Source organism: Spirochaetales bacterium, assembly GCA_016930085.1.
GTDB lineage: Bacteria > Spirochaetota > Spirochaetia > SZUA-6 > JAFGRV01 > JAFGHO01.
Window position 1 is genome coordinate 1 of sequence record JAFGHO010000057.1, and the last position, 115,343, is coordinate 115,343.

At 47.8% G+C, this 115,343-nt stretch carries 97 protein-coding genes (1 of these 97 running past the window's edge); 43 read left to right on the top strand and 54 right to left on the bottom strand.

Annotation, left to right across the window (positions count from 1 at the left end; genetic code table 11):
- Positions 1-100: 100 nt before the first annotated feature.
- From recG to dnaE, 4 genes are read right to left on the bottom strand one after another with little or no spacing between them, the layout of a single operon-like run.
- Positions 101-2,167 carry an ATP-dependent DNA helicase RecG gene (gene recG, locus JW881_09235; GenBank protein ID MBN1697684.1) on the bottom strand — a complete coding sequence of 689 codons (2,067 nt, stop codon included), beginning with the start codon at positions 2,165-2,167 and terminating at the stop codon, positions 101-103.
- Positions 2,167-2,766, bottom strand: a complete 600-nt coding sequence (locus JW881_09240) for a YggT family protein (GenBank protein ID MBN1697685.1) — start codon at positions 2,764-2,766, stop codon at positions 2,167-2,169. Before JW881_09240 ends, recG begins: the two co-directional genes overlap by 1 nt.
- A gap of 33 nt (positions 2,767-2,799) precedes the next feature.
- A complete protein-coding gene (locus tag JW881_09245; protein MBN1697686.1) occupies positions 2,800-3,477 on the bottom strand; it encodes a histidinol phosphate phosphatase domain-containing protein in 678 nt (225 codons plus the stop codon).
- Between the two features lie 6 nt (positions 3,478-3,483).
- Positions 3,484-6,921 carry a DNA polymerase III subunit alpha gene (gene dnaE / locus JW881_09250; GenBank protein ID MBN1697687.1) on the bottom strand — a complete coding sequence of 1,146 codons (3,438 nt, stop codon included), beginning with the start codon at positions 6,919-6,921 and terminating at the stop codon, positions 3,484-3,486.
- A 227-nt stretch (positions 6,922-7,148) separates the two neighbouring features.
- On the opposite strand from dnaE, the gene JW881_09255 reads away from it, so the two are divergent.
- Positions 7,149-8,435 carry an FAD-dependent oxidoreductase gene (locus JW881_09255; protein ID MBN1697688.1) on the top strand — a complete coding sequence of 429 codons (1,287 nt, stop codon included), beginning with the start codon at positions 7,149-7,151 and terminating at the stop codon, positions 8,433-8,435.
- Between the two features lie 39 nt (positions 8,436-8,474).
- On the opposite strand, the gene JW881_09260 is transcribed toward JW881_09255, so the two are convergent.
- From JW881_09260 to JW881_09275, 4 genes are all read right to left on the bottom strand, one after another.
- Entirely contained in the window at positions 8,475-9,077 is a 603-nt protein-coding gene (locus tag JW881_09260; GenBank protein MBN1697689.1) for a site-2 protease family protein, read from the bottom strand.
- A 68-nt stretch (positions 9,078-9,145) separates the two neighbouring features.
- Positions 9,146-9,952: a hypothetical protein gene (locus JW881_09265; protein MBN1697690.1), complete on the bottom strand. Its 807-nt coding sequence runs from the start codon at positions 9,950-9,952 to the stop codon at positions 9,146-9,148.
- Between the two features lie 29 nt (positions 9,953-9,981).
- Positions 9,982-11,301 (bottom strand): hypothetical protein, encoded by a 1,320-nt coding sequence (locus tag JW881_09270; GenBank protein ID MBN1697691.1) that lies wholly within the window; start codon positions 11,299-11,301, stop codon positions 9,982-9,984.
- 13 nt (positions 11,302-11,314) lie between these two features.
- Positions 11,315-11,473 (bottom strand): hypothetical protein, encoded by a 159-nt coding sequence (locus tag JW881_09275; GenBank protein ID MBN1697692.1) that lies wholly within the window; start codon positions 11,471-11,473, stop codon positions 11,315-11,317.
- 368 nt (positions 11,474-11,841) lie between these two features.
- Here JW881_09275 and lspA point away from each other — a divergent pair, with 368 nt between their 5' ends.
- Positions 11,842-12,381, top strand: coding sequence for a signal peptidase II (lspA, locus tag JW881_09280; protein ID MBN1697693.1), 540 nt, complete (start codon positions 11,842-11,844; stop codon positions 12,379-12,381).
- A gap of 22 nt (positions 12,382-12,403) precedes the next feature.
- Here lspA and JW881_09285 read toward each other — a convergent pair whose 3' ends face one another.
- The 4 genes from JW881_09285 to JW881_09300 all read right to left on the bottom strand — a co-directional run bounded on the left by JW881_09285 (position 12,404) and on the right by JW881_09300 (position 16,427).
- Positions 12,404-13,264 carry a DUF1883 domain-containing protein gene (locus JW881_09285; GenBank protein ID MBN1697694.1) on the bottom strand — a complete coding sequence of 287 codons (861 nt, stop codon included), beginning with the start codon at positions 13,262-13,264 and terminating at the stop codon, positions 12,404-12,406.
- A gap of 73 nt (positions 13,265-13,337) precedes the next feature.
- Positions 13,338-14,243, bottom strand: a complete 906-nt coding sequence (locus JW881_09290) for a sugar ABC transporter permease (GenBank protein MBN1697695.1) — start codon at positions 14,241-14,243, stop codon at positions 13,338-13,340.
- A gap of 4 nt (positions 14,244-14,247) precedes the next feature.
- On the bottom strand, positions 14,248-15,081 hold the full coding sequence (locus JW881_09295; protein ID MBN1697696.1) for a carbohydrate ABC transporter permease: 834 nt from the start codon (positions 15,079-15,081) through the stop codon (positions 14,248-14,250).
- 188 nt (positions 15,082-15,269) lie between these two features.
- The gene (locus JW881_09300; protein ID MBN1697697.1) at positions 15,270-16,427 is read right to left on the bottom strand and encodes a hypothetical protein; all 1,158 of its coding nucleotides are present in this window, start codon (positions 16,425-16,427) and stop codon (positions 15,270-15,272) included.
- Positions 16,428-16,736: 309 nt separating this feature from the next.
- Between JW881_09300 and JW881_09305 the strand changes: the two genes are divergently transcribed.
- On the top strand, positions 16,737-17,927 hold the full coding sequence (locus JW881_09305) for a hypothetical protein (protein ID MBN1697698.1): 1,191 nt from the start codon (positions 16,737-16,739) through the stop codon (positions 17,925-17,927).
- A 513-nt stretch (positions 17,928-18,440) separates the two neighbouring features.
- The gene (locus JW881_09310) at positions 18,441-21,026 is read left to right on the top strand and encodes a PAS domain S-box protein (GenBank protein ID MBN1697699.1); all 2,586 of its coding nucleotides are present in this window, start codon (positions 18,441-18,443) and stop codon (positions 21,024-21,026) included.
- On the opposite strand, the gene JW881_09315 is transcribed toward JW881_09310, so the two are convergent.
- The 3 genes from JW881_09315 to JW881_09325 all read right to left on the bottom strand — a co-directional run bounded on the left by JW881_09315 (position 21,023) and on the right by JW881_09325 (position 28,559).
- Positions 21,023-22,609: a response regulator gene (locus JW881_09315; protein ID MBN1697700.1), complete on the bottom strand. Its 1,587-nt coding sequence runs from the start codon at positions 22,607-22,609 to the stop codon at positions 21,023-21,025. The genes JW881_09310 and JW881_09315 overlap by 4 nt on opposite strands.
- Positions 22,593-25,946 carry a response regulator gene (locus tag JW881_09320; protein MBN1697701.1) on the bottom strand — a complete coding sequence of 1,118 codons (3,354 nt, stop codon included), beginning with the start codon at positions 25,944-25,946 and terminating at the stop codon, positions 22,593-22,595. The genes JW881_09315 and JW881_09320 overlap by 17 nt, the downstream gene beginning before the upstream one ends.
- Before the next feature lie 84 nt (positions 25,947-26,030).
- Positions 26,031-28,559, bottom strand: a complete 2,529-nt coding sequence (locus JW881_09325) for a PAS domain S-box protein (GenBank protein MBN1697702.1) — start codon at positions 28,557-28,559, stop codon at positions 26,031-26,033.
- Between the two features lie 241 nt (positions 28,560-28,800).
- Between JW881_09325 and pncB the strand changes: the two genes are divergently transcribed.
- From pncB to JW881_09360, 7 genes are all read left to right on the top strand, one after another.
- Positions 28,801-30,396, top strand: coding sequence for a nicotinate phosphoribosyltransferase (gene pncB / locus JW881_09330; GenBank protein MBN1697703.1), 1,596 nt, complete (start codon positions 28,801-28,803; stop codon positions 30,394-30,396).
- Between the two features lie 16 nt (positions 30,397-30,412).
- Positions 30,413-32,374, top strand: a complete 1,962-nt coding sequence (nadE, locus tag JW881_09335; GenBank protein MBN1697704.1) for an NAD(+) synthase — start codon at positions 30,413-30,415, stop codon at positions 32,372-32,374.
- 222 nt (positions 32,375-32,596) lie between these two features.
- Entirely contained in the window at positions 32,597-34,276 is a 1,680-nt protein-coding gene (locus JW881_09340; GenBank protein MBN1697705.1) for a hypothetical protein, read from the top strand.
- Positions 34,277-34,442: 166 nt separating this feature from the next.
- Entirely contained in the window at positions 34,443-36,209 is a 1,767-nt protein-coding gene (gene coaD / locus JW881_09345; GenBank protein MBN1697706.1) for a pantetheine-phosphate adenylyltransferase, read from the top strand.
- 3 nt (positions 36,210-36,212) lie between these two features.
- A complete protein-coding gene (locus JW881_09350) occupies positions 36,213-37,727 on the top strand; it encodes an NAD(P)/FAD-dependent oxidoreductase (protein ID MBN1697707.1) in 1,515 nt (504 codons plus the stop codon).
- Positions 37,708-38,979, top strand: coding sequence for an FAD-dependent oxidoreductase (locus JW881_09355; GenBank protein MBN1697708.1), 1,272 nt, complete (start codon positions 37,708-37,710; stop codon positions 38,977-38,979). The genes JW881_09350 and JW881_09355 overlap by 20 nt, the downstream gene beginning before the upstream one ends.
- Positions 38,980-38,994: 15 nt before the next feature.
- The gene (locus JW881_09360) at positions 38,995-39,354 is read left to right on the top strand and encodes a DUF1667 domain-containing protein (GenBank protein ID MBN1697709.1); all 360 of its coding nucleotides are present in this window, start codon (positions 38,995-38,997) and stop codon (positions 39,352-39,354) included.
- Positions 39,355-39,445: 91 nt separating this feature from the next.
- Here JW881_09360 and JW881_09365 read toward each other — a convergent pair whose 3' ends face one another.
- From JW881_09365 to JW881_09420, 12 genes are all read right to left on the bottom strand, one after another.
- Positions 39,446-40,297 (bottom strand): carbohydrate ABC transporter permease, encoded by an 852-nt coding sequence (locus JW881_09365; GenBank protein ID MBN1697710.1) that lies wholly within the window; start codon positions 40,295-40,297, stop codon positions 39,446-39,448.
- A gap of 38 nt (positions 40,298-40,335) precedes the next feature.
- A complete protein-coding gene (locus JW881_09370; GenBank protein MBN1697711.1) occupies positions 40,336-41,313 on the bottom strand; it encodes a sugar ABC transporter permease in 978 nt (325 codons plus the stop codon).
- 128 nt (positions 41,314-41,441) lie between these two features.
- On the bottom strand, positions 41,442-42,710 hold the full coding sequence (locus JW881_09375) for a carbohydrate ABC transporter substrate-binding protein (protein MBN1697712.1): 1,269 nt from the start codon (positions 42,708-42,710) through the stop codon (positions 41,442-41,444).
- 127 nt (positions 42,711-42,837) lie between these two features.
- Positions 42,838-43,134 (bottom strand): BON domain-containing protein, encoded by a 297-nt coding sequence (locus JW881_09380; GenBank protein MBN1697713.1) that lies wholly within the window; start codon positions 43,132-43,134, stop codon positions 42,838-42,840.
- An 82-nt stretch (positions 43,135-43,216) separates the two neighbouring features.
- Complete coding sequence (locus JW881_09385; GenBank protein ID MBN1697714.1) at positions 43,217-43,465, bottom strand: hypothetical protein; 249 nt, start codon at positions 43,463-43,465, stop codon at positions 43,217-43,219.
- 177 nt (positions 43,466-43,642) lie between these two features.
- Positions 43,643-46,852 (bottom strand): beta-phosphoglucomutase family hydrolase, encoded by a 3,210-nt coding sequence (locus JW881_09390; GenBank protein ID MBN1697715.1) that lies wholly within the window; start codon positions 46,850-46,852, stop codon positions 43,643-43,645.
- A 70-nt stretch (positions 46,853-46,922) separates the two neighbouring features.
- Entirely contained in the window at positions 46,923-48,155 is a 1,233-nt protein-coding gene (locus JW881_09395; GenBank protein ID MBN1697716.1) for a hypothetical protein, read from the bottom strand.
- 200 nt (positions 48,156-48,355) lie between these two features.
- The gene (locus JW881_09400; GenBank protein MBN1697717.1) at positions 48,356-49,606 is read right to left on the bottom strand and encodes a hypothetical protein; all 1,251 of its coding nucleotides are present in this window, start codon (positions 49,604-49,606) and stop codon (positions 48,356-48,358) included.
- Positions 49,603-50,298: an ABC transporter ATP-binding protein gene (locus JW881_09405; protein MBN1697718.1), complete on the bottom strand. Its 696-nt coding sequence runs from the start codon at positions 50,296-50,298 to the stop codon at positions 49,603-49,605. Before JW881_09405 ends, JW881_09400 begins: the two co-directional genes overlap by 4 nt.
- Positions 50,299-50,319: 21 nt before the next feature.
- Positions 50,320-51,540 (bottom strand): ABC transporter permease, encoded by a 1,221-nt coding sequence (locus JW881_09410; GenBank protein MBN1697719.1) that lies wholly within the window; start codon positions 51,538-51,540, stop codon positions 50,320-50,322.
- A gap of 36 nt (positions 51,541-51,576) precedes the next feature.
- A complete protein-coding gene (locus tag JW881_09415; protein ID MBN1697720.1) occupies positions 51,577-52,791 on the bottom strand; it encodes an ABC transporter permease in 1,215 nt (404 codons plus the stop codon).
- 37 nt (positions 52,792-52,828) lie between these two features.
- The gene (locus JW881_09420; protein ID MBN1697721.1) at positions 52,829-53,611 is read right to left on the bottom strand and encodes an outer membrane lipoprotein-sorting protein; all 783 of its coding nucleotides are present in this window, start codon (positions 53,609-53,611) and stop codon (positions 52,829-52,831) included.
- Positions 53,612-53,839: 228 nt separating this feature from the next.
- On the opposite strand from JW881_09420, the gene JW881_09425 reads away from it, so the two are divergent.
- Positions 53,840-54,298 (top strand): hypothetical protein, encoded by a 459-nt coding sequence (locus JW881_09425; protein MBN1697722.1) that lies wholly within the window; start codon positions 53,840-53,842, stop codon positions 54,296-54,298.
- Between the two features lie 82 nt (positions 54,299-54,380).
- Here JW881_09425 and manA read toward each other — a convergent pair whose 3' ends face one another.
- From manA to JW881_09440, 3 genes are all read right to left on the bottom strand, one after another.
- Positions 54,381-55,592: a mannose-6-phosphate isomerase, class I gene (gene manA / locus JW881_09430; protein MBN1697723.1), complete on the bottom strand. Its 1,212-nt coding sequence runs from the start codon at positions 55,590-55,592 to the stop codon at positions 54,381-54,383.
- A 68-nt stretch (positions 55,593-55,660) separates the two neighbouring features.
- On the bottom strand, positions 55,661-57,091 hold the full coding sequence (locus JW881_09435; protein ID MBN1697724.1) for a tetratricopeptide repeat protein: 1,431 nt from the start codon (positions 57,089-57,091) through the stop codon (positions 55,661-55,663).
- Positions 57,092-57,239: 148 nt separating this feature from the next.
- A complete protein-coding gene (locus JW881_09440) occupies positions 57,240-58,100 on the bottom strand; it encodes a hypothetical protein (GenBank protein ID MBN1697725.1) in 861 nt (286 codons plus the stop codon).
- A gap of 533 nt (positions 58,101-58,633) precedes the next feature.
- Here JW881_09440 and JW881_09445 point away from each other — a divergent pair.
- The 3 genes from JW881_09445 to JW881_09455 all read left to right on the top strand — a co-directional run bounded on the left by JW881_09445 (position 58,634) and on the right by JW881_09455 (position 61,666).
- Positions 58,634-58,978, top strand: a complete 345-nt coding sequence (locus JW881_09445; protein MBN1697726.1) for a hypothetical protein — start codon at positions 58,634-58,636, stop codon at positions 58,976-58,978.
- A 66-nt stretch (positions 58,979-59,044) separates the two neighbouring features.
- Positions 59,045-61,057, top strand: a complete 2,013-nt coding sequence (locus JW881_09450) for a glycoside hydrolase family 9 protein (protein ID MBN1697727.1) — start codon at positions 59,045-59,047, stop codon at positions 61,055-61,057.
- 276 nt (positions 61,058-61,333) lie between these two features.
- Positions 61,334-61,666, top strand: a complete 333-nt coding sequence (locus JW881_09455) for a hypothetical protein (protein ID MBN1697728.1) — start codon at positions 61,334-61,336, stop codon at positions 61,664-61,666.
- A 91-nt stretch (positions 61,667-61,757) separates the two neighbouring features.
- Here the strand turns inward: JW881_09455 and JW881_09460 are convergent, their stop codons facing one another.
- On the bottom strand, positions 61,758-64,118 hold the full coding sequence (locus JW881_09460) for a substrate-binding domain-containing protein (protein ID MBN1697729.1): 2,361 nt from the start codon (positions 64,116-64,118) through the stop codon (positions 61,758-61,760).
- A gap of 254 nt (positions 64,119-64,372) precedes the next feature.
- Between JW881_09460 and JW881_09465 the strand changes: the two genes are divergently transcribed.
- The gene (locus JW881_09465; GenBank protein MBN1697730.1) at positions 64,373-65,989 is read left to right on the top strand and encodes a discoidin domain-containing protein; all 1,617 of its coding nucleotides are present in this window, start codon (positions 64,373-64,375) and stop codon (positions 65,987-65,989) included.
- Between the two features lie 45 nt (positions 65,990-66,034).
- On the opposite strand, the gene JW881_09470 is transcribed toward JW881_09465, so the two are convergent.
- Together JW881_09470 and JW881_09475 are read right to left on the bottom strand one after the other, a co-directional pair.
- Positions 66,035-67,828, bottom strand: coding sequence for a methyl-accepting chemotaxis protein (locus JW881_09470; protein ID MBN1697731.1), 1,794 nt, complete (start codon positions 67,826-67,828; stop codon positions 66,035-66,037).
- A gap of 187 nt (positions 67,829-68,015) precedes the next feature.
- Complete coding sequence (locus JW881_09475) at positions 68,016-69,062, bottom strand: hypothetical protein (GenBank protein MBN1697732.1); 1,047 nt, start codon at positions 69,060-69,062, stop codon at positions 68,016-68,018.
- Between the two features lie 348 nt (positions 69,063-69,410).
- Between JW881_09475 and JW881_09480 the strand changes: the two genes are divergently transcribed.
- The 5 genes from JW881_09480 to JW881_09500 all read left to right on the top strand — a co-directional run bounded on the left by JW881_09480 (position 69,411) and on the right by JW881_09500 (position 78,511).
- Positions 69,411-70,730 carry a glycosyltransferase family 4 protein gene (locus JW881_09480; GenBank protein ID MBN1697733.1) on the top strand — a complete coding sequence of 440 codons (1,320 nt, stop codon included), beginning with the start codon at positions 69,411-69,413 and terminating at the stop codon, positions 70,728-70,730.
- A 346-nt stretch (positions 70,731-71,076) separates the two neighbouring features.
- Positions 71,077-71,838 carry a hypothetical protein gene (locus JW881_09485; protein MBN1697734.1) on the top strand — a complete coding sequence of 254 codons (762 nt, stop codon included), beginning with the start codon at positions 71,077-71,079 and terminating at the stop codon, positions 71,836-71,838.
- Between the two features lie 214 nt (positions 71,839-72,052).
- Positions 72,053-73,024: a hypothetical protein gene (locus JW881_09490; protein ID MBN1697735.1), complete on the top strand. Its 972-nt coding sequence runs from the start codon at positions 72,053-72,055 to the stop codon at positions 73,022-73,024.
- Positions 73,025-73,269: 245 nt separating this feature from the next.
- Positions 73,270-75,849: a hypothetical protein gene (locus tag JW881_09495; GenBank protein MBN1697736.1), complete on the top strand. Its 2,580-nt coding sequence runs from the start codon at positions 73,270-73,272 to the stop codon at positions 75,847-75,849.
- A 61-nt stretch (positions 75,850-75,910) separates the two neighbouring features.
- Positions 75,911-78,511, top strand: coding sequence for a hypothetical protein (locus JW881_09500; GenBank protein ID MBN1697737.1), 2,601 nt, complete (start codon positions 75,911-75,913; stop codon positions 78,509-78,511).
- On the opposite strand, the gene JW881_09505 is transcribed toward JW881_09500, so the two are convergent.
- Together JW881_09505 and JW881_09510 are read right to left on the bottom strand one after the other, a co-directional pair.
- Positions 78,500-80,743, bottom strand: coding sequence for a hypothetical protein (locus JW881_09505; GenBank protein MBN1697738.1), 2,244 nt, complete (start codon positions 80,741-80,743; stop codon positions 78,500-78,502). The two genes, JW881_09500 and JW881_09505, sit on opposite strands and share 12 nt — an antisense overlap.
- Positions 80,744-80,963: 220 nt before the next feature.
- Complete coding sequence (locus JW881_09510; GenBank protein ID MBN1697739.1) at positions 80,964-81,974, bottom strand: hypothetical protein; 1,011 nt, start codon at positions 81,972-81,974, stop codon at positions 80,964-80,966.
- 367 nt (positions 81,975-82,341) lie between these two features.
- Here JW881_09510 and JW881_09515 point away from each other — a divergent pair, with 367 nt between their 5' ends.
- Both JW881_09515 and JW881_09520 read left to right on the top strand, forming a co-directional pair.
- Positions 82,342-83,244, top strand: a complete 903-nt coding sequence (locus JW881_09515) for an HD domain-containing protein (protein MBN1697740.1) — start codon at positions 82,342-82,344, stop codon at positions 83,242-83,244.
- A 243-nt stretch (positions 83,245-83,487) separates the two neighbouring features.
- Positions 83,488-86,619 carry a PAS domain S-box protein gene (locus JW881_09520; protein ID MBN1697741.1) on the top strand — a complete coding sequence of 1,044 codons (3,132 nt, stop codon included), beginning with the start codon at positions 83,488-83,490 and terminating at the stop codon, positions 86,617-86,619.
- A gap of 204 nt (positions 86,620-86,823) precedes the next feature.
- On the opposite strand, the gene hypB is transcribed toward JW881_09520, so the two are convergent.
- Together hypB and JW881_09530 are read right to left on the bottom strand one after the other, a co-directional pair.
- Positions 86,824-87,501 carry a hydrogenase nickel incorporation protein HypB gene (hypB, locus tag JW881_09525; GenBank protein ID MBN1697742.1) on the bottom strand — a complete coding sequence of 226 codons (678 nt, stop codon included), beginning with the start codon at positions 87,499-87,501 and terminating at the stop codon, positions 86,824-86,826.
- Positions 87,494-87,853: a hydrogenase maturation nickel metallochaperone HypA gene (locus JW881_09530; GenBank protein ID MBN1697743.1), complete on the bottom strand. Its 360-nt coding sequence runs from the start codon at positions 87,851-87,853 to the stop codon at positions 87,494-87,496. The genes hypB and JW881_09530 overlap by 8 nt, the downstream gene beginning before the upstream one ends.
- 258 nt (positions 87,854-88,111) lie before the next feature.
- Here JW881_09530 and JW881_09535 point away from each other — a divergent pair, with 258 nt between their 5' ends.
- From JW881_09535 to JW881_09630, 20 genes are all read left to right on the top strand, one after another.
- Positions 88,112-89,059, top strand: coding sequence for an NADH-quinone oxidoreductase subunit H (locus JW881_09535; GenBank protein ID MBN1697744.1), 948 nt, complete (start codon positions 88,112-88,114; stop codon positions 89,057-89,059).
- A 167-nt stretch (positions 89,060-89,226) separates the two neighbouring features.
- The gene (locus tag JW881_09540) at positions 89,227-91,092 is read left to right on the top strand and encodes an NADH dehydrogenase (GenBank protein MBN1697745.1); all 1,866 of its coding nucleotides are present in this window, start codon (positions 89,227-89,229) and stop codon (positions 91,090-91,092) included.
- A gap of 15 nt (positions 91,093-91,107) precedes the next feature.
- Positions 91,108-91,668, top strand: a complete 561-nt coding sequence (locus tag JW881_09545; GenBank protein MBN1697746.1) for a DUF4040 domain-containing protein — start codon at positions 91,108-91,110, stop codon at positions 91,666-91,668.
- Positions 91,665-92,144, top strand: coding sequence for a hypothetical protein (locus tag JW881_09550; GenBank protein ID MBN1697747.1), 480 nt, complete (start codon positions 91,665-91,667; stop codon positions 92,142-92,144). Before JW881_09545 ends, JW881_09550 begins: the two co-directional genes overlap by 4 nt.
- Positions 92,145-92,149: 5 nt before the next feature.
- Positions 92,150-92,491, top strand: a complete 342-nt coding sequence (locus JW881_09555) for an NADH-quinone oxidoreductase subunit K (GenBank protein ID MBN1697748.1) — start codon at positions 92,150-92,152, stop codon at positions 92,489-92,491.
- Positions 92,488-94,029 carry a hypothetical protein gene (locus JW881_09560; protein ID MBN1697749.1) on the top strand — a complete coding sequence of 514 codons (1,542 nt, stop codon included), beginning with the start codon at positions 92,488-92,490 and terminating at the stop codon, positions 94,027-94,029. The genes JW881_09555 and JW881_09560 overlap by 4 nt, the downstream gene beginning before the upstream one ends.
- A gap of 22 nt (positions 94,030-94,051) precedes the next feature.
- Complete coding sequence (locus JW881_09565; protein ID MBN1697750.1) at positions 94,052-94,561, top strand: Na+/H+ antiporter subunit E; 510 nt, start codon at positions 94,052-94,054, stop codon at positions 94,559-94,561.
- A gap of 15 nt (positions 94,562-94,576) precedes the next feature.
- A complete protein-coding gene (locus JW881_09570) occupies positions 94,577-94,843 on the top strand; it encodes a cation:proton antiporter (GenBank protein MBN1697751.1) in 267 nt (88 codons plus the stop codon).
- Positions 94,836-95,171, top strand: coding sequence for a Na+/H+ antiporter subunit G (locus JW881_09575; GenBank protein ID MBN1697752.1), 336 nt, complete (start codon positions 94,836-94,838; stop codon positions 95,169-95,171). Before JW881_09570 ends, JW881_09575 begins: the two co-directional genes overlap by 8 nt.
- A gap of 123 nt (positions 95,172-95,294) precedes the next feature.
- Positions 95,295-95,762 carry a hydrogenase 3 maturation endopeptidase HyCI gene (locus JW881_09580; GenBank protein ID MBN1697753.1) on the top strand — a complete coding sequence of 156 codons (468 nt, stop codon included), beginning with the start codon at positions 95,295-95,297 and terminating at the stop codon, positions 95,760-95,762.
- A 346-nt stretch (positions 95,763-96,108) separates the two neighbouring features.
- Positions 96,109-96,459 (top strand): 4Fe-4S binding protein, encoded by a 351-nt coding sequence (locus JW881_09585; protein MBN1697754.1) that lies wholly within the window; start codon positions 96,109-96,111, stop codon positions 96,457-96,459.
- 73 nt (positions 96,460-96,532) lie between these two features.
- Positions 96,533-97,030, top strand: a complete 498-nt coding sequence (gene tsaA, locus JW881_09590) for a tRNA (N6-threonylcarbamoyladenosine(37)-N6)-methyltransferase TrmO (protein ID MBN1697755.1) — start codon at positions 96,533-96,535, stop codon at positions 97,028-97,030.
- A gap of 102 nt (positions 97,031-97,132) precedes the next feature.
- Complete coding sequence (locus JW881_09595) at positions 97,133-97,489, top strand: 4Fe-4S binding protein (GenBank protein ID MBN1697756.1); 357 nt, start codon at positions 97,133-97,135, stop codon at positions 97,487-97,489.
- A 146-nt stretch (positions 97,490-97,635) separates the two neighbouring features.
- A complete protein-coding gene (locus JW881_09600) occupies positions 97,636-97,944 on the top strand; it encodes an MTH1187 family thiamine-binding protein (GenBank protein MBN1697757.1) in 309 nt (102 codons plus the stop codon).
- A gap of 91 nt (positions 97,945-98,035) precedes the next feature.
- On the top strand, positions 98,036-98,743 hold the full coding sequence (locus tag JW881_09605; protein ID MBN1697758.1) for a YggS family pyridoxal phosphate-dependent enzyme: 708 nt from the start codon (positions 98,036-98,038) through the stop codon (positions 98,741-98,743).
- Between the two features lie 97 nt (positions 98,744-98,840).
- The gene (gene trxB / locus JW881_09610) at positions 98,841-99,794 is read left to right on the top strand and encodes a thioredoxin-disulfide reductase (GenBank protein ID MBN1697759.1); all 954 of its coding nucleotides are present in this window, start codon (positions 98,841-98,843) and stop codon (positions 99,792-99,794) included.
- A 105-nt stretch (positions 99,795-99,899) separates the two neighbouring features.
- A complete protein-coding gene (locus JW881_09615) occupies positions 99,900-100,259 on the top strand; it encodes a thioredoxin (protein MBN1697760.1) in 360 nt (119 codons plus the stop codon).
- A 13-nt stretch (positions 100,260-100,272) separates the two neighbouring features.
- Positions 100,273-100,506 (top strand): glutaredoxin family protein, encoded by a 234-nt coding sequence (locus JW881_09620; protein MBN1697761.1) that lies wholly within the window; start codon positions 100,273-100,275, stop codon positions 100,504-100,506.
- A 163-nt stretch (positions 100,507-100,669) separates the two neighbouring features.
- Positions 100,670-101,005: a NifB/NifX family molybdenum-iron cluster-binding protein gene (locus JW881_09625; protein MBN1697762.1), complete on the top strand. Its 336-nt coding sequence runs from the start codon at positions 100,670-100,672 to the stop codon at positions 101,003-101,005.
- Between the two features lie 300 nt (positions 101,006-101,305).
- Positions 101,306-103,213 carry a DUF4445 domain-containing protein gene (locus JW881_09630; protein ID MBN1697763.1) on the top strand — a complete coding sequence of 636 codons (1,908 nt, stop codon included), beginning with the start codon at positions 101,306-101,308 and terminating at the stop codon, positions 103,211-103,213.
- A 64-nt stretch (positions 103,214-103,277) separates the two neighbouring features.
- Here the strand turns inward: JW881_09630 and JW881_09635 are convergent, their stop codons facing one another.
- From JW881_09635 to JW881_09715, 17 genes are all read right to left on the bottom strand, one after another.
- On the bottom strand, positions 103,278-103,904 hold the full coding sequence (locus JW881_09635; protein ID MBN1697764.1) for a 4Fe-4S binding protein: 627 nt from the start codon (positions 103,902-103,904) through the stop codon (positions 103,278-103,280).
- A gap of 13 nt (positions 103,905-103,917) precedes the next feature.
- Entirely contained in the window at positions 103,918-105,135 is a 1,218-nt protein-coding gene (locus JW881_09640) for a nickel-dependent hydrogenase large subunit (GenBank protein ID MBN1697765.1), read from the bottom strand.
- Positions 105,132-105,608: an NADH-quinone oxidoreductase subunit C gene (locus JW881_09645; GenBank protein MBN1697766.1), complete on the bottom strand. Its 477-nt coding sequence runs from the start codon at positions 105,606-105,608 to the stop codon at positions 105,132-105,134. The genes JW881_09640 and JW881_09645 overlap by 4 nt, the downstream gene beginning before the upstream one ends.
- Complete coding sequence (gene nuoB / locus JW881_09650; GenBank protein ID MBN1697767.1) at positions 105,605-106,030, bottom strand: NADH-quinone oxidoreductase subunit NuoB; 426 nt, start codon at positions 106,028-106,030, stop codon at positions 105,605-105,607. The genes JW881_09645 and nuoB overlap by 4 nt, the downstream gene beginning before the upstream one ends.
- 51 nt (positions 106,031-106,081) lie before the next feature.
- Positions 106,082-106,639, bottom strand: coding sequence for a 4Fe-4S dicluster domain-containing protein (locus tag JW881_09655; GenBank protein ID MBN1697768.1), 558 nt, complete (start codon positions 106,637-106,639; stop codon positions 106,082-106,084).
- A 15-nt stretch (positions 106,640-106,654) separates the two neighbouring features.
- Positions 106,655-107,485, bottom strand: coding sequence for an FAD/NAD(P)-binding protein (locus JW881_09660; GenBank protein MBN1697769.1), 831 nt, complete (start codon positions 107,483-107,485; stop codon positions 106,655-106,657).
- Positions 107,472-108,503, bottom strand: a complete 1,032-nt coding sequence (locus JW881_09665) for a 4Fe-4S dicluster domain-containing protein (GenBank protein ID MBN1697770.1) — start codon at positions 108,501-108,503, stop codon at positions 107,472-107,474. Before JW881_09665 ends, JW881_09660 begins: the two co-directional genes overlap by 14 nt.
- Before the next feature lie 160 nt (positions 108,504-108,663).
- The gene (gene tatC, locus JW881_09670; GenBank protein MBN1697771.1) at positions 108,664-109,470 is read right to left on the bottom strand and encodes a twin-arginine translocase subunit TatC; all 807 of its coding nucleotides are present in this window, start codon (positions 109,468-109,470) and stop codon (positions 108,664-108,666) included.
- 127 nt (positions 109,471-109,597) lie between these two features.
- Entirely contained in the window at positions 109,598-110,293 is a 696-nt protein-coding gene (locus JW881_09675) for a hypothetical protein (protein MBN1697772.1), read from the bottom strand.
- A gap of 23 nt (positions 110,294-110,316) precedes the next feature.
- On the bottom strand, positions 110,317-110,799 hold the full coding sequence (locus tag JW881_09680) for a hypothetical protein (protein ID MBN1697773.1): 483 nt from the start codon (positions 110,797-110,799) through the stop codon (positions 110,317-110,319).
- 66 nt (positions 110,800-110,865) lie between these two features.
- Positions 110,866-111,411: a hypothetical protein gene (locus tag JW881_09685; GenBank protein MBN1697774.1), complete on the bottom strand. Its 546-nt coding sequence runs from the start codon at positions 111,409-111,411 to the stop codon at positions 110,866-110,868.
- Positions 111,398-112,606 carry a hypothetical protein gene (locus tag JW881_09690; GenBank protein MBN1697775.1) on the bottom strand — a complete coding sequence of 403 codons (1,209 nt, stop codon included), beginning with the start codon at positions 112,604-112,606 and terminating at the stop codon, positions 111,398-111,400. Before JW881_09690 ends, JW881_09685 begins: the two co-directional genes overlap by 14 nt.
- Positions 112,603-113,664 carry a hypothetical protein gene (locus JW881_09695; protein MBN1697776.1) on the bottom strand — a complete coding sequence of 354 codons (1,062 nt, stop codon included), beginning with the start codon at positions 113,662-113,664 and terminating at the stop codon, positions 112,603-112,605. The genes JW881_09690 and JW881_09695 overlap by 4 nt, the downstream gene beginning before the upstream one ends.
- The gene (locus JW881_09700) at positions 113,664-114,239 is read right to left on the bottom strand and encodes a prepilin-type N-terminal cleavage/methylation domain-containing protein (protein ID MBN1697777.1); all 576 of its coding nucleotides are present in this window, start codon (positions 114,237-114,239) and stop codon (positions 113,664-113,666) included. The genes JW881_09695 and JW881_09700 overlap by 1 nt, the downstream gene beginning before the upstream one ends.
- Positions 114,205-114,426, bottom strand: a complete 222-nt coding sequence (locus JW881_09705) for a hypothetical protein (GenBank protein MBN1697778.1) — start codon at positions 114,424-114,426, stop codon at positions 114,205-114,207. The genes JW881_09700 and JW881_09705 overlap by 35 nt, the downstream gene beginning before the upstream one ends.
- Positions 114,404-114,889: a type II secretion system protein GspG gene (locus JW881_09710; protein ID MBN1697779.1), complete on the bottom strand. Its 486-nt coding sequence runs from the start codon at positions 114,887-114,889 to the stop codon at positions 114,404-114,406. The genes JW881_09705 and JW881_09710 overlap by 23 nt, the downstream gene beginning before the upstream one ends.
- 23 nt (positions 114,890-114,912) lie before the next feature.
- Positions 114,913-115,343 carry the 3' end of a type II secretion system F family protein gene (locus JW881_09715; GenBank protein MBN1697780.1) on the bottom strand. 778 nt of this gene lie beyond the right edge of the window, so only the last 431 of its 1,209 coding nucleotides appear in the window; the start codon falls outside the window, past its right edge; its stop codon occupies positions 114,913-114,915.

The following is a 115,343-nucleotide window of genomic DNA, read 5'->3' on the forward strand; positions in this document are numbered from 1 at the left end:
CCCGGCTTAAATATGTAAGTCACTTTATAATAAACAGATAACAAACATTTCAATATGAACTCTTGTAATTGTGAGATATCCGGGTTAGACCGGCCACGATTCATCCCCCGTCGAGAAACTCATCGGAAAATGGCGGCGCCCTGTTCAGGACTTCCCTGATGGTCATGTTCTCCGGAGTTATGAATCCCGGATCGTCTTCAAGCAGGGAAAAGGCATCCTTTCGCGCCGCTTCAAGGATATCTTTATCCCTTATGAGGTCCGAGACCGTGAGTCTGAGAAATCCCGATTGTTTTACGCCGAGCAGTTCACCCGGGCCCCGGATGGCCAGGTCTTCTTCGGCGATTCGAAATCCGTCCGTTGTTTCCATCATCACCTTGAGCCGCCTGATACCGTCTTCGGTGAGGTTGACGCCGTAGATGAGGAACGCATATGACTGATGTACGCTGCGGCATACCCGGCCCCGTAACTGGTGTAGCGCCGAAAGGCCGAACCGTTCGGCGTGTTCGATTACCATACAAGTCGCCTCCGGTACATCCACCCCCACTTCGACGACACTCGTCGCGACGAGAATATCGAGATGATGATGAGAAAAATCTTCCATGACTTTCCGTTTATGGTCTTCCTGAAGCCGTGAGTGTATAAGTCCGCACCGGAAGTCGGGGAAAATTTCACGTGAAAGCCTGTCGAAACCGGTCTCTGCGTCTTTGAGCGCGAGTGAGTCCGATTCCTCGATGATCGGATAAACGACATAGGCCTGTCTCCCCTGTGATATCTCTTCGCGAACCCTGCGATATACCCTGCTTTCGTTCCCTTCGCGGGTCAGATGCGTGATAACGGGAATACGGCCTTCCGGCTGCATCCGTATCGTCGATATCTCGAGGTCGCCGAAGGCGGTCAAGGCGAGGGTTCTCGGAATGGGTGTGGCGGTCATGAGGAGGAGATCGGGATTACGGCCCTTTTTAAGGATTGAAAGCCGCTGGAGAACCCCGAAGCGATGCTGTTCGTCGATAATGACGAAACCGAGATTTCTGAACGCGATATCGTCGGAAAAAAGGGCGTGAGTGCCGACGAGCAGATCGATGTTGCCGGATTGGAGTTCATCGAGAAGGAGTTTCCGTTCTTCGTCACGGACCGAACCGGAAAGAAATCCGATACGTATCCCGATGGGTTGAAGAAGATCGGCGATCCTGTCGGCGTGCTGCCGTGCAAGGAGTTCGGTAGGCGCCATGAATGCGACCTGCTCACCGGATTCAATGACCGAAAGGCTCAGGATGACGGCGACGAGGGTTTTTCCACACCCGACATCGCCGTGAAGCAGCCGGGAGGCGGCAAACGGAGAAAACAGGTCCTGTTTGATTTCCGAGATCACCGCCCGCTGATCCTTTGTGAGGGAGAAGGGAAGCCGGTCGAGGAGACGATTTTCAAGAGCGAAGGGGACCGGGCTTCGGGATTTACGCTGGATACGTCTCTTGATCGCCCGCCGCTTGATGAGCAGCTGCAGGTAAAAGAGTTCCTCGTACACAAGGGATTGTCTCGCCCTGAGGAGTGACGCCGTGGAATCGGGAAAATGAAGGGTGCGGAGTGCCTCGGATTTATGAGGGAAACGATATGCCGTGATGAGTCTTTCGGGAAGTTCGTTTTCAATCGTGTCACGGATAACGTCGAGGGCGCCTCTCATTATTCGCCGCAGAACACCCTGGGTTATGCCGGCCGTAAGCGGATAAATCGGGATAATCGCCTTGAAATCCTCATTACCGGGAAGATACGGTTCATACTCGAAGTTCGATGATTGAACCTCACCGAAACGGTATTTGAATGTACCGGAAACCAAAAACCGCTTTCCGGGAACGAAAACGGATTCCAGAAAAGCCCTGCCGAAACAAAGAAGCACGGCCGTTCCCGTTGCATCTTCGATATGAATCTTGAGGGTTTTTCTATAGCCTTTTCCGATATAGTCATGGGCGACCACCTCGACGATACAATTGACCTTTTCCTTTTTAAGGGCATCCTTGAGGTGGTCGATACGGCTTCTGTCCACATAGTCCCGCGGGCAATGCAGAATGAGATCGGAAATGGTCGAGATACTGAGCTTCCCGAGAACTTCGGATAACCGGGGCCCCACCCCTTTGAGAAAACGCACTTCGTTTGAAAACTCGCGGAGAAACATTAGATCGGCAGACTGACAAGAAGCCGGCCAAGATAGTAGACAAACAGTGAACCCAGAAGAAGAATCGTGGCAAGAAACAGGATGGAGACAAAGAGGAGTTTCGGGTATTCGCATTTTCGCGGGAGAAATTTCATGACAAACGCCACCATCGGCTGGAGTGCCAGGTCGATCGTTCCCATGATATCGGCATCCGGGGTCCGGTGAAAGAAGATGTTGTAGAACCTGATAATACAGAGAATGCCGAAAAAGATGCTGATCCAGAAGATACTGTTCCATAATGACGAAAACAGGACGGAAAGCCCGATACCGAGTGAAAATTTACCCATGGTTCTCAAATAAAAAATCACCCGGTCGATTACCTGTTGAACGAAAAACAGGATTGAAATAGCAAGGACCGGACTGAAATCGAAAACCCCTTTTCGGAGTCCCTTGATACCCCTGAACATGGCAAGGTAGCGGCCCGTGATAAGACAGAGATAATGCCATGGTTTACCGTCGACTTCGGGTTTGAACCATGTGAATATAATACGAATCGTCACAAGAAGTATATAAACAAAAAGAAACGAACTGATGACATTCAATAAAAGTATGTAACTCATCTTAAATCCTCCGCCAACAGGTCCTCTCAATCATCATACGGAATGATAACCAGGGGCCAGTTTTTGCAGTATCCCTTTCATGGTTTTATTGACAGTATCATACTCGGCTTCGGTCATTCCAGCCCCAAATGCCACCTTTTTTCTCCATTCCTCGGAAAAAAGGTCGCCGGGCGAATGGGCGTCCGTATTCAGGACAAACGGGGCCGAGTATTTTCGTGCAAACTCCAGGACCCTCCCGTTACCGAGACCGTGGGATCGCCGGGCCGTAATTTCAAGATACACCCCTTTTTCCGCCGCCAGGGCCGCTTCTTCCGCGGTGATGAGTCCGGGATGGGCAAGGATATCGATTCCCGCTTCGATTCCCGCTTTGTTTGTACCAGGAGGTACCGGTTCGCAGATTGTCTCGCCGTGAAGCACGACAAGTTTCGCCCCCGCCCGCCGTGCAAAAACAACAAGCTCTTTTATCTGCCCGGGCGGAACATGGGTGATTTCAACACCCGGAATGACGTTAATGGAAAGGTATGGATTTGTCTTCAGGCAGAAATTTTTAAGGGCTCCGATGACATGCTCGCAATTCGATGCGTCGACGTGATCGGTAATGGCGATACCGGTATATCCGGCGTGTACCGCCCGTTGTACGAGTTCCGCGGGGCTGAGTACCCCGTCGCTGAAGAATGAATGGGTATGTAAATCGATAATGCCGATCGTCATTGATTGTTACTCCTTCCAGACCTTGATGACTTGCGGGTATTCAAGCAGTTTATCGAAAAAATCTTTATCCGCTTTTACCTTGAGTTGCGGTCCCGCTTTTATGAACTCACTGCCGCCATTGGTCCGGCTGTCGGGGTGAATATAGAGGGTACAGGACCCCGAACTTTGCTCGCAAAGCCGGCAGAGCCGGTGCAGCAGTTCGGTATTGTAGACATTTCCGCTTAAAAGGATATGAACCGACGTGGCTTCCGGTTCCGCGGGGGATTCCTGCTCGGGAAGTTCGCTGACATCATAAAAAGCCGCGACGATGAGTTTAGGTTCCCCCCTGCTGAGATCGATTTTGCCTTCGACGGCGATGACCCTGTCGTTTTCGAGCATCATCCGGTATTTTTCGAAAACATCGGAAAAAATTACCAGTTCGATCGATCCATTGAAGTCTTCGATCAGTCCGAATGCCATTTTTTTTCCTGTTTTGGTGATTATTTCTTTCACATTTTTAAGAATGCCGATTACCGAATAGGTTTTATCCTTTGATGCGCCGTCCGCGGCATCGAGGTTCAGGGTCGTATACCTTGAAATAATACGCCTGTATTTATCGAGCGGATGCCCGGAAAAAAAGAGTCCGAGAAACTGTTTTTCCCAGTCCAGGAGTTGTTTCTGGGGATATTCCGGCTGTCGTTCTATCGCCACTTCTTCAAAGCCGTCTTCCTTGAGTCCGTCAAAGAGAGAAGCCTGGCCGTACATTTTCATTTCCTGTTTTTTATGTGCGCAATCGAGGAGTTTATCGAGATTACCGAACAGCGTGGCCCTGTTTTCCCCGAGATTGTCGAAAAGGCCGCAATAGATAAGGGTTTCCGTGACCTTCCGATTGACTACCTTCAGATCGACACGCTCGAGAAAATCGATAATATCGCTGTAATCTCCTCCGGCAGACCGTTCGTGCAGTATCACATCGACGGCCGCCGTTCCCACATTCTTGACGCCCATGAGTCCGTAGATGATATGCCCGTCCAGAACGGTAAATGTTTTTTCGGAGAGATTGATGTCCGGTCTGAGGATATCGATTCCCATTTCGCGTGTTTCATGGATATATTCGGCGAGTTTATCCGGGTTGTTGATTTCATTGGTGAGGTTCGCCGCCATGAACTCGGCGGGGTAATTGGCCTTGAGGTACGCAGTCTGATAGGCGAGTACCGAATAGGCGGCGGCATGGGATTTGTTGAATCCGTAGCCGGCAAAAGGAATGAGAAGTTTGAAAATGTCATCCGCAACATGCTGAGTGTAGCCCTTCTCACGAGCCCCGGCCACAAATTTTTCCCGCATTTCCTCCATGACCTTTTCTTTTTTCTTTCCCATTGCCCTGCGCAGTATATCCGCCTGACCCAACGAAAATCCCGCCACGATCCGCGCGATCTCCATAACCTGTTCCTGGTACACGATAACCCCGTATGTTTCCTTCAGAACCGGCTCCAGCTCGGGGAGGGGGTATGTAATTTTTCGGGGATTGAGTCTTGATTCGATATACTGGTCGATATGATCCATGGGACCGGGGCGGTAGAGGGCATTGAGAGCGATGAGGTCCTCGATTTTTTCCGGTCTTGCCTTTTTGAGAATGTTCTGCATACCCTGGCTTTCGAACTGAAAAATACAGGTACTTTTCCCTTCGCCGAGGAGGGCAAAGGTATTTGTATCCTCAAGCGGGATTTCGGAACGGACCATATGAACCCCCCGTTTTTCAAGAAGCGAAAGGGTATGTTCGATGAGGGTAAGGGTTTTGAGTCCCAGAAAATCCATTTTGACAAGGCCGCATTCCTCGAGATACTCCATTGTGTATTGGGTGGAGATCGAACCGGTCCGGGGATCACGGTAGAGGGGGACATAGTCGGTGAGGTCGCTTTTTCCGATAACGATACCGGCCGCGTGGGTAGACGCGTGACGCCGCCGCCCCTCGAGTTTTTTGCTGATTTCAAGCAATTCCGAGTACTTTTCTCCGTTTTTTTCCAGATCCTTGAGTTGCTGTTCCATGGATATGGCCTTTTCAAGGGTAATTTTCGGGCCGCCAGGAACGAGTTTCGCGATTCTGTCCGCCTCGTCATACGGGAAATCCAGGACCCGGGCAACATCCCGGATGACCGCCTTCGGTTTGAGGGTCCCGAAGGTGATGATCTGGCCGACCCTCGCTTCCCCGTACTTCGTTGTCACATAATCGATGACCTCTCCGCGGCGTTCGTAGCAGAAGTCGATATCGAAATCAGGCATGGAAACCCTGTCGGGATTGAGAAAGCGTTCAAAGAGAAGCCCGTATTGCAGCGGATCGATATCGGTGATGTTGAGGGAATAAGCGACGATCGAACCGGCGCCTGAACCCCTTCCCGGTCCGACGGGGATACCGTTTTCTTTCGCAAAACGGATAAAATCCCAAACAATAAGAAAATAGCCGATAAAGTTCATGGAATCGATAACGGTGATTTCATAATCGAATCGTTCTTTTATCTGTGGCGTGATCTCTCCGTATCGTCCGGCCAGCCCGCGGTAGGCGATTTCGGTGAAATAACTCCGGAGCGTGTATCCGCCGGGTATGTGATAATCGGGAAGCCTGGGGCCGGGAAGGGAAATCGTGAGGTTGCACATCTCGGCAATTTTCAGCGTATTGGTCAAAGCGGCGGGATAGCTTCCGAAAAGAGCCTCCATTTCCTCAGGCGATTTGTAATAAAACTGATCGCTTTTGAACCTCATCCGGTCGCTTTCCGATAATTTTTTGTTCGTACCGATGCAGATAAGTACATCCTGCGCCTTCGCATCGTCCCGTCTCATGTAATGGATATCGTTTGTTGCCACCACGGGAATATTCGTCCTGCGGGAAATATCTATCAATGCCATGTTGACGGTTTTTTGTTCCGGAATTCCGTGATCCTGTATTTCAAGATAAAAGCGGTCCCGGCCGAACATATCGGCGTAAAAAAGCGCCTTTTTTTCCGCGTCCTCATCGCGGCCCGCCAGAACGAGCGAGGGGATTTCTCCGGCAAGACATGCGGAAAGCGCGATAATGTCTCTAGAATGTTCTTTGAGGATATCATCATCGATTCTCGGCCTGTAATAAAAGCCCTCCACATAACCGGCGGAAGAAAGCTTGATCAGGTTTCTGTACCCCACCTCCGAGGAGGCAAGAAGAACGAGATGATTGTATTTCGGCTTGCCGTCTCCTGCCGTTTTTGAATGCCGTGAGTCCGGCGCGATATAGAACTCGCTCCCGATAATCGGATTGATTTTGTTTTTTTTGCATTCCTTGTAAAACTGCACGGCGCCGAACATGTTCCCGTGATCGGTCAACGCGCAATGTTTGATATTAAGCGCCCTTGTCCGTTCGACAAGCTCCCCGATGGACGCCGCGCCGTCTAAAAGCGAGAAATCCGAATGGGTATGGAGATGGACGAAATCAGGCATGGAGATTCCTTTACCAGTTGTTTACTGAATATACAGCCGGACGTGAGTTTTGTAAAGGGGGTAGGCAGCATGCCGGCCGCAATACTTTTGCCGATAATAGGTAATGCCGTTATGCCATGATAGAAAGCCACAAGACATATCATCCGATGCCGCCTTTGCGCGAGGTGGTGTCGTTCGGACGGTCACCCCCTTCCTTTTTTCTTTCGTATCGGCTACACTTGCCATATATGAAACACTACGATTGTATTATTGTCGGGACCGGACCGGCGGGAATGGGGGCCGCCTTTCATCTTCTCGAAAAAAAACCGGGTATGACGATACTTCTGGTCGATAAGGAACGGCTTTGTTCCGGGGGTTTCCGAAACGATTGTAAAATGAACTTCACCTTTCCGGTCGGGTTCCCCGTGGAACACTGGCGGAAGGAAGAGGCGGAACGTTATATGGAGGAGTCCATCAGCTATCTTCGACCGGATATATTGGCAAAAAAAAATATCGATGTCTATAAATCACGGGCGGAAAAAATTGGAGTGACGCTGCTCGATATCAAACAGGCGCACATGGGCACGGACGGGGGGATAAAGCTCATCGGGCGGCTTATGAAAACACTTGAATCAAAAGGGGCGGAGATTTCGCTCGGTGAAGAAATACTTTCGATCGATCCGAAGAAAAACGTTCTCAACAGTGCCCAAAGGGAACTCGCATCCGAATCCATCATTATCGCGCCGGGAAGGAAGGGGTTCCGGTTCCTCCAGCGGGTGATGGATATCCTGTCGATTCCCTATGTCGACAATATCGTGGACATCGGCATACGGGTGGAAACACGCATCGAACATTATCCGATTGTTATTGACTACTACGACCCCAAGTTCATTTTCCCGGACAAGGTGAGAACCTTCTGCACAAACAGCAGGCGGGCATTTGTCGTTGCGGAGAGATATAAATCCCGCTCCGGCGAGCGCTATGTGAGTATCAACGGGCATGCCTATTCGGAAGAAAGGAAACCCAACGGACTCGTCAATGTCGCGCTGCTCAATACGGTACGGCTTTCCGAACCGCTCGCAAGCGGCCAGGCGTTTGCCGAAATGCTCGGCCTGCAGGTCATGCTGATGGGCGGGGGTAAACCGATTATGCAGCGGGTCGGGGATTTCCGGCTCGGCAGGCGTTCGAAGATCGAAAGCTTCAATGAGGATCTGTATGATTTCAGGCCGTCCCTCCCCGATTGCACGCCGGGTGATATCAGCCTTTCCGTTCCCGCAAAAATACTGCGGGCGATCTGGAAGTCGATGAAACTTCTTGACACGATTGTACCGGGGATTCTGCATCCGGGAACGATCATGTATTATCCGGAGATAAAACTTTACGCAAACAGGCCGCGGTATATGGACGATTCATTCCAGGTGAAAGAGGGTATTTACCTGGTCGGTGACGGTGCGGGCACAAGCAGGGGGATAACGGCGGCGTGGGCGAGCGGCGCGCGTGCCGCGGAGTCTATTATACGTAAAAACACCGGGTGATCCGGATGTGGGAGGTGATGTTCGGGATATCCGGTACCGCTACAGGGGCAGGAGGTTGAAAAACACGAGGGGCATACTGACGGCCGTAAGGAAATACGTCATCCCTTTCTCGATAATACCGGTGTACAATAAACCAAGCAGCATTATCATCCATACGAAGGACATCCGGCGCGATATAACCGGCCGCAACCACGGGATGAGACACGGCCAGATTTTGCTCCCGTCAAGGGGAGGGATGGGGATGAGGTTGATCAGGGCCAACATCGCGTTGATATAATAGAAAAACAATAATGCTTCCATGACCGCGGCGTTGCCGCGAAAAATGAACATAAAAAGGACGGCACAGCAGCAGAGAAGAAGATTGGCCGCGGGCCCCGCAAGCGAGGTAAGCAAATAATGAACCCTGGGTTTTTTAAAATTAAAGATATTGACTTCGACGGGCCTCCCCCATCCGAAATGCAGAATGAAAAGCGCGAGTGTTCCCAAAGGCGATAGGTGGCGAAGCGGATTGAGACTGATGCGTCCCATCCGCTGAGGATTCGCGTCACCGAGCAATTGCGCGCTGAACGCGTGTGATGCTTCGTGAAAGGTCAGTCCGATCACAAGTCCCGGCAGTAATCGTAATGCTAATGAAATATCCATAATTCCTTCCTGCTTACGTTATACATTTTTCAACGATTTCAGGCAATACCCCTCCTGAAACGCGGTTTCTATGGTAGGCTAACGGTAAAACCGTTACCGGCAGCGATGAACCGTCGAACGGAAGGGGGGACAAGCGTATAGTCGAAGCCTGCCTGTAGCGCGTGTTTCAATGCGGATCTCGATTGTTCTTCACGGCCGCAATAAAAATATCCCAATCCCAAATAATAACTCAATCGAGGCTCATTTACCTGTTTTTTCAATAGATTAAATTCTTTTTCCGCATCTTCGGTCTTTTCATTTTTCATGTGACACATCCAGTGAAGCCAGTGTGCGAGTGGGTAATCCATGATGTCGAGTATATATGAAGCGATCTCTTCCGGCGTCTTCCAGTCATTTTGGTGAATGGCATATTCGGCTTTTTCGCAAAGAGCGGTCAGGGTATATGACGTGGGAAGGTCGTTGCGGGAAAGCATCTCTTCGATAATAGCGCCTCGTTCAGGTCGTTCCTCAAGCGATGCAATGACGAGTTTGAGGAGAAGGAGCATCTGGGGGTTGACCGTCTCTGTATTTTCCGCTTTTTTTATCCATGCCTCAGCCCCGTCTAAGCTTCTTTTTATCCGAATATTGAGAAATCCCATACACGAGGCGATCGCGGAATCTTTCTGCCGCTCGAGCAGCGCTTCGGCCATCGATGAGGCCTCCTCGATTCCTTTCTCGAGCGCATACATCTGAAGATACCGGCACGCGTCGTCGATGTTCCCGCCGATATTCCATTTCCACCGGTAAAGCTCCAAATTTTTGAAGATCTTGAGGTAGCGGTTGAGGAAAATCAGGCACGATACGGGAAGTACCAGCAGTTCTCTGATAAAATTCATCGTTCTCCTTCATTCAGGGATTGTCGAATTTAATGTGAAAGGACTATCTGCTCCATGACGGTGTCCTGGAGCTGTTCATGAAATCTTATTCCAGCTCTGCCGCGATGCTGCCAGCGTACTTCCCCGTAGATGCCATTCACCAGGGGCCGGTGATACCGTTTGAGGGTGATTTTTATTTTATCTCCGCAGGTGGGGTTGTTGTTGTCGTCATGGGTGATACAGATTCCCTTCGAACAGATGTTGACGACATTGAAACCCTTGTCGTCATTTGAAAAGAATCTGCCGTCGATTTCGTAATCGGCCTTTATCATTTCTTCGAAACGGATATTTTTCTGTTCGTAGCGGTCCGCGCTGCGATGATTGAGATAAATATAATTGATAATCTTTCTGAGGATGTCGGAGGTCGAATTCCTGTCAGGATTCGGATCGAAACAGGTAATACCCAGTGCGTTGGCGACATGGAACAGATGTGAATCCGAGGACACGATCAATACGTCGTGATTATTGGTCGGCATATTCGCAAAGCGGGCCTTGAGTTCTTTTTCGAAGGGCTCGATCTCATTGAGGATTCTCCCGATAAGGATACGGTCAAAAAGATCGCGGACCTGTTTGTCGAGCTGGCGATAAAGCGAGTCGTTGAATCCTTTGTACAACTCGTCAAGTTCGAGAAGGAACTTCTCCTCGACCATTTCGGGAATATTTTCTCTGAGTTGGTCGAGAAAGAGTCTGGTCAATTTTTCACTCGATATTTTTTTCAGGACATCGTCAAAAAAATGGGCCAATGAGAGACCGCATTGTGATTTGAGTTCATTATCGAAACCCTTTTTCTGCGCGTCGAGTTTCATATATTCTTCTTTCACCGTGTAGTCGAAGAACGTATTGAACTCCTCCCGTTTGATGTCAAGATAACGGGGATCATCGAAAATCCGACCCCGCTCGATCTGTTCCTTCAGGCTGAGGGCGGTGGCGATGACATTCATATCAGATATGTCGATCGGTTCTTTCTTGATCTTTCCCTGCAGGGGTATTTTAAAGGATTTTTCGTATATGGTGCTTGATTTATCAAAATTTTGTTCGTCATAAATATGAATATGGGCGTTGCCGATCGTAATCGTATCCTTTTTCGTAAACTCCTTGACGAGCTGGTTTCTTTCGGAAAAAGAAATTTTCTTGAGGAGGAATTGATTGAACAGTTGCTGGATGATCTGGCACCGGCATGTATCCGGCAGATACAGGGTGACCATCTGTTTGTTGAAGAAGATATATCTATCGAGGAGAAGATGGATTGCAGAACTGGGAGGCTGAATCCAGTAAAATACAGCAGTCGTATCCAATATACATGCTATCATTAAAAAACCTGGACTAATACTTGCGCTTCAGGAACGTATCAACAAGTGAAACCTTGATTTTGCTGGTAATACTGCGGATTTCTTCGATAGTCATATGCTGATGCACTGTCTGATCATCGTTTAAATCACCTGATGTATCCTGCAAGAGCTCCACTCCTTTTGTATCGTTCATTCCTTTTCCGACTCCTTTAGTTTTGTTTTTCATAGAAACGGAATACTTTACAAAAATTTTTCTCATAGGCATTACTCTTTACATTAATTTACCTTGTAAAGCCCGGCCACATTAATCCGTGCCCCGGCTGTTAAACCCATTCGTACGGGGCGGTTCGCTCCCCGCCCCGAAGAACCGTAGTGTATCAGATGAAAACCGATATGTAAAGCGGCAAATACTTTTTTTTTTACACATCAGGAAAAAACCCAAACAAAGTTTCACTATTCAGTAACCTTGACAACGGGTATCGATATTTTGTATATAGAGACAGTATTGAAAGGCTTCGGAGAATACGGTTCGGTAAATCCAGTCATAAAGCGGGAAAATATATGAGAATAGGCAAAAACAATCTGATAAAACTGCTCGTCATCGTTATAACGATATCGCTGAACATCGGGTGTGATCAGGTGACAAAAGGCCTGGCAAGGGAATATCTGATTGAAAAGGGGACGATCAACATTATCGGTAATGTCTTTATTCTTCTCTATGCGGAAAATACCGGCGCCTTTCTGGGTATGGGATCCGACCTCCCCGAACCCTATAAATTCATCTTTCTCAGTCTCATTCCGACGCTTTGTCTGATTGGTTTTTTTATTTACATCGGCATAAAAAAGGAATTATCGATATTTCAGATCGTCTGTCTGTCGAGCGTTGTCGGCGGCGGAATCGGTAATATTTATGACAGGCTGACGAATAACGGGGTGGTGATCGATTTCATGAATTTCGGTATCGACGGCCTGCGTACAGGTATCCTGAATTTTGCCGATCTCTCGTTGACATTCGGTGCGGTTTTGTTTTTTATTTCCCTCTATACATCGAAGACGGGAAAACCCGATATCGAAACACCGATAAACGGACCGCCCGGATAATCGGGCCGGTCCCTTTCCGAAGTCATGTTTTTGGTTTGAATTTTGTTCGCAAAAATCTTCGTAAACGGGGCCAGAGGGGATGATCGGCGCTTTTGATGTTGAGATCAAAGAGGAAATCGTTTCGCGATGTTTTCAACCAGTCGTATAAACGGGATGAAAACTCGGCGTCCCCTATCCGCGAATGACTCATCGCCACAATCGAACGCAATTCGAGTCTGGAAAGGACTTTCCTCACGCCGCCGATCGACAGGATAAATGCGTTCTCCGAATGCTGTTCGATATCGAGTACGGCGGCAGGCCCTTTTCCCGTTTTTCCCCTTTTCGATTCGGGTGTTTTCTTACTCTTGCCGGTCAGTTTCTCGTTCCAGATCTTTACCTGCCGGTTCATCTCCTCTTCTTCCTGATCTCCGATGAGGATTTCCGCCTGTTCGATCAGAAACGTAAGCCCCGCGTCATCCATATCTTTTACCAGATCGAGTATTTCTTTTTGAAAACGTTTCTTGAAATCCTTGCCGCCTTTTTTACCTTTATTCTTTGGTGCGTCTTCAGGCGGCTTTTTTTTACCCGCTTCCTGATACCGTTCCGCGTTTTCGACCCCGTCGAACGCTTCGAACAGCTGCCGCCCGTTTGATATGGAAAGGGCCACATTCAGACTTTCCGGTCGATCGTCATTGTCGATAACAAGGTGCCATTTCCCCGCTTTCGGGGCATGAATCGTATTTTTACCGATTTTCGCCTTGCCGCCGACGGCGGTGAAATCCGCCGACGCGCAATAGTTCGAATATTCATTACCGCTCATGAGATAGATATTTCCGGGGCAGTCAATGGAGACCACGACCGCTCCGTCTTTTTCAAGGAAAAGATATGTGTGGAGATGGTTCATGATAATAGTAATAGATCAAAGGCATAAAATTATCAAGACGAAATTCGGCATGGTTGCCGAACTATTTGTTTTTTTATTTTTTCGTTCCTTCAAGCCTTTCGATGATCTTCCGGTTTAACATGGTCATGGAAAACACGATAACGAATAGCAGCCAGGAAACAGCACTCCCCTTGCCGTATTTTCCGACGCGCTGAAGAAGCCACATAATGTAATAAGCGGAAGTGAACCCGGCATTGTCCGTTCCGCCCATCCCTTGGTAGCCATTGAGAATGACAAATGGTTCGTCGAAAAGCTGCATACCCCCGATAATACTCAGGGTGAGGGCAAAGAAAATGATGGGCAGCAGGAGGGGGAGGGTGATCGAGAGATGTTTGCGAAAAGACGATGCCCCGTCAATATCGGCCGCTTCATAGAGTTCTTCCGGTATGGACTGAAGTCCGGCGAGATAGATGACCGTATTCCAGCCGATGTACCGCCAGTTGATGATAATGGCGAGCGATATCGGAATGAGCTTTTTATTTTCGAGCCAGGCAATCCGATTCAAACCGAGTCCTTGAATAATGAAGTTTACGATTCCGTAATTGGTGCTGAATACATACGAAAAGATGAGGGCGATCGACACGGAACTTGTGATATACGGTAAAAAATAAGCGGTGCGAAACGCGTCCCGCCCATTTACCAACCGGTTGTTGAGGATAACGGCGAGGGGGATGGCGAAAAAATGCTGGGTAAATGATCCAAAAACAAGCAGGAAAAATGTGATGCCGATTGTTTTCCAGAAATAGGTATCCTGAAAAAGGAGGAAAGAAAAATTTGAAATTCCCACGAATTTTACGGGTCCCATACCTCCCCAGTTTTGCAGCGAGAGGAAAAGCGAGAAGATGATCGGAAATATGCCGAAAACGGCAAAAAGAACAAAAAACGGACTCAACATGAGGTATGATGCGGTATAATATTCCCGTAAACGGTTTTTTCTCATATTTTTATCCCTTCAGACTCCCCGCAATTATGTGGGAGATGATCTTTTTTGAGAAAAATATGAAAACCAGAATGAGGGGAATCAGGGCCAAAGCATTTCCCATCATGAGAGCGCCGAAATCGCCTTCCGCCATAAGATGGAGCGACGAGAGAGCGACCGGGATCGTTTGCATGTTTCGTTCGGGAAGCATGACAAGCGCGTAAAGGAGATCGTTCCAGGATCCGATAAACGTGACTGTTCCGAGTACCCCAAGGCCCGGTTTCGCGAGGGGAAACCCGATAAAAATTAATATCTTGTATTCATTGAGTCCGTCGATCCGTGCCGCATCGAGGAGTTCGTCGGGGATCGAGGTCGAGAGGTATTGTGTCATGAGGAATATCCCGAAAGCGTCCGCCATACCCGGAATGACCATGGGGAGATAGGTATTCACCCATTTGAACCAGACCATCATTTTAAAGAGGGGAATAATATTGAGAAAGCGGGGAATCATGATCGTGATAAGGATAAAAGAGAAAATCAAGGATTTCCCGGGGAAACGGTATTTTGCGAGCACGAATCCCGATGCCGTACAGAAAACAAGACGGGTCGAAGTTGCCAGGATCGCGATGGCCGTGCTGTGGATCGCGTTCATTCCGAACGGAATCTGCCGGATGAGGCGATGGAGATTGTAAAGACTATGCTGACCGAAAATAATGGGCGGGGGAATATTGAAAATGGTATCGTAACTTCGCGTGGCAAGTACAAATACATAATAAAAAGGAAAGGTAAATATGAGAAAAAAGAATAAAAGGACCGTATAAAGCAGAAACCTTCGCAGCAGTTTCTTTGTTTTATACATGACAAGATTCATTTATTCCGCCGCTTTCTCTCTTTTATTACGATGGTACCGGCGTCCGAGATATCACGCTTTATTTCTCAGACCCGATACTCGCCATCGTCTCCTATCGATCATATCATACCGCATAAACGGCAATTAAAACCTTAGCTTTTTTGCCGGAGATTCTGCGTTATTTTGTCGTGCGTGTTTTACTCCCTGATTGCCGGGTGAATAGGAATCCATCCGGCGGGATCTGCCATATCTTTCGCAATCATACCGATCGCAACCTTTGCGGTCAGTTCCGCATAGAGGTATTCCTTCCCGAATGCCTCTATCCTTGCCCCCGTTCCGCCCAGGATACCGTTATCGACACCCGCTCCCGAATGAGAATAAACAGCCGATACAAAGAGGACGGCATCGGCACCGAGGTGATGAAGGAGAATGACATACAGGAGGGAGCGTGAGTCGCAATCACCGATACCCAGCACCGCAGACGTCAGGGGGGAGATAATATCTCCGATCGAGTTCGATTCTTCATACGAAAAGTTCTGAATCCATGTGAGAAACAAGGAAATCATCTCCTTTTTATTCTTCCCCTTTTTCTCGCATTCGACAACGAGAAGATCAAACAGATCGTCGAGCCGGTGGTAGGAGTCCCGGTAAATCATTCTGTAAAAACGCTCCCATGCCTTTATCCTGTTGGTTTCATAGGCTGCAAGCACCAGCGCCTCTCGTTCGATGACAAGCTGCGAAGCCTCGACTTCATTTGCGTCGATCCCGAGGGAGAGCGATGTATCGAGAAATTTCACTTCAGCTTTTTCTTTCCGAGGCCCCGGGAAGGGATAATAATACTGGCTTACCGGTCCCGGATAGAAAATCCCCTCTTCATCCAGCGAAAACGAATCAAGCGCGGAAAGGATAAACGCGTGAAAGGTTTCAAAAAGATCTTTCGGCGCGAAACAGAACACCCCGTAATCATAATCCTTTCCGTTTATAAAGATAAAATAGCCTCTGGCGATAAAGGAACCTGTCTGGAAGGTAAGTTCGGAAAAGTAGGAGTTTTTCATGGAAAAAATAAAGTTTTCTCCTTCACCTTCAGCATTCATCTGTTTTTTCACCGTTTCGAACATATCCTGGGCCTTGAAAAAGGTTTCTCCGGGATAGCTTGCAACCTGGAGAACGACCGAATGCGACGGATCGGTAAAGGATATATAGGCGAGGTTCGAAGCATCCAGAAGCACCCAGTTTTCAGGAATATCGAGACGGTACGGATACCCTTCAACCTGAACGTCTTCGCAATAGGAGCTGAGTGAAACAAAAGCCATGAAGACCAAAACTGCCCTGAACAGGACCGGTTTCATACTCATATATTCCCCTTTCACGGGAGTAGAACCCCGTTTTATAATATACACCTCCGGGGTAAAAGAATCCGGCAGTAAAACAGTTATTATTCTATTATCGTCCTGCTTTTTATAAATACATATGTTTTTCCTAAGAAATATACGGCGTATTTACCGTTTGATTTTCATGGCCGTATTCTTTATATTCTCATCTATACGGGTTAAATGCATCCCGAAACGCAGGTGTTTTTTCCCCATACATCAGAAAGAATAAAGAGGTCATACGGTAACAGGAGATTGATTTTCGGGCTTTAGTAATTTTTCGAGGAGGGTTTGATGAGAAGATTTGTTGTGATAATGCTGATTCTGACCGGATTAAGTCCGTATGCGCGGGCAAATATCGCTGCCCCTTTCGGGATTACCGGGGTGGCGGGCGATATCCTCTCACTGAAAGGTGACGGGGAAAAGCTTCGCATCGAAAAAGAGATACTCGTTCTGGACCTGAGAGAGAACGCTTCGGATCCCGAACCATGTTCTGCAACATACCGGATAGTCAATCCGGAAAATACTCCTGTGAAAAGCGACCTCATTTTTCTTTCACCGGAGGCACATCGGATTTCCATCAGTATCGACGGACAAGCCGTATCGTCGGTCACAAAAATAATCGATATCAACGAAATCCCCTGGGCGCGCGAGGACGAGTTCCCCCGTGAAATACGAACCTATACGGCAGAGCAATTCTCTCTCGAGTGCCCGCCGGGTGAACGAAAATCGATCGAGGTCCGATTCAGACTTTCACCCGGGTGGCATAACATGTCCGGGAGAACGGGACCGACGGCCCCGCAGGCCGCACATCTTTTGAATCTCTTCAGAGACGACAGGGGCACACAATGGTATGTGTATGATCTTTTTGCATCACACACATTCAAAGGCGGTTTTTCGGAACTGGAACTTATTGTCAAGACACCCGGAAATGCAACGCTTCTATCGAATCTGGACCTCATGGAACGCCCGGTACCCGCGGATATTCCTTCGGAAAAACCTTACAGGCTGTATGCAGAAACATTTGACGAGATACCGGTAGAGCTGCTCGATATCAAGCTTATGTACCCTGTCGAATACAACTTCCTGGGCGTGACGGCCGGTTATTATGGATGCCACTTCCCCTTTGACGGGAGGCCCGTTCAGTGGCTTACGTTCAGCGGATCGATCGACCTCTATTTTTTAAATCACCAGCTTTCGTGCGGAATCGAAGGCGATCCGGTAAATAAAGCGTTCAATCTTTGTTTTCTCTATACGATGTATCCTCCGGGGAAAAGCGATAGTTTTTTTGGATATTTAATCGACATCCGGGGCGGCGGCGGCGTTCTCATCGATTATGTCAACGATGAATCAATCGGCTTCAGGATTTTTGCCGGGCTAAAATTTCTTGTTGTCACCTATGAGCTTTATTACGATTTTTATCCTTTTATCGATGACGGAAGCTTCAGGCACGGTGTGGGGGTAAGGACGTCAATGGCTTTCTGATAGGGTAAAATAGGTTGATTATCTGATACAAAAAACCAAGATTATGCTGATGTGCTTTTTGGCATAGATGGATTATATTAGTAATATAAACGTTGAGTAAAAAAATATAAAACATAACGTGATAAAAGAGAATATTTTTTATTATAGAAATGGGATACGATTAAAGTAACTGTTTTTTTTCTTTCACCTGTCATAGTTCAAGTATCCCGGCGCCTCATAAGCGCGTTCGATAAAAAATAAACGTGATGTCGCACCGGGGAGCAGCTTTCGACGGCTGCTCTTTTTTTTTGGCTTCGAAAGGGCACTCCTGCACACCGTTTGTTCGACACAAACGGCGATTGTCGAGGCAGACAATCAAGGTATACCACGGATGGAATGCGGAAAACCGAATGAGAAATACAAAACATGATAGGTAAAAATCATTTGCTATATTCTTGAAATTAATTTATGCTATTAGTAGTATATGTCATATATGACCTCCTGAAAAAAAAACATTTTTTACCGGAGACACCAATGGTGAGGAGACACAGCATCAAGTTCAAACTCACGGCCGCCTTTTTATCGATCATGATCGTTGTACTTCTCTTCCAATTTTTTTATCTAGGACCACGTTTCGTGAAAGGGGAAATCGATAATGCGAAGAATAATCTGGTTTTTATAAACAGCAATATCACATCGGGTTTTCAGTTTCGTTTTGTACAGGCTGTGGATGAACTCGAAAGAATGGCGGACATTCCCGGTCTCGACACCATGAACAGGGAGACACTCGACGGGATGATCTCGATATTCAATGAGTCAAACGTCTTTTTCAATTACTTTTTCGTTATGGATCGAACAGGAAGATGGATTTCTTTTCCGACGATCCCGGAAAATGTCGGGACGCGCATACCGGAAAACAATATGTATTGGGTCGAGCAAACCTTCTCTGGCGGATCGACGGTATTTCTCGATGTTCTCCGGTCGGTCACCTGCACCCTCGTCAGCGGATTTTCCACACCGATCGGTCCGGATAAACAAAACGCCCGCACGCTTCTCCGGGGTGTTTTTGTTGTATCCGAAGAAAATTCACTTGTGAATCTGATCAGGGGTATTCGGGTCGGTTCGGGCGGTTACGCGTACCTCGTCGCATCGAACGGCTGGCTTTTGGTCCATCCCGGCAGGGAACTCCTGTATGAAGACTACGATGCGTACAGCATGATGGAATACGAACCGGTGAGAATGGCGCTCGCGGGCGAGAACGGTATTACCGAATACGAGTATGAAGGGGAGACCTGGCTTGCCGCCTACGGGACCATCCCCCTTACCGGGTGGGCCGTTATCGTTCAGCAGCCCAAAGAAGGAATACTCAGGAAGGCGCAAAGCGAGTCGGGTATCATCAACCTCCTCGTCTTCGGTATTTTCGTTTTTATTTTCATCGCCGTTCTGGTTATTATCAACCGTTCCCTCAAACCGCTTTCCAATCTGGTGAATCAGATTAAAACGAGGTCGAGGCCGTTTGCTTCGACATATGCAAAAGACGAAATAGGAGAGCTGGCGCGGGAGTTCGATCATCTCTACGCCGACCTCTACCGGTCGAATGAAAAAATAACAAAATCGGAGTTTCGGTTCAGGCTTCTTTTCAATAACGCCAAAGACGCGATCTTTTTTCATGATATGTCGGGAAATATTTTAGAGGTCAATCAGGTCGCCTGCAACCGGCTCGGCTACACCCGCGAAGAACTTATCGGAGAAAATGTCGCCAAAATAGACGCCCCTTCCTCGCGTGTTCTGATAGAAAAGAGGTTGAATATAATGAAGGAAAAGGGCTTCATTCTCTTTGAAGCCGAACATATGACGAAAGACGGGAAAATCATACCGGTAGAAATAAACAGTTCCGTCATTGACCTCGAAGAGGGGAAAGCCACCCTGAGTATCGTCCGCGACCTGACGGAAAGAAAGGAAGCCGAAAAGGAACGGAAAAAACTCGAACAACAAATCATCCAGGCCCAGAAACTGGAAGCCCTGGGTACGCTCGCGGGCGGGTTCGCCCATGATTTCAACAACCTTCTCATGGGTATCCAGGTCAATGCCACACTTCTCCATGCGAACCTGTCGGGCGACAGGGAAAATCTCGTCAGGGTGAACGATATCGGGGAACTCGTTCATCGGGGGATTTCACTGACCAGGCAGCTACTGGGTCTCGGACGGGGCGGGAAATACGAAGTGGAGGTTGTCGATGTCAATGACCTTTTGAATAAAAGCGCGACCCTCTTCGGCCGAAGCAGAAAAGAGATCCGCATCCATTTCAGTTTTGACAGTGAATTGATGGCCGTTGAAGCGGACAGGGGGCAGCTCGAACAGGTTTTCCTCAATCTGTATGTCAATGCCTGGCAGGCAATGCCGGACGGCGGCGATCTTTACATCGGTACGGAGAATGTGAAACTCGAAATATCCGATGAAAACGGGTTTTCATTGCCTTCCGGCATGTATGTCAAAATTTCGATCACCGATACCGGAGAGGGTATCGACGAATCGATACGGCAGAAGGTCTTCGATCCTTTTTTTACCACAAAGGAAGGAACCGGAAGCGGTCTCGGGCTTGCCTCTTCCTACGGTATTGTCAGGAATCACAATGGAAATATCACCATTTACAGTGAAAAGGGGAAAGGGTCCACCTTTAATATTTATCTTCCGGCGACGGGAAAGCATCCGGAACCTGTCATGAGTGAAGAAGACAGGAAAATACCGGGCGGAAAGGAGACGATCCTTCTGGTCGATGACGAAGAGACGATCATCAGGTCGGGGAAGGCATTTTTCAAGACCCTCGGTTATACGGTACTCGCCGCTTCTTCGGGGCACGATGCCCTTGCGATCTACCGACAAAAAAAAGAGTCGATCGATATTGTAATTCTGGACCTGATTATGCCCGGTATGGGAGGAAGAGAGACCTTCGCTGAATTAAAAAAAATCGATCCGGCGGTAAAGGTCCTGCTTTCAAGCGGGTACAGCATCAATGGTCAGGCACAGGAACTCTTGAACAAAGGATGCCTGGGATTTCTTCAAAAGCCGTTTTCGCTATTGCAGGCGGCTAAAAAAATCAGGTCGATTCTCGACGGCTAACCCTCCGGGGTTTCAGTCCCGACATGATTATCTATCATACGCAAAAGTATATCCTGCTGAAGCGGTTTCGCCAGATAATCGTCACATCCGCTGTCGATGCATTTTTTCCGTTCACCCTTGAGTGCGGAGGCTGTCAGTGCGATGATCGGCGTCCGCTTCCACCCGGATTCTTTTTCCTTTTGCCGTATTTTACCGGCGACCTCGTAGCCGTCTTTGGAGGGAAGTTGAATATCCATCAGAATGATATCGATTGAATCGTGAAGCAGGCAGTAGCGTGAAAATCCCGCTTCACCGTCGGATTCGGTGACCACCTCATGATTGTTTATTTCCAGAATGCGCTGCACCAGCATGCTGCTTATCCTGTCGTCTTCTATCAAAAGAATGGTAAGTCCTTCTCTTGATTTCGTTGCCGGAAAATCGTCCCCGGCTATTATTTCTTTTTCCCGTGCGGGGTCATAGGGGAGGGTAAAATAAAATATCGTACCGTGGTCGTGGCCGGTTTTCGATTCAAACCAGATCCTGCCGCCCATATGTTCGACGAGTTTTTTGCAGATTGTCAGTCCGAGTCCCGACCCACCGAACTTTTTATGGATCGTGCTGTCCGCCTGTCTGAAGGCATCGAAGATAACGCCAGATTTGTCCTCCGGTATACCATATCCGGTATCTTTTACATAAAAACGGAGAAATCCATCGTTGTCAAAATCCACTCCGAACTCGATATTTCCCTCCTGTGTAAACTTCACGGCGTTACCGATCAGATTATAGAGGATCTGCTTGAGCCTTGTCGGATCGATGATAACAAGATCGTGCAGACTGAGATTATAATTCGAGTGAAGATCGATCTTTTTACCGCTTTGTTCGATGAGAAGCCGTGCGTGCGAACCGGTATTGTCCAAGATCGTTTTGAGTGAAAAAGGCGTACGGACGATCGGAATATGTCCGCTTTCGATGATCGAGAGATCAAGAAGATCATCGATAAGCGAGCAGAGCAATTTACCGCTTTCACGAATGATCTCCAGATACTGCCGCTGTTCTTTTGAGATGGGGCTTTCGAGCATGAGATTTGTGAATCCGATAATTCCATTGAGTGGCGTTCGTATTTCATGCGATATATTGGCGAGAAATGCGGATTTCAACCTGTCCGATTCTTCCGCTCTTTTCTTTGCCTGCGAAAGGTCCTGAAGTATTTTACGCTCACGCATGACCCGTCGAACCCTGATAATGATCTCGTTCATGCTTATCGGTTTGGTAAAAAAATCACTTGCGCCGAGTTCAAGAATTTCGTCGTATGTGTATAACTCCGTATAACCGGTCATGACAATGACATCCGCATCGTATTGCCGCTTGATAAATGAAAGAAGATCGATTCCGTCCATGTCCGGCATTTTTATGTCGGTAATGACAATGTCGATGACGGTTTTCGAAAGGATATCGAGTGCCTCGGCCGCAGTGGAAGTTGTTATACAGCGATAGCCGGTGATACTGAGTGTATTTTCGAATACGATTCTGATCTGACGCTCGTCATCGACAACAAGAATCGTACTGTTCGCAGTCTCTTTTTCATGATTATTCACCGCTTTCATCTCCCTCCTGCTTCATCCTGCCTTCCAGAACCGCACGGACGGTCGTACTCATTTCTTCCATTGTTATCGGTTTGGACAGATATGCCTGGATTGTGATATTTTCGGTTTTTTGTCTGCTTGTGATTTTACCGAATCCCGAAGTGAGAATGACCGGTATATCGGGCTTGATACGGCGCAATTCCCGTATCAGCATGGTACCGGTCACATTCGGCATTGTCTGGTCCGTAATAACGAGATCGATCGTGGTTTTATCTTTTTTGAACAGTGAAATCGCCTCCGAGCTGTCCGTTGTTGAAATGACCTGATAACCGAGTCTTTCCAGCATCTGTTTCCCCATGATGACAATCTGTTCCTCGTCGTCGATAAAGAGAATGCGTTCCTTTCCTTTTTGAAAATTCGATTTTCTTTTTTCTTCAGGTTTGATATCGATGTCGATTCTGGGAAAATACAGGGTAAAAGTAGACCCTTTCCCCGTTTTACTTTCGACGAAAATATCTCCTCCCGCGCTTTTTGTGATGCCGTGCACGACGGAAAGACCCAGACCCGTTCCTTTTCCCACCTCCCTTGTCGTAAAATATGGTTCGAAAATACGCTCCATCACGGCGGTATCCATGCCGTGGCCGGTATCGCCTACCGAAAGACAGATGTAACTTCCTTTCGAGAGAGGGGGGTTTTCCCGTGCAAATGCGCTTGTCACCTCGACCGGATTCAGTGTTATGGTAAGGGTGCCTCCATTTTCTTCCATCGACTGCTGCGCGTTGGTAGAGAGGTTTAAAAGAAGCCTGAATATCTGGGATTGATCGATGAGGATGGAACCGCAATTTGGATTAATAGTGGTGATGAGCCGGATATTCGGGGGAAGGAGGGAACGAAGGAGTGCGGTATAATTTTTGACATGCGAGACAATATTGACGGGTTTTGGATTTCCCTCCGTTTTTCTGCTGAAGGTCAGAATCTGCTGTACGAGTTCTTTTGCCCTGATCGCCGAATCGTGAATATGAGAGAGATTGTCATAGAGTTCGGTATCTTCATCCAGATCGTCCAGGACCATATCGATATACCCCATGATGGGGGAAAGGATATTGTTGAAATCGTGAGCGATACCGCCTGCCAGCGTCCCGATTGTTTCCATCTTTTGAAAATGACGAAGCCGTGCCTCGAAACGCTTCCGTTCTTCCTCATGTTTTTTCCATTCGGTGATATCACGGAAAATACCCCTGCTTCCCTGGTAATCGTGTTTCTCGTTATAGATGGCAACGAGCTTCAGTTCGCCGAAGATTGGCTTCCCACCGGCGGTGCACCAGACGGTTTCGGCGCTTATTTCACCTTTTGAGAAAAGATCGTGACAGGAGGCCTTAAAACCATCCAGGGCATCTTCCCCCACAACGGAATAGATATGCCTGCCGGTCAGTTGTTCGCGGTCGTACCCCAGGGTCCGCGCCATCGACGAGTTGACATAGGTTATTGTCTGGTGTTCATCCGTAATGAACATGAGATCGCTCGCGGTTTCTATGAATGTTCTGAACTTTTCCTCCGATTTCTGCAGGGCCTTGTCCGCCTCTTTCTCCGCAATCGCATGGGAAACAATCTTGACGCATTCATAGATACTGTCGACAACCTCATCCGTCCAGGAGGGCTTTTTCCGGTTGTCCGAGCATATTTCGAATGAAAACATACCATCGATCCTGTTATTGACGATATTATAGAGAATAAGCATGTTTTCGATATTGAGTGATGTTTTGAAAAACGAAACATAGGGCTTTATCAGTTTTTTGGCTTTTTTGGGAAAAATGGAAAGGATATTATCGTCGTTTAGTATCAGGTGTGCTTCCGGGGATTTCCTGATCAATGGGATGATCGTCTTGATCAAGACGGATGGCGTGATAGTGCCGAGGGAGGGTTTGACTCCGAGGGCGTTCCATTCGATCACGCATTCGAGATCGCTTTCCTCCGGATTTTTCCCGATGAGACGGTTATAACACGCCCTGCTCAGTCCGATGGTGGGGCCGAGTCTGTTCAAAAACTCCTGAATAAGCGTATCCCCGTCCATCTGCTTGTCCGTCGCGAGTCTCCAGATATCGGTACGGAATTTATTGGTGATAATCTGTCGGATCAGTTTTTGTTGATGCAGCTGGTTTTCCAAAGAGATGGAAACGAGATTGACGATGCTTTTGATAAGGGGCAGTTCATCCGTGGAGTATGAATTGCCGTATTTTTTTGCGAATAAGAAAATACCGATTTTCTTGTTATACGAATCGAGAAGGGGACCGGCGAGAATGTCTCCCGCCTTTTTCCTGGCAATGATTTTCGAGACCGGAGCGAAAAGTTTTTTGAGTGTCTTGTCGCTTTCGATGAAATGATCGAATAATTCATCGATTGTCACATGGGTAATCGAGGCGAGTGAATCCAGATAACGCCGTGCCTTCCCGTTTTTTTTGAGATCTATGGTGATCTGCCGTACAATACCGAAAAAAACATCGGGCATTTCTACCGCGATGCCTTTCGTATATGCCTTATGGGTAAGCTGATCGATCGTGATGATGATGACGGCCCCCAGATCCAGTTCCTCCCGAATCACCCGTGAAGCCTCGTCAAAATCACCGGACGAGCCGAGGATGACCGACACACTGTAGGCCGTCTGAAGATACGACTTTTCCTTGATCAGGTCGATTTCCGTTTTCAGCCGCTGCTTCTGCTCGTAACAAAGCTGGAGTGCGTCTGATATAATCGTCGCGAGATTGTTCGCAGACGGCAGGAAATATTCGGCGAGTTCGGGTCCCGACATACCGAATACCCCGATACTTTTTTCTTCACGGATGAGCGGGGCGAGGATGATTTTCTGGTTGTCGCATTTGATGATTCGTGAAATTGTTTTAGCAATTTTTTGGGGGACAAACTCTTTTATAATATCGATGGCGGTGACCAAAACCGTTTTTTTACCTTCCACGACCCCCCTGAGGATCGGCGATTTTATCGGATCGATGATGAAGTCATCGATCCCGGCACCCGATACTGCTTCCACATCGGCAAGTGTCTTTCGATCGAGGGTAATCGTTTCGATCGTGAGTGTCTTTCTGTCGTTGGAATGGAGAAAAATAACGGCGGAATATTTTTTGATCGTTTTAAACTCATCGATAACGGTTTTCAGAATGGTCTTTTCGTCAAGGAGTCCGATTATCTTTGTCGCGACATTCCCCGAAAAGGTTATAATCCGGATGAGTTCCAGATAATTTTTTTCGTCATCGGCAAGCAGTTGTTCTCTCAATTGTTGCCGTTCTTCACTCGAGAGGTTATCGATATGTATCCTGTTTGTCCTGTTATCCTTTTTTTTATCCATAGCTTCCGCCGATTAAAAGGTAATCGTAAAAAATAAACAATGCAACACCGGGTATGTAATCACAAAAGGCGATACGCCCCCCGGTCATTTCTCTTTCATTTCAAGCGCGCGGCGTATCGCCTGGCTTATTTCACGAAAAGCGATAGGTTTCATCACATACTCCCGGATACCTATTTTCTTACTCTCTTCATCCGTGATCTGTTCGCTGAATCCGGTGATGAGAATGACCGGAAGGCCCGGCTTAATCCGCATACATTCGACCGCCAGCCTGGCGCCCGTCATTCCGGGCATTGTCTGGTCGGTGACGAGAAGATCGATCGAGGCGGCATTTGCCTTGAAATAGTCGAGCGCCTTTTCACTGTCGGTAAGCATGGTGACCTCGTATCCCAGCCGTTCGAGCATTTCTTTGCCCATAAGGGCGATCTGTTTTTCATCGTCGACAAAGAGGATCCGTTCGGTGCCGCGGGGAATATTCGGCTTTTTTTCCGTACCGACAAGGACCTCGCTGTCGATGCGGGGAAGATAAACGGTAAATGTCGTGCCGACCCCGACTTCACTCTCCACCAGGATCGCGCCCCCGTAGCTTGTGACGATCCCATGGACAACGGAAAGCCCCAGACCGCTCCCTTCTCCCACCTTTTTAGTGGTGAAGAAAGGATCGAAAATACGGTCCAATACCGCCCGTTCCATCCCGTGACCCGTGTCCTTTACCTTTATGCTAAGGTAGTCGCCGTGTTTCAATTCCGCAATCGAACGCGCTTTTTCGATACTGATTTTTTCGGGATTGAGATTAATTTCGAGCGTTCCACCCGCTTCGCGCATTGCGTGAAAGGCATTCGTGCAGAGATTCATGATTATCTGATAAAAATGTGTCGGATCGATCATGACGGCCCCGCACCGTGGGCTGATATAGTGTTTTATACTGATTGTTTTCGGTATTGTCGCCCGGAGAAGTTTGAGAAGTTCCTTGATGAGCGGCTGTACCATGACGGGGACCGCCTCGTGTTCGACCTGTCGCGAAAAAGTAAGGATCTGCTGGACCAGATCTTTGGCGCGGTTGGCCGCCTCCAGTACATATGTGAGGTTTGTCGAAACCGGATCGTCCTCCGGAATGTCTTCCAGGATCATTTCCGTAAATCCGATAATCGGTGCAAGGATATTGTTGAAATCATGGGCGATACCGCCGGCAAGGGTACCGATCATCTCGAGTCTGTGCGTCTGGCGCAACTGATTTTCGAGTTTTATCTTTTCTTCTTCGGCACGGCTGTGATCGGCGATTTCAAGTCTCAGGGTTTCATTTGTCTTCTGTAGTTCTTGCGTCCGTTCGGTGACGCGCCGGTCGAGTTCGTCATGCGCGTTTTGGAGTTCGATTTGTGCTTTCTTGTAGGAAGAGATATCCATTTTGATAATCACGTAATTGGTCACCTTGCCGTTCGGGTCCCGGATGGGTGTCATTGTTACCGATTCCCAGTAGGTGTCCCCGTTTTTTCTTGAACTCACCACCTCCCCCTGGAAACGTTCGCCGGTCGTGATGATCGACCGGTAATCGGGCTGTTTCCCGTCCTTTTTACCGTTACCCGAAAATTGACTTATATGTTTTCCGATGATTTCTCCGGGTGTGTAGTTGGTGAGGTGAATGAAAAAGGGGTTCACATATTCGATATTTCCGTTCGAATCGGTGATAATGATTGAAAGGGGGCTGTGATCGACCGCTTCATAGAGTTTCCTGAGAAGCGATTCGGATTTCCGGCGCGTGGTGATGTCGTGAATGATACCGATCGTTCCGAGAAATCTGTTATCCTCCGGTTTATAGTGGCCCTGTGCGTTAATTTCTCCAAACGATATAACCGAACCGATAATCACCATGGAATCCGCCGTTTGTTTGGACCATGTTTTTGGTATCAGCCGTACCTCAAGTCCGGTTGTCTTCCGCTCCCCCCTCCTCCGTTCATCGAAAAATTTCGGCGGTCCTTGAAGCGGGTCATTGAGCGTATAGTTATTCATTTCCGCCTCTTTTCTTGAAACTTTATGATAATCCTCCGGGTGAAGTATTTTTCTGAAATGTTTTCCGATAAGTTCGTTCTGGGTATAACCGAGCATTTTTACAGCACTGTTAATGTAGGTGAAAAAACCGTTCGGATCGATTTTATAAATGATATCGGGGATATTTTCCATTATATCTCTGTAAAGCAATTCATCGACTCTGCTTTTTACCACATACCCCTTCAGTATCTTTGTCCGGATGATCTTGATCACCTTGATGAGCAGTGTTTTACAGTATATATTCCGATCGTCCTTGATGACATAATCTTCGGCGCCGGATTCCAGGGCTTTGACAAGGTCGCTTGACCGTTCGATTGATCCCGTAATGACAAGGGGTGTTTTCCCGATGAAGGGCGAGAGATCTAAAATTGTCGTATTGTCGAGATTATAATTTCCGATAACGATATCAAAGGAATCGCTGTCGAGCCTTTTTTTTGCTTCCTGAAAAGAAAATACGGGAAAACACGTTATCTGGTGACCGGATTCCTTTACAAGCCGTATAAAATATGAGCTGTGTGTATGATCGGGATCGATAAAGAGAATCCTTATCAATCTTTCTTTTTTTTCCACACTTAAAATTATTGTTGAATTTGAAAAAAATTCAAGCAACATTACATTCCACCGGACGGAAGCGGCGATACATATCCTCATTCACTTGCGATGCGGGCCGAAGTGTTTTATACTCCACATTGACCGGTTTTCACTCTCGACATACGATAATTTTTTTATCCGAGAGGGACCCGGCAACGGAACAATCACCTGCCGAATCGGCTTGCAATGCCGGGCGACCACGCTGGAGAAAGGAGCGACGATGATAAAACCGACAAACTCGTTCGTGGGACCTCTTTTGACCGATCTATACCAGATTACCATGGCGTATGCGTACTGGAAAAACGGTATTCATGACAAAGAGGCGGTCTTCGATCTTTTTTTCAGAAAAAATCCCTTCCAGGGAGCGTTTACTGTTTTTGCCGGGTTAAGCGAAGTACTTCGATTTATCGCATCGTATTCGATAACTGATGAGGACGTTGCGTATATCGGTGAAAAACTACTTCCGGGCTGCGAAAAAGAGTTTCTCAGGTGGTTGAAAACAATCAACTGTTCGGATATCAAGGTTTATTCCGTCGAAGAAGGAACCGTCGTCTTCCCGAAAGAGCCTCTCCTTCGCATTGAAGGGCCGCTTGCTATCTGTCAGCTTCTTGAAACCACGCTTCTCACCCTTGTCAATTATGCTTCGCTTGTCGCAACAAACGCAGCCAGATTCCGGATCGCATCCGGTTTTGACAAACGGCTTTTAGAGTTCGGTTTGAGACGCGCCCAGGGGCCGGATGGCGGTATTTCGGCATCCAGGTACAGTTATTTGGGCGGTTTTGACGGAACAAGCAATGTGCTTGCGGGCAGACTGTTTGAACTCCCCGTCAAGGGAACGCACGCACATTCATTCGTCCAGGCATTTCACGGCATCGAGGATGTCGGCAAAAAGGGGGATGCCAAAAACAAGAAAAACCCCGCTGGTAATCTTTTGAAATCAGTCCTTGCCATCCGCGAACAGCTGGGATTCACGAACACAAATGAAGGCGAACTCGCCGCTTATATCGCATATGCGCAGGCATTCCCCGATAATTTTCTCGCGCTCGTCGATACCTACGATACGCTGAAGTCCGGCGTCCCCAATTTTCTGTGTGTCGCCGTGGCATTGAGCCGTCTGGGTTACGAGCCGGTCGGCATCAGACTCGATTCCGGAGATCTTGCCTTTCTTTCGCGGGAAAGCAGGAAAATGTTTCGGGAAACCGCGGAACGGACAGGTGTGGATTTTTCCGGGCTTCTTATCGCAGCGAGCAATGATATTAATGAGGAAATCCTGCTTTCACTCGAAAGGCAGGGTAACGAGATCGATATCTTTGGTGTCGGCACGCATCTTGTCACCTGTCAGGCCCAGCCTGCCCTGGGATGCGTCTATAAACTCGTCGAAATAGAAGGAAGCCCGAGGATTAAAATCTCGCAACAGATAATCAAGGTGACGATTCCGGGCAGAAAAGACGTCTATCGACTTATCGGGAAGGATTCGATACCGCTTGCCGATATTATGATCATGGTCGGTGAGGAGATACCTGAAAAAGGAGAAAAGATACTCTGTATCGATCCTTTTGAGGAAAAGAAACGTGTCATCATTGTCCCGCACGAGGTCAGAAAGCTGACCGCGCGTGTGTGGGACGGAGAAGCGAAAATCAATCTGCCGCCGTTGTCCAAAAGCAGGGAGTATGTGCTTGCGCAGCTGAAAAAAATGAGGGAAGATTACGCGCGACCCGTCAATCCCACACAGTACAAGGTTTCGGTGACGCAGACGCTTTTCAGGTTCATTCACGAACTATGGGCTTCCGAAGCACCGATTCCCGTGATAGAATGACACAAGGGGGCTCGATATGCGGCTTATAAAAATCGGTATTGCCACGATCAACACACGAGTCGGTGCGGTCGTTGACAATACGGAAAAAATAATTGGCGCGATGAAAGAAATGAAATCATCCTCGTGCGGCATCGGCTGTTTTCATGAACAGGTGATCGCCGGATATCCGTGCGAGGATTTTGTTCAGTGGAAGATGTTCGTCGATACGCAATGGAACAGCTTGAAGCGCATCGCCGTTGAAAGCAGGGTAAAAACGGGCGTTCCGACGGTTTTTATCGTCGGACTGACGGTGCGGCATCAAAGCAATCTCTATAATGCAGCCGCGGTTATATGCAACGGTAAGATATGCGGCATTGTCCCAAAGGAGAAACTTCCCACCTATGGCGTCTTTTATGAATGGCGGACATTTTCCCGGGGGTGGGCCGGTATGAGCGGCATGATAGAAGGTGAAGATATCCCGTTCGGCGATCTTGTGTTTCGCTTTCCCTTTGGTATGGTCGGCGTCGAGATCTGCGAGGACATCTGGTCGCCCGACGGGCCGATGAGGAGGCGGGCCTACAACGGCGCGGAGGTGATCGTAAACATATCGGCATCGCCGTTCAGGTTGGGAATAGTCGACACGAGACGCGAGATGATATCGACCAGGGCGGCGGACAACCAGGTCACCCTGGTCTATGTCAATCAGTACGGTGGAAACGATTCGCTCGTGTTCGACGGGGGCGGGTACGTCAACCAGAACGGTCTCATGATCGCCGAATTGCCGCGGTGGCGTGAAGGGATCGTCTGCGAGGATGTCGACCTGGAACGGACGGCAAGGCTGCGCTTCGAGAATACGACATGGCGGACGGACTGTGAAGCCTTTTTAAAATACGGTGAACGGGTTTCGGTCGTCGAGGTACCGGAGGGACCGCAGCCCAATCACCCCGCCTGCATGTTCCGTATTCCCGAAAATAAAAGTTTTTTCATACCTGTCGAACGACCCGTCAAAAACGCCTTTGAATGTTATTGTGAAGACCTCATTGCCGCGTTGATATGCGGACTCGATTATTACGAGAAAACCGGCGTATTCAGGAAGATCGGGATATCACTTTCCGGCGGAAAGGATTCCACGTTGAGTCTCATGATATGTTATCTCTTTGCCAGAAAACGCTTTTCCGGACTCGATGAGGAGGAAATGAAGAAAAAGATACGGGAGTTTATCTGGTGTTTTTCAATGCCCGCGCAATACAATTCCGAAGAGACGAAGAATATATCCCGCCGTATTTGCAAAGAATTGGGGGTGACATTCAGGGAAATACCGATTCAGGCGGAGGTTGAACGGGAGATCGAAAAAGTCGGATCCATGCTCGGGCCGGATGAGGCGGTTACCGATATCACGAAAATGAACATACAGGCGCGCATACGGGGCGAACGGATGCTCAACTGGTCGAACTCTTCGGGGGGTATGTGGATTCAGACGGGGAATATGTCGGAGAAAGCCGTCGGGTATACGACAATAGGGGGGGATATGATGGGCGCCTATTCCCTGATCGCGAACATACCCAAAACGGTGATTATCGCCCTGCTTGGTTACCTGTACGGGCGCTACCGTTTTCAGGGATTGAAGGACGTCCTCGAAACAAAGGCGTCGGCCGAACTCGCCGACGCTCAGGAAGACGAAAAGGATCTCATGCCGTTCCCCGTTCTGGACAGTTGTATGTACCTGCTTGTCGAAGAGAAAAAGAGTCCGGCCGTTATCTACCGTATCACAAGAACAATGTGGACGGACGACGAATTGAAAAAAATGGCACCGTGGTACAAACCGGGAATGCTTTCAACCTGGATAAAGAAGTTCGTGAGATTGTTTACCGGTTCCATCTTCAAATGGGTGCAGACCCCGCAGGCGGTTCATGTGGGTAAACTGGAGCTCGACAGGGAACGCGCGCTGCAGCTGCCCGTCGTACAGTCCCGCGAGTGGCTCGAAACCGAAGATTTTTGATATCGATGGCCGTTTTTATGGAAGTGAACGGTATTCCCTCATAAGTCGAATTACACGTGTTATTCGCGGCAGACACACAATAAAGATCAAAAATATCAGGTTTTTGAAGTACCTTGATAAAATATTTAAATTCAATATAATAGAAAGAAATGTATCAATATGCCTTATGGGCCTGTTGGTGTCGATGTATAACGTGACAAAAACTAAAAAAGGGGCAATCCGGTGGAAGATGGTGAAAGAGGGGGCATCTCGTCTCATATCAAAGCGGTATTGGACAACATAGAATATGCGCATCATCTGACGAAAAAAAACAAAAGTACAAAGGTCGTGATCGTCGTATCCGGAAACGAAGCCGACCGACTATCCTGGCAAAAACGACTCGATAAAACAAGTCCTTTCATTTTCAATATCGACGGCAGCACTAAGGTCATCTCCCTCGAGGAAAAAACGGGCGACAAGACACGCGAGGGTAATTTTCTGGGCACACTCCTCGCGTACAACAAGTTCAAGGACATGGCGGGGGAAAAAGGTATCTCATACAATGATTCGGTCATTTTACTCGGCATGGTGTTCGGGAGGGGAGAACGTATGTCTCCGTTCACCCAGATAGAAGGGGACAGAAAACCCGCCATTGTCGTCAGTTCGACGGACGGGGAGGGCCCCGGGAACATGAGTGCCATCGAGGAAGGCCTGTTGTACTTTACGCCTGTCGTCGATTACATTCAAAGCAGGGGGTTCAGGGGGATTCTGGACAAATGGGGGGACGAGACGGAAATACCGTCAATCGATCTATCCGCGCCGCCGGCATCGCCGGATGATTTCGCATCATATGACGTGATCAAGTTTATCTCGATCGTGAAGATAACCGACGAGCTTGCCAAACAGAAAGACTGGACCGTTGTCGATGACGAGTGTAATATAGTACGGTTGATTTCGAGAAACGATAAAGCGGTTATCGTCAAACAATTACTTGACTGCGGCGTCGAGGCGGGCCCCGATAACTTTTACTATGCCGGGGTAAGTCTGGGACCGGTCGCGGTTTCCTATGACGTTCTCGATATCGCTGCAGAGATATTCGCGGATGAAATTACCAGAGAAGGCGTAACGATTGATTTCGACCCCTATTTCCTTATGGCGTTTTCGATGAACAGCAATTTCTCCTCCTGGTACGAAACGGTGAAGCGGGACCGGGAACTGAGGGCTCTTTTGGAGAAAGTGCCGGATTTTCTTGAAAAAGTACAGAAGATTAAGGTACTGTTCGCCCAACGTCACGGAAGACCCGTAAATTTCAAGGCATTGGACATGGGGGACAGGATATATTGGGCCGATATCGGTCTGCACCACGCGATGCGGGAAAAATATCTTTCCCTTCTTGATACGGGCGGGCGGGGAATCATTGCGCGGAAACTCGAAAATATCAGCGACGGGACAGACGCACACGGCAACAGAATCGTCAATTCGTTTATCGCTGACGGGATTGATATTTCGGATTCGGTTGTCGTCAACAGCACGTTACGCGGGAGGGGGATAATAAAAAAAAGTGTGATAAAAGATTCGATACTCGCCAATCCTTCCATGATTGAAGCATTCGCCGTTTTGAGCGTACGTCCCTCGGGCAAAACCGTTCTCAAGCCCGGAAGCGGGGTGTACCGGTCGATCGGGCTTAATGACCTCGTTCTCGAAGAAGGGATACGTCAGGGAACGATGGTAACGAAGGAAGGGCCGATCGATCTTGCAGTTTCCGAGAAAACAGATCTTCGTGACAGAGAGCGTACCTACAAGGTCCCCATCATGGGTAACAGGGTTTCTTTCGCCGAAGCGTATGAGATGATGTTCGGAATCAGTGAGGAAGAACTCGATGCCATGAGACGTAATCTCATCGAACGCATACGGGAAGCATAGACCTGCGAGGCGTCTGTTACCGAAGCTGTGCGATCCGTTAAAACCCCATGTCCGGTTATGAACGACGGGGGTACGGACCCGATTGTCCGAATACGAAAATAATGATAGAATAGCGGAAAGACCGGTATACCAGTGCGGCGTTTTCTGTTTTTCATAAAGGAGTCGTATGAAAAAGGCGATTTATGCATTTTCCGGCGACCCGATTACCTTCGGGCATATCGATATCGTCAAGCGGGCGACACGCGTTTTCGATGAGGTGACGGTCGGTATCGGTGTCAATCCGGGAAAGCGGTATACCTTCACCCTTGAAGAGCGGACGCAGATGGCGAGGAAATCCCTTGCCGGGATCGAGCATGTCAAGGTGGTCGCGTTCAAGGGGCTTCTGGTCGATTATGCCTTTGAACACGGGATACCGGTGATTATCAAGGGGGTGAGAAACGCGGCCGATTTCGATTACGAGGTAATGCTTCATCATCTGAGTGAAAGTCAGAAACTCGACATCGATACCTATATGCTGCCCGCGAAACAGGATCTCACCCATGTGAGTTCAAGCGCCGCCAAAGCCCTTCAGCAGGAACACGGCCTCGTTCATGAATATGTCCCCCTCCATGTAAAAATGTGCCTGGAAGCGAAAATGTCAGGGCAATATATTATCGGGATTACCGGAGAAATCGGGACCGGTAAATCCTATGTCAGTGAAAAAATCAGGGAATTGGGTTTGATTCACCATATCCCCGTCTTTCATATCGAACTCGATCATATCGGGCATCGAATCCTGGGAGACCTCACGGAGCCCCTTTACCAAAAGGTGAGGGAGGAGATCGAAAAAAAATTCGGGAGTGAAGTAAGACTCAAAGACGGCGGTATCAACAGAAAGGTACTCGGAGAAATCGTTTTCTCCAATCGTGAGAAACTGGAGGAACTCAATACCCTCCTCTATCTGCCGCTTATGGTCCGTTTACGTCACGAACTTCACGGGAAAAAAGGCCTTATCCTCTTCAATGCGGCCCTTATAGCGGAAGGGGGCATGTCGAATCTTTGTAACAATAATGTCGTTCTTGTCACCGCGGACAGGGAAAGTCAGGAGCGCCGGCTCAGGGAACGCGACCTCACGAAAACCCAGATACGGAAACGGCTTCAAAGTCAGTTCAATACGGATCAGAAGACACAAACCATCATGGCCCGGATTGAAAGCTCACGGCAGGGCGTCATGTGGCGCTACGACAATTCGGATTCGACCGATCCGAATGAAACAAGGAATCTCTTTTACAGGATCATCAATCATGTGGATATGTATGGTGAACTCAGGTTCCAATCACTCTGGGAACGCTTGACGCAACAGACGAATTACAGGCAGGTATACGACCGGCTTCTTCAGTCGTATTCCGAGAAGACGCGCGCATATCACACGCTTTCGCATATAGTCCGGGGGCTGGAAGAGATCGTCGGTGTCATGGATATGCTTCAGGATAGCGATGCCCTTTCGTGCGCGTGGTGGTTCCATGACGTTATTTACCGGCCGCATGCCGCGACCAACGAACGTGAGAGTGCCGGATATGCCGGGAATGTATTGAGGGACGCGGGCTGCGGTGAGGGATTTATCGCAAAGGTAACGGCCCTGATTCGAAATACCGATCATACGGGACCGGCAATACAAGACGATGCGCTAAAGCAGCCGGATGCCGATATGATACGTGATATCGACCTTTCCGTGCTTGGTACATCCTGGGAAGATTTTCGCGCGTATGAAGAAAAAATAAAGAGTGAATACTCGATGATGTCACCCGTGGAATACCGGGATAAAAGAACGGAGATGCTAAAGGAGATGCTCAAACGTCCTTCCATTTATCTCTCCGATTATTTCAGAACCCGTTATGAAACACGGGCGCGTGAGAATATCGAACGGCTGCTTTCGAGGGGACTGGAGACATAGGGCATGAGCATCCCCCTCTATGATATCGTCATTATCGGTGCGGGTGTCTCGGGCAGCGCGATCGCGCGGAAGCTTTCCGAATATCGACTCGATGTCGCCGTTCTGGAAAAACATGTCGATGTTTCATTCGGCGTCTCGAAAGCCAACTCGGGAATTATTCATGCGGGATTTCACCATAAGCCCGGCGCACTCAAAACCACACTCGAGACACGGGGAAACAGGATGTTCGACGAGTTGCATCGGGAACTCAATTTCCCGTTCAAAAGAATCGGCATCATCGTCTGTGCCTTTTCCTATGAAGAAATGAAAGTCATCAATGTCCTCCATGAGCAGGGGATAAAAAACGGTGTCGAGGGAATCGTTATCTGCAACAGGGACAAGATACATGAACTCGAACCGGGACTCAACCGTGACGTGATCGGGGGACTCTACGCGCCCTCGGGCGGCATTATCGAACCGTATCAGTTCGTCTTTTCGCTTATGGAATCCGCCCGAAAAAACGGTGTCGATCTCCATACCGATTTCAATGTCGAACGCGCCGAATATTCCGCGGGAGTCTATACCCTTTATTCCACCTACAATGAAAAGGTCAGGTCGCGTTATGTGATCAATGCTGCTGGACTCCACGCGGATGATGTGTCGAGAATTCTTCATGCTGATGATTTCAAAATAATCCCGAGAAAGGGAGAGGAGTATATACTCGAAAGAAACGCGAAAGGGTTCCCCCGTCAGGTGATTTTTCCCGTTCCCCGCTCGAATTCGAAGGGAATTCTCATCATACCCACGGTTTATGGAACGATGATGATCGGCCCCACGGCGGAAGATATCAACGACAAGGAAGATTACTCAACGACATATAAAAATCTGGAAGAAGTATTTTCGGAAGCCCGGAGGATGGTGGACGCCATATCGAAGAAGGAAATTATCACATCCTTCGCCGGGCTGCGTCCGACGTTGAAAGGAAACGATTTTTATATCGATCTATCGAAAAAGGCGCCAAACGTCATACAGGTTGCCGGCATTCAGTCGCCGGGGCTTACCGCCTCGCCGGCCATCGCTTTGTATGTGACCGGGTTGCTCGAGGACCGCGGTTTGCGACTCGTCAAAAAAAGGCGTTTCGATCCGGTTATCGGGAAACCCCACCGGATACGTGATTCCGGTGCCGAAGAGATCACCAAACTTATTGAAAAAGATCCATCGTACGGGCATGTCGTCTGCAGGTGTGAATGTGTCAGTGAAGCGGAGGTTGTCGAGGCGATTCGAAAAGGCCATACGACACTCGACGGTATCAAATTTTATACGCGTGCCGGAATGGGAAGGTGCCAGGGAGGCTTTTGTACCTACAAGATAATGAAAATTCTCATGCGGGAGACGGGAACGGGGGCTGACGAATTGACCAAACGCGGCGGTATGAGTTTTCTTATTCAGGGTCATATATCCACGGATGGGTGGTACCCGGAAAAGAATGCATCGCAACAGCCGGAAAAGGCGGAAAACCATGAACCAGCGGACCGGTAAAGCCTATGATGCCGTCATTATCGGCGGCGGGGCGGCCGGTATGGCCGCCGCCGTGCGTTGTGCGGAAAAGGGGCTCGAATGTGCGATTGTCGACCGTGAAGAAACTCTCGGGGGAATACTGTACCAGTGTATTCATAACGGTTTCGGCATTCACGAGTTCCGGGAAGAACTTACCGGGCCAGAATATGCCGAGCGGTATGTGGGTGAAATCGGGCGTCGTGCGGCCGTCGATGTCTTTCTCAACTCGACGGTGGTCGGTATCGATGCCGGGACCCCGAAAAAGCGGGTGATCGTTTATTCTCCCTTCTACGGTGTGCTCGTTCTTACGGCCCCGGCCGTTATTCTCTGCATGGGATGCCGCGAACGAAACCGCGGCAATATAGGTACTGCGGGGACGCGTCCGTCTGGTATTTTTACCGCAGGGCTTGCCCAGCGATTGATCAATATCGAAGGATATGTTCCGGGAAGAAACGCCGTGATCATGGGTTCCGGCGATATCGGTCTCATTATGGCAAGGCGAATGACATGGATCGGTGCGAAGGTATCTGGGGTAACGGAAATTCTTCCCTATCCCTCGGGATTGAGCAGGAACATCAGCCAATGCCTCAATGATTTCAATATCCCCCTTTATCTGAGTCACCTGGTTACCGGAATTTTCGGACGCGACAGGGTGGCCGGGGTCGAGGTCGCGCCACTGGTCGACGGCAAGGCCGATCACAAACGGGCTTTTTCCATCGAATGCGACACAATCCTTCTTTCGGTGGGACTGATTCCGGAGAACGAATTGTCAAAGGAAATCGGCGTTGCCATCAATCAGGATACCCACGGGCCCTATGTCGATGCGAATTATATGACATCCGTCGAAGGAGTATTTGCCTGCGGGAACGTCCTGCATGTCCACGACCTGGTGGATTTTGTTTCGGAAGAATCGAGGCGGTGCGCCGATTGTGTCGCCCGTTATTTGACATCCGAGGGACCGCCACCTTCTCAGGGAACGGTAAAGGCGGGACCGAATGTCATCTATGTCGTTCCGAACAAGTTTCATTACCAAAAGGACACTATATTGTTTTTCCGCCCCTTTATCGTGAAAAACAATGTCATGCTTTCCGTTTCACTGAACGGGAAGGTCGTCAGGACGAAAAAACTTCTGCACGTACAGCCTTCGGAAATGGTTCGGACGATTTTGAAGCCGGCCGATGTCGAAAAGGCAGATCCGGGGGACCACAATGTGGTTGAAATTTCCCTCCGGTGAAAAGGATAACGAACAATGAAAAAGGAGATGATCTGTATTTCATGTCCCCTCGGGTGCCGCCTGGTCGTCTCACAGGATGAAGACGGTTCGGTGGGTGTGACGGGTAATCAATGCCCCCGGGGTGAGGTATACGGGCGGGAAGAGTTTTCCGCCCCGAAACGGATCGTCACCGCGACGGTGAAAACAAAATCACTCAAGAACCCGTACGTTCCGGTTAAAACCGACAAGCCCCTTCTCAGGGAACATATCCGTCCCCTGCTTCGACGCCTGTACGGCATGACGGTCGGCGTCCCGGTTTCCTGCGGAGATATTCTGATTCATGATGTTGAAGGAACCGGGACAAACGTCGTCTTCACGAGGTCGCTCGGGGAATGATTCCGCCCCGGCGGTAATGAACGGCCTTTTTTTACAATGATACGGCACGCGTATTTCTTGAGAGGGAACCTCACCGGTGCCTCATATGGAATTATTCCTTTACCGAGCCCGCCGTGATGCCGCGGATAAAATATTTCTGCATCGAAAAGAAAATGATCATGGGGAGCATCATCGAAATGAAAGCCGCTGCGGTCAGATATTGCCATCCGCTTCCGTATGAACTCGTGAGGTGACTTATGGTCACGGTCATCGGTGCGACATCGGGGGTCCCGCCGAGATAGATCAGCGCGACGAGCAGATCGTTCCACACCCACATGAACTGGAAAATGGCAAGCGAGGCGATGGCGGGGACGGAGGTCGGAAGGATGATCGCGATAAAAATCCGGAGATGGGAGGCGCCGTCCATTTTTGCCGACTCGAGCATCTGGAAGGGCAGTTCATCGATAAAATTTCTCAATAGATATATTGAAAAGGGGAGTCCGTAGGCCGTATGGGCCAGCCATATACCCAAAAATGTACCGGTGAGATGCAGCCGGTTAAAGACACGTAAAACGGGGATCAGGGTCATCTGAATCGGAACGACGAGAAAGCCCACAATGCAGAGAAAGAGGAGGTTTCTGCCGGGAAACCGCATCCATGAAAAGGCATAGGCGGCAAACGCGGCGATAATGGTGGGGAATATCGTCGCCGGAATCGCGATCATGAGGCTGTTCAGGAAGCTGCGGCCCATGTTGTTCGTATCGATGACGTGGATATAATTGTCCAGCGTAAACTGAAAGGGTGTCCGAAAGGCGGTCCACCAGCCGGACTGGTTGATGAGATGGCGCGGCCGCAGTGAACTCACAAGGAGACCAAGCGAGGGCATGATCCAGATGATGCAGATGAGGATAATGACAAGATGCACGGGAAACGCGAAAACTCCTTTTACGAGTTTTCTCCCCATTTCAATCTTTTTCACATCGGAAGCGGATTTCTTTTTCATTACGATACTCCACGTGAAAAGCGTCTGATATTCATGACGACAACGGGGATAACGGCGATCAACAGGATGACGGCGATGGCGCCCGCCCTGCCGAAGTTTCTGAAGGTGAACATTTCCTTGTACATCCTGTTCGCGATCACTTCGGTCTCGAGATTGCCATTGGTCATGACATAGATGATATCGAAAATTTTTAAAACATTGATGACGAAATAGGTGACCACAACGGTGATCGTTCTCGCCATTAGCGGAAGGATGATTCGGAAAAATATGGCGATCTCACCCGCGCCGTCGATTCGCGCCGCGTCGATAAGATCTGCCGATATCCCCTTCAGGCTTGCAGAGAATATCACCAGAGCGAAACCGGTCCATATCCATATGCCGACGAGAATTAGCGCCCAGTTGTTGAATGCGGGATTGAAAAGCCATGCCTGGGGTTCGAAATCGGGAAACATGAACGAAAGGACCGCGTTCAGGGTCCCGATCTGCGGCTCACCTTTCGGTTTGTATGTATACATGAACTTCCAGATAATCCCGGCGGCCACAAACGAAATACAGGCGGGGAGGAAAACGATCGCTTTTGCGGCGACTTCATACCGTATTCTGTCCGTCAGGACCGCGAGTATCAGACCCAATACGACGGTGACAAGGGTAAAAAAGACGATCCACAGCAGATTGTTCCTGAGTGCGACAAGCATGTGCTTGTTGGTAAAAATGAAAGCGTAGTTGTCGAATCCGACGATCTCACTCGAATCGGCATTCATGAAACTGATGATGATCGTATTGATTATCGGGTACACAAGGAAAAACAACAGGACGCCCAGAGAAGGTGCCAGCCAGAGCCACGGCAGGAGGGTCGCACCCCTCCTCCCGCTTTTTCTTGAGGCTGATATACGCTCTGTCGCGAACATATACAAAAAGAAGACAAAAGGTATGGCAAGCCCATAAGCGATTGCGATAATGATTTTCTGCATGGTCATCCGCCGTCATTTTTCATCGAGATCGAACTATTCTCCCCGTCATTAATCACAATGAAGCGGGAGTGCATGAAACATTCCCGCTTCATTATCGTTGAACGGCTCAGGGCCGTCATCACGGTCGGTAGAGGTTATTCATAAACATCCTTGCGGACATTTTCCAGTCCGGCCAGAATTTCATCGAGCCGTTCCGGATTCCTGACATAGTCGATTGTCGCGGACCAGAAAGCCGAATTGATTTCACTCGGCATCATGTCCGACGCGTCGAATACGACCGTATCGGCGTCGTTTAAGATTCTCGCGAACTCCTTGTCGATATCCGTTTCGTAGGCGTCGATCGACAGGTTTTTGTTCGGCATGGTCGCACCCGTTTGGGCGAAATACGCCTGGGCTTCCGCAGTCGCGAGATAATTCATAAAGGCCTTTACCCCCGGCGTGTCATTGAAGGCAACGAGAACGTCGCCCCCGATTTCGACCGCCGAATACGAGGGGTTGATGGGGGGGAGCACAAAGAAATTGAAATTCGCGGGGTATGAGAGGTCGGGGAAATTATCCCGTATCATACCGGCCATAAAGCTCGCCTGCTGGATCATATAGGCTTTCGGCGGACTGGAAAAAACCGGATTGGCCGCGTCCTGGAAACTTGTGGAAATGACGCCGTCCCTTCCGCCATAGACCATTTTGTTATCGGCGGCGATGGCGCCGAAACGTTTCCACGCGAGTGTTACCTGCTCCGATGTCCATGCGAGTTTTCCTTCATACCAGTCACGGTAGGACTCCGGCCCGAATGAACGGACAAATATATTTTCTATCCAGTCCGTGGCCGGCCAACCGCTTGCGTCTCCCGATTCGATACCCACGGCCCAGGGTGTTTTTCCCTGATCGACGATATCGTTCGAGATCGCAAGCAACTGATCCCAGCTTTCCGGAACCGATACACCGGCATCGGCAAAAGCCTCCGGGCTGTAGTAGACCAGTCCCTTGACCGCGGTTTTAAAGAACAATCCGTAAAATTTGCCGTCAACGGAACCGAGATCGAGCCATGTCTGCGAATACCCTTCCCGGATCTTTTTCATATCGACGATGGTATTCAGCGCGAGGAGTTTTCCTTCTTTTGCGAGATCCACGACCAGTGAGAGTTGCGGAAGAATCGCGATATCGGGCGGATTTCCCGCCTCGACTCTCGATGTGAGAATCGCATTTATGTCGCGCGTGGATTCAAACTCGACCTTGACATTGTTCGAACGCTCGAAATTGTCAATGATCTTGTTGAATACCTCGAGTTCACTGCCGCCCCATACGCCGAGCACGGTGACATTCGATTCTTTCGGCTGGCATGCCGCCAGAAAAAACAAAGCGGCACACACGATACACATAATGAAAACTCTTCGTTTTTTCATATAACCTCCTTAATATTGGTAAAAATATAACAACAGACTAAAACTATCAGAAATTAGACGATTAACATTAAGTGGCATATTCTATTTATTACTGATCATTTTCCCACTCCCGAAAGTGTTTTCATGCCTATGGTGTCTGGAAACCGGGATCGATCGTTATGTTGTTTTCCACCGTGGCGTTATCTTCCACCTTCTTTTCGACTATTTCACCCGCCCGGTCTTTGTCTGTTTCGTTGTTGACCTTTCCGAACAATTCGATCGATATTGTGCCGGTCGCCTTTTTACCAGTCACATTGACGGAAATATTCGTCGCATCGGTGATGTCGGCGTCCTGCTGGATCGCTTCGATGAGTTCGCGGCGCAGGTTTTCCGTTTCCTTTTTATCATTGTTGACAATCGCCATTCGATATTTGATCAAATCCATGATAATTCCTCCTTCTTGTATTTATATTTCTCCTTAACACGCTACCATAAATGCTCCCTTGTTATAAATGATTGGTATCGCGTTACCGTTGATCTCTTTCCGGAAAGTACCGGCCGGATCCGCCGATTTCATTCGCGAAAATCACCGCAAGGTCGTATTCGGTGAAAAACGGAAGCTGTTTGAAATCTTCGGTTTGCGGGATACTGTTCGTGACATCGAGTTTCCGCAACGAATATTTCTTCCGCATTTCCATGATTCTTCGATAAGCCTTTTTCGAAAAGAGGTTGTGGGAAATACCCATATACAATTCCCCGATACCTTTTTCTTCCATGAGTCTTTTCGCGACCTGATAAACCGGTTGTAGATGCGGGACACTTCGGATGCGAATCCGGAAGAGGACTCACATGAGGCGATGATCAGGGGCCCCCGTTTCAAACAGGCGTTGTTTTCATCCGTTTCCGCTCCATATTCCGCAGCCGCCGTCTCTCCGTCCGAATGTGAAAAAATATCAGCCATCTTCTTGCTTCCTTTCTTTTTCATGATTTCGCGGCATATAGGCGAATACCGTTTTTCTGCCGAATTTCAGGCGATACGTTTTCCCGTTGATCTCAATCGCGGGGCTTTCTCCCGTTCCCGTCACGGTCACCGTTACTTTTTCCCTGTCGATGTGAAGACGATACCGGTTGTCTTTATATTTGAAGGCAAAAGAAAGGCATTTCCAGTGAGAAGGAAGTTCGGGCATGATATGGATGTAATCGGTAAAGAGATTGATCCCCGCAAAACTGTTGAATATAATCCTTATACTGCCGCCCATCACCCCGGTGTGAATGCCTTCCTGGGTCGTGCCCCCCTGAATGTCCGAGATATCGCTTTTCATGACCGTCAGGAACCTTTCCCATTTCTCGGATGTGTGCGTGGAAAGATATTTCACGATCGACGCGTGGACGATGTGGCTGAGGGTCGACCCATTGGTGGTAATGCCGGAATAGTACTCGTAATTCCTCTTGAACAATTCCTCCGGGCTGAGTCCGGTATCATAGCCCATGATATCAAGAATATGATTGACCTGCCCCGGTGCGATAAGATAATAGACCATCAGGACATCCGCCTGTTTTGCCATCTTGTATCTGTTTGGTGTGTCTCCCTCGGATTTGAGAATTCTGTCCATCCTGTGAATGTCCCCGTATTTTTCACGGTACGCCTTGAAATCGAGATCCTTGAGTTTGGAGAAACCGTCGAATTGAGATATAATCCCGTTTTCCTGCAAGACGACCTTGAGTTTGCTGCGTATCGCTTTCCATTTCTCTTTTTCTTCCGGCTCGAAGCCGATCTTTTTCGAAAGACGTTCGGTAATCGCGGCCGGCATTTCGTCCATCATCTTAATCCCCTTGTGCAGAAGCCAGCCGACCATTATATTGGTGTATGCATTGTCCCTGAATCCGCCTTTTTCGCTTCCGGGATATTTTTCGTGGAATTCGTCCGGCCCCATCACCCCTTCGATGTGATATTTCCCGTCGGCATCCTCAAAATGTGCAAGACTCGCCCAGAACCTGATGATTTCAATGATCATTTCAGCCCCGTAATTGTATAAGAAATCCGTATCCATGGTGGTATAAAAATACCGGAAAATATTATAGAGAATCGCGATAGAGACATGCCGCTGCAGGCTGCTGAGATCCGGATCCCATTCTCCGGAAAGGGGATTGAAATGAAGGGTCTGTGATTCCTCTTTTCCGCTGTCCGCCGACTGCCATGGATACATCGCCCCGGCGTATCCGGCCCTGCGGGCGGATTCCCGTGCCGCATCGAGTCTGTGGTACCGGTACATAAGCAGGGAGCGGGAGATGCCGGGAAAATGAAGATTGTAAAAAGGAAGGATGAACACTGTATCCCAGAAGATATGGCCCCGATAAGCCTCGCCGTGCAGTCCCCTGGCCGGGAGCCCCGCATCGATATATTTGTTGTGCTCCGAGGCTGTCGACATCAGATGATACAGGTGCAGCCTGACCGCTTTTTGAACGAACCGGTCCCCGTGAATCTCGATATCGCTCACCTGCCAGAGTTTGTGCCATTCCAGTGTATGGGACTGCAGCATGGTATCGAATGACCCGATATGATCAAGGCTTTTCACCCAGTCATGTTCGGGATTGTCCGAGTCCCTGTCATTGGAGGTGAAAATACTCACCAGCTTGTGGATTTCCACCGCTTCGCCTTTGAGACAGTCTATCGTGAGGGTTTGCGAAATATATCCTGCATCGATAGTCGTTTCCCTTACCGGATTCCCCTTTTTGTGCTTCGAGGCGATCAATGTTTTCGCCCCGGTAAATATCGATATTTTCGATGTATTGGTCCGGGTCACGAGAAACATGGTGTCGTCCGCTTCATGTTCGGAGACCGATGAAAGGTGATTCGAGCTGAGATTCCGGTAACGCTCCACCCCGTAGTTGATGACCGTCCCGTCAAGGGCTGAAATGACGGTGACCGGCTCCGAATAATTACGGGGAATGACGACGACTTTCAGGGCGGCATAATGCGGATTGGCCATACTCGCGAACCTGTATGTTTTGAATGTCGTTATCCGGTTTTTTTCGTCCTTGAAGGTGATTTCCCTTTTCAGAACGGCATTTTTCATATCGAGTTCCTGCCTGTATTCCAGAATCTCCGATTCGTAGAGGGAGGCGATGCCCGAATCGCCGATTTTGATCTGTAAAAGCAGCCAGTTTGGGCAATTGACCAGATCGTTATTGTAAATCGTGTTACCGTGAATTTCAGTCGGAAGCCGGTTGTAGACACCGGCGATATAGGTGCCGGGGTAATGATACTCGGAGGATTTCTCACTCACGAGGCATCCTCGTGTTCCGAAATACCCGTTCCCTACGGTCGTCAGGGCCTCCCGCAGTTTTTCTTCACCCGGTTTATGGCTTCGGTACAAAAGAGACCACCCGTCCTTTGCGAGCCCCTCATCGAACCAGTGTTTTATGGCTTTATAGTCGACTTCACCAAGGTGCCTCACCACCATATCGGCCCCGTGGGCGTAAAGCGCGTCCGAGTTGTTTCCGTTACGGGAGATTCCGATGACGAGGGAGAAGTTTCCGTTGCTTCCGGCCTCAACACCCGAAAGCGCGTCTTCCACCATCACGCACTCGTCGGGCGTAAGCCCGAGCCGCCGGGCGGCCTCGATGAAAATATCGGGGGCCGGTTTGCCGTTCAGCTTCATTTCTTTTGAAACAAGCCCACCGACAACTGCCTGAAAGAGATCGATGATACCCGTTTTTTCGAGGATATACCGGCAGTTTTTACTGGACGAGGCCACCCCGAGTCGTATCCCCTTTTTTTTGAGACTCCGTATAAACGCAATGGCCCCTTCGTAGACTTCCACTCCTTCCGTGGAAACCAGTTCGCGAAACGTTTCGTTTTTTTTGTTTCCGATTCCGCAAATGCTCTTCTTTTCTCCGCTGTCTCCCGGTTCACCGTAGGTAAGTGAAATATCGCGGGATGAGAGGAAACTTTGAACGCCGTCATAACGCGGCTTGCCGTCGACAAAGGGAATATAATCTTCCTCATATTCAAACGGACGATATTTTTTTCCTTCCTCGCTTCCTTTTTTTTCGAGGAAGGCGTCGAATGTTTTTTTCCAGGCTTTGTAATGGACGAGTGCGGTTCGAGTGATGACGCCGTCGAGATCGAATACAATCCCTCTGAACTGCCGTAATTTCATGTGCAAAAAAACTCCTTTCTGATTATATAATAATATACCCGTACAGGGGAGGGTATTCCGATGCCCACCGCTAACGGAGGAACCTCCTTTCGCATTGGAGGCCCGCCGCAAACAATATGGCCACAAGAATATCGGGATTATCGGTAAAAAAGCTTTCGGGACAGACCGAGGCGACCTGGTTCCGGAGACCGGTATCCCCGGTGACGAATATCGAAATTATATTCCCGCGGCCCCTCTCCATCGCTTTGCGGAGCATGGGAAGGTCTGAAAAGGTGTCTCCGCAGACAAGGGTGGTTTTACCGAGAATACCGCCCTCGATGTTGCCGTCGATAAAAAGGACACCGTCGCCTTTATCAAAGTCTTTCAGCGCCCGGTCCTTTTCCTTTACCGTCAGCAGGATCTCGAGATCCTTGCCGGTTTCTTCCGTCCTGAAGAAAATGCATTCGGGATCCGTTATGCGAATAATCTCTCTTACGCGCCGGATGAAATCCCGTGATTTTTCTTTGGGAACCGATTCGAAGGTGTCCTGATAGGCGATTGTCGTTTGCCCGAATTTTTGCTGGAATCCGGACCCGATCTGAAGGAAAAGCCGGTTTTCGCCTTCTTTCAATAACGCGCTTATCCTTTCATTGAGTGTTTTCAGTATCTTTTTTTCCTGCGGTGTGAGGGGCCAGATGTGTTTCCTTCGTTTTTCGTCCATGAACTCCCTTCCCTTGGAACCGGCGTGGATAAAAAGGTGGAACGGATCGATGACCACATCGAGCATGTCCCGCAATGGGGCCGATGAGAGAATCACGGCGCGGCCGGTCAGGGCCTGAGCGAACGAGGTCAGATACACCGCGTTATAGATCGACTGGACCGACGTCCGGTACCGGGCGCAGTAATTGTTGATCGTTCCGTCACGGTCGGTGACGAGATTTCGAATCCGAAAACCGGAAAGGAATTTGACGCCGTTGCGTACCTGTGATGCGAATTCTGTATGGATACGGGCCAGATAATCGGTCAATGAATCCTTGCGGCCGGGGGAGAGAAACTCGATATCTTTTTCGAGTTCCTTTATTTCGTAACTCACATCCACTTTCATCTTCCGGCTGAACGGGGTATCGAGAAGGGCGTTTCCGTCCGACTTCGGTATGTCATTGAGCGCGTCAAGGATGGATTGCAGGATCCGGATGTCATTCGCCGCCCATCTTCTGTTTTTAAAATATGCTTTCACCATTTTCTTCCGGATCGTCATGGTCTTCCGGACCGCCCTGTAGAGGTCGTCAAGTGAATTAATGCTTCCGTGTCTTTCTTTAATCATCTTGTCATTGTCCTCTCCGTTTGATTACCACAAGCAAACGAATTCCAAAGGAAGTTCGACGTCCAAAAGAAGTTGCTCCTTTGGAGATGGTTTTAACTTCAGCCGTCTTCCGTCCGGAGTCGGTGACGGAAGCCCCCGCATATTCAGCCTGAAAGCGAAACCGTGACGACCGATGGGTAACCGGATACCGTATCCGGCTTCTAAAAATAAATCCTCAAAGAAGTATGGACGACCATGGGATATGCACCGAATTCGGATCCGTACGATGTTACAATACCGCCGAGACTCTCCGGTTCCTTTCCCAGTCCTGCCGAGATCCCTCCGGTCAAGTAGATGTTTTCAGCGAAATTGTATTCAATCTCCGAACTCAGAAGAAAGGATTGATCGCAGATGTTGAAAAGAATCAGGGTCGAAATAGGCAATAGCGGGGTTATCTGATACGTGAATCCGGCCCCGAGATAATGAGTTCCCATGAGCGGGGTCTTTCCATCATCATATGCCGGATTATCGCCGGGATTTACAGGAATATCTGCGTAGTCAGCAGGATCTGTTTTTCCGGCCGAATTGAAATGATATTCGATAAAACCGTAGAACGAGTTGTTGAATTGATAATCGATTCCGGCCGATGTTTTGACATAGGTATGATCAGTACGCGGATTCTCCCCTCCGGCGGCAAAGGTGTCCGGGATGACGGTGACACCCTCTATCCACGTCCCCGCCTTTCCGATCGGGCGTGTGATATCGACACCGATAAGAAGGTCTTCCCGGTCGTCCATGACTAGGACAAAGGCGTCAGTTTCGAGGAAGTAGCCCTTGATTCGCAGGAAGAAAGCGCTTTCTTCGATGAGGAGATCTTTCCCTCCCGCGAACCCAAGATCGATCTCGTTCATCATGCCGAAGGGGATACGTACCCTGACCGCGTCGATTCCCTTTTTCGTTCCCGTGTCCGTCCTGGTGAGCCCCTGTTGACCGAAGATGTCCGAGGGGTTGATGACATGCGCGCTTCCCCATGAAACAAGCTGTCTCCCGATATACACGTCCGCGAACGGCAGATATATCGTCGCGGCAAGCCCGGCAAGGTCGATGTAAAGACCGATATTTTCCGCATCCGCGTCGCCCGGAGGCAGGATACGTTCCGGTGGGTCTGCGATAAGAAAATTATCATCGGCTCGTCCGCCGGTTAAAACGATATCCTGCGGGAGGCCTTCCGGAAGCAGTCTGACGGAAAGGGAACCTGAGGCGGAAAACTCGAGCCATTCCGAAGGAGAGAGTTTCATTTCCGCATCGAGCGGAGAGAGGGCATAGCCGTAAAAGCGATTTTCGAACATCGGATTATACAATCCGTATAACGAGGATGAGTATGTCCCGTGAAACGAACAATCCGCGCCGTACAGGGGAAAAGCCGAAAGCAATACGGCGGACGCCAGGAATATTCCGGTCGATTTCCTCATTGCTTTTTTTCCTTTAAAATTACCCCGTCTTCCAGTATGATTACCCGCCGGGCCCGTTCGACGACATGCTGGTCGTGTGTCGAAAAGACAAAAGTCATTCCGGTCTCTTCATTCAGGCTTCGCATCATATCCAGCAGACTGCCGCCCGTTTTTGAATCGAGATTGGCGGTCGGTTCGTCCGCGAGGATAAGTCCTGGTGAGGAAACCATGGCGCGCGCGACCGCCACCCGCTGCTGCTGGCCGCCCGAAAGTTTATTCGGGAATCTGTCGTGAAAGTCTTCCATACCCATATTTTTTAATATCGACGTAATCCTCTTATGGCGTTCGTTTTTCGGAACCCCCTGAAGCATCATCACGTATTCGATGTTTTCCTCGACCGTGAGGACGGGGATGAGGTTGTAGGCCTGGAAAATGAAACCGATATTGTCCCTTCTGAAATCGGAAAGTTCATTTCCGCTCATATTCGAAATGAGTTTTCCGTTGAGCCATATTTCTCCTTCCGTCGGCGAATCGAGACCGGTCGCGACATTCAAAAAAGTCGTTTTCCCGGACCCGGAAGGCCCGACGATCGCGGTAAACTCCCCTTTTTCGATGGTAAGGGTTACCCCACGCAGGGCGTGAACGACGACACCGTCCGTCCGGTAGTCCTTTTTTACGTTCTTCGCTTCGATAATAATCCTGTCATTGCCCATAGTATAACCTCTCCTCCCATATCAAAGTGTTCGCTGCAATGCCCTGACAATACGCATTTTACTCATGAACCGGGCAGGATATATGCTTACCACAACGGTAAACAGCAGAATGATAAGCGGATAGATGATAAATTGCCGCGGCTGGAAAACGGTATAAATCCGTTCCCGGAATGTCGCCCCCGCCAACTCAAGCCCCGTATAATCGATGCCGGCAACGGCAAAATAGCCATTGAGCGCACATCCGAGAATAAGACCGATACCAATCGAATATAGTGCCAGAAAAGCGGCTTCGGTTGTAATGAGCAGTCCCGTCACCACCGGCCTTGTCCCGATTGCCCGTAATACACCGAATTCGAACAGCCTTTCGTAGAGTGACATAAAAAGCGTATTGACGATGCCGAAAACGATTACCGCGAATACAATAACCACCATAACGGCAACCGAAACATCTGTCAACGCCAGGACATTACTCATCTGGGGAACGAGTGCCGGCCACGCCGCCGCGCTGTTGCCGTCGATCGAATAGGTTTGCTCGAACCGCCTCCCGTGGCGGACCGCATAATCGGAGGAGGTAAAGGTAACGGCGATTTCATGGATATCGTTCCCCAATCCCATCATCTCCTGTGAGTCTTTGAGGGTGATAAAGGCAACCGACTCGTCCATGTCACGGCTGTTTATTTTGAATATCCCCCGGACGCGAAAGAGGTTCTGGGAAAGCTCACCCCCGTTCACTTTTGAAAGGGTAAGAACGATCCTGCTTCCCGTCGTCGCTTCAAGGCGTTCTGCGAGCTTTTTGCCGATTAACACCCCGCCCTTCGACTCTTCCAAATAGTCCCCTAAGACGATGCTTTCATCGATTTTAGAAAGCGCGGGTTCGGATGAGGGATCGATCCCGTATATCATGACGGAACCGATGTTCGACGGCGATGAAATCGTCCCGAACCCTATCGCCCGCCGCGTAATATTGTCGATTGTCGCGTCGGTTGAGAGTCCGGAAACAAGATCTGCCTCTCCGGCAATCGTCTTGTCGCTGTTCTGTGTGTCGGTAAAACCTTCCCGGTGTATCTGCGCTTCTCCCAGGAAGGTTGCGGTCACCGAATCGATGAGGTTTTCTTTCATCCCGATAACCAGGGCGTCGGTAAACATCAGTGAGGCGAGTCCCACACCGATAATGAGACCTGTCAGGAAAGCCCTCTTTCTGTTCCTGAAAATATTACGCAGCGCCATTTTGATAAAAAACATCCTTTTTCTCCTTGTTATCTCATCGATGAATACGTTTCAGATGGTACGCATCGTGATCGCCGGTTCGGTACGCGCGGCCTTTATTGCCGGAAAGACCGATACGATGAAAGCCGTTCCAATAACCGTGATTGCCGGAAGGAAAAACGACTGGATGGTAAGCTCCGATTTCATTGACTCGATATACATCCCCCCCCATTCGAGCGGCCGGCTGAGCGGTATCCCGTGCTGTGAGAGAAGGGCATTGACCACGAATCCGATTACAGCACCCATCAGTATGCTCGCCAATGATAAAAGAAGTGTTTCGCTTATCACCATCCTGACTATTTGCATAGGCCGGGTCCCCAATGCCCGGAGGACGCCGTATTCCTTCTGCCGTTCCAGCACCGCCATGAGTATGGTATTCAGCACGGTAATGGCGACAACCAGTATAATAACCATGAGCATGATATACATGCCGCCTTTATCAGCCTGCATCGCACGGTAGAACTCTTGTGCAAATACCTGCCAGGGGACCACTTCCAGGTCGGGGTCGTTGAGTCTCGCTTTTATTGTTTTCACGGTGTCGTCGACCCTGCCGAGGCTGGAAACGGTAATGACGATTTCGTGCACGCCGCCGCCGAGCACGAAGAGGTCCTGCGCCGCCCCGAGCGTCAGATAGATGGAACTTCTGTCGGCGGCCGGATCTCCCGTATCGATGATTCCGGCTACCTCATACCGGTCGTTGGCGATGGAGCCGTCTGCGGCCTGGGAAACGATCACAACGGAATCAAGCGGTTTTGTTTCGAGTATGCCGGCAAGGGTGGTACCGAGCAGGACGTCCTTCGGGTTTTCACCGAAGTACCTGCCGTCCTTCACTTTCCGGACCATGTTCGTGGTTTCGTTTTCCGTTTTCGGCTCCACACCGATTATTCTCACCCCCGTACTTTTGTCCCCAGATGAAAGGAGGCCGTATGAATAGATTCGCGCGGTATGGGAATCGACATCTTCGATCTCATCGAGTACCTCGTCGATGCGGCCGGTCTCTTCGATTGACGTATAGATATCCGGTTTGTCGAGGTAGCCGTTTCTGTGAATCTGGATGTGCCCGAGTTCGTTTCCGGTAAAATTATCGATGATGGAATTGTATGTCCCGTCGGCCCAGCCGATTGAAATACAGGCGAGGACATATCCGACAAACATACTCAAACCGGTAAAAACGGTACGTTTTTTTTGTCTGAACAGGTTTCGGAACGCGACTTTCATCGATATCATGTTTTCTTCCTTATATAACCATTCATTGAAATATCGGTCAAAATTTTCTTAAATTCCGCAATGTGAAAAACGAATCCGGAACCGCTTGTTCGAAATCGAGTTCAAGATACTCGAGCACCGTGCTGTTTTCTTTTTCACCGGTGGGGATCAGTTCGATGACGGAGGGGATTTCCCGCCCGTTGAACGTTTTAATGTCCCGGTAATACATGGTCCTCATCAGTTCGTCATTCTCCGAATAGAATCGCTGCCATTTCGGGATCAGCGAGCCGGGTATAACCGCCATGACGACATACTCCCAGACGATCGGCCTCCCTTCCCTGGGCGTACATTTGATATAGAGCGTATTTTCGTCCCCGTCGTCGACCTCAGTGTATTCAAAACGATAATCCTTGACAAAGGTGAACTCACTGACAAGGTCGTTGTTGTTGAAATCTGATCCCATCCATGAACTCATCATCATCGAAGGCGGTATTTTTATCACCTTGTTGGTTTTCGGAAGATAATTCCACATTTCGTTTTCGATCCGCAATGTGCCGACACCGCGTTCCTTTTCCGGCTCGAGAATACGGATCAGGGTTTTTTCAGTGCCTTTTGTCCACACCCTCATCCGCAACGACCTCTTCCAGTGGGGGTTGGTGATGTTCATCAGCAAAACGCCGTAACTGGAGTCCGCCCTGTACAGATCGTCGATACGTTTGACGACATCGTCAATCGGGGGCCGCTTTTGCGCGGCGAGGGGGACGGCGCTTACAACTGCGAGTAGTAAACACAATCCGAATAAACATCCCGTACGACGCAATAAATGTCCATGATGGTTCACGATATGTATTCCTTTCACGCTAAAAGAATAAAAAAAAAATCGGGCAAACGTAATGACCTGATCATACAAATTATTGATCTTTTTCCCTCTCGCACTCAAACGACATGCCTTTATAAAGACTTTTTCGACGATTTTTGACAATATAGTGAAAAAAAAACGTGTATTGCCGACAATGGAATGGTAGAGGTATAACGGTATTCATGAAACAGAAAGAAGAGGAAAAGGATCATGCAAAAACGTTACGGTTCGATACTTGATCAGAACAATATATTGTTTTTTTACAAGCATACCTGCGGGGAGGTTCAGCACATGAGGCGGCAGCAATGGGCGATTACCTGTTACTGCCTCGCACTCAATATACTCCTTCTCGGTGTTTTTATGATGCTTGAAAACAGGAATCCCATGTTCTACGAGCCGGCGGTGCTTGTGATCCTGTCGGTTTGTATTACCATCATCGGTATCATATATCTTTTTTTGACACAGAACGAAATCATAAAATTCAATTTGCGATTAAGAAGGATTCATAAAAACCTGCCTGACGACAAATATCTGATTCTCGAGAAACCGTCGATGAAATTTACCACATTCAGTTATCACGTTTTTACCGTCATCGTTCCGTTTATCGTTATCATCATCGTATCGACGGTGATCGTCTCGTATATCATTTTGAAAAACATCTTTATCTGAGGATCGTTGAAAGACCGTTGGAAACCGACCTCCGGTAAAGCGGCATTGTCGGTTCCTTTCGAAACACGGACTGCGTGAGCCGTTAACAGGGAAGCGGAACGGCCGCTTTATAGAGAAGCGCGTTCCCCGAAATCTCATACCGCCGAAGCCGGGCCGGAATCAGGATCGATCTCCCGCGTCTCATCGGTATCTCCCGCTCGTCATCGCTTCCGCGAACAGAGGCGTTCCCTTCCGTGCAGATGATGATTTCAATGCTTCGATCGGCCGGGCTTCTGTAGGGTCTTCCGGGGGTGACCGCACACGATGAAAGCAGAAACTCTTCGGCTGGGGTGGCGTAGCGTTTTTCATGATTGCGATTCTGGCGGGGACGGAGGATGGAAACGGGATGCTCCCTGAAATCGATGATGTTACACAACTCCGGTATATCGATATGTTTGGGGGTAAGCCCCCCGCGGAGGACATTATCGGAGTTGGCCATCAGTTCGATGCCGACGCCGTTCAGATACGAATGTAGCCGGCACGCCGGCAGAAACATCGCTTCGCCCGGTTTAAGGTTGACGAGATTGAGAAGCAATACGGCAAAGATACCGGTATCGGAAGGATATTCCCTGAAAATATCGCATATCCATCTGCACGACGGTGAATTGTCCGCGTTCGCGCGGGCGAATGCATGGACCGCCTCGATTGCCTCCCTCTTTTCATCGTCTCCCATGGTCATGATCGAACGGAAAAAGGCTTTCAGGCCGGACTCCTCCCGTCCGCATTCGATGAGGTCGAGCCGACTCATGAGGGCGGCGCTTCCTGTTTTTCGAATGGTGTCCGTGATGTCATGTATCGGTCTGAACCCGTTCAAAGCCCAGAAGGGGGTGAGTGCGCAGATAATTTCCGGTTTATGATTTTTATCACGATACACGCGATACGGGGCGTCAAGGGGGATTCCCTTTTCGTTTTCTCGCCTGAACCCTTCTTCAGCCTGCACTCGATCCGGATGTGCCTGAATCGAAAGGGGCTTTTCCGAAGCAAGCACCTTGAAGAGAAACGGAAGCTTTTTATCGAATCTCTGTACAACATATTCGCCGAGTATTCCTTCCGGGTCCGATTCGATAACATCGATAAGCGAAACCTCGCCGTTATCCTGCGTCACCTTCGAAGGCCCGCGCGGGTGCGCTCCCATCCACAGTTCGGCTTCGGGGCGGGGTGAAGGGATATTCCTGCCTAAAAGCATTGAAATATAACTGCGGCTTCCCCATGCGTATTCCTGTATCGTGTTGTGAAGCACAAATATATCGGCCATATTTTTTCTTTATCGTGATACTAATGCTTTTTCGTCATTGTTTCCAAAAGACCGGCAGCCCGTGTTGTTTACGCACCGCCGCTTTCAAAATCGATATCGGTCTCCCCGCCATCCATGAAATCTTCGATTCCTTTTGTTTCGCTTTCGATCCTGTTGATGATCAATTCGACCTTTTCGCCGTATTTTTCCTTATTCTGTTTTTTCGCGTCATTGAGATAAACGATCGCGTTTTCGTAATTGTTGTCCGCGTACGCGTTGACACCGAGTGCGTAATAGGTGAGCGCCTTATCGGATCCGAGTTCGAGGGCCTCCAGATAGTATTCTTCCGCCTTGTAATAATCCTTTTGCGTGTAGGCGATGAGTCCAAGGTAGTAATAGGGAAAATAATGTGACGGTTTGAGATCGATCGCTTTCACGAAACGCTCGCTTGCGGCTTCGAGGTTGTTTTCCGTATACAGATCGAGTCCTTCGGTCACGAGGTCGTTGAAGGTTTTTAGCGAATCGAAATAGCTACGAAAGTGCTCGTTGAAGGTATCAAGGGCGATCCATTTGAAGATCCTGTTTTTTATATTGACCGAGTTTTCTTTCAATGTGAGGGAAGGGTCGAGCAGATTGAGGGAATCCCAGAAAAGACGGTTGTAGTTTTTATTATCAGTGTTGAGAAGGAAATAGACAAGTCCCCATGCCTGCGGATAAAAGACATCGATCTTTGAGACGACCTCTTCCTTGTCGATCAAAAGAAGATCCGAAAGGGGAAGCAGTTTCCTGCCGCTATCTCCGCCTTCTCCCTTCATAAGAGATTTGAGTGTCTCCAGCCAGAGAAGGCTTTTATTGAGGGTAAAGGTGCCTGAAGCTGAAGGGGCGGCCGATTTCTCGGAAGCTGAGGATTCGGCCGATTCTTCATCATCGGAAGCTGGTACGGTTTCTTCTCCGGATTCGTCTTCAGCCTCCGTTACGCTTTCTTCCCCGGCGTCCTCATCCGTTTCGACGGTCTTTGAAACCGCGGCTTTTTCAGACATGGAATAGGTCGAGGTTTCAATGTAGGCGGCGACGCCTTCACTGATCCAGTACGGGACGGAAGGGACAAATGACTTGAGGCACTGGATAAGCCCCTGATGAAGCAGAGAAACGGTGAAATCCTTCACATCGTCTTTTTTAAAACCGACGAGTTCGCATTTTCGGATATCGCTGTAATGGATATAGACAAAATCATCCCGGCTTTCTCCGAGTAGTTTTTCCAGATAACGGTCAAAACCGGCTTTGTCCTTGTAGATGGTAATTCTGAAAGAAGCCTGCAAGGCGGAGAGGTCAAAATGAAAGATACTGTTGTACAATTTTAATGCCGCTTCCATCATGTAAGCGACCTCTTGCGCATACGCTTCACCGACATCGGAATAGACCCGGTAATGATCGCTTTTGGCCTGAAAGAGTTTCTGTGTCTGGCCGAATACCGAGAGTGTCACGCATATGAGAAGAAATGCCGTAAGGAGTCGTTTCATGGTTCCTCCTGCTACTTAATATCTTAATAAAGGAATGCGCGATCTGTCAAATTTATTTCGCACGAAAAGAGCTTGTACGGCAATCGCACGGCAGATTGCAGAACAGCCTCGCTTACCTATCCCTATTTTTATCTTCGGCACAATTTCGTTAAGTAATAGTACCAATTATTATATTTACTTCCTTTAATGTGATCCCCGTGTATTTTTCGATGTTTTTGATAATGTAGGTCTGAAGGTCATGGACGACGTGCGGAAGCTCCATGCCGTACGGTACTTTTATGATGATTTTCAGAATATAACCGTTTACCTGCCGTACGAGGATGATTTTGTTCACCTTGAGTCTGGTATCGAACTCGTCGATACAGTGTAATATCATCTGTGAAAGCGCGGCTTCGGAAATGGAAAGTTTCCCCCGCTTGCTGTATTCCGGCGTGACAATCGATTTTTCAAAAATTTTCTTTTTTTGCCCGAGCCGGAATTTCCTTTTAAAAAAAATTTTTATCGAATCGAAAAAAATATGTGAATAATTCATCTGGACTTCGATACCCGGAACGGGAATGATATGTTTGCCTTCATGCTCCCGTGATTTTCTTGCAACTTCTATCTCTTCTTCCGATGCGATATCCTCGATATTGACGATTCTTGAAATATGAGGAAGACGGAGTTTTCGCGCAATCTTTTCCACCATTCTTTTTGACGTCCCGATGATGAGTATTTTCTTGAAGTTCGACGTTTCAAGCGCGTCTTTTATTTCCTTGAGTTGTTCGGGGTCATCGAATAATGCCGTTCGTATCGCCCCCAGTGGGCTTTTCGCTTTTTTAGCCGATTTTCCGCAGACGATCTTGTTTTCTTTTATTAAGAGTCCGTCATCGATGATGAGTTCGATTTTGTATTTGTCCGCAATGAGTTGTGCCCTGAAGCTTTTACCGGTGCCGGCCTTTCCGACAAGGGCGAACACCTGTCTTTTTTTAAGCCGCCACACGATATAATTGGCAAGCCGGTTTATCACACCTTTTTCGTTTTTGTCGTTCATAGAAAGACAAATATACAATATTCCCGCGGATTCATCAAATAGCGGCAGGAATTTTGTGAATATATTTAAAAAAAATGGGATGATTCGCTTCTGCGGGGTACAATCGAAGCGGAGAAATATCGGGGTTCCGGGACAATCGTTAATAACGGTACCGTCTGCCGTTCGCGGGGTGCGGAATTGCGTCCGGAGCGGGGTAAAAAAGGATGGCGCGGAATATCAGTGATTACAATGATGGACTATAAGTAAAAATATCATAAAAAAATAGGTGAAAATGCTGATGTAAATAAACTCATTATGTGTTATTATTTCATTGGAAAAGGATGATCGATTTTTTACAGAATCACGACCCATACCCGGCCTTCTGAGGGAACGTCCCTGAAGAAGGTACATGTATGTAAAAGGAGAAAAGAGAATTCCCTGAAAGAGAGGGATGAAAGAAGAAAAACAGATGTATCCCTGACGGTTTATTAAAAAAGTGAAAAAAAAGAAAACAACGAAGGGAGAAATAAATGTTTTATGACAAAAAAAGGATGGGTGTTATCCTGTTCCTGACGCTTTCGCTTGTCACCATCCCGGCATTCACCTGCAGTTCCGATTTCTCGGAAGCATTACAACAGTCAGTTTATGTTTACGATGCCGATAAATACGGTCCCGGTGTTACCGGAGGACTGGTTGAATGGCTCAGCGGCCGCCATACGGAAGGCGAGTTCCGGGACGGTTTTCACGACGCGGGCGATCGTGTGACGTTCGGCCTTCTCCTGTCACGGCATTCCCCTGATAAAGGGTTTTCGTATAATGATAATGGCCTCCCTGAAATATGGGCGGCATTATGCCATAATTGTGAATGGCAATAATACTTATAAGCAGTTGTCTGCCCGAAAGGGCATAGGAAGATATAGTAAATTGAAAGGAGTAATGGTATGATTAACAAGAAAATGATATTATTATTGGTTGTCGTTTTATGTACGGCGTCACTTGGTTTCTCACAGATGTCGGAGGCGATTAATTTTTTCTCCTATAACATTTGCGGAACCGGACAGACCGTTTCATGGAGGGGGAGTTGTCATACCTCAGATAATCCCTCGGGCGGGTATCACGATGCCGGAGATCACGTCAAGTTCAATTTGCCGATGGCGTTTTCGGCGGCGATGATGTCATGGGCGGCATACGAATACGGCGCTTCCGGCGTCTCGACGCCGGTAAGCAGAATATTGTCGTACCTGCGGAGTTGCGGTACGAGCGGGTCGATAAAATACCAGGTCGGTGATCCCGGGGCGGATCACGGCTACTGGGGCCCCCCTGAAGACCAGACCGGCACGCGACCGACGTCGACGGGAAGCAAGGTCTCCTGTGTCGCGGGAGGGACCGCGGCCGCTTTTGCTATCGCTTCGGTCGCCGGGGTAAGCGGCGGAGATATGAATACGGCAAAAACCCTTTATTCGATGGCCGAAAATTCGAAAAGCGACGACGATTATACGGCGGCGAACGGGTTTTACCAGTCGCACAGCGGTTTTTATGACGAACTTGTCTGGGCAGCTATCTGGATTTATCTCGGGACAAAGGATACCACGTATCTCGCAAAAGCGGAACAATACTTCGAGGAATTGAACGACGACTATCAATGGACCTACTGCTGGGACGACTGCAGGTACGGGGCGGTCCTCAAACTAGCACAGATCACCCAGAAAGAGGTATATATCGAGTGGATAGAACGGCACCTCGACTGGTGGAATGACGGCGGAATCAATATGACCGGAGCGGGACTTCCCTGGCTCGATTCATGGGGGTGTCTGCGATACGCGTCCGCCGCGGGATTCCTCCTGAAACTGTGGGCCGACTCCCCTGTCAGTACCGACAGCAAACGATCCGGTTACCGGGCAATGGCAAGCAAAATACTCAGTTATATAAAGGGAAGCAATCCCGCCGGGAGAAGCTATATCATCGGGGTGGGCAGTAATTATCCGAGGTGCCCACACCACCGTGCGGCTTGCCCTTCCAAAACGTGTCCGTGTGAATACACCCTGACCGGTGGGCTTGTCGGTGGCCCCGATCAAAGTGACCAGTATCAGGACAGCATCGACCAGTACCAGTATTCGGAGGTCGCCCTCGACTACAATGCCTGTCTTGTCGCCCTGATCGCGTGCCAGAGCGGCGGAAGTCCTCCGCAATACGAACCGACATCGCCGCCGACACCGACGCCGACGCCGGGACCAACCGCCCAGCCCGGGACGGGAAACGGGTTGAAAGGCGAATATTATTCGGGAACCGGTTTCGGCACTCTCGTCATGACACGGACGGACGCGACGATCAATTTCAACTGGGGGGGCGATTCGCCCGGTGCCGATATACCGTCGGACGGATTTTCCGTGCGCTGGACGGGAGAGATCGAACCCGTGTATACCGATACCTACACATTTTATGAAAACTCCGATGACGGCGGCCGGGTGTACATCAACAACCAGGCTGTTATCGACAGGTGGGAGGATCACGCTGCCGAGGAATATTCGGGGACGATAAGCCTGAATGCCGGGCAGAGGTACAGTGTGAGGGTCGAGTACTATGAAAACTCGGGAGATGCGACGATGCAGTTCTCCTGGTCGAGCACGTGGCAGGAAAAGGAAATCGTTCCGCAGAGCAGGCTCTATTCGGAAAGCACGGAACCGACACCGGGGCCGACAGACCCCCCGACCAATCCGCCCGTGACAAATCCGCCAAACCAATGTGAAACGATGGGTGATGTCAATGGCGACGGCACGGCGAATATTGTCGACGCCCTCGAGGTCGCGCAATACTATGTCGGTGTCATATTGGATTTTTCCGATGCCACAGCGCGCGCCTGCGCGGATGTGAATTGCAGCGGAACCATAGACATCGTCGATGCCCTTCTCATTGCCCAGTATTACGTCGGTCTTATTACGGACCTGGACTGCTGATACGTATTTGTTCGACGCGGCCATCCCCTGTCTCGAGGGGGATGGCCTTTTTTTCGCTTGCTTGTAATACTCACCGATATATGCTGCATACGATATCAGGAGCGTGAGGTGATCGGATCCCGGCTGAAATCGAATAATGTACGGAAGGCACGACATGGGCGCCGCGCATAATTTTTCATTCAGAATTCGGCAACCACTTACCGATGATCAAAAAAGTCACTTATGATTTAATTAAGTCATGTATGACAATTCTGGTATTTTGAAAGGAGACCTGTCATGCCAGCGAAATCATTAAAGCAATTGATGGCGACATTGAAACGGAAACAGCAAAAAATAAAAAATCTGACGGTGCAACTGAAGACGGAAAACACGGCGGCGGCCAAACTAAAAAAAGAAATCGATGCGTTGAAGGCGAAAGCCGCAACGGTAAAAAAGAATCCGGCAACCGGGAAAAGCGCGTCCGCTTCCTCCTCCAAAAGCAAGGGAGGTAAAAAGAGCGGGAGTAAGGGAACAACGGCGAAGACCTCTCAGGCCGGGAAGACGACGAAAAAAAGACCGGCAAGAAAGTCGACGAGAAAGACAAAAGATAGCAATTTTACCATTTCGTAATACGCGCTTTACGCGGTAACACATTGGTGGAAACGCCGATGATGGCGCGGGTAATGAAAAATTACCATTAATTCAAATGACAGGCGGACGATTATTGCGGGAGGAGGTAATGTTTTTCTATGAAAAGGGTCAGACAGGCGGCAACGACATCTTTATCATAGAGTACTCCCGCATACCGCTTTATTTCTTCTAAAGCCGTCTCCAGCCCCAGCGCGGAGCGGTAAGGCCGGTGTGATGCCATCGCAACGACAACATCTGCAACACTTATGATGCGTGCCTCGAGTATGATATCTTTACCCGTCAAGCCGTGAGGATACCCGGAACCGTCCAGGCGTTCGTGGTGCTGGAGGACGATTTCAGCAACGGGCCACGGGAAATCGATGGGTTGCAGAATTTCATAGGCGACCTGGGGATGAACTTTGATGAGATTGAACTCGATGTCCCTGAGTTTTCCGGGTTTGTTTAGAATTTCGGCGGGGACATAAATTTTCCCCAGATCGTGCACGGATGCGGCAACCCGTATCCCTTCTATTATTTCTTTTGACAATCCCATTTCCGTGGCAATCGCCCGTGCGAGATCCGCGACCTGCTCATGGTGATGAGCGGTATAGGGGTCCCGTGCTTCGACCGACCGCCGGATTGTCTCGACAAAAGCACGGATTATTTTTCTTAATTCTTCAAGACTCTTATTCAGGTGTTCCGATTCCGACAGCAGATGATTCTTTTGCCGCTTTACCTGTTCATAAAGGATCATCCCCTGCAGGGCGCTCGAAATGATTCTGCGCAATATACCGTATATATTCGTCGAGAGGGGGCCGGGTTCGAAAATAATGTATCCCATTTGATCGAAATGCCAGAGTGCTTCGATAATCATTACATGATTGTCCTTTTGAGCAAAAATTTGCGGAGGGAGAAGCAGGTGGGAGGGGAACAATGATTGACCGTTATCGAGATCGAGTGACTTGTCGCCGGTATAAGCAAAAACGAGCCGTGAATTCTTTTCATTGTCGCCCTCCGTTTCCAGAAACCGGACAAGGTAACAGCTTTTTATTCCGAGACCGGGAAGCCTTTCCAGTATCATCTCCATAAGCTGTTCTTCACTCAGCGATAGTATTATTTCATCCCGGAATCTGTTGATAGTCGAATTTTCCTCGTGGGATTCGTAGTATTTCTTCTTTTCGAAAAATACGGCATGATTTACTATGAGAATCCGCATCTGATGAAAGACGTTTTCGATGAGGTGAAGGGAATCGCCTTTCATGAAATAGGGGAGGAGAGCTTCGCGTACCACGGAGAGGAGGAGATGACATAACATGACCGTTCCACCTTTTTTGAAAATTTCCACCAGCGAGGAATTCCATACTTTCAGGGTTTTTTTGTCAGAATTGGCGGTTATCCAGCGTTCAAAGGCATCGAGAAGGTTATCGATGACGGCGTCCGGTATAACGGGTGATTCGGTTGTTGCTGCTTTTTCGACTGCCTGCATAATGTATTTTTTTATCTTTCCCCGTTCTTTTTTGATTCCCGCAGCATGCGGGATCGTATGTCCGGCATGGGGAATGGTCGAAAAGTCAATGACAGACCGGTTGAAACAACTGCACGATTCACGAATGACGAGGGTTGTCGGGATCATTATTTTATCGGGAACTTCTTTTCCATCGATCATATCAATCAACATCTCGACGGCTTTCGCCCCCTGTTCATAGAGTGACTGGTTTACCGTCGTCAGGGGAGTGCAGGACCATTTACTGCCTTGAAGATCGTCGAATCCCGTCAGCGCGATCTCCCACGGAACGTTCTTGCCGAGTTTCGAGAGTTTGTCGAGGGCGCCGATTGCCATATTGTCGTTTGCCGCAACGATCGCTTCGACATCGACTTTTCTGACTTCGAAAAGTTCGCAAATCGCCCGGTATCCGGATTCCTCTCTGAAATCCCCTTGGATAATCGACTTTTTTTCCGGAATAATGTCGTGTATGGCGAGTGTGTCGAAAAAAACGGCGCGGCGTTCTTCCGCATCCCTGTTTTTTTCAGGACCGTCGATATAGGCAAATTTTCTGAAACCATGGATTTCGACAAGGTGTTCGACCAGGGCTTTCATACCGTATTTATTGTCGATTAAAAGCGACGGTATCCCTTCAAGGTCGACCGTGAGACTGACAAGAGGAAGGGGATGAAATTGACTGCAGAAGGATGTGATTCGATCGACATTTGTTTCCCGGAAAAGCGAGTTCGAAAGAACAATGAGTCCGTCGACATTAGACGGTGTCGCCCAGTCATAGATGAAATTTCTTTGTATTTCAAACGTTAATTGGGATTCAATCACCCCCCCCTCGAAACAGATCAGGCGGCTGTTATGCTCTTTGATGGCGGCGGCCATACCCTCAAGGATCGTGTTCTGGTACTCATCTTCAAGCCAATCGACAAGAAAGCCAATTGTTCTGCTAGAGTTCATTACTTCCTCACTGCTTATACTATAAGGGATGCGGATTTAATCGTCAAATATGAAATACACAAATCGCGGATTTTTATTCCCGTCCCGATCGTATGCCGGGGTTCGTGAATCTCCGTAACCGTTTTTTAACAATGAAGGCACTCGTATCTTTGATCACAACGGTTTTTCTTGACATCACGCTAAAATAAGAATAAAATGAATTAAAAAAATACAAAACACGGCTTCTTTAAAGCCGGCGGAGAGGGGAAATACCAATGAAAAAAACAATAAACGCCGTCGCTGCAGGTCTTTTTTTTCTTTTTACACTCAATCTTTTCGGCGAACCCGTCCTGATACCGGTTGGAGAACAGTTCAGGGATACAAGCGGTAATCTCCTGCATGCGCACGGGGGAGGCGTTTGCAAATACAATGGTTATTACTACTGGTTCGGTGAAAATCGTGAAGGAGATCTCCTCGTTTCCTGCTACCGGTCGTCGAATTTCAAGGATTGGGAGTTTCGAAACCATGTCCTTCGCCGCTCTTCTCATTCCGAACTCTCCGACGCGAATATCGAACGTCCGAAAGTCATTTACAATCCGCAGACGGGAAAGTTTATCATGTGGATGCACAAGGAACTCAGGTCGGATTACAGCCAGGCACGGGCGGCCATTGCCGTTTGCGACACGATAGACGGCAATTATTCATGGCAGCGGAGTTTTCGGCCCCTCAATCATATGTCGAGGGATTGCACCCTTTTTGTCGATGACGACGGGAGGGCCTACTTTATATCGGCGGCAAACGAGAATTACGATCTCCATATCTATCGTCTTACTTCCGATTTTCTCGATATCGACGCACTTATCTATAATTTCGACGGCGATCATCGTGAAGCGCCGGCCATTTTCAAAAACAATGGAAGATACTATCTCGTCACCTCGGGCGCGACGGGCTGGGATCCCAACCAGGGTAAATACTCGACCGCAACGAGTCTTTCGGGGTCTTGGTCGGGCTGGCAGAATTTCGGTAACGGAACAACCTTTGATTCACAATCGACCTATATTCAGCCGGTTCAGGGCTCGCAAAAGACCTCATACCTTTACATGGGGGACAGATGGGCCGGTGCGTGGGACGGTCCGGTCAATGACTCCCGGTATGTCTGGCTTCCCGTTACGATAAACGCTTCCAATCAGATTTCCATTACCTATTCGGATACGATCTCAATCGATACGGAGACCGGTATCGTCACCAATGGCCAGGTTATCGTCGATCCCGACAATATCGCATACGGAAAACCGGCTTCGGCATCGAGTGAAGAGCCGGGGAACGGGGCGGCGAACGGTAATGACGGATCGACCGGTACCCGCTGGTGCGCGAATGACGGGAATACGGGACACTGGTGGAAGGTCGATTTGGAGCAGGAGTATACCGTTACGGAAGTGGGAGTCCATTTTGAGTTTCCCGATTCATACCAGTACACGATCGAAGGCTCGACAAACAACAGCAGCTTCACTATGTTGTACGACGGCAGAAACGCCGGGGGAACGGCTCAACAACGGACTCATTCCGTCAACGGAAGGGCCCGGTATGTGCGTATTACTTATACCGGCCTGGCTTCCGGACGCTGGGCGTCCCACTACGAGTTTTCCGTAAAAGGATCGACGTCACAATCGACACCGGATCCGACACCGGCCGGGGCGATCGGGGACGTCAACGGCGATAACGCCGTCAATATCGTCGATGCCCTCCTTGTCGCGCAATATTATGTGGGACTCAATCCTTCGGGATTCGATCAAAACCGCGCTGATGCAAATTGCAGCGGAACGATCGATATCGTCGATGCCCTCGTGATCGCACAATATTATGTCGGACTGATAACCGGATTTTGTCTGTGAGATTTACTTCGTAAGCGGTACCGGCCGCGACATAATATCGGTATTTTATGTCTTGAACTGGTCGATCTCGTTGTTGAGAAGTTCGACCGTGTCCTTGAGTTTGGTACTGAGATTGGTCATCGAGGTCATGGACGTTGAAATCGTATGCAATGCTTCGTTGATATCGCCGGTCATCGAGATCATCTTCTGCGACATGGTACTGATGTTGTCAATAACGGAGGTAATCTGCTCGGCACCGCTTTTCATGCCGGAGGAACCCTCCCTGACGATCGTCGAGATATCGTTTAGGGTTACCATGGTTTGTTTGATCTGGTTCCCTCCGGATGCAAGCCGCTCCGCACTCGTATTGACCTTTCCAAAGGCCTTTTCAATGCCCGAAATCCCCTTGCGTATTTCCTGGAACGTGATACTGCTTTCCCTGTAGACCAATGAGGCTTCCTTGATCGAATCGACGACGCTCCTGAGTGTGGAGGATATGACATTTGCGTTCTTTCCCGTCGATTCGGCGAGTTTTCGGATCTGGCCGGCGACAACGGCAAAACCTTTCCCGGCCGCTCCCGCATGTGCCGCTTCGATCGATGCGTTCATGGAAAGCAGCCCCGTTTTATCCACGATATTGTTGATGAGATTGATCACCCCAAGCAAGCCGTCGACCTGCTCCGCGATATCGTCGATAATGGCCGTTGTTTTTTGAAGCCGTTCGTTTCCGTTTCGGATAACGTCCACCAGGCGCTGCATGTCGGACTGTTCCTGCTGGGTTATCGTGACCACCTCCGTTATCAATGCTTCCATCGACGCCACCGATTCGTTCGATTGACTGACGGACTGCATCTGAAGGCTGATCTGGCGGTCCAGTTCCTCGATGTTTTTAGTAATTCCCGAAATAACGTCGATTGAATGGGAAATCTGGCTGTCGAGGTCCTTGACGACGTTGTTGATGTTTTCACTGTTTCCCGATATGCCGGTAAGCACTTCACCCACATCGGTCGCGCACTTGAAAAGGTTTTCCTTGATATTCATATTCACGTCGGAGGTGGATTTGATTTTCATGACGATCGATTTGATTTTTTCGATAAACCGGTTGAAGTCGATGGCCAGCATTCCCATTTCGTCCCTTGAGGTTATTTCGATTTTTCTCCTCAGGTCGCCTTCTCCGTCGGCAAGGGCGGTAACGGAGTTCTTTAAATGTGAAAGCGATATGCGAAACCGGATGAGGATAAAAAGCGACACGATGAAACTCACGACTACACCGGCGACAAGAAGTATATTGTTATAGATGAGTTTGATTTCGTTCAGTTTTGCTTTTTCTCTATCCAGTACCCTGAATATCGATTCGAGATCCTTTTTTACCGACTCGGCTTTATTGATCCACAGGGATATTTCTCCGAAAATGACGCTTTTTACCTGTTGTTCGTTTTCCGTTAGCGTCAGGGCGTAATACTTCATGTTTTCGAGACCGAAGGTTTCAATACGGTCCAGAATCGCCGCGAACCGGATGACGAAGACATCGATATTTTCCTTGATGAGTGACGTAAAAAGCTTGATCTCCTTGTCGTTTTTGTAAGAATCCGTTTCAAGGAGGTCTTTGAAATCTCCTTCGATATCACCGATAAACTCCTTGAGTTTTTCATGTTCGTTCGTTTCAAAATTTATGAAAAAAAGGCTTTGAAGATAAAACAGCTGGTTGAAATGACTGTAGAAGGTTTGAAACGTGTAATAATCATCTTCAAAATCGGAATATATCAGCTGAATATAGGTGAGTATGATATATATCCCGGTGAGGGTGAGAAAGATGATGAAAAAACCAATACCGATTTTTACAATTAAGGAAAGTCTCATGGTATTATACTCCGTATCCTGTTGTTTGACAGATCCCCATGGCTTTTAACATCTTCGCTGCGACGGATTCTTGCGTGTCTGTGATAAGTTGTGTTTTCTGCACAACTTAAATGATAGATAATTACGCCCGATTGTCAAGCAATATGAGTGAGATGAAAGAGATGTGATGAAATCGGCATGGATGATATTAACTGAATATAAGGCTGTCTTTCAATCCGGAAAGTAAATGGAGGACATGTTCGGATTCCTCGTGAGAGAGTGTTCTTCCCATGCCGCAGGAAGGTGTAATTATCATTCTCTCAAGAAGCAGGTCCCTTTTGATACCCTTTTTGACAAAAAGATCGAGCAGTTCGAGAAAATACGCCTTGATACTTTCGATTGTGATCATTTCAAGACGGGCCGGGTTGAGTGTCGGAATAAGTCCCCAGGCCAGACTTCCGCCCTGTTTGAGAAAGAGATTGATGTCTTTTGCATAGCGGGCAACCTTTTTCCCGTATGTCCATGCATCGAATGAAATAATATCGAGATAGGTGCGGGAAAGCGCCCCCCAGTCGATATTCCCGCAGCAGTGGGAACCGACCGTTATCCCGTTCTTTTTCAACTCGCCGATTATTTCGTTCAGCGATGATATCACATCGTCATCGGTAATACCCGGATATATCCGCGAATCGAGTGCGCAGAGAATCGGTTCATCGCAGAATATGATGATCTTCTCCGCACACCGCCTGAGAAGCCTTTCCTGCCAGAGTGCTTTCATCGTCAGACCTTTTATAATGATATCCTGATACCGTTGATCAAACCACAGCGCACGCCCGGCCTCGTCCGTAATGCCAAGCCCCAAGGTCAATGGCCCGGTAATATGGCCTTTGACGACCGGAAGCTTTTTTTCCTTTTCGGCGAGGAGATCAATGAAGAGATGCAGGACCGAGGCATAATCCCGTGATATCGAAAAATAATCGAGATTTCTTTTTATATAAGCGTCGTAGAAAGCGTTCATCGATGCTGCGTAATCTTTTTTTTCCTCATAGACCATTTTCATTTTATTTTCATCAAACCTGATGCCGGGAAATCCTTCGCTGAATTGAGTGATCATGTGTTCTTTATACGAACGTTGCGGCAACGATACCCACGCGGGTATAGATGGCGGATATATTTTAAAAAGTTTCATTACCTGTTCGGGCGTTTTTTGCGGCATGCTTTCTATGATTGTTGTCTGAATATGATCCCCTGCCATGATCCACCTCCTTGTCTTCCTGTCGATGTTGAAACCGGTATAACCTGTAAAACGGAGTATCGGTGTATAACGACGCTGCCTTTTATTGTTGTGAAGGTTACTGGTATTCTTTTAAGGCTGTTTGTAATTTTGTTGCATAGTATAGCACCGATAATAAAAAAATCAATCACCCGATTTTTTTTTGTTTTTGTTTCTCTTTTTTTATGAGCTTTTTATGATGCGGTCTTTTTGCCGATATTCGGGAGCGGGGGCAAGCTTGACTATACCATCCGAAAAGTAATACGTTTTGTATATGATCTTTCTCGTCGCCGATTTATACCTTACAGTTTATGACGGAAACGTATCCGGATGAATATTCTGTATATCAATAAATTCTATCCTTTTACGCACAGCGGGAATGTCGTCACGGACGCTTCCCGTTTCTATCCGACGGGAGGTACGGAGACACTGCTTTTTACCCTTGACAGGATGTTCCACTCAAGGGGGCATAATACCCTTTTTTTTTCCATGAAACATCCTGACAATATCAAAGCGCCCTACAGCGACTATTTCGCTTCATATATTAATCTGCATGAGACAGGCGGCATTATGGAATCAGTCATGAAAACGGTGCGATTACTGTATTCCCGCTCCACCCGGCGGAAACTGGGACGGCTGCTCGACGATTACCATGTCGATATCGCTCATATTCATAATATCGCGCATCAACTCTCTCCATCGGTCATGTATGAACTCAGAAAACGCCGTATTCCTGTTGTGATGACGTTACTGGATTATAAACTGGTTTGTCCCGCTTACCAGCTTATATCGCGCGGCAGGTTTTGCGATGCATGCAAAAAAAAGCGATATTTTAATTGTGTGTTAAAAAAATGCCACAAGGATTCATATCTCAAGAGCTTTATTGTCATGCTTGAAAATTATCTGCATACGGCTATATTGCCTTCCTATTCATCCGTTTCGGCGTTCATCTGTCCCTCGCACTTTATGATGGAGAAGATACAGGAAATGGGCTTCAAAGGGACGTTTATATATATACCGAATTTTATCAATCCATATGATTTTGAGCCGCGGACATCATGGGAGGAAGCCTCGATTGTCTATTTCGGCAGGCTTTCATGGGAAAAAGGATTGGCCACGCTCATCAAGGCGGTAAAGGATATAAAAGGGGTGACCTTAAAAATTATCGGTACCGGTCCGTTCGAGGGGCACGTGAAATCGCTGATTGAAACATATCGGGTTTCAAACATACGGTTTTTGGGGTTCCTCGACAGCGAAACCCTTTATAATGAAATCAGAAAATCGATGTTTTTTATCCTTCCATCTGAATGTCATGAAAACAACCCGTTTGTATTGCTTGAAGGATTCGCCCTCGGAAAATGTGTCGTGGCATCGAGAATCGGGGGTATTCAGGATTTTTGCCATGATTCATACACAGGCCTTACCTTTACCCCCGGCGACGATGTGGATTTACGGCGAAAAATCGAATATTTATGCGGACATCAGGAGAAGATTGTCGAAATGGGCAATAATGCGCGTGCATTTATTGAGGAGACGTTCAACGCGGATCGGTATTACAACCGGTTGCTTGACATCTACGTATCGGCCGCAAAGGAAAACCGCACCCGGACGGCCCGAATCTCTCACGGGAAGGATGTCCCCGCCGATTGACATACGCCGTAGAACTTCCGGGAGAAGTCATTCTTTTGCGTACGGGATATTTACCGCCGTAACGACAAATGCTCGTTATTTACTTATTGTTATTGTAGAAAAAACCCATCATATATAAAAGACTTCGAAGATCTACGGGCGGAAAAAAATTTATTTTAATGTTTTTTTTTTTCCATATCAATTATACTTTACTCGTAGACGGACGCCGGTATCGGTGTGGTGTCCCGCGGATTTGCCCTGGTTGAAGCGGAAATGGTTTTTATATGGATAAGGATAATGAAAACGGCCTTTTTTACCGAACAATAATAAGAGGAATACAACCGGTTTTACGACAGGAGGAGACCGAATGATGAAAGAACTCCGAAAACGACTCATTTCCCTTTCAGAAAATCATTCACTCATCGGGATCAAAGGGGGAACCGAGGTCGAGGACATGACCTTTGGTGAACTGCGGCTTATGCGGGCTGTTTCCAGAGATATCCTTCCCATGACGGTAAAGATCGGGGGCGCCGAAGCCCGAAACGACATAAGGTTCGTCTGTGACATCGGCGTTGATAGAATACTGGCTCCTATGATCGAATCCGCATACGCACTGTCTAATTTTATCGAAACGGTTCGGGAGATCGACCGAGAGGTCAAATGCTCGCTTGCAATTAATATCGAGACCGCTACCGCGTTTTACTCACTCAAGGCCATGGCGGCTCAATCTTGCTTTGGTTCACTGGAACATATTACCATCGGGCGCACGGATTTATCCGCGTCACTTGGAAGACAATGTGACGATGAAGAAATAACGGTTATCTCTCAACAAATCATTGCATTCGCCCGTTTTTACGGGAAATCGGTGTCCGTCGGCGGTAAAATCACGAATGAAAATTGCATGATGATTCGTGATCGTATTAAACCCGACGCGATCAATACACGTCATATGTATCTCTCTTCGTCGTCGCAGCATATGGAACGGGATGTGGAAGCAGTCATCGACTGGGAGAACCGGTTTTATCAATTTCTTTCGGGATACTATCCGCATAAGGCACACTTTTATGACGAAAGAATTCGATCAAATAATATGAGGATCGGACGAGAGTCTGCACTGGTCAATAAATAGTAATGTGACTTAAGTCGTCCCGTGATTTCACATTCATGAGAAAGACCGCCTCCCCATGCACCACGCATAAATAAAATCGGATAAATGACGATTATAGCAAAAAAAAGCTTTGACTTTTAAAAAAAACAATGTATAATAATGCACGATTAACGGGAAAAAGAGAAATTAACCAAATAAAAGAATAATACACAATGTTGGAAGGAGGCTTAAAAGAATGGCCAGAAAGTGTGTATGTATCATTCTCATTCTTTCTTTCATAAGCGGTATGGCTGTTTTCGCACAGGATCAAGAAGAATCGACGGCTTTGGAAATCGGAAAATTGACTGTTGAACCGGTCGCATTGACTCGTTGTCCGGTCGCTGAAACGAAATGCCCTGTTACGGTCACAAAATGTGAAGCCGTATTGACGAGATGCCCGGTTGTCGAAACAAGATGCCCCGCATATTACACGAAATGCCAGATTGCCGATACACGGTGCCCGGCTGTCGAGACAAAGTGTCCGCCGTATTATACGCGGTGCAGGCAGATTGAAACAAGCTGTCCCGCGACACTGACAAAATGTGAAGCCGTCGATACGAAATGTCCGGTAGCGGAGACCCGATGTCCGGTAGTGGAAACAAAATGTCCCCTGACGGAGACGAAATGTCCGGTTGTCGCCACAAAGTGTCTGTTGTCGATCTCAGAGACAAAGTGCCCTGCGGCCGAAACCCGCTGCCCGATCGTCCTTACAAAATGCAGTGAGGTCGCGGACACAAAATGTCCTGTTGTCGATACCCGCTGTCCGTCTGTGGAGACAAAATGTCTCCTGTCGATCGCGGACACGAAATGTCCGGTGGCCGAAACGCGGTGTCCCATGACCGAAACGAAGTGTCCGCTTACCGAAACACGATGCCCGGTCTTGTTAACATCATGTGCTTTGACGGATGAGGCGACACGATGCCCTATGGTCGAAACACGATGTCCCGTGACGGTGACCAGCTGTCCTTCTGTTGACACGAAATGCCCGGCGGCGACGATATTGACACGCTGTCCGGTCATCGATTGTCCGATCATCATCGATATAAAAGAGGAAAGCGCTGCAGAACCACTGATAAAAAAGGACGTTTCCGCGGAGCGGGAAATTATCCTTGCGAATGATGAAATCTGTCCGGCGGTTGTTTCCGAATGTCCGACCGTTGTCAAATAGCCGGAAAAAATAAACCGGCGGCGATGTCGTATGTCGGTCTGAATTATTGAGATCGTTTTCAGGATATATGTGAGGGATTTGTCTGAATGAAATTATCGTTCAGGCAAATCCCTTTTTTATCGTCTTCGTAATCCCCTGCGGGTATTGGACCGGCTGATGGACATACGCTTTGGTTCGGAAGGGAGTCCGGACCAAATATAAAAAAAGTACTTGATTCAAGCCGTTTGTGCCGGTAGTATGTGCTGGTGAAAGAAGAGCGGGCTCCGCGGCTGTCAGGAAATAACCCGTACCTCATTGGAATTACTATCCTGAGTTTCTTTATCTGCTGGATCGTTTCAGGGTCGACGGGGTTTCTGGTATATCCGCTACAGAATAGTATTGCCATGACCTTGATAACGGCAATTGTTGTTGTCTCTTTGGCGGCCGGAAAACCCAGGCGATTATATATTCTCATTCAGGTTTCGGCATACATTCTCACCTTCTTCTTCTTTTTTATCGGACAGCCGGCTGCCCTTATTCCGGGATGCGCCTTGGTTATCGCTTCGACTGCTTTCAACCGGGAAATTCGAGAACGGCGGGTGTTATTCTCCCTCTCCTTTGTTGTTTTTTGTTATGGATTATATCGATTCGTCCTTCTTTCGAGCGGTGCCTTCTGGCTTTTTATGGATTCGTTTTCTTCGCTGATAAGCGGATTCGCCGGATTCATGACGGGAAACAAACTTAAAACGGGAATTACCTTCGCCGGTATCGACTATCTTTTTCTCACAATGGCGTGGACCGCACTCTGTTTGCTTCATCATTCGGGAAAAAAAGTTAAAAAAGGATTGATATGGATCGGTGTCATTCTGGCATGCCATTTCATCTATCTGATTATACTTTCGTATGTACCTGCATTGTTGAATCTTTTTCCCGAAAGCGGCGGAGAGCCGGTGTCCGGCATTGCCCTCTTTGCTAAAAAAACAATCCCCTGGAATCTGCCGCTCGCGGCACTTCTGATTCACGGAACATTATCGGTGCTGCTTTATCGATCGACTGACTGGAACGGGACGGTCGTTTCGATGAAACGCGGTAAAAACGGGATAGCCGGGTTTTTCAGAGAAAAGCGAAACAGTATTTTTATTACCGTTCCCCTGGTCATCTGCATATCGTTGCTGTTACACTTGTTTTATGAAAACTCATCGTGTGAGGGGAAAAAGATTGTCATCCATGAAAAAGGTTATCTAAACTGGTTGCGGCCGCAGCACAATGATTACGGCAGGCTTTCGATCGGTATGTACGGAAACCTTCCGGATTTTATCAGCAGTATCGGATCCGATATTCTCGTTTCGCCCGATCTCTCGGAAGACGATCTCAGCGGGGCTGACCTTCTCATTCTGATTTATCCGAACGAACCATGGAGCCCGGAACACCTCGGACGTATCCGGCGATTTGTCAGGGAAGGGGGATCGCTTTTGGTTATGGGCGAACACACTGTCATGGAGTCCGACGGTGGAGACAGAATCAATGACGTGATCGAACCATCGGCGATCGGCCTCAATTTTGATTCAACGTTATTTGCCGTCGGCGGGTGGCTTCATTCATACGAAACATTGGCCCATCCGATAACTTCCGGGATCGATTGCGACCGTAATCAGTTCGGAATTGTCGTCGGTGCGTCACTCGATGTCCGGTTTCCGGCACGGCCCCTCGTGATCGGAAAATGGGGATATGCCGATATCGGGAACCCCGAAACTCCGTCAATGATGGGAAATTCCCGCTACGACGGGGGCGAGAAACTCGGAGACCTGGTACTCGTAGCCGAACAGCGCGTCGGGAAAGGTCGAATCGTGGTATTCGGCGATACATCGAGTTTATCGAACGGTATTATTATCGGCGACCATCCGTTCGTCGGCCGGCTTTTCGCGTACCTGTCGAACAGAGGCTCGGGCGGGAGTTTCTCCTTCAGGTTCGGTCTCGCGGCCGTCCTGGCAATAGTCCTGGCCGTTGTTTTATTGCTTTCGGGAGATCCTCTTGCCGTCGCTCTGTGTGCGATCGGTTTTATTGTCCCTCATTTTGTCGCTCTCCGGATCAACGACGCACGATTTGACATTTATCCCAAAAGGAGAAGCGGGTCGGGGATCAAAATCTCGTATATCGATTTTTCACACAACAATACACCGAGCGCAGAATCATGGCGGCCGGACGGAACCATGGGACTTTCTCTCAACCTTTTCAGAAACGGGTATCTTAACTTTACCCTGCCTGAGTTCAAGGAGGAGAAACTGAAGCAGGCGGATCTTTTTGTCTGTATCGCACCGCAATCGACCATACCCCAACAGGAAATACAAAGCCTCAAGGAGATGGTGTATGACGGACTCATTCTTATTATTAACGCCGGCTACAAAGAACGGTTCGGATGTGAGGGATTACTCGGGGCATTCGGTTTTGACTACCATCCCATGTACACGGAAGCGGAAGAACATATCGTAAAGGAAAACCGGCCCGAACCCCTGGGATTTTTCAAATCGCCGTATTTATCGACGGGCGAGTATTATTGTTTTGTCCGCTTCTATGCGGGCTGGCCCGTGATGTGTGAAGACCGGAACTCGGAAATACTCGCATACGGCTATCATGATTATCCGATGATCATTCTGAGGAGATTCGGAAAGGGTAAGGTTGTTTTTATCGGCGATACCTGGTTTGCGACAAATCAGAATCTTGAACGCGAAAGCGGCGAACCGTTTGAAGGAATGCGCGAAAATATTCATTTCTGGCGGTGGTTGCTGAGCTATTGTGAGGACAGGCCGATGTGGATCCCGCCCGATCCCCGTTCCGCTGGGGATTGAACGGCTGCCCCGTGATGCGCGAACTGAAAACGCACCGGTGGCATGAAAGCGAGGAGAACGATTGAAAAGAGTATGGATAGGGATTGCCCTGTTATCGTGCGCGTGGGCATTCGGCATAACGTTCTATCATGGACCGATATACGCATTATTTTTTTTAGCTGTCGGTGCAGGTCTCTTCTTTATTTCAAAACTTGATTTTTCTCTACCGTCACGGCCTTTTTCGGTTATCGGCATACCATTAAGTCTTCCCGTTATCTTCATTCTCCCATGGCCGTATACAATCATCCCGATTTTTTTACTGACCGGTCTTCTTATTCATCTCGCGGCCGGTCTCCTGCCCCGTGACCCGAAAACATGCTCGCCTGAAATCGCGCCGTTTTTATCATTGATACTGCCGCACGCAGCACGAATCGCAAAAACACTCATTTTCGCCTCCGCTCTTCTGGCCGTCCAGGCGGTGGCACTCGAGCTTTATGTAACATTTACCGCCTCTTTCCGTGAGCTTCCCCGCATAATAGCGGACCTGTTGAACGGCCTCGCGACAATGCTGGGTTTCGAATCGGGCGTCACCACGGCAGGTATTTCCCTCTTTACCATGAGGAAAATACACACGCTCGGCGCGACATGGGAACTGATACTCGATCCCGTCCTTCTTGCCTTCATTGCGGGAAGTATCTTCTATTTTTGTTTTCATCTCGTTGCCTGGCGGAGAGAGAAGGAAACTTCCGGGGAAATCGTCTTCGTAGTAAGAAAATTCGGTGTTTTCGTCATCGGGATATGTATATGGATACCGCTCAGAAGCATGATCATGCTGGCCCTGTTTCTCAATCGGGCATTACTGGTCGAATATGAAGAAGTATTGAACCTTATGAACCAGTTCTTCAGTCAGTGGGTATTCATCGGCCTGCTTATTTTTCCCCTGCTTTTTGCCGTTTACTGCGTGAGACTCAGACCGATGCCCGAAACCGGCAATAATAACGGAATACTTCGTTCGCTTCTGACAATACGCACAGGAGGGCCCCTTCTCGCAACAATCTGTTCAGTAATCCTTATTTGCACGGGTATTTTCTATGATCCTTCCGGTTTACGTAATGACGGCAGGGTATTGATCGATGAATATCATACCGATTGGGAACCGACCGAACGTTCTTTTGACACCGAATGGTACGGGGAAAAGTCCACCTACAATTACGCATGCATATATGATTATACCTCACACTATTATAACATCGCCAGACTGGAGGAACGCATTACCGCAACGGCGCTCGCCGATTGCGATGTTCTTATTCTCAAGGTACCCGAAGAAAAATACGGGGCGGAGGAGATCAAGGAAATAACGGATTTTGTACGGAACGGCGGGGGCCTCATTCTCATCGCGGAACATACAGATGTCTTCAGGACAAGTTCCCATCTGAATACCGTGGCGTTACAGTTCGGATTCGAGTTCGAGGACACGAGCCTGATCGATATCGATAATGAGTTCAGACAAACATTCCACGTACCACGGATCCCGCACCCGATCATTCAACACATCCTTTCCCTCCGGTTTCAGGTATCGTGTTCGATCAAACAAAACACCCCTGACGGACGCGCCGTCATCCGTGCCGCCGGGTTGCGAAGCCTGTTTGCCGATTATCACATGGGCAATTTTTATCCCCAGGTGGTCGATCATTCCGATGTCCGTTACGGGGCGTTCATCCAGCTTCTGGCCAAACGGTACGGCAAGGGCCGGGTTGCCGCTTTTACCGATTCAACCGTTTTTTCCAATTTCAGCGCTTTTGAACCCGGCATCAGCGAATTGTGGCTCGGCATGATCGAGTGGTGCAACCGGCGGAATCCATGCGGCGAAATAAGGGGCGTCCTCTTTATCGCGGGAAGTCTCCTTCTCGGCATCGCCATTTATCTACTGCTGCGTTTCAGATTCAGGGAATGGGTTTTGCTTTTTGCCTCGATTCTTTTTTTCTGGGGTGTCTGCAGCACGGCGATTGGGAGCATTCACGGTTTTACCGTGAAATTTCCGGAAAAGCAGCGGGATTACGTTCAGGTAACCATCGACCGTAATATCTGCAATACGACACTCGGAAACGGCGGATTCATCGAAATGAGTGATGACGGATTCGGAATTTTCGAATTGTGGGTATTGCGGCTCGGTTATTTCACGAAGCGCTGTTATGCGGGAGATGTCTTTGACGGAGATCTCGCAGTTTTTTTCTACCCGGATGAAAAGGTTTCCGCTCAATTCGCAGGAGATTGTGCAAGGTATGTAAATAACGGTGGAAAGGTTCTGATTCTTGATTCGAGCCGTAATACGGATTCGACCGCAAACCGGCTTCTCGAACCATTCGGCATGAAAGTGAACAGGGAAGAGACTGTCGAAGGGATGCTCGAAGACGGAGAAGGGGAGGAGACCTCCGTTTCAGTCTCCGCTTTGACGATCGAAGGCGGGACGCCATTCGGGACCGTTTCCGGCAGACCGGTCGCCTCATGGAAACGGCATGGTAAGGGACATGTCGGCGTTATCGGATTCGGAAATCTCTTCAATGACGACATGATGGGTAATTTTTACGATATTGTTCCGGATGACGGTCTCATGCGGAAGTACAGGCTTCAGTTTTCTTTAATACGTTCGGTGATACAAGAAAACAGACCGTTAGTCAGATAAATTATCCGCCTGAATCGGAGCGGGAGATGTTACGGTTTTTTTACCTGTCTGAACGTCAAGTCCGAATGAATATCCGACTGAAAAACTCAATTCGTGTTTCGAGAATCGTTCGATCGAAATATCATAATCTTCCGAATAATTGTAAAGCAGAGTATATAGCAGGGATCTTGAGGAATCGAATCGATAACGGATGGAAAGGCCTGCCTTGATATCGATATCTTCCACACCCTCTTCTTCGTCTTCAGGAACATAGATGGTCGATTTCTTTCGATTATGGTCGATGAAGCCCGCCGAAATGCCGAATGTAATCGCTTCAAACGGGGTGTAATATAAAGAGGCTGTGTATTGTTGTTTCAATCGCAATCCGGAGACCTCAGCGTCGTCTATGATTTCAAGAAACGCGAATCCGTTCAGTGCGAATAATCCGACCGGCTGATCGACCACCAGCGTAAAACTGTTATTGAGTTCCTCATAGTAAGAACGGCACATACTGTGAGTGAGTGCCCACATAAAATAGATGTAGGTGAATGTATCAGTGTTGTTGAAGTGAAATCCGCATTTTATCCGCTTATTTTCCGTTGTGATGACCTCTTCACCAAGCGTATCATGAGTGATACTCTGCATATAGCCGGTGGAAAGCCGGAGACTCTTGTTGAAAAGATTCACACCGCCGTTCGCCGAAAATGAAATTTCATCGGAATAAAATCCGGGGAAACCGGGGAGGGTCTGACTGAAAATGATATCCCCGAGAAAGAGATCACCGTTATACTCCCCCGCACAAAGCCAGGCATAACCCCAGTCATTGTCATCTTCGAGATAACCGCCCGAATCAAGATCACAAGAGAGATGCAGTTCCTTTAGCGGATAATACTCCACGGCCGCCCCCACGGAAAAATCAGGTTTGTAATAATCGAACAATATATCGGAGGAGGTGCCGGGTACGGCTCCGATGCTGCCGAAGCAGTGAATGTCGGCCTTGAAAAGATACCCGTCCGGATAAAGAGAATCTTTGAGGGTATAGGTGATGAAACCGCCCGTATGATTTTCTACCGGTTCATCCCACAAAGATTGATGAAAAAGGGCCATCAGGCCGATACTGCCGAAAAAAAGTGTTGCGGCCGCCCCCCTTCCGTAACAGTACTGTTCGGTGAGCGGGGAAACGGAATAGAAATGATCTCCGAGATAAAGATCGAGAAAATCGGAATAATACCGCAGGCTGTATTCGTCTTCGTCGTCAATTATCGGATACGATGAGAATTCTTGTTCGGTAACGGGAATTTCGAGCATTTTATGCAGACGGAAATCGAGATGATGAGTTTTCTCCGCGTTTAAAGATCCCGCACCGGAAATGGTCGCTTCAATATCGCCGTACCACCGATCGATGACTTGTTCGGTGTGTCGGATCGATATCCGCACGGGAAACAGATGACCCGGTACCACCGCTTTTTCAGGTAGCAGACTGATAACATCCACGTTCGTTTCTACGGTAAGCGGCCTGTCCGCCGAGAGACCGGCGGGGGGATTGTCGCGTGAAAAAACCGATAATTCCAGGGTGTGCTTTATTGTTTGTGTCATCGATGCGTCTGTTTCGACCACTACATCCACCGTGACGGAACCGGAACCGGGAAGTGTCAGGATGGTCGATCCGACGTTAAGAAGATACAGTGGAAAGTTTTGTGAACTGTAGAGGAAAAATTCGATTTGTACAACACGGGAGGAATTGTTTTTAATTGTAAACGATGTGATTATTTCTTCACCGGCAAAAACACAGGAAGGAAGGGGTGCAGTCGTTACGGTCACGGGAAGAACGGGTAAAACGGTGACCGTTATCGTCCTTTTTTCTCTGAACAGCCCGTTATCACGGTCTTTTATGACATAACCGACCTCAAACGATCCTTGCGGCGTCTGTTCGGGTATGTAAAACCCTATGGTTTTTATTTGATATGATGCGGCGTTCAGTTCAAACGGAAGATCGGTTTCGGGAGATATCCATGCCGGGGGAAGAATCAGTTCCGACTCAAAGGTTCGGGTCTCTCTGGTGTTATTCCTGACTTCGAAAACAAGTGTCACCTTTTCTCCCGGATAGGATGTAATAATGCCGGTATGTTCCGGTATTATTTCAATCCCATCGGCCGGAGAGAGAGATGAAACAAGTAATATCGGTAGAAGAATGATGATGCATTTCATGGTGATTGCGGATTCATAGTAACAGGAAGCGGTATGCCGAATCAAGTGTTTTCATCAAAGTGCATATGTGTATTTCTCAGAGGGAATGCATCGATAGATCGAGTTTCTGCATACCGATTTGAATTGTTATAGTATCGCCTTTAATGACATGCATATACCACCCACCCCGCACCCCCGAAAATATTTTCAGCCGGATCTATCAGAATAAGTATGCATTTTCCCTTGAATACGACACCACGCGGCCAACGTCAGGCCCGACAGCCGTTTAAGACTCCGGGATAGGCACAATGTTGTCGATAAGGACTGACCTGTTATATGACTTCCCGTCAAGCATCGTCCAGGCAGGCCCTGTAAATGTTCCTGTAGCGCTTCCGCCTATTGCCCACCATTCTCCCTCGATCGATGAGAGTCCGCCGAATGATTCGAGTTCACCTCGGGCCATGCCTACCAGATTTGTCCTTCTTCTGTACACGACATAATAATAGGAATAGAGAAAATCTTCGAGTCCGGCCGGATCAATCGCGTCGAGACTCCATGGAACACATTCGGCCGATGTTTTTTTCAATAATTCGACGTACCTGTTGAGTGAAGAAATGGCAACGGGAATCCCGATATCCGGAAGAGGTCGTATATCGTAGCCTAAAAAACCGGCAATCGTGCTGTATGAAATATCGAGCGGCTGATCCGACGGATCATTTGCAATAAAAATTTCACCCCCCGAAAACGATGCAACGGTGCCGTCCGGAGTTTCACAGATCAACAAAGCGATACAATGTGAATGAATGGAAAGCATGGAAATATCTTCGATATTACCGTTCGGAATGCAATAGTAGACGAGTACCTTGTACGGTTTTCCATCAGAGATAACATTCGCTTCGATTCCCTGTACATATGATATTTTGTTTGTCGTTTCATTAATCGTCACTTTCAAGAACCCTGATCCGTCGGAAAATTCACCTGAAAAGAGATAAGTATCGATATTCTTTTCTATATCAACAGCCAGTGAGGCATTCCATAGAATGACATCAAAAGAGTCTCCGGCAGAATAATTCGCTGTATTTCTTTTTAGTCCGTTGAAAATCGGTGTATAGGCGAGAATGGAAAATTCCGTTTCGGAAAAAGCATCGGCTTGAATTGATCTACCCGCCGAGCCCCCATCTATCCCGAATATGGGAATGTATGCGGGTATATCGTTACCCTTTTCATTTTCCACGTCACATCCCGTCAATGCAAGGATGACCACCGCCACACTCAAGAGAATCATCCATTTTTTCATAGTCTTCCCCTCCTGGAATAAATTATATCATCGTAAAAAAACTTCATCCCGACAGGTATAATCTCGTTACCGAATTTTGCCCCATATCGAAATACCTGTCTGATAATGTGTCTCTCTATAAAATATAATCGCCCTATTGTGCTGAAATACTTTCTTTATTTTTATAATACCGTTATTTATACGCCCGAATCGGAACATGTTAGCATATTATAATGAATATTGCAAGCTTTTTTTAATCTTCCCGAGTTATTTTTAAATGATATGATTCGCTCGGTTTCCCGGCTTTGTATATAAAAATGTAATATCCGAAAAAATAGTTTTGACTATGGCACGGAATTAACCTATTATTTTTAGGTGGAGACGTTGTGTGAAAGGGATTGTATTGCAGTACCCGGTCTATACGCCGGACAATTTCGAATTGCTTTCAAAAGGTAGTCTTTTTACAGAAGAAGACGTACAGCGGGTCATTTCTTCAAAAAAGATAAAATCTCAAAAAACCCGGCTTCTGCTTTCACATGATACGGTGGAAAAGGATTTGTATCGGGAACTTTCTGAGTTCCCATATAATTTGATTTTTATCAGCGAAGATATGATTCATCTTTTCAGGATCATGAATAATATCCGTGTATTTGTATCTTTTATTGATGTTCTGAATTTTTTCAGGAAGAACGATTATTACACGTATCGTCATTTCCTCGTTGTTTTTGCGCTGACGACACTTCTTGCCGAGGATCTTGTTAAAAACAAAAAGATAAAAAACAGCCTTTTTACCTCAGGACCATATCATGATTTCGGTAAAATTTGCGTTCCTCTCGATATTCTTAAAAAACAGAAACCCCTTACCATTGCCGAACGTGACCTTTTGAGACATCACACGATCGCGGGATATACACTCCTGAGTTATTATCAACAGGATATCCACCACATTACCGCCCATGTTGCACTCGATCATCACGAGCGGAGAGACGGCTCGGGTTATCCCCGGGGGATTCCGGATATCGGACTGGTAACCGAGATCGTGGCGGTATGCGATGTCTATGATGCACTCATTTCAAAACGGCCTTACAGGCCTGTTTCCTATGAAAACCGTACCGCACTGGAGGAAATTACCGGCATGGCGCACAACGGGCAATTGGGCTGGAATGTCGTGAAGGCAATCATATGCCGCAATCGTAAAGAAAAACGTTCAGCCGGTGATATTGAGATCTCCGGCGAACATCGCGGCACCCCTCCCGCAGAAAATGTCTATAACAGGTTCATGGAAGAATAGAGGTAACGGGAAGCTTAGTGCGTGTCTTGAAGGGATGATTGCATCCCCGGATACAAACGCCGGTCATTGCCGCTTACAAATCATGTTTCACGCTACAAGAAAAATCCGACACCGGGCTAAATTACTGGCCTCGAGGCATCTTTTTTACTATATTTATATGGTATGAATGAAGTACTGACTGAATCCGACGGTGTACAAAAGAAAAAAAAAGAAACTGAGCTGTTCTCAGGGAATAATCAGGAAATGGTCATTATCGTTGATTCGGCAGGAATCATTCGTTTTTTTTATCAAACCGATTCAGACGCACGATTACAAGATGCGATCGGAAAATCATTACGGCATTATGTATGTAGCGAACATTGGCCGCTGATTCAAAGGGCGATCGATCGTGTAGGAAAGACCGGAAGCGTTATCCGCTTCGAACTTCACCCACCCGAAGGTGCGTATGAAAAAATAAGGTATGCCGTCGAGGCCGGACCGCTCATGGAAAAAGAAAATATCATGGGGGTTGTATTTGTTATAAAAAATATCGCCCGGACAAATGAATCACGGGTGACACATCGTAAGGGTTTGGGGTTTGAAACCCTTATTTCGACAATATCCTCTTTGTTTATCAATGTTTCTTACAGCAGAATCGATGAGGCGATTGTTTCTGCGCTCGGCGATGTCGCACAATTTGTCGATGTCTCCTGCGTGGCCGTTTTTATTTTTGAACCGAAGGGGAAGAAAATGATGACGACCCATGAGTGGTGCAAGCATCCCGATGATTCAATTCTTGACATCCACAGGAAATTATCCTTCAATCATGCGTTTTATAAAAAATTGAGTCTATTTGAAACGATTTCGATCACAAAACCTGAAGATCTCAATGGGTACAGTAAAAAAGAATGGAAGAAAAAAGAGACTTTTCGCTCGATCCTTATCATTCCCATGGAATATAAGGGAAATCTTTACGGGGCGATCGGGTTTTGCAGCAGGCGTGGAGAACAGCGCGACTGGAACGGTGAATTGACGGTCCTGCTTGAATTTATTTCCGCCATCATCGTTAATGCACTGGAACGGAAAAAGTCTGAAGAGGCGACACAGAAAAAAACGGCACGACTTCAGGGCATTTTGAATGCGGCGAAACATGTCTCTTTTGTGATTACCGATACGCATCAGGATGAAACGGCGATTCGGGAATTCAGCCCCGGGGCAGAACATATTTTCGGATACAAGAAGGAAGAAGTTATCGGAAAGCCGGTTTCGATGCTCCACCTTCCGGAAGATACCGATGAATTGAATGAAGTTATCGAGCGAATAAAAAACGGTGAAATCGGTTTTATCGGTGAAAGTACGATGGTGAGAAAGAACGGTGAAAAATTTCCCGCTTTTTTTTCATCATACCCCATCGTCAGCGCCGACGGGGAAATCGACGCCCTGCTTCGCATTGCCATCGATATGACAAAGCAGAAAGAGACGGAACGGGCACTCATCCGGGCGGAACAGGAGAAAGCCCTGATATTGAGTAGTGTGTCCGAACATGTCACCTATCAGGATACATCATTAAAAATTATCTGGGCGAACAGAGCCGCATGTGAATCGGTCGGTTTGACTCATGATAAGATCGAAGGAAGACAATGCTTTGAAATATGGCACGGGAGGGACATACCCTGTGTCAATTGTCCCGTCATGAAGGCGATTGCAGCCGGGACTCCCGCGGAGGGAGAAATGACGACACCCGACGGCCGTATTTGGCTCGTGAAGGGATATCCGGTAAAATCGAAAAAGGGAGATCTTATGGGCGTCGTCGAGGTTACCCGTAATATAACTCCCTTGAAGCTGGCGGAGAAAAAATTAAGACTCACCATGTTTTCGATTGAGCACGCGGCAGTGGCGACACTCTGGATAGAGCCTGACGGGCGTCTGGGGTATGCGAACATCAATGCCTCATCACTGCTCGGCTATAGCCGCGATGAATTGCTTTCCCTTACGGTATTCGACATCGACCCGACAATGGATGAACAACAATGGAAGTATTACTGGAAAAAGATCAAGGAGAAAGGGTCGGGAAGACTTGAAACCCGCCACAGAAAAAAAGACGGGACACTGCTTTCTGTCGACGTGATCGCCAATTTTTTGGAGTTTGAGGGAGACGAATACGTCTTTATTTTCGTTCATGATATCACCGGCAGAAAAAAAGCGGCTGAAGAGAAAAAACAGCTCGAAGAACAGCTGATTCAGGCGGGAAAAATGGAAGCGATCGGCCGGCTTGCAGGCGGTATTGCACATGATTTCAACAACATTCTCACCGGAATGCAGGGGTACCTCCATTTTATCATGCAATCCCTCGACAATGATAATCCTATCCAGAAAGATATAGAAGAAATCAAGAAAGCGATAGAGCGGGCCGCTGGGCTGACGGGACAACTCCTTGCTTTCAGCAGAAAACAGGTGATCGCACCCAGGGTGCTGAATCTCAATCATATTGTCGATGAAGCGAAAAAAATGCTTGCCCGGATTATCGGTGAGGACATCATATTACATGTGAAACATGGGAAATCCCTGAAAAACATTAAATGCGATGCCCATCAAATCGACCAGATTCTTGTCAATCTTGCCATAAATGCCCGTCAGGCAATGGCGAACGGGGGTACGATATGCATCGAAACGCGGAATATCAGGCTGGATGAGGAGTTCTGCATTTCATCGCCTGAAATCAAACCGGGTAAGTATGTACTTCTTCGCTTTGCCGACACGGGTTGTGGCATGGACAAGGAAACGGAAAAACATATTTTTGAACCATTCTATACCACGCGTGAACAGGGGAAAGGGACCGGATTGGGACTTGCAACTGTCTATGGAATTGTCAAACAGCATCACGGACTTATCAAGGTGCATTCAGCAAAAGGCAGGGGAACGGTTTTCAGGATTTACTTTCCCGCCACCGATTATTCAATTCAGCAGGAAAATGAAAAAGAGGGATTTGCCGCGCATGATGCGAAAGAGGGGGAAACGATACTATTGGTGGAAGACGAAACAATGGTCAGGACATTTACCAAACGGCTTCTCTCCATGCACGGCTATATTGTCGTCGATCTGACAAACGGAGTCGACGCGCTTTCGTTCTGCAAGACACATACGGGACCCGTGCATCTTCTCCTTACCGATGTCATCATGCCCGAAATGAACGGCAAACAGCTTTTCGATGAATTGAAAAAACTGATTCCCGACCTCAAAGTCCTCTATATGTCCGGATATTCGGGAGACATAATTTCGGATCAGGGAATTCTGGACTCGAAGACCAATTTTATCTATAAGCCTTTTTCGATTAATGCACTCACCCATAAAATTCGTGATATTCTCGATACATATGAGAATCCGTCGGTGGGGTAGGGATATCCCGGAAGCGATATCCCGGAAGCGATATCCCGGAAGCGATATCCCGGACATTTCATGAGGACTCAAGAAGGTATTGTCGCCGGGTAATCGGCGTTAATGCGGTTTTCTCACGTACAGTTATAAATTAACGCTAACTTGTTTCAATATAAATAATTGATTTAAATACCCAAAAACAGTTTGTATTGTGAGAAAAGCGGGTTAATCGGTCTTCGTTTGTGTATGAATCCCGGGATAACCGGAGATCCAGTCGACGAGGGCCGTCAATCCGTCTCCCCGTAACGCCGATATGTGGAAAACGGGAGAACCGAAATTCACCTTTTTGATATAGTCCATACAATCCTGCAGACGAAAGGGCACGTGGGGAAGCAGGTCTGTTTTTGTCAAAATAATCGCTTTGGATTCCCTGAAAACAAGGGGGTATTTTATGGGTTTATCCTCGCCTTCGGTGACACTCAAAACGACGATTTTTGCATGTTCACCGATGTCGAATTCTGCGGGACAGACCAGGTTTCCGACATTTTCAACGATAACATAATCGATATCGCGAAGCGGAAGGTCGCGAAGTGCATGGTGTACCAGTTTCGCTTCGAGATGACAGATGCCGGAAGTAAGAAGCTGGCTGACGGGAATATGAAGGGCGGCAAGCCGGTCGGCATCATTGGTTGTTTCGATATCGCCTTCGAGGACGGCACACCGATGTTTTTCCCGGATGATCGGTATGATTTTCTCGAGGAGGGCGGTCTTTCCGCAGCCGGGAGAACCGATGATATTGAAAAGGGTAATTCCGTTTTCGGCACAGAGTTTTCTTGTCTTCTCCGCCCATTCGGCATTGTGACCCATAAGGTCACGATAGACTTTGACTGTTTCGCTACTCATTATTGTATTCGACCTCCAGCTTTTCCAGATACATTTCGTTTCCCGTTATCGTTTCGAGGTCCGGAGCACCGCAGTGCCCGCAGAGAAAAACGGGATATGTGATTTCAGCCTGCTTCCCGCATGCATTGCACCGGCAGACGATCGGGACTACATCGATGATCAGGCGTGAGGACTCGGCGACGGTGTCTTTCGTCAGTACCTCAAAGGCGGTTTCAAGGGATTCGGGAACGATCTGATGAAGTCCGCCGACGACAATATGGGCGGCAATCAGGCGTTTGGGCCGCGGGGAAAGCTTTTCGTATTCGGAAACCACCGCCTCGACAAGATTACCGCATAACGAGAATTCGTGCATGTATTATTAATACTCATTTTTATATGTCTCTGTAAAGGCTTGTCTCGTAACTTTCTCTTTACTCCCGAAAACCAACGGGAAGATTACCGGTTGTCCGGCGCCGTATGGCATGAAATTCCGGTCAACTTGTGTGAAAAAAAATAATATTTGTTGACCTTTGAGTGGCAAGTATTCTATAATGCATCCATAAAAATAAACGCTGCTATAAAGATGAGTTGACAAAATGAATTACTTCGGAAAAAATGGAGAATCAAAAGAATGGATGTGATGAATGTATTGAGGAATATATTTCTTTTTTTGATCTTCCCCGGTTTTTTCTTTACCGCAATTATCGGGCTTGTTTCAACGTGGGTGGATCGTAAAGTGACGGCACTGGTTCAGTGGAGGAAAGGGCCTCCGTTTTTACAACCATTCTATGATGTCGTTAAACTCCTTGGCAAGGAGACCATTCTTCCGAAAAACGGCAACAGCTTTGTTTTCCTCGCGGCACCGGTTTTAGGTATTGTGTGTGTTTCAATCGTTTCTTCGATTCTCTGGACCTCAAATATTTATGGAACATCGTTCGTCGGTGACCTGATCGTCGTTATCTACCTGATCACTGTACCGTCGATCGCACTCATCATCGGCGGTTCGGCCTCGGGTAATCCACTTGCTTCACACGGGGCAGGAAGGGAAATGAAGCTGATACTCGCATATGAACTCCCATTTCTGCTTTGCATCGCCGTTGTCGTCCTTAAAGCGGACGGAAGCATACGGATTGCCGATTTAATGCGAACACCCCTTACGGGAAGCGTTTCCGGCGTTATCGCTTTTATTGTCGGGATTCTTGTCGTTCAGGCAAAACTGGGATTCGTTCCCTTTGATATTGCAGAGGCGGAAACTGAAATTATCGCCGGTCCCTATATCGAATATTCCGGTCCGCCGCTTTCGCTTTTTAAGATGACACAGGCCATGATGCTTTTCACGCTTCCGGTGCTGCTTGTCACGTTGTTTCTCGGCGGTTTCAGTTTTATCGGACTGGAAATACTATGGTCGATTTTAAAATTTATCCTTATTCTCGTCGTCATTATCGTGATTAAAAATACGAATCCGCGAATACGTATCGATCAGGCGATGAATTTTTTCTGGTTCGGATGCGGGATCATATCACTGATCGCGCTTGGCCTTGCGATCGCGGGGAAAATATATCAGATACCATGGTTGTAGCAGCAAGATAACGCCGGATGCCGGTCACCGGCGGGACAACGATTATGAATGAGATACGGCAATCGGAGGTCGCGACATATCAGCAATCTTCGATTGCGACGTTTATATAAAACGACGGTAAAAGAAGGGGTTAATCATCTTCATCGTCAAGCGAGCAGGGGGAGAAAATGGACCTGGTATTACTGCTATTGTTACTTGTTTTTGCACCGATCGGCGTCGGCGTACTGTTATTTCTGTTGCCCGGCAAAATAAGGTTTTTGAGAGAAATCGTTTCGTTCATTGTTACGGCGGCAGCTTTTGCGGTAACATTTCCCCTCTTTTTTCAGAAAAATCTCTCGTATATACTTACGCTTGTTTCACTTGAATCATTCGATTTCAGTCTGAGATTTACCCTGAATCCTTTCAATTCGTTTCTGCTTATTTTCCTTACGGGTTTCGGGTTGCTCGTCGCCATATATTCATTTTCATATATGGCGGGAAAAGAGCGCCGTAAGGAATATTATTCCTTTCTTCTTGTCACCGTGGGTGCGGGTTGCGGAATTCTCGTATCGGATCACTTTCTGTTTTTTCTCATATTCTGGGAAGTCGTTTCAATCTCGCTGTATTTCCTCGTTTCGACCGGAACAGACGTATCGCGCGAGGGGGCGACAAAGACAATGGTCATGATCGGCGCTTCAGATGCCTGCCTTTTCGCCGGGATCGGCGTTATCTGGTATATCACCAAAACATTTACCATGAGTGACATCACCGTTCTCCTCAACACCCCGTTGAGCTATCTCGCGTTTTTTCTCGTGCTTACGGGCGCATTGACAAAAGCGGGGTCGATGCCCCTTCACACATGGATTCCATCCGCAAGCAAAGGAAGTCCTGCATCGGTAATGGCGCTTCTTCCCGCATCAATTGACAAACTTCTCGGTATTTATCTGCTTCTCTTGATCACACAAAAGCTGTTTGAAATTACCTTTATCGTTCCCCTCCAGATCATGCTGATGTCGATCGGGGCGGTTACCATTATTGTGGCCGTTATGCTCGCCCTCGTTCAGCACGAACTTCCGAAACTCCTTTCCTATCATGCGATCAGTCAGGTCGGATATATGGTTTTAGGCATCGGCACAATGACCCCGATAGGAATCGCGGGCGGTATCTTCCATATGCTCAACAATTCGCTTTACAAAAGTTCCCTTTTTCTCTGCGGCGGCGCTGTTGAAAAGAAAACCGGAACTAACGATCTCGGTGAGCTGGGCGGACTTGCAAAGGTGATGCCGGTGACGTTTGCCTGCTCTATTATCGCCGCGCTTTCAATTTCCGGGGTACCGCCGCTTAATGGATTCGCATCGAAATGGATGCTTTACCAGGGTGTCATCGCCTCGCCGGCAGGCCGGTTCTCATATATATTCCTGATGATTGCGATGTTCGGGAGCGGTCTCACCCTCGCTTCATTTATCAAAGTGATTTATTCGATATTTTTAGGAAGAAAATCAAAAGTGACCGAAACGGTGAAAAAGGAAATAAACGCAGGTATGTTGATTCCCTCCGTGGTCCTTTCGATTTTCTGTATTGTCTTTGGCGTCGTCTATTTTCTTCCCGTGAATCAATTTATCACCCCGTCCCTGGAAACCCTCGGTGTCGGTTCACTTTCACAGACGGGATTCTGGGACGCGCCGGTCGCAACGGGATTTCTCCTGCTGGGTATTCTTGTCGGTATTCTCATTTACGCGGTGGGGAGGGCAAAGAAACATTCCCGGACCGTAGAGACCTATTACGGCGGAGAGATACTGTCCAATGAAGAAATCAGGGTACCCGGTACAGATTTTTATAATACGATCAGGAATATGAAGGGGCTGAAATCACTTTATAACGTGCAGGAAAAAGGGTGGTTCGATCCCTACGAATTATTCGGAAAAGTGGGTGACGGGATCACATTTGTATTGAAAAAACTGCACAACGGGAAATTGCCCTTTTATCTGTCATGGACGGTTGTGGGATTAGTTGTTTTGATTGTCACCTTGATTTTGACGTATTTTATGGGATAAGGAGAGAGGTGGAGTATGGGACTTATCGAATTATTTATACTTGTCATTATGATATTCATCGTTTGCGGTGCGTTGATCGCCGTGGAAACGAAAAACCTTCTGTCCGCCGTGATTTCGCTGGGTGTGGTGGGGTTCGGACTTTCGATCGCGTTTCTTTTTCTCGGCGCCCCGGACCTGGCGATTATCCAGATTCCGGTCGAAGTCATCCTCCTCATCCTCCTCATCCGTGCAACAATCGGCCGGGATGTAAAGACGACTGCGGATCATATCAGCTGGCCGGCTCTGATCGGTATTGTCTGCGTGATGATCGGTTTTATTGTTTTCGCATGGTTCGCGTTCAATAATCTGAATGAGTTCGGCAAGCCGGTATTCGATACCGTCGCGCGCTCGGCTTCAAAGACATATATCGAAAACGGAGGTGCGGAAACCGGCGCCATGAATATTGTCAGTTCGGTAATCCTCGATTATCGGGCCTATGACACGCTCGGTGAGGCGACGGTCCTGTTTACCGCGATTATCGGGGCCCTTGCCATATTGCGGGGGCGGGCAAAAAGAAAAGAGGAAGAAAAAAAATGAAAGGGATGTCACTTATCGTAAAAACAATCGCTCGCTGGGTGAAAGTATTCATTCTGCTTTTCGGCGTCTATATTACCATTACCGGCCACCTTACCCCGGGCGGGGGATTTGCCGGTGGGGTCATTATCGTCTTTCTCTATATTCTCATCGTACTGGCATACGGTAAAGACGAGGCGTTCAAACGATCGCCGAAGAAGCTTTCACAGATATTCGATTCGGGCGGAGCGCTCGTATTTCTGACAGTCGGTATTCTGGGTTTTTTCTTCGGCGGTATTTTCTTTGACAATTTTATTCAAAAGATGTTCCCGGGCGGCGAGTTCGAATTGCTGAGTGCCGGAACGATCCCGATCAACAATATCGCCATTTGTTTCAAGGTCGCCGGATCACTCTTCAGTGTCTTTCTGATTCTATCCGTGTTACGCATCAGGGAGACAAACGGCCGGAAGGAATATATACAGGATATGGAGGAGGAATAGATCGGATGGTTTTTACCCTTTGTTTTGCTGTTTTTGTTATAGGCCTCTATTGTGCGTTAACAAAGAAAAATATAATCAAGATCGTGATCGGACTCACCCTTATGGAATACAGCGTCAATCTCTTTCTTGTCATGCTCGGTTACAGAAAAGACGGGATAGCCCCGATCAGGACCCGGGGAATCATCGATTTTCTCGAAAGAGCCGTTGATCCGCTTCCCCAGGCCCTTGTCCTCACCTCAATCGTTATCGGTCTGGGCGTCACCGCCATGGCTATCGCGATTTGCATAAGGCTGTATCAGCGATACGGCACCTTTGACATCATGGAGATCAGGAGATTAAAAGGATGAAAGAATTGATACCTCTCTTTGTCATCATTCCATTGGGCGGCGCGTTCCTGACAATCCTCGTGAGCTGGAAGTTTAAAAGACTTTCGGATATCTTCGGCATCTTCGCAACGGGCGGACTGCTCGTGTGCGCGATCATGCTTCCGGTAACCGGGACGGGCGGTACGTATAACGTCGGGGGATGGCCGTTGGGGATCGGCATCAATTTTGTTATCGACGGTTTTTCCACCCTTATGCTTATTATCATCAACCTTGTCAGTTTTGCCGCCACCATATTTTCGATATCATACATGACCCAATACAGCGCCAAGTACAAATATTATTCGCTGTTTCTGCTTATGGTCGCCGGAATGAACGGTGTCGTTTTGACCGGCGATATGTTCAACCTTTTTGTCTTTCTTGAAATCGCATCGATAGCTTCGTATGCCCTTGTCGCTTTCGGCTGCGAACAGGAAGAACTCGAAGCATCGTTCAAATACCTGGTGTTGGGAAGCATCGGTTCGACGCTTATTTTACTCGCCGTAGCTTTTCTCTACGGGATCGCGGGTTCTCTCAATATGGCGGCGATATCGACGGCCTTGTCCGGTATACCGGGTAATCTGCTGACTATGTTCATCGCGGCTTTGTTTATCGTCGGATTCGGGATTAAGGCGGCACTGGTTCCCTTTCATCCGTGGCTGCCGGACGCGCACCCGTCGGCACCCGCGCCCATATCGGCAATGCTCTCCGGAGTTCTCATCAAAGCGCTCGGTATCTATGCATTGACGAGGGTGTTTTTCAACGTAATCGGAGTATCACCATTTTTTGGAATCGTATTGATGATTCTCGGCGTTCTTTCGATGACGATCGGTGTGTTTCTCGCGGTCGGCCAATGGGATTTCAAACGGCTTCTGGCATACCACAGTATCAGCCAGATGGGGTATGTGGTACTCGGGATCGGTCTCGGCGCGTATATGATCGCAGAAGGAGGTCCGGTACTCGTTTCCGGTTTTGCATTACTCGGCGGTATCTTTCACCTTGCCAATCACGCCGTCTTCAAATCGCTGCTTTTTCTCTGCTCGGGATCGGTTCAATACGCGACCGGTACCCGTCAGTTGAAAGAAATGGGGGGACTGAAGGAAAAAATGCCGGTGACCCGGTTTGCAACGACCGTCGCTTCGCTTTCGATAGCCGGTGTCCCGCCGTTCAACGGGTTCTTCAGCAAACTCGTGATCGTGATCGCGACAATTATGGCCGCACTCTATAATCCGGTGTTTCTTGTGTTGACCTTTTTCGCCCTTCTTGTCAGTTTCGTCACGCTGGTTTCTTTTCTCAAGGTGCTTCGCTATACATTTCTCGGAATGCTAAAAGATACATTCCGGCAGATAAAGGAATCACCGGCGGCAATGGGCATCGCGATGGTTTTTCTTGCCGTTTTTTGCATCGGGATGGGGATCCTGCTTGTTCCCCAGTTGCGTGAAGTCCTGCTCGATCCGGCGGTAGATGCGCTGGCGGGCGGTCTGAAGTACGCGGAAAATGTTGTTGCGGGATATATTCCGTAAAAAAGAAATAGAAGGAGGATGCATGCGTAAGCTGGCATTATTTATATTTTCATTTATCATCTGGTATCTATTGACCTGGCCGTTTGATTTCACCACACGGACTTTGGATTGGCAGATGTTGATCGCGGGTTGTATCGTCTCGCTTCTTGCGACTATAATTCTGGGAGAAGTATTCAGGAAGCATAAGCACAAACGATTTGTTCTCCTGCGATATTTCTGGGCGCTTGCCTATATTCCGGTTCTTTTTTATTACATGCTGCTCGCGAACTTCGATGTTCTCTACCGGGTCGTTCATCCGGCCATGCCGATCAATCCCGGTATTGTCAAGGTGAAGACGAAACTCACTACCGATACCGGAAAAACGGCGCTGGCAAACTCGATAACGCTTACCCCCGGCACACTCACCGTGGATATAAACTCGGACGGTGTCATCTATGTGCATTGCATCAATATAAAGGAAACAAAAACGGTAGAAGCGACACAAGAAATCGTCGGCCGGTTCGAGAAAATTCTCGTAAAAATATTTGAATAAAAAAGGGAGTAACAGATGAATGCGATCTATGTGATATACTTTGCCGTTCTGGGTGGCTGTTGTTTTCTCTGCCTGATAAGGATTTTGTTGGGTCCGACGGCCCCCGACCGGACAGTGGCTATCGATATTTTGGGTATTGTCATAGTCGGATTCTGTGCGTTGCTGGCCGTCATCACAAAACAGGATTTTTATATCAATATCGCCATTGCATGGGGATTGCTGAGTTTTATCGGGACGATTGCCCTGGCAAAATACCTCGAAGGGAGGGGATTCGATGAATGAGCTGATAGGACATATATGCCTTATTGTCGGATTGGTTTTTAATTTTTTCGGGTGTGTGGGGCTTATAAGATTTCCCGATATCTATAACAGACTCCAGGCGGGAACGAAATGTGTCACATTCGGGACAATTTTTATCCTGATCGGGGTCATGGCCTTCCTGGGATTTTCGGCAACAGGGATCAAAGCGATACTCTGTCTCATTTTTATCCTCATCACCTCACCGACTGCCGCCCACGCCATTTCAAAGGGCGCCCATATTTCAGGTGTCAGACTCTGGAAAAAAAGTGTCATCGATGTCTACGAAGAGGATACGAAGAAATCCTCCTGAACGCGATGAAAACGTAACCAGGATAAGGGGAAGCGGAAGAAGCGGGTCCGTTGTCGTAAACATGTCGAAGGAATACCACGAAAGCATGTTATCGCGTCAGAAACATATGGGTACGTATATAAAATGACCGCGATTGGAAAAAGTATCAAATCGTTTATTAAAGGGAATGCACTCGTTGTCGGTATCGGAAATTGTCTGAAGGGGGATGACGGAGCAGGGAGTCTTTTAGCGCAGCAACTTTCAACCGGCGGCCGGATCGATTGTCTCGATGCGGGTGTAAGTATAGAAAACTATCTGGGCACGATCGTGAAAAAGAAGCCGGATACGCTTCTCATTATCGATGCCGTGGATTTCGGGGCCTCCCCGGGAACGATCCGGGTATTCGAGAGGCCGAATTTTCCGGTAACCCACGTTTCGACACACGGTATGTCGCTGCATTTTTTCTTCGACATGCTTCATCAAGAAGGCGTTACGAATATAATCCTTATCGGTATTCAGCCCGAACGTGTCACCCTGGGGGAAGGGTTGAGTGCACCTGTACAATCCGCACTCGATGAACTCTATGAAATCCTCATCAGGTTACTTGCATAGTACTTATGAAAAGCTGATAACTGTGTGAATTATGTGAAAAAACCGGCCGATTTATTATGTGGTTTTCTCATGGCATAGTTTTTAGGAATCATTTCAGTTTATACGAAAATCCGGGAAAAATCGTGACATTACATATTTCCTAATTGATGTCGATGTTTTTATAGCCGGACTGACGGATTTTTATTAATGAAACCGCGTTATTTATTTTCAGTCGTTGACATAATTGTAAATAACCTTTACATTATTAAAGTGATAATGAAAACCATTATCAATAACACTAACTATGGCGAGATAGTTTAGTGATAAAAATCGAGCGGGTAAATACCATTGGAATCTGGAGGTGATCATGTATTATGTAAATAAAGAAGAATGCACGGGATGCGGGACTTGTATCAATGTATGTCCGAAGGGTGCCATTAATGTGGAAAATAACAAAGCATTCATCGCTGTCGATATATGTACCGAATGCGGAAGATGTTATCACGTTTGTCCACAGGAAGCAATTCATTCGACGTCACAGTTGGAAAGAGATACGAATCAAAATACTAATCGTGGAATTTTTGTTCCGGGATTTATTTCAGGCGACGCTATGGGAATTGGCAAAAGAATGGGACGCGGCAAGGGATTGGGAAAAGGAAAACGCGCAGGAAAAGCAAGAGGGAGAGGAAGAGGAAGAGGCGGCGGGGGCTTTCAATAATTATTCCAGTCCGAGATTGCCTGCGATGTATTGTGTTCAACATGGATGCGAAAACAATAGATTAGGATGATTGGTGAAACGACGTATTTGTTTCGAAAAAATAGGATTGATCAAAACACCTTATACGGATAAAGCACCTTATCAGCCTTTCGATGATGATGCGGGAGAGTTTCGGATTATTGTCGATCCCGAATATAAACAGGGGCTCCGCGATCTGGAAAAATTCGCCTATATTTATGTTATTTATTATATAGACCATCTGACATCGAGACCGCTGATGAGTGTAATTCCCCCATGGACAAACGGAATGAGTGTCGGTATTTTCGCGAGTAGAGCGCCGAATCGTCCGAACCCTGTCGGCATCAGTGTCGTCCGGTTGAAACGTATTGTCGATAACGAAATTTATATTTCCGGGATTGATGTTTTTAATGACACACCGTTGCTGGATATCAAGCCGTATATACGCGAACTAGATTCAAAGGAAGATGCCAATTACGGATGGATTGACGGACTCGATGGCGACGGAGAGCATCTTATGCTTCATATCAGGGGAGTGCCGCATGATTTTTAGCGTTACACATTTTGAAGAAAAGAAACGCCGGCGTCAATCATCTGTTGCTGCGGGTTTATTGTTCATACAACTAATTACTAAAAAAATTAAGGAGGAATCATTATGCCATGGATTGACAAGGTATTGTGCGAGATGTGTGGAATATGCGTGGGGAATTGTCCGGTTAACGCTATTTCAATCACAGGGGACGATGCAGCGGAGATAAATATGAATGAATGTATACGCTGCGGTGAATGTCATGATATTTGTCCCGCCAAAGCGGTAAAACACGATAGTGAAAAGATACCTGAAAGGGTTGATGACAATATCGAAATCGCGCAACGTCTGCTTAAAAAATGTAAAACCAGAAAAGAACAGATCGTTTATATTGACAAATATTTACGGGCATTTACTATTGAAAACAAAATAAATCAGATGTCTATCGAAAAACTTGAAGCAATAAAGAATGGATTGAGTTGAATGTTTCTTAAAGCCGGCGTTTCCTGTTCCGATAGCCCGTCAGGGTGTTTTCTGTTTTTTTGCAATTGAAGGTCATGGTGTTGCGGTTTTGCGTGCATTGCATTATTTATGTTAAAAAATATTTATATGCCGGAGAGGAGATAACGATGGCGATTATGGAAATCAGTATTGTTCCCGTCGGAACAAAGGATGCATCTGTCAGCCGATATGTCGCCGGGACATTGAAAGTATTGGAACATGAAAAAGGGATTAGTTACACATTGAATCCGATGGGGACAGTCGTGGAGGCGGAATCTTTGGCAAAGATTTTTGAGATAGCTGCGAGAATGCATGATTCGGTTTTTAACGATGAGGTCACGAGAGTGGTAACAACAATAAAAATCGACGAAAGAAGAGATAAGCGGGTTACGATGCTGGGAAAGATAAAAGCGGTAGAGGACAAATTGAATGTTTAGTGCGATGTCGTCAGCAAAGGATGTTCTCCAAACATGGCGGCATATTTATATGCGTTTATCGTGACGAAGAAAACAGCGGAGGGCGCAATGAATGGGTATCATAGAGAATTATAAAAGATTGAGGGATGAAATTGATAATAACGTGACAATCGTATTGGCGGCGAAGACGGCAACGAGAGAAGAAATCCTTGAAGCGGTATCCGCAGGGGTGACCGATATCGGACAAAATTATGTTCAGGAAGCACAATCCCTTTATTCACAGTTGGGAGAAGAAGCAAAAGGAATAACGTGGCATATGATAGGAGCTTTGCAGACAAATAAAATAAATAAGGCACTGTCGATTTTCGATGTCATTCAGACCGTTGATTCGATTGAAACGGCAAACGCGATTAATAAACGGGTGAAAGCAGCAGGGAAAGAGCACGTTTCAGTTTATATCGAGATAAATATAGGCAGTGAGTTTACCAAGTTCGGTGTAAAACCCGAATATTGTATCATAGAAGATTTGGTCAGAGCAATTTCGAATTTGCCGTATCTGCGATTGGATGGTTTGATGACAATGGGCCCGCGATCCGGTGATCCGGAAGCAATCAGGCCGTATTTCAGAAAAGCGAAAGAAATAATGGAAAGAATACGATTACTAGGACTTCCTCGAGTCTCCATGAAAACGTTGTCGATGGGTATGTCAAACTCATATAAAATCGCGATCGAGGAAGGCAGTACAATGATCAGATTGGGTACCGTTATATTGGGTGCAAGAAAATGCGTATCGGCGCAGGATAACGATGATGGTAACTAACGAGTTTGATTTTTTATGAATAAACAAGGTTGTAAAAATTGAGTTTTCAGAGTATCTGAAAATATAAGCATTGATGAAAAAGGAGATGGCGTAGAGAATGTCGGACAACAATTATGAAGTAATAATTATCGGTGGAGGGCCGGCGGGATATAGCGCGGGGATATACGCGACAAGGGCTATGCTAAAGACCTTATTAATTGAAAGCTGTACAGTTTTATCGCAATTGATGTTGACTGATCTCATAGAGAATTATCCTGGATTTCCGGGGAATATAAAGGGGTATGAATTAATTGAAAACCTTAAAAAACAGGCCCGTTATTTTGGTCTCGAAATAAAGGAAGGATTTGTTGAGTATATCGAGTGTATCAATGCTACAGATAGAAAGTGGCGTGTAGTAACGCAAAACAAAGCCAGTTATACAGCGTACAGCATTATCGCCGCATCGGGTGCAAAAGCAAAAATGCTCGGGGTAAAGGGAGAAAAAGAATTGCGTGGAAAGGGAGTATCATATTGCGCTGTGTGCGATGGGGCTTTCTTTAGAAACAAAACGGTGGCGGTCGTCGGTGGCGGAGACACCTCAATCCAGGAAGCTCTTTTTTTAACACGGTATGCTTCAAAGGTGAACGTTGTTCATAGAAGGAACAGGCTTCGCGCCGAACAATTTCTACAAGAACAGGCATTCAAAAACGACAAAATTGAATTTATCTGGGATTCTATCGTGCAAGAAATCGAAGGGACGGATACCGTTGAAAACATAAAACTAAAAAATTTGAAGAAAGATAGCGTAACGGATTTCAATTGCGATGGAGTCTTCATATTTGTCGGTTTCACTCCGAATACGGAATACGTAAGAAGGATCGTAAAAACAGATGATACGGGGTGGATAATCACTGACGGCAAGATGAATACAAATGTGTCTGGAATATTCGCGGCGGGAGATTTACGTTCAAATACCTACCGGCAGATAGCGACTGCTGTGGGCGATGGCGTAACCGCCGCGTTATCATGTGAAAAATATATTTCGCGGATGAGGGGGAATGAATATGTATGAGATGTAATATATTATTGGTTTTCCCGAAAACGGAGTGTGAATATATTACTATTCCGCCGTAAATAACGATATCAAATACAGTAACAATTATTTTAGGAGGTGATAATGTTATTAACAAAGTTGCTTCATTTGGAAACGAATGAAGAAACAGAAAATTCCTTGAAAGAGAATGAAAATGCGGTCATATGTTGCGGAAGGATGGGGCCGATGTGTATTCCCGTGTACCAGATTCTGGAAACATTAGAATCGGACTATTCCCATGTCGCTTTTTTTGACATGGATTTCGATATTGAAGCGGCGTGGGCTATCAGGGATTTACCTGTGTGTGCGACTTTCATGGGGCTGCCTTTTACCGTCAATTATAAGCACGGAAAAGTTGTGGCCGCGATTACCAGTATTCAGAACAAAAAACAGATAACAGAAATACTCGCTAACAAATTCTCTCAAAAGGAGAGCAATAGATAAGGAGGACGTAATCATGACGGCGGATTTATACACAACACCAAGCTGCGGATATTGCCGACAGGCAAAAGATTATTTAAGAAAACTCGGTATCAATGTAAAAGAAATCGACATAACGAGGGATGAAAGAAGCATGCAGGAGTTTGCGAGAAGGGTTGGTTCTCATTCAGGAGTTCCCGTAATTTTTCTCAAAGGCGTACAAATCAAGGGATTTGATAAAAACAAGATCGATAACGTCCTATGTATTTAAAATGTGTGAAATTGCAGGGAAAGTGTGTCTTGAGAGATGAAAAATTATTGAGTTTATTTTTATAGAATACAGGGAGATGAGAGAGTAGTGATCCTGACTTGTATTTATTATTTCGATACTGACATCATCATGATTTATTGGAAACAGGTAAAGGAATAAAGGCATGAAAATATGTGTAACGGCAAAAGGTCCGAGTCCGTTATCCGAAATGGATACGGATTTCGAACGATGCGGATATTTCACTTTTTTTATCGATGGCGGGAGGGGATTCGATGCGGTCAAAAATAATAGAGGGGATGATCCCGTACAATTACTGTTAAAGAAAAATGTCGATGTTGTTATCACAAAAACAATAACGAAGCAATCAAAAAAGCGTCTTGACGATGTCAATATCCGGGTATATTTTGGAGTTGGAAATTCGATCAGGGAGGAGGTTGTAAAATTCGAAAAAGGCGAATTGGTGCAAATAAATAAGTTTAACCCGATTTTGCCGGAATAAACGGCTGACATATCGTTATTGATTGAAATGAAATGCCTGAATGATTTGCGGGTAATAGGTGTCTACTATATTTACTGATTACGCCGAATAACGGAAAGATGGAAAATGAATATGAGGGGAAACGTAACGTTGTAAGATTTGGTGTCGGGCATGGCTGTAAAAACGCGATATATTATAATACGTTAGGGGTCCCAGCAATGCTTGTTTTAAAAACAATAGGGATGTCGCACGGGAAGCCGGGACCGGCTTATAAGCGGAAAACCAATACTTTTTAAAATAATAACTGCAGGCGGTATACCGATGTCGATTATATTTAATACTGGAGAGAATGATGTTATCATATCAAACGATCCTGACAAAACAATACTGGAATTAGCCGAAAGTGCGCGTATATATCTAAAATCCGATTGCGGGGGAACCGGTAAATGCGGGAAATGCCGGTGCGTTCTGGAAAAAGGACATTTCAGGCTGGGAACAGGTGAAGAAATAGTTGTATCCGGAAAAAAAGGAATCAACACACTCGCATGCCGGACAAGAGTGATCGGTAATGAGGCCGTTGTATCGATTCCGCAAAACTCGATTTCTGGGATAGCGGGACGGATCGTTGAGGAGTTTTTTCTGAACCGGTATCACCATGATCCTCCGACTAAAAAATATTGTCTTGCCTTTAGCGATTCCGCATCCGGGAAACAACGTTCGGATGGGAAACGGCTTCTGGACGAAGTATACAGGCGGACATCGTTAAAGGAGATCGCCGTCCCGCTTGAGGTGCTTCAGACGTTATCCGACCTTACGGCAGAAGGCGAGAATATCGTTACCGTAACAATGGGCACGTCGCGGGATGGCCCGCACATGATCCGTATCGAAGCGGGCGATACGGCACGTGATAATTTCGCCTGTGCCCTGGATATCGGAACGACGACCGTCGTCGGTATCCTCGTCGATCTTTTAAATGGAAAAATCAAATCACGTGCTTCACGCTATAACGCGCAAACCCGTATTTCAGGCGATGTCGTTTCGAGAATATCCTACTGCAAAAAAAGGGAAGACATCAACACCTTACAGAAACTCATTGTCCGGGAAACGGTCAATCCGATTATCGATGAATTATGTTCGAATGCGGGCATCGCCCCTGATCGGATAAACCGTGTTGCCGTATCGGGCAATACCGTCATGATGCATCTGTTTTTGGCCCTGAATCCGTCCAATATCGGGAAAGCACCGTTTACGCCCGTCATGCGGAACACGGGTGTCTTTCGGGCAAAAGAAATCGGTATCGGAATACACGGCACGGGCCTGGTCGATATCCTTCCAGCCGTCTCGGCGTATATCGGCGGGGATATCGCGGCGGATATGTATGTGTCGAAGTTGCATAAGGGAAAAGGGCCCGCAGTTCTGATCGATATCGGAACGAACGGCGAGATCGTGTTGTGCGAGAAAGGTCGTCTTTCGGCCTGTTCAACGGCCGCGGGTCCCGCGTTCGAAGGCTACGGGCTGTATCACGGGTGCCGGGCAAGCAGGGGCGCCGTGGAGAAGATTGCTTTTGACGATGGTCACAATATAACATACCGGACGATCGGGGGTGAGAAGGCGACGGGAATATGCGGGACCGGGTATATCGATTTTATCGCCTCCGGTTTCGGTATCGGATTGATTGAAACCTCCGGAAAATACAATTCTGAATTGCTGAAATCGCTTCATCTGTACCATACGGTTGAGAAAGACGGCAGTAAAATTACCGCATGTATCATTACACCCGAAAACGAATCGGGGCTGGATGAACCGGTTTTGGTTCTCGAATCCGATATAGCGGCGATATTACAGGCAAAAGCGGCCGTTTATGCCGGGTTGAAAACACTGTTGGCGATAAGGAAGAAAGGTTTCGACGACATACGTAAGCTTATCCTTGCGGGAGGGTTTGCCGGACATCTCGATATCGAAAATGCGATGGTAATGGGATTGATCCCGGATATCCCTCCGGAACGTATCGAGTTTATCGGCAACGGCTCTCTCGGCGGCGCGTATTGCGCTCTTGTCGAATCAGATGCACTCGATGCAATGACCGCACTTTCGGACCTTCCCAATGTAATCGAATTGAATCTGCACAAGGATTTTCAGTCAAATTACATCGACGCACTTTTTTTGCCCAATTTAAACGAGAATGATTTTGCAGCGATTTTACGCAGGCGGCATATTCAAGGTTATTGAAGACAAGGGTCTTTCGGTTTACTCACCGTCGGATTTTTTTACACAAAAAAAGAAATCTATTCCGTCACCCCGTCTCTTCTGTTGTCAGCGTCGTTTTTCTCCTGCATCGGGCACAGAGTATTTTTACCCTGTCGGACCTTCCATCGTCCTTTATTGCGGAAACGAGATTGTCGTCGATGACGCCAAGACGCTTTAACCGCGATTGATATATTGTGGGGCTCGAGTAGGCGAGTTCGCCTATTTTATCGGCGATCCAGTTGAGGTGCGCCTTGCATGCGACCGGCTCCCCGCAGATTTCACACAGCTGAAGTTCACGGTCGATCGTTTCATAAGCCTTTTTCCTGTCAAAAAAGGCAAGGTCGAAGTCCTTTGACAGTTTGATTCCTTCTTTGTCGGCGATGCAGTGTGCTTCGCATTCGCCGCAGAAAATACAGGTGTCCGTGTAATGGATGATCGTCCGCATCGGGGGATCGGCGCCCGTATTGTCCTCATGCGCGATTGCCTGAACGGGACACACTTGCTCGCAGGCGAGACAGCCAACACATTTATCTTCGTTGAATTTCGGCTGTCCCCTGAAGTTTTTATACGGTACGTGGGGTTTCTTCGGAAATCCGGTGGTATATGGTCTGACCAGTCCGACCGTCAACGCCTTGATTGCCTCGATAAGTTCTCTGACTTTTGGTATTCCCATGGCTCCTTCTTACCTATAATGATTCTATATTATCAAGGGGAAGTTTTTCGATTCCCATCTGTTCCTTGATAAAAGCACTTTTCTTTCTCGACATCTCGACGAGTTCTCTTCCTGAAATAACGGCATTCCCGTCCGGATCGACGACCGCCATTCGCTCGGTACAGCAATAGCATGGATCGATCGCGGCAAGAATTATCGATGCATCGGCAACCGTCTGTCCGATAACCGTTGAATGACAGGTGGGGAGGTTCATAAAAGTCGGCGCCCTTACCTTGTGGCGGACAGGCGAATTGGTGCCGTCGCTGCGGACGTAATGAAAGGTTTCTCCGCGCGGCGCCTCATAGGTTCCGATACCTTCACCGGGAGGAACGCTTGTGATATCTGCGTCGATATCACCGTCGGGAATATTTTTGAGACAGAATTTCATTATCTTGATCGATTCGAACATCTCGAGTATTCTGACAACGACCTTATCGAAGACGTCACCGTTTTTCGTGATGATCATATTCCAGTCAGCGTCTGCATAGGCCCCTATTTTCGTATCCTTTCTGACGTCCCTGGCGACCCCGGACGCACGCGATGTCGGCCCGAGCGCCGAGTAACTGATTGCGTCCTCATAAGTCAGGATACCGACACCCTTGGTCCGCGCGTGGAGAACGGGATCGGATTCGACGGCCTTTTTAAGCATTGTCAACGTCGGGACGATGGACTCGAGTTTTTTTAGTACTGCCGGAAAATCTTCAGCCTTGATATCCCGCCGCACACCCCCCGGTTTGAACATCGCGTAACTCTGTCTGTTCCCGGATAATATCTCCATAATGTCGTTAATTTCTTCCCTTAATTTCCACACCCACATGTAAACCGTATTGTAGCCGAGAAAGTGACCGGCGAGACCGAGCCAGAGCAGGTGTGAGTGAATTCGTTCACCTTCACCAATAATCGTACGGATATATTTCGCGCGGGGAGGTACTTCCATGGGGAATATATCCTCGACGGCGCGGGTATAGGCAAAGGGATGGCTCGTGGAACATATACCGCAGATACGTTCGATAACAAAAGTCGATTGATCGAATGTTTTTCGTTCCGAAAGCTTTTCGATGCCGCGGTGGTTGTATCCGATTTCAACTTCGAGATCGATTACTTTTTCACCGTCCACTTTCAATCGAAAAAACTCCGGTTCTTCCTGAAGAGGATGGTACGGACCGATCGGGATTATCGTCGTCTTTTTCATTTCACCCCCCTGTCTCTGACCGCCTTTTTGTCCCATTCACTGTAGTCCTGTCTGAGCGGGAAAACCCCCTCCGGCCATGCGTCTGAAAGAAGCAGGCGTTTGAGATTCGGATGTCCCTTGAACTGTATACCGAGCAACTCATGCATTTCCCGTTCTATCCAGTTTGCGGCATGAAATTCGCCTGAAAGCGAATCGATCTCCGGCGAGTTTTTATCGAGTTTTACCCTCACAGAAAGAAGGAGATTGATGGGCTCGAAGGTAAAATGATAGAGGATTTCGATGTTTTCGGCCGTGTCGAGGCCCGATGCGATATTGAATCTCGCCCCGAGTTCCTTGAAAATATAACGGGAGATGGGGACAATCGATCGGGGCTGCACTTCGATATAGACACGCGCCGGGGACTTGTCGAAATCATCGATAATATCGTTTTGAAAGCGTGTTTTTATATCAGATAATATTTCTTCTCTGGTCATGTTCCTGCCTTTATCTTTTGTATGAGTTTAACCACGCCGGAAATAATCGCTTCCGGTTTCGGGGGACATCCGGGAATAAACGCATGAACCGGAACAATACTGTCAAGGGGACGGGGGCAATTATAACTGTGTATGAACATGCCGCGCGACATGGTACATTCACCGACACCCACAATAAAAAAGGGTTTCGGTACTTGATCCAGTAACCGGAGCATTCGTTCCGTCGATTTGCGGTTACAGGACCCGGTGACGAGAATGACGTCGGCGTGCCGGATACTTCCGACCAGTTTAATGCCGAACCGTTCGATATCGAACCTGGGTGTGAGGCAGTCGAGGATTTCGATATCGCAGTTGTTGCAGCTCCCTGTTGAAAGATGAAACACCCAGGGAGATTTTAATAAGGCTCGTGTTTTAATCGACATATATTCCTATCCATGTATCAAAAAAATTATATTGGACAAACATGCAGTCCATTACGCTTTTTCCCGGTTCCAGTGTGTGGAATGAACGATCAGGTTGTCACCGACGAAAAACGTATGATCATCCGGTTCAGTATCGCCGCTTTTTATTGCGAGAGCGCCATGCGGGCACGTCGTTATGCAAAGCGGTTCGTCCTTTTTATCGCGGCGGCCGATACAGAAATCACAGGTATGAACGAGAAAAGGGACGTGTTCGGGATAGATCGTCCCGTACGGACAGGCGTGCGAGCATGATTTACAGCTTATACACCGGCTCGTATGCCGGACGAGGAGCTTTCCCTTTGTTTTCTGCTGCTCAAGCGCATCAGTCGGGCAGGCGGCGACACAGTGAGGTTCTTCACACTTTCGGCAGACAAGCGCATATGTTGCTAGTTCCGCAACAGAGGGTATGCCCGTGTTGTGGGGATGATAGAAATAGCTGCATTGAATTTCGCAACTGTCGCAGGTTCCTGACCCGCAAATGTCGAGGTCGATATACAACCGCTTTTCACCGGTTTTTTCCGGTTCAATGTTAAGGGCCGAATGATAAAGCTGTTCCGCACTTGTCTTCATAGCATCTCCCGTTTTCTAATCCCATATATTCGGAAATTTTTTAATCGCATCGTACCTGAAGACCGGTCCGTCCTTGCAGGCATAATAGGTACCTATCCTGCAATGACCGCATTTCCCGATACCGCAAGACATATTCTTTTCCATCGAGAGAAAAATATTATCTTCCCTGAATCCCATGTCTAAAAGGGTGCCGGTCGTGAATTTCATCATGATGGGGGGACCGCACACGACGGCGAAACCGTTTTTCACGTCCATGCCGACATCGCCCAGGATCGTTGTGACGAGGCCGACATCGTGTTTCCATACCGTATCCCCGTCAGACTTGTCGACCGTGAGGCGTATATTGAGATCGTTTTTATTTGTCCACGATTCGAGTTCGTCCCTGTAGAGGAATTCCTTCGGGTTTCTGCATCCACCGCGAAAAACGAGTTTTTTGAGATCCCCCCTTATCTCGAAAAGTTTGTACATAAGGCTTCTCACCGGCGCGAAACCGCAACCGCCGCCGATAACCAGCACTTCCTTGTCCTTGAAAAGCTCGACCGGATAGCGGGAACCGAACGGTCCGCGCAGACCGACGATATCGTTTTTTTTGAGTTCGTGTATCCTTGTCGTTACCTTGCCGACGCGCATAATCGTAACTTCCAGGGTGTCGCTGACGGAGGGCCGGGATGACGGCGTGAACGGGGCTTCCCCGCATCCCGGTACCGAAAACTCGATAAACTGTCCCGTTTCAAATGAAATCGGTGTTTCCGGTTGCAGGACAAATGTTTTAATCGTCGGGGTTTCGGTAATCACATCGAGGACTATTGTCTTGACGGGGCGATACGGATTTTTACTTGTATACATTATGGACCAGCCTTTTTAGAACATTTCGTATATCGATTTTTGCCGGGCAGGCAGATACGCACCGTCCGCAGCCCGTGCATGCATAAATATCCGCGATTTTCGGGAAGAAATCGAATTTTTTCTCGAATCTGTTTCTTAATCGCATCCATAATTTTTCTCTCGGATTAGCCCCTCCGGCCACGCGTGCGAAATCCTTGATCATGCATGAATCCCATATTCGCAGGCGTTCCATCTTCTTTTCGTCTTTCTGGTCATAGAGCAGGAAACAATGACAGGTCGGGCAGATCGCGTTGCAGGCGCCGCATTCGACGCATGTCGAGGCTTCGTCCTGCCAGATATCGGATTCGTAATTCTTTTCGATAATCCCTTCGAACTTGTCCTTAAGTGGAATCGTGTAATTGCGTATGTTCTTCTCCACCGCATCTTTGGTGTGCTCGCGGATAGTATCCCGTTCATTTTTTTGGGATTCGTTTGGCTCGGTAAAAAGTTGTGAATGTATCTCCACGATTTTGATCCCCGCCTCCGATCCGACTTCAACCAGATATCCGTTTTCCAGGGGGGTGAGATTTATATCGAAATTTTCAATGGGGTACGGCTTTATCCCGAGTGCGAGGCAAAAACATGTATCGATGGCGCAGGTGCAATCCGAAGAAATAATAAGGTTGTTTTCACGCTCATTTTTGTAAAAGGGGTCGAGATAATCGTTGTTGATAAAGACGGAATCCTGAACCTTGAATCCGGCGAGATCGCAGGCCTTGACTCCGACGATACAGGCCGGCTTTCGGGATTCGGCGGGCATGCCGTCTTCGAAATCACGGGCGACTTTTTCCCGCGCCCGAAAAAAGAAGGCCTTCAGGGGATCGGAAGTTCTTACTTCTCCGACAACAGGTTGTTGTATCTGTTGAGTATATCGCGTGAAAAATCTGTTATTGCCCTTCTTTACAGGTAAAAATACATCGTAATCGTCATCACAGATCTGAAGAAACCGGCTGAAATTATTTTCAGAAATATAATACATATCCCGTCTACACCTTCTTCACAATATATTTTTTTATTCCAAATGGTTTTACCATATAACACATGCTGTCATAGTGAATAATGCTTAATAAAAAACTAAATGTACCGCCATGGTATCAAATATCAGTTTATATGTCCAGAAAAAAAAATATTTTTCAAATTCAGCCTGGTTTATATTTTTCCTTAATTTCACGCTCACCTTCGCCGAAATGGAATATTTTTGCAATAACAATAGTGAGAAAATAAAGCGCGATAAGGGGAACGGCCAGGGCAACTTGTGAGACGACATCCGGTGGCGTGAGAATGGCTGCCAAAACAAGAATGACAATGATAACAATTCTGCTCGCGCGGAATAATGATTTTCGACGGATAATATTCAAGATTAAAAGCACTTCAAGAAGAATGGGGACCTGGAACATGAGGAGGGAGACGAGAAGGAATTGCAGAATGTAGAATATATTGTCGCTGTAGGTAAGGAGTATTCCCGTGTTTTCAGGAATGAAGCTCGAACCGGTGAGAAATTCGACGGATACGGGAATTATCTGAAAGTATGTGTATGAGATACTCGAGGCGATGAGGAAAAAACTCGATACGAGTGAAATGATTATCACTTTTTTTTCTTTTTTTTTGAGTCCGGGGAAAATGAATTTAAGGAGATTGTAGAGGTGCACGGGAAGCGAAAGTATGAATCCCGCGATAATCGAAATCTTGAATTTGACGATGACCCCTTCGAAGAGTGATTTAATGTAGAGGTCTGCGTTATTCATCGACGAGTCTATTGTTTCAAACGGTTTATAGAGAATCGCGACAATGGGATCGAAGAAAATGAAAGCGACGATCGAACATACGACGCAGGCAATACAGGATACGATGAGTCGTCCGCGTAATTCACGAATATGATCCAGAAAACTCATCTGATTGACGTCTTTTTTTTGTTTTATACGTTTTCCGTTGATGTCTTTTTTCATTTATACCGTGATACCAGTGATATATGACGTTTTCCGGCAGGACACGGTCATACCACCGTCATTTTCGCTTTCGGATTTCATCCTGCCGTCATTGGTCAAGGGGATAAGAAATGCCGTCGCATCAGCGTCATTCGGTTTCGTTTTCAGGAAGGTACGCCCTCAACGTTTCGACCCTTTTGTACGCATCCTCATCGTGCACCATGGTGATATATTTTTCGAGGTATTGGAAGGCGAGGGCCGGATCATTCATTTTGTACTGGTAAATGTCGGCGATCGAGAGGTATATCGTCGGTTCGTTGTTTCCCTTTTCGATCATGTCAAGCAGCACTTCCAGGGCATTCTCGACCCATCCGTTATGGAGATAGAGGACGGATGTCAGATAAAGGAGTACCGGGTCGTCCGGATCGATTTTGGCGGCACGTTCGAAGAGGTCGTTTGTTTCATCCCATTTGTTGTTGAAGAATTTATCGTCGATCTGACGTATGAGTTGCTCCAGGGAGATCATCTTGATCCAGAGCACGTCGTTTTGATTGAGAAAATTGTAGTCAATCGTGATCTCCTCATATGATTCTTTCCGGCAGACAAGCTGATGCGTTCCCCGTGTCAGGTCGGGAATGACGAATCTGCCGTTGATATCCGATTTTACTTTGGTGAAGTTGTCGACAGTGATCACCACGTCTCCGCACGGAAGATTGTCATGGTCGAATATCTTTCCGTTCAGCGGCGAGGAAATGAAATTATCCGCGACCGGCGGACCGGACGGACAGCCGTTCAGGATCACCAATAATGAGAGCAAAAAAATGCCAATAACACCGTATTTCATAAGATGATTCATCCTTTCGTTTTTTATCGTATCGGAACGCAAACTTCCTGTCCTTTATCGTCAAGAATCAGTGTGTTGCCCTGTATTCTTTTCAATGTCCACCCCTGCGCCGGTTTTCCTATGGCGATATTGAATGTATAGTTGTACCGGTCGTCCTTGATCATATAATACCGGATGTTGTCGGGGGAGACAAAAGTACCGAGTACGCGAAGGTACCCCGGCCGGTTACAGGTGGGGACGGGGGTTTTTGTCGGGACCGGAGTGATTATCGGGGGCGGTGTGGGTGTCGGGCTTACCCACCCGAAAAGCATCGCGATGTAGCCGGGATCGCCCACACGTATTTCGCCTATTTCCTGTACATCGGCCTCTTCCGTGTCGCCCGTGGCTTTGGGATTCATCACCTCGTTCGGTATCGAAACGGGAAAGGGAATGACGAGAATAAGCAGCACGATAGCTATACATGCGATGAGCGCGATTTTAACGATTGTCAGTACCGATTGTTTCATGCTGTAACCTCATCATTGGTTCGATTTCCGTACACCATAGTTTCGTCCGGCTTTACCGTCTGTGTTCTATGTTTCATCGAGGGCGACCGTTTCATAGGTGATCTTCATCGTCGCTTCGATGTTACCGCCGGATCTGCCGGATTTTATGATTATCTCGGCGATCGTCCAGTATTTATTCGCCTCCGATACATCCTCCAAAAACCGCATCAGATAATAGGCGCTTCCTTTTACCTTGAACTCGAGATACTTTTTATTTTCGCTTCCCGATATCGTTCGCTGGCTGTCGATCACGAGTCTGTTTCCGGTTATATAGTCCTGGACGGAGAGGCCGAACGTGGCGATATCGGTTTCATCCGGCTTGAAGAACCTGCTTTTTACGTTTTCGATTTTTTCCGAAATCTCCTTGATCTTTTTATCCCAGTCGACATTATCGTCGATTTTCTGGCTGCTGTAACGCCTGAGATCCCGTTCTTCCCTTTCGATTTTCCTGTTTATATCGAAAAGGCCGCTGCCGCTCAAGGAGGTCCTGAGAAAGAAAAACAAAGCCGTTCCACAGACGAGCGCGATGATTCCGAGTATGTACAACATACGTTTTTCGTTACTCGACAGCATATCCCGCTCCTTTATTGAAAATACCGGTCATTCGGAATTTTTCACGTGTAATCAGGGGAACCAGTACTTCCTCGAAATACGGATTGCTGTTCAGGGCATTCTGGTAGGTGTATGGTTCGCCCCGGGTACTCCCCTCGATGGTAAAATAATACCGTTTCTGCCGTTCGCGTTTATTGTCGACCATGACGGTTGTTTCCTTTGTTTCGAGCCGGAAATAGGTGAGGTCCAGATTCTGTCCGAAAACCCTGTTGATTTCGGATAAAAGGAGAAAGACATCAGCCGGTTTATGTTCGAGGATTCTGGCCAGTTCGGCCCGTTTTTTATTGTATTCGTCCCGCTGGCTCGAGATCTTGAATATCGTGTCCTTTTCCTTTTTGAGTTTCCGGTAATACTCCGCCCTGGTTTCGACATATTTGTTGAAGAGGAGACACACGAGAATGACAAGGGGGACGGCGAGCATTTCGATCTTCAGTTTTTGATGGAATATGAACGACTGTTTCTTTTTTCTGAAAAGATAATCCGTCTTGTTCGATATAAGCGAGAGTGATTCTTCAATAGGGAGAAACTCGACGGTGCCCGCGTTCTGAACGAGTTCCCGTGATTGTTCCTCGAGATACGATGACTCGTCTCTGAGACAGAGAAAGACACACACATATTCTTCCAGGTTTTTGGGAAGCATATTCTTTATCTTGAGAAAATCGAGAAACACTTCCTTTTCCCGCTTGATTGCAGAGGATGACTTGAATACCCCTTCTTCGAAGAGGGAAATATCGACCCAGTCCTTGTGCCAGAAAAAAAAGACACAGTTTTTACCATCGTATTTTTTTGTCAGCTTGGCGAGAATGGGGAAGGGGAGGATCAGCGGTTTGTTGTTCGCCAGTTCCTTGTATTCGTTGATCGTGTCTTTTGATGAAATAAAAAGTACGGCGTACCGCTGTTTGTTCTGTGTCAGGACCTTGAAATCGAAGATGGTATCTTCGGGGTCGCCGGGGTAAAGGCTGCGGAGTTTATAGGTGAGGATGTTTCCCATCTCACTCTGATGAACGGGGGGGACCGTGGTCACCTTGATGTCGAAGTCGAGGCGGGACATCATGAGTGCGTCGAAGTTCGCGGAAGAATCGATCGGTTCTTCCCTGTCGAAAAGATAGAGGGTCGGTCCTTCTCCGTTTTTATGCGCGTAGGCAATATGCTTCATAGCCTGATATCCTCTTCCAGCAGTTTATATACAATATCGTCCGTGGCCTTCTTTTGGGGAACCCGCGCGACGATCCACCGTAATTCCGATTCTTCCATCATTACCCTTATTTCCCAGAAGTTCGTGAATACTCCCAGATAATGATAAATGCGCTTGCCCGGGTACTGCAGACTACTACCAATTATACTTTTTAAGCCTTTGAGCGTCAATCCTTTTTCATTCTCCTCCCTGACTTTCAGAATTTGTTCGGCAATACCTGCGTGATTTTTGATGTTGAACGGGGGAAAAGAAAGAAGGCCCCGGAGAATTTCTTCGGGCATGAAATGCACGTTCATCGCGGGTTCGACGTTTACGATGGGAAACAGCTGGTCGAACATCCGTCCGCCGAGGTGCTGGTGAGTGAACCAGTTTTCGAGTTCCCTGTTGTCGTCGATGATCTTTTTTTCCGCCAGAATCTTTTGCGCGTACATGTCATGAAACCGCCGTGCCTCGTTTTCGCTTCCCGTCCTTAGTTCGCACACCTTCTCGAGCATGTATTCATAGCAGAGGTTGAAGTTGAAATAGGAATAGGGAGTGCAAAACGTCTTCAGGATGTCCTCTTCGAAATAGTCGTCATAGGCGGGGGAGAGGGGGTATTGTATTCCCTCGTCGATCCAGAGCTGTTTGATCGTATTCTGGTTGTAGTTCGCCTCGTCCTTGAAAAGCTTCATGGGAGAGGGAAACATGGCCTTGTTGAGATGTTCGAGGATAAGCGGGTCGATGCAGTTGGGATTGAGATAACTCGATACATCCTTCAGGTAGACGTTTTCATTCGCGTTGACGAATCCCCAGACATCCTGGAAGAAATTGTCGTTTTCCCTATCTTCTGCGTCTTCCGAAAGGAGTTCCACCACCTGACGCGCTTCGGATATGAGATATTTCTTTATGTCGTCCTCCTGTTTGTGGATCATCTCGATCCTGAGGCTCGTTTGAATAAAGAAACTCAATCCCACGAAAACCGTTGTCAGAAAAAGAACGATGGCCATGACCGATATCGCGGAGGATCCCCTGTTTCCCATCAGTCCTCCTTCCAGAAAGGATAACTCCCGAACCTAACAAAGATTTTCACCGGTTCGTATTCGTCATATGTTTCCAGAATCGATACATCCAATCCGATAAGCCCCTCTTCCTTTGTGGAGACGATTTCAAATGTCACTTCGTCATAAGGACCTGCCTTGAATGTCGGAATGTAGGTTTCTCCCGATTCTTCGTCTTCATCCGTCTCTTCTTCTTCGATAATCGAGGTCGTGATGATGATATATTTGTCTTTATACTCGATCGAGAGCATGTTCTCTTTCTTCCCGTCGTAAAAGGGGAGGATGACTTTGTCGCTTTCCTCTTCAATCTCAGCTTCCGGCATCCAGAAAGGAATTTTTATTGCACCGCAGACCTGCATAAGATAGGAGTCGAGGGCAAGGAGTTTCTGGGCTTTTTCCGTTGCTTCGGGGACGCTTCCGATGAGATTCATTACCCCGATAAAACCCGTCCAGATTGAAAACCCCAAGACACTTAAAATGACCACCGAAACGAGAATCTCTATAAATGTAAACCCGTCTTCCTTATTCTTCGCCGGTAAGCCGGTTGTATGTTTCAAACTCATTTCTATCTACAATAATTTCAACGGCACGATGCCACGAGAATCCCGCAGCACGACCCAATAACGTGAACCCGTTCAGGATCGCGGTCATCGCGATCGAGAGTATAAGCATGGTTGCCAGCACATCGATGAGGACATAACCGTTTTCACTTTTCTTTTTATTACGGTTCATCATCTTCTTCATTTGCTTCCAATCCCCAGGAGGTAATATCGTCATCACCGCCTTCGGCACCGTCAGGTCCGTAGGATTGAATTCCGTAATCGACACCATCCGGACCCGGAACCATATAGATATATTCGTGACCCCACGGGTCTTTTGGAATTTTACCGTCCTGGATATATGGTTTCAGTGAATCCAGCCCTTCGCTTTGATCGGGATAACTCCTGTTCTGTGCGAGGTACATTTGCAGAGCCACCTTGAAGGTCCCGATATGCTGTTTTGCCGTCGTTTTTTGAGCTTCGACAATCCACGGTATGATCGCGATCGCGATCGTTGTCATGAGGATCGCGATAATCGAGATCGTGACAAGGATTTCCACAAAGGTTGTTCCCGTTTCAGGATGCCGCTTTGTCAGGGATGTGACGTGTTTTCGCAATCTTTCGAAAACCCCCGGTCTTTTTTTATTTTTTTTGATATGCCCGTTCATATTCGCATACCTCCTTGATGATATTATGTTCCAAAACCCTGGTAGATCGAGAAAATCGGAACAAAAAAGGTCATGATCAGAAAGAGGATGATCAGCCCGACAAAAATGATCAGCGCCGGCTCGACGACCGCCATAAAGCCGGTCGACCATTTCTCGAGCTCATCCTGGTAGTACTGCCTGAGTTGTCCGAACACGACCTCGACTTTTCCCGAACGTTCCCCGATAGACACCCACCGTCCGATCCGCTCGTCAAAGTAAGGATCTTCCAAAAATGCCTTTGAAAGATGTTCCCCCTTGATGATCTTGTCCCGTATCAGCCTGATGCCGGAGGCGAGTGCCCGGTTGCTGAGCACCTTTCCCGCTTCCGGGAGGGCATCTTCCACGGCAAATCCGCTCGACGTGAGTGTTTCCATGGCAAAGAGAAAATTCAAACTTTCCCTTATGTATATAATAT

Bases quoted from the DNA above. Each gene is read 5' to 3' on its own strand.
- recG (MBN1697684.1), bottom strand. From the start codon at position 2,167: ATGTTTCTCCGCGAGTTTTCAAACGAAGTGCGTTTTCTCAAAGGGGTG.
- JW881_09240 (MBN1697685.1), bottom strand. From the start codon at position 2,766: ATGAGTTACATACTTTTATTGAATGTCATCAGTTCGTTTCTTTTTGTT.
- JW881_09245 (MBN1697686.1), bottom strand. From the start codon at position 3,477: ATGACGATCGGCATTATCGATTTACATACCCATTCATTCTTCAGCGAC.
- dnaE (MBN1697687.1), bottom strand. From the start codon at position 6,921: ATGCCTGATTTCGTCCATCTCCATACCCATTCGGATTTCTCGCTTTTA.
- JW881_09255 (MBN1697688.1), top strand. From the start codon at position 7,149: ATGAAACACTACGATTGTATTATTGTCGGGACCGGACCGGCGGGAATG.
- JW881_09260 (MBN1697689.1), bottom strand. From the start codon at position 9,077: ATGGATATTTCATTAGCATTACGATTACTGCCGGGACTTGTGATCGGA.
- JW881_09265 (MBN1697690.1), bottom strand. From the start codon at position 9,952: ATGAATTTTATCAGAGAACTGCTGGTACTTCCCGTATCGTGCCTGATT.
- JW881_09270 (MBN1697691.1), bottom strand. From the start codon at position 11,301: ATGATAGCATGTATATTGGATACGACTGCTGTATTTTACTGGATTCAG.
- JW881_09275 (MBN1697692.1), bottom strand. From the start codon at position 11,473: ATGAACGATACAAAAGGAGTGGAGCTCTTGCAGGATACATCAGGTGAT.
- lspA (MBN1697693.1), top strand. From the start codon at position 11,842: ATGAGAATAGGCAAAAACAATCTGATAAAACTGCTCGTCATCGTTATA.
- JW881_09285 (MBN1697694.1), bottom strand. From the start codon at position 13,264: ATGAACCATCTCCACACATATCTTTTCCTTGAAAAAGACGGAGCGGTC.
- JW881_09290 (MBN1697695.1), bottom strand. From the start codon at position 14,243: ATGAGAAAAAACCGTTTACGGGAATATTATACCGCATCATACCTCATG.
- JW881_09295 (MBN1697696.1), bottom strand. From the start codon at position 15,081: ATGTATAAAACAAAGAAACTGCTGCGAAGGTTTCTGCTTTATACGGTC.
- JW881_09300 (MBN1697697.1), bottom strand. From the start codon at position 16,427: ATGAGTATGAAACCGGTCCTGTTCAGGGCAGTTTTGGTCTTCATGGCT.
- JW881_09305 (MBN1697698.1), top strand. From the start codon at position 16,737: ATGAGAAGATTTGTTGTGATAATGCTGATTCTGACCGGATTAAGTCCG.
- JW881_09310 (MBN1697699.1), top strand. From the start codon at position 18,441: ATGGTGAGGAGACACAGCATCAAGTTCAAACTCACGGCCGCCTTTTTA.
- JW881_09315 (MBN1697700.1), bottom strand. From the start codon at position 22,609: ATGAAAGCGGTGAATAATCATGAAAAAGAGACTGCGAACAGTACGATT.
- JW881_09320 (MBN1697701.1), bottom strand. From the start codon at position 25,946: ATGGATAAAAAAAAGGATAACAGGACAAACAGGATACATATCGATAAC.
- pncB (MBN1697703.1), top strand. From the start codon at position 28,801: ATGATAAAACCGACAAACTCGTTCGTGGGACCTCTTTTGACCGATCTA.
- nadE (MBN1697704.1), top strand. From the start codon at position 30,413: ATGCGGCTTATAAAAATCGGTATTGCCACGATCAACACACGAGTCGGT.
- coaD (MBN1697706.1), top strand. From the start codon at position 34,443: ATGAAAAAGGCGATTTATGCATTTTCCGGCGACCCGATTACCTTCGGG.
- JW881_09350 (MBN1697707.1), top strand. From the start codon at position 36,213: ATGAGCATCCCCCTCTATGATATCGTCATTATCGGTGCGGGTGTCTCG.
- JW881_09355 (MBN1697708.1), top strand. From the start codon at position 37,708: ATGAACCAGCGGACCGGTAAAGCCTATGATGCCGTCATTATCGGCGGC.
- JW881_09360 (MBN1697709.1), top strand. From the start codon at position 38,995: ATGAAAAAGGAGATGATCTGTATTTCATGTCCCCTCGGGTGCCGCCTG.
- JW881_09365 (MBN1697710.1), bottom strand. From the start codon at position 40,297: ATGGGGAGAAAACTCGTAAAAGGAGTTTTCGCGTTTCCCGTGCATCTT.
- JW881_09370 (MBN1697711.1), bottom strand. From the start codon at position 41,313: ATGACCATGCAGAAAATCATTATCGCAATCGCTTATGGGCTTGCCATA.
- JW881_09375 (MBN1697712.1), bottom strand. From the start codon at position 42,710: ATGAAAAAACGAAGAGTTTTCATTATGTGTATCGTGTGTGCCGCTTTG.
- JW881_09380 (MBN1697713.1), bottom strand. From the start codon at position 43,134: ATGGATTTGATCAAATATCGAATGGCGATTGTCAACAATGATAAAAAG.
- JW881_09385 (MBN1697714.1), bottom strand. From the start codon at position 43,465: ATGGAAGAAAAAGGTATCGGGGAATTGTATATGGGTATTTCCCACAAC.
- JW881_09390 (MBN1697715.1), bottom strand. From the start codon at position 46,852: ATGAAATTACGGCAGTTCAGAGGGATTGTATTCGATCTCGACGGCGTC.
- JW881_09395 (MBN1697716.1), bottom strand. From the start codon at position 48,155: ATGATTAAAGAAAGACACGGAAGCATTAATTCACTTGACGACCTCTAC.
- JW881_09400 (MBN1697717.1), bottom strand. From the start codon at position 49,606: ATGAGGAAATCGACCGGAATATTCCTGGCGTCCGCCGTATTGCTTTCG.
- JW881_09405 (MBN1697718.1), bottom strand. From the start codon at position 50,298: ATGGGCAATGACAGGATTATTATCGAAGCGAAGAACGTAAAAAAGGAC.
- JW881_09410 (MBN1697719.1), bottom strand. From the start codon at position 51,540: ATGTTTTTTATCAAAATGGCGCTGCGTAATATTTTCAGGAACAGAAAG.
- JW881_09415 (MBN1697720.1), bottom strand. From the start codon at position 52,791: ATGATATCGATGAAAGTCGCGTTCCGAAACCTGTTCAGACAAAAAAAA.
- JW881_09425 (MBN1697722.1), top strand. From the start codon at position 53,840: ATGCAAAAACGTTACGGTTCGATACTTGATCAGAACAATATATTGTTT.
- manA (MBN1697723.1), bottom strand. From the start codon at position 55,592: ATGGCCGATATATTTGTGCTTCACAACACGATACAGGAATACGCATGG.
- JW881_09435 (MBN1697724.1), bottom strand. From the start codon at position 57,091: ATGAAACGACTCCTTACGGCATTTCTTCTCATATGCGTGACACTCTCG.
- JW881_09445 (MBN1697726.1), top strand. From the start codon at position 58,634: ATGTTTTATGACAAAAAAAGGATGGGTGTTATCCTGTTCCTGACGCTT.
- JW881_09450 (MBN1697727.1), top strand. From the start codon at position 59,045: ATGATTAACAAGAAAATGATATTATTATTGGTTGTCGTTTTATGTACG.
- JW881_09455 (MBN1697728.1), top strand. From the start codon at position 61,334: ATGCCAGCGAAATCATTAAAGCAATTGATGGCGACATTGAAACGGAAA.
- JW881_09460 (MBN1697729.1), bottom strand. From the start codon at position 64,118: ATGAACTCTAGCAGAACAATTGGCTTTCTTGTCGATTGGCTTGAAGAT.
- JW881_09465 (MBN1697730.1), top strand. From the start codon at position 64,373: ATGAAAAAAACAATAAACGCCGTCGCTGCAGGTCTTTTTTTTCTTTTT.
- JW881_09470 (MBN1697731.1), bottom strand. From the start codon at position 67,828: ATGAGACTTTCCTTAATTGTAAAAATCGGTATTGGTTTTTTCATCATC.
- JW881_09475 (MBN1697732.1), bottom strand. From the start codon at position 69,062: ATGGCAGGGGATCATATTCAGACAACAATCATAGAAAGCATGCCGCAA.
- JW881_09480 (MBN1697733.1), top strand. From the start codon at position 69,411: ATGAATATTCTGTATATCAATAAATTCTATCCTTTTACGCACAGCGGG.
- JW881_09485 (MBN1697734.1), top strand. From the start codon at position 71,077: ATGATGAAAGAACTCCGAAAACGACTCATTTCCCTTTCAGAAAATCAT.
- JW881_09490 (MBN1697735.1), top strand. From the start codon at position 72,053: ATGGCCAGAAAGTGTGTATGTATCATTCTCATTCTTTCTTTCATAAGC.
- JW881_09510 (MBN1697739.1), bottom strand. From the start codon at position 81,974: ATGAAAAAATGGATGATTCTCTTGAGTGTGGCGGTGGTCATCCTTGCA.
- JW881_09520 (MBN1697741.1), top strand. From the start codon at position 83,488: ATGGTCATTATCGTTGATTCGGCAGGAATCATTCGTTTTTTTTATCAA.
- hypB (MBN1697742.1), bottom strand. From the start codon at position 87,501: ATGAGTAGCGAAACAGTCAAAGTCTATCGTGACCTTATGGGTCACAAT.
- JW881_09530 (MBN1697743.1), bottom strand. From the start codon at position 87,853: ATGCACGAATTCTCGTTATGCGGTAATCTTGTCGAGGCGGTGGTTTCC.
- JW881_09535 (MBN1697744.1), top strand. From the start codon at position 88,112: ATGGATGTGATGAATGTATTGAGGAATATATTTCTTTTTTTGATCTTC.
- JW881_09540 (MBN1697745.1), top strand. From the start codon at position 89,227: ATGGACCTGGTATTACTGCTATTGTTACTTGTTTTTGCACCGATCGGC.
- JW881_09545 (MBN1697746.1), top strand. From the start codon at position 91,108: ATGGGACTTATCGAATTATTTATACTTGTCATTATGATATTCATCGTT.
- JW881_09550 (MBN1697747.1), top strand. From the start codon at position 91,665: ATGAAAGGGATGTCACTTATCGTAAAAACAATCGCTCGCTGGGTGAAA.
- JW881_09555 (MBN1697748.1), top strand. From the start codon at position 92,150: ATGGTTTTTACCCTTTGTTTTGCTGTTTTTGTTATAGGCCTCTATTGT.
- JW881_09560 (MBN1697749.1), top strand. From the start codon at position 92,488: ATGAAAGAATTGATACCTCTCTTTGTCATCATTCCATTGGGCGGCGCG.
- JW881_09565 (MBN1697750.1), top strand. From the start codon at position 94,052: ATGCGTAAGCTGGCATTATTTATATTTTCATTTATCATCTGGTATCTA.
- JW881_09570 (MBN1697751.1), top strand. From the start codon at position 94,577: ATGAATGCGATCTATGTGATATACTTTGCCGTTCTGGGTGGCTGTTGT.
- JW881_09575 (MBN1697752.1), top strand. From the start codon at position 94,836: ATGAATGAGCTGATAGGACATATATGCCTTATTGTCGGATTGGTTTTT.
- JW881_09580 (MBN1697753.1), top strand. From the start codon at position 95,295: ATGACCGCGATTGGAAAAAGTATCAAATCGTTTATTAAAGGGAATGCA.
- JW881_09585 (MBN1697754.1), top strand. From the start codon at position 96,109: ATGTATTATGTAAATAAAGAAGAATGCACGGGATGCGGGACTTGTATC.
- JW881_09595 (MBN1697756.1), top strand. From the start codon at position 97,133: ATGCCATGGATTGACAAGGTATTGTGCGAGATGTGTGGAATATGCGTG.
- JW881_09600 (MBN1697757.1), top strand. From the start codon at position 97,636: ATGGCGATTATGGAAATCAGTATTGTTCCCGTCGGAACAAAGGATGCA.
- JW881_09605 (MBN1697758.1), top strand. From the start codon at position 98,036: ATGGGTATCATAGAGAATTATAAAAGATTGAGGGATGAAATTGATAAT.
- trxB (MBN1697759.1), top strand. From the start codon at position 98,841: ATGTCGGACAACAATTATGAAGTAATAATTATCGGTGGAGGGCCGGCG.
- JW881_09615 (MBN1697760.1), top strand. From the start codon at position 99,900: ATGTTATTAACAAAGTTGCTTCATTTGGAAACGAATGAAGAAACAGAA.
- JW881_09620 (MBN1697761.1), top strand. From the start codon at position 100,273: ATGACGGCGGATTTATACACAACACCAAGCTGCGGATATTGCCGACAG.
- JW881_09625 (MBN1697762.1), top strand. From the start codon at position 100,670: ATGAAAATATGTGTAACGGCAAAAGGTCCGAGTCCGTTATCCGAAATG.
- JW881_09630 (MBN1697763.1), top strand. From the start codon at position 101,306: ATGTCGATTATATTTAATACTGGAGAGAATGATGTTATCATATCAAAC.
- JW881_09635 (MBN1697764.1), bottom strand. From the start codon at position 103,904: ATGGGAATACCAAAAGTCAGAGAACTTATCGAGGCAATCAAGGCGTTG.
- JW881_09640 (MBN1697765.1), bottom strand. From the start codon at position 105,135: ATGAAAAAGACGACGATAATCCCGATCGGTCCGTACCATCCTCTTCAG.
- JW881_09645 (MBN1697766.1), bottom strand. From the start codon at position 105,608: ATGACCAGAGAAGAAATATTATCTGATATAAAAACACGCTTTCAAAAC.
- nuoB (MBN1697767.1), bottom strand. From the start codon at position 106,030: ATGTCGATTAAAACACGAGCCTTATTAAAATCTCCCTGGGTGTTTCAT.
- JW881_09655 (MBN1697768.1), bottom strand. From the start codon at position 106,639: ATGAAGACAAGTGCGGAACAGCTTTATCATTCGGCCCTTAACATTGAA.
- JW881_09660 (MBN1697769.1), bottom strand. From the start codon at position 107,485: ATGTATACAAGTAAAAATCCGTATCGCCCCGTCAAGACAATAGTCCTC.
- JW881_09665 (MBN1697770.1), bottom strand. From the start codon at position 108,503: ATGTATTATATTTCTGAAAATAATTTCAGCCGGTTTCTTCAGATCTGT.
- tatC (MBN1697771.1), bottom strand. From the start codon at position 109,470: ATGAAAAAAGACATCAACGGAAAACGTATAAAACAAAAAAAAGACGTC.
- JW881_09675 (MBN1697772.1), bottom strand. From the start codon at position 110,293: ATGAAATACGGTGTTATTGGCATTTTTTTGCTCTCATTATTGGTGATC.
- JW881_09680 (MBN1697773.1), bottom strand. From the start codon at position 110,799: ATGAAACAATCGGTACTGACAATCGTTAAAATCGCGCTCATCGCATGT.
- JW881_09685 (MBN1697774.1), bottom strand. From the start codon at position 111,411: ATGCTGTCGAGTAACGAAAAACGTATGTTGTACATACTCGGAATCATC.
- JW881_09690 (MBN1697775.1), bottom strand. From the start codon at position 112,606: ATGAAGCATATTGCCTACGCGCATAAAAACGGAGAAGGACCGACCCTC.
- JW881_09695 (MBN1697776.1), bottom strand. From the start codon at position 113,664: ATGGGAAACAGGGGATCCTCCGCGATATCGGTCATGGCCATCGTTCTT.
- JW881_09705 (MBN1697778.1), bottom strand. From the start codon at position 114,426: ATGAAGAAGATGATGAACCGTAATAAAAAGAAAAGTGAAAACGGTTAT.
- JW881_09710 (MBN1697779.1), bottom strand. From the start codon at position 114,889: ATGAACGGGCATATCAAAAAAAATAAAAAAAGACCGGGGGTTTTCGAA.